We start from the raw sequence: 112,970 nt of genomic DNA, 5'->3' as shown, positions 1-112,970 counted from the left end.
TACGGCTCGACGAACGACAGCGAGTAGCCGCGGGCATACTGGCCGTAGGTCACCGACGCCTTCGCGAACAGGCCGCGGCCGAGCAGGTTCCGCTCGGAGACGCTGACTTCAGCCAACGCGCCGTCGGTGGTCGAATAGCCGCCCGACACCGAGAAGTCGCCGGTCGACTTCTCTTCGAGATCGACGATCAGGATGACGCGATCGCTGGAGGATCCGGGCTCGGTGGTGATCTTCACGGTCTTGAAGAAATCGAGGTTCTTCAACCGGCGCTCGGCACGGTCGACCAGCGCACGGTTGTAGGCATCGCCTTCCGAGATATCGAATTCGCGGCGGATCACGTAATCCCGCGTGCGGCTGTTGCCGCGGATGTTGATGCGCTCGATATAGGTGCGCGGACCTTCATCGATCGCGAAGGTGATCGCCACCGTGTGGTTGTCGAAATTGCGATCGCCGCGCGGCCGGACCACCGCGAACGCGTAGCCGCGGCGCGACGCCTCGATCTGCATCTCCTCGACCGACTTCTCCAGCGCCTCGGCATTGTAGAGCGAGCCGACGTTGACGCGCGAGAAGGAACGCAGCGCGTTCGGATCGAGCGTTGCGATCGACGACGTATAATTGACGGCCGCGACACGGTACTGCTGGCCCTCTTCGATCTTGAAGGTAACCAGGAAGCCCTTCTTGTCGGGATCGTATTCGGTCAGCGCGGCCACGACCTGAACGTCGGCATAGCCGTTCTTGAGGTAGAAGCGGCGCAGCAGGTCACGGTCGGCCTCGACCCGATCAGGATCGTAGACGTCGTTGCCGCCAAGGAAGCTCAGCAGGTTCGATTCGCGGGTCTTGATGACGTCGCGCAGGCGCGACGCCGAATAAGCGTTATTGCCTATGAATTCGATCGACCGCACGCCGGTCTTCACGCCTTCATTGACCTCGAAGATCAGGTCGACACGGTTGTTCGGCTGCTCGATGATCTGCGGATTCACCCGCACGTCGTAGCGGCCCGAACGGCGGTAGATCTCGGCGATGCGCAGGGCATCCGACTGCACCATCGGACGCGAGAAGGTGCCGCGAGGCTTGGACTGGACTTCGGCAGTGAGCTGCTCGTCCTTGACCTTCTTGTTGCCTTCGAAGGCAACGCGGCCAATCACCGGGTTCTCGACCACGACCACGACGAGGCGCCCGCCCCGCTGATCGATATGCACGTCCTGGAACAGGCCCGTCTCGATCAGCGCCTTCAGACCGTCATCGATCTGGGCCTGGCCCAGCCGACCGCCCGGTCCGGGATGGAAATAGGAGCGGATGGTTTCAAGCTCGACGCGGCGATTCCCCTCCACCGTGATCGAATCGACGGTCTGCGCTTGCGCAGGCGCAGAGACAGCAACGGCCGCCAAAGTGGCCGCCACCGGCGCGGCGAACATGACCAAGGCGGCGAACAGCCCCCCCCTCACTCGCATTCCAAACATCATGCGCAACGCGCCCTTATCTTTAGCAATGCCGGACCGTTCCCCAACGACCCGACAGATTCCCAACCTGCCGCTCAGCTTGTAGCCAACTTTGCCGAGGGGGCAAACTTGCTAGAGCTGAACATTTCCATTTTCGTTCCAAGACGTTGCCCATTGGCAACGCCACAGAAAAGCCCCGTTTCAGGACCCTGCGATTCTGAGGATGTCGTTATACGTCGCAAACACCATCAGCATCAGAACCAAACCAAGCCCGATTCGGAAACCCACCTCCTGCGTCCGCTCTGAAAGCGGGCGTCCACGAAGCGCCTCCGCGCCGTAGAACAGCAGGTGTCCACCATCCAGAAGCGGGATCGGGAACAAATTCAACAGCCCGATCGAGACCGAAAGGATGGCGCAGAGGTTGACGACGAACTGGAACCCGGCGCTCGCGGCCTGGCCCGACAGCTTCGCGATTCCGATCACCCCGCTCACCTCGGCCGGATTGCCGGTTCCGACGAACAGCGAGCCCAGGAACTTGAACGTGCTCGAAATAATATACCAAACCTGCTCGACACCGATCTTCATGGCTTCAAAGACGCCGACCGGGGCGCTGGATGCTTCGCCGACCTGAGCCTTGTGCTCGATTCCGAGCACGCCGATTCGGTGGGCATTGCCGAAGGGGTCCTTGACCTCCTTCAGCGCCGGCGTCGCCTTCAGCGCGACGATCGCGCCGTCTCGTTTCACTTTGAAACCAAGCTCTGAACCAGCATTCGAAGCTACGATCCGCTGCATGTCGGCGAAGCTCTGGATCGCGCTGCCGTCGATATCAACCACGACATCACCGACCTTAAAGCCCGCGCTCGCAGCGGCGCTCTCGGCAACCAGGCCGTCGACCCGGGCGATGGTGCTGGGCTTGCCGTAATAGAGCGCCATCCCGGCGAAGATCAGGGCGCCGAGAATGAAGTTCGCCACCGGACCGGCCGCGACGATGGCGGTGCGCTTGCCGACCGACTTGTGATGGAAGCTGCCTTCGCGCTCCTCCGCCGTCATGGCGGCGAGCGTCTCCGTCGATGGCGTCGACGCCTCGCTGTCGTCGCCGAAGAACTTGACGTAACCGCCGAGTGGAATCGCCGAAATCTTCCAGCGTGTGCCATGCCGGTCGTTGAAGCCGGCAAGCTCCGGCCCGAACCCCAGCGAGAATGTCAGCACCTTCACGCCGGCCCAGCGCGCGACCAGGAAATGGCCGAGCTCGTGAAAGAAAACGACGATGGTCAGGACGAAGAGAAAGGGAACGATATAGCCGAGGAGCCCATGGCTCAACGCATTGACACTATGAAGAAAATACTCGGGCATCGAACTCCCCTCGACAAGAGCGATCAAGCTCCGTCCCCAACCCTCTAGGTTGCCTTTAAGGCAATTTGAGGCAATAGGGCGGCGGCTTTATTTCGCGCGATATGGTCAACGGAAATCGCATCATCCGCCGAGCGCAGTGGTGGCTGATTCCCCGACCTGATCCAATCGTTCATCGTCGCCTCGACCAGCCGGGCGATCGCGCCGAACTTAATCTTGCCGGCAATAAACGCGGCGACCGCGATCTCGTTCGCTGCGTTGTAGACCGTCGTCGCGCCGTGGCCGCGCCGCAGCGCCTCATAGGCGAGCCGCAGTCCCGGGAAGCGCTGGAAGTCCGGCGCCTCGAAGGTGAGCTGTCCGATTTTTGCGAGATCGAGCTTGGCTGACGGGCCGACGACGCGGTCGGGCCAGCCGAGGCAGTGCGCGATCGGAATCCGCATGTCGGGCGTGCCGAGCTGGGCGACCACCGAGCGGTCGGAGAACTCGACCATGCCATGGATGATCGACTGCGGATGCACCAGCACGTCGATCTCGTCGGGCGCCAGGGCGAACAGGTAGGATGCCTCGATCACCTCGAGGCCCTTGTTCATCATTGAGGCGGAATCGATCGTGATCTTCTGCCCCATGCTCCAGTTGGGATGCTTCAGCGCCTGTTCCAGCGTCGCCTGCTCGATGTCGGCGGGAGCCCAGGTGCGGAACGGCCCGCCGGACGCAGTGATGATCACCCGCGTCAGCTCCTCGCGATTGCCTGATGCCAGCGCCTGGAACAGCGCATTATGTTCGGAATCGGCCGGCAGGATGCAGGCGCCGGCCTTCTTGGCCCGTTCCATGAAGATGTCACCGGCACAGACCAGGCATTCCTTGTTGGCGAGTGCGACGGTCGCGCCGCGGTCGACGGCGGCAAGTGCCGGCTTCAATCCGGCCGCGCCGCTGACCGCCGCCATCACCCAGTCCGCCGGCCGCGCGGCGGCCTCGATGATGGCGCCCTCCCCGGCCCCGCATTCGATCCGGGTTCCAGCCAGCGCGTCCTTCAGTTCGGAAAGCTTCGCCGGATCGGCGATGGCGGCGAACCGCGCGCCGAACTCCTTGGCGAGCTTGGCGAGGCCCTCGACATTGCTGTTCGCGGTCAGCGCCTCGACCCGGTAGCGGTCGCGCGCACCACGCAACAGATCCATCGTGCTGTCGCCGATCGAGCCGGTGGCACCAAGGACGGTCACGGTCCGTACGGCCGATGCCGCCACGGCCTTGTTGTTACGCAACGGAACTGCGCTCATCTCATCACCAAACCATAAGACCGCGTCCGACGCCATCGGCGCCACCACGGAGAAAGCCGAAAATCGCCGCCATAATGACGGCCGCGACAAATCCGTCCAGGCGATCCAAGAGGCCGCCATGGCCGGGAATGATGTGGCTCGAATCCTTCACCCCGAACCGCCGCTTCACAGCGGATTCGAAGAGATCGCCGAGTTGCGAGACCACCGACAACACGGCTCCGAGCATCAGCAGCGGGCCCGTCGTGCCGATCTCGAAGGCGGCAAAGCAGGCAGCAACCAACAAGCTCGCGACGAAACCGCCGGCCGCGCCGGCCCATGTCTTCTTCGGGCTGACCCGCACCCAAAGCTTCGGCCCGCCGATGCTGCGGCCCGCGAAATAGCCGCCGATATCGGTGACCCACACGATCAGCAACACGAACATCAGCGCGGCAAAGCCCTTCGCCGTATCGAGACGCAGCAGCACCGACGCGATCTCGGCGGCCGCAGCATAGAGCAATCCCGCAATCGCCCATCCCGCAGAAGCCCAGTTGCGCTGCAGACCCGCGGCCAACGCCACGACAAACACGCCGACGACGAGCACACGCAGGGCCGCATCGAGATGGCCGGACATCAGGTAATATCCGGAGATCAGCAATGCGGTCACACCAAGCCCGGCGACGCTAGATTGGCGCCCGAGCCCGGTGACCATGAGCCATTCCACGAACAATCCGACCGCCGCCAGCGTCACCAATGCTGACCAGGCGATGCCCCCAATAAAGGCCACTGCGATCGCGATCGGCGCCAGCACCAGCGCGGCCGCCACGCGCATCGCGAGGTTGCGCGAGCCCTGCTCGCTTGAAGCCGGCGGCTGCTCGCTTGCTGCCGCCGATGCGGCTTCGCGCTCGCTCACGAGCCGGTTTTCGCGGCGAGGCCGCCGAACCGGCGCTCACGCTTGCCGTATTCCGCGATCGCGCCTTCGAGCGCCGCCTTGTCGAAATCCGGCCAGTGGATCGGCACGAACACGAGCTCGCTATAGGCGGCCTGCCACATCAGGAAGTTCGACAGCCGCTGCTCGCCGCTGGTGCGGATGATCAAATCCGGATCCGGAATGTCGGGCGCATCGAGATATTGCCCGAGCGTATCGGCATCAATGGAATTGGCGTCGCGCTTGCCCTCGGCGACCTCGCGCGCAAGGCGCCGCGCGGCGGCAGCGATCTCCGCCCGAGAGCCGTAATTGAAGGCGACCACAAGGTTGAGCTTGACGTTATTCCGCGTCAGCTCCTCGGCCTCGTTCAGCAGCGCGCAGATATCGGGGTCGAGCCCGGCGCGCTCGCCGATCACGCGCACCCGCACGCCGTCACGGTGCAGCGTCGCCAGATCGTTGCGGATGAAGCGGCGCAGCAGGCCGAACAGATCGCCGATCTCGCTGGCCGGCCGCGACCAGTTTTCCGAGCTGAACGAAAAGATCGTGAGATAGACGATGCCGAGTTCATGGGCCGCACGCACCACGCGGCGCAGCGCCTCGACACCGCGGCGATGGCCCTCGACGCGCGGCAGGCCGCGCGAGGCGGCCCAGCGCCCGTTGCCGTCCATGATAACAGCCACGTGCAACGGAGTGCCGGAGCGATCCGGTCCGTCAGTTGCTGCAGCGGCGGCATTCGACATCGGCTCGTTCCCGTAGGCCTTCAGACCGTCAGGATTTCCTTTTCCTTGGCGGCAAGCAGCTGATCGACTTCGGCGATCACGCCGTCGGTCGCCTTCTGCACCTCGTTCGACAGGCGCTCCTGATCGTCCTCGGAAATCTCGTGATTCTTCTCGAGCTTCTTGATCACGTCGAGGCCGTCGCGGCGCACGTGGCGTACCGCGACCTTCGCCGCTTCCGCGTATTTGTGCGCGACCTTGACCAGTTCCTTGCGACGCTCCTCGTTGAGTTCGGGAATCCGCAAGCGCAGCACCTGCCCCTCGGTTGCCGGCGAAAGGCCGAGGTTGGAGTCGACGATCGCCTTCTCCACGGCCTTCACCATCGTCTTGTCCCAGACCTGCACCGAGAGCAGGCGCGGCTCGGGCACGCTGATGGTCGCAACCTGGTTGAGCGGCATATGCGAGCCGTAAGCCTCGACCTGGACCGGCTCCAGCATGGAGGCCGCAGCACGGCCGGTACGCAGACCGCCGAGCTCGTGCTTGAGCGCTTGTGTGGCGCCCTGCATGCGGCGCTTCACGTCGTTGATGTCAAAACCAGCTGCGGCCATGACGCTTCTCCCTTCACTAGAAACCGGCTGTCGACGCCCTCGGGTCCAAAGTCTGGACCCGGAGGCGCCGCAATCAGCCGGCGACGACCGTGCCGTGTCCGGATCCACGCAGAATCGCACCGATCGAACCGGGCTCCGCGATTGAGAACACGATGATAGGCAGCGACGTCTCGCGGGCAAGTGCGAAAGCGGTCGCGTCCATGACCTTGTAGCCGCCCTCGATCGCCTGCGAATGGGTCAGGCGGTCAAAGCGCTTGGCTTTGGGGTCCTTCTTCGGATCGGCGCTGTAGACGCCGTCGACATTGGTGGCTTTCAGCACCGCCTCTGCGCCGATCTCGGCCGCGCGCAGCACGGCGGTGGTATCGGTGGTGAAGAACGGGTTGCCGGTTCCACCGCCGAGCAGGACGACGCGTCCCTCGGCGAGATATTTGTGCGCTGCACTACGCGTGAACAGCTCGGAGATCTCCGGCATCACGAACGCCGACAAGGTCCGTGCCGCCGTCCCCTTGCGCTCGATCGCTGCCTCGAGCGCAAGGCAGTTCATCATGGTGGCCAGCATGCCCATGGTGTCGCCGGTCGGCCGGGACACGCCGCGCGAGGATACCTCGACGCCGCGAACGATGTTGCCGCCGCCGATCACGACCGCGACCTCGACGCCGAGCTTGCGAGCCGAGATCAGGTCGTCGGCGACGCGGTCGACGGTCGGTTGGTCGATACCGAACCCGTGGGAGCCGGCCAGATATTCGCCGGACAGCTTGATCACCACGCGACGATAGATCGGCTCAGCCATGATGCGATCGCTTTCTCATCCCGCGCAGGCAGGCCTCCGGCGCGTGCGCCGGACGCCTTGGTGTCAGCGGTTACTTCTTGCCGCTGGCGGCCGCGACTTCGGCGGCGAAGTCGCTTTCCTGCTTCTCGATTCCCTCACCGAGAGCATAGTTCACAAAGCCAGCGATTTTGATCGGCCCGCCGACCTTACCCTCAGCTTCCTTCACCGCCTGGGCAACCGACTTGCCGCTATCGTGGATGAAGGCCTGATCGAGCAGGCAGACTTCCTTGTAGTAGGTCTTCAGGCCGGAATCGACGATCTTCTCGATGACGTTCTCCGGCTTGCCCTGCTGGCGGTACTTGTCGGCCAGCACGTCCTTCTCGCGCTTGACCGTCTCCGGATCGAGCCCGGCCGGATCGAGCGCCAGCGGCTTTGCCGCCGCGACGTGCATGGCGAGCTGACGGCCGAGCACGGCGAGCTCGTCGGTCTTGCCGGCAGACTCCAGCGCCACGATGACGCCGATCTTGCCGGCGCCTTCGACGACGGCGTTATGGACGTAGCTCGACACCACACCCTTGCTCACCTCGAGCGAGGCGGCGCGGCGCAGCGTCATGTTCTCGCCAATGGTCGCGATCGCGTCGGAGATCGCAGTCTCGACGGTAGCGTCGCCGACCTTGGACGCCTTGATGGTCTCGACATCGGCGCCGTGCTTGAGCGCGACCTGGGCGATCATCTTGACCAGACCCTGGAACTGCTCGTTGCGCGCGACGAAGTCGGTCTCGGAGTTGACCTCGACCAGCACACCCTTGGTGCCGGAGGTCAGCGCGCCGATCAGGCCCTCGGCCGCCACGCGGCCGGCCTTCTTGGCGGCCTTGGAGAGACCCTTCTTGCGCAGCCAATCCTGCGCCTCCTGCATGTCGCCGTTGTTCTCGGTCAGCGCCGCCTTGCAATCCATCATGCCCGCGCCGGTCGACTCGCGGAGCTCCTTGACCATCGCTGCTGTGATCGTTGCCATCGTTCAATGTCCTTCTTGCCTGTACAGAAACCGCGGCGCCCGATGGCGCCGCCGTCTGCAACAGGGAAATCGTTGTTCGTGGAATAGAAGCGGCGGCCGGGCGAGACCCGGCCACGCCGCGTAACTTTTATTCCGCTTCGGCGAGCGTCTTGGCCTGGGCGACCCAGGCGTCCGCACGGCTCGGCAGACCGACTTCTTCGCCGATCTTGTGCGCGGTGTCGTGGTCGAGCTCGGCGAGCTGCCAGTAGTGGAAGATGCCGAGATCGTTGAGCTTCTTCTCGATCGCACCGGACACGCCGGTGAGCTTCTTGAGGTTGTCGGCGGTGCCGCGCGGACCAGCAAGGCCCTGGAAGCCGGACGGCGCAGCCGCCGGGAGCTCTTCCTGCACGGGCGCAGCCGACGCACCGATGTCGATTCCGGAATCGCCCTGCGCGCGCGAGATGCCGTCAATGGCGGCGCGCGCCACGAGGTCGCAGTACAGCGAGATCGCGCGGCCAGCGTCGTCATTGCCCGGCACCACATAGGTGATGCCCTTGGGGTCCGAATTGGTGTCGACGATCGCAGCGACCGGGATGTTGAGCCGCTGGGCTTCCTGGATCGCGATGTCTTCCTTGTTGGTGTCGATCACGAAGATCATGTCGGGAAGACCGCCCATGTCCTTGATGCCGCCGAGCGACCGGTCGAGCTTGTCGCGCTCGCGCTGCAGCGTCAGCCGCTCCTTCTTGGTGTAGGAGTTGGCTTCGCCCGACGACAGCACGTCGTCGAGATGACGCAGGCGCTTGATCGAGGCCGAGATCGTCTTCCAGTTGGTCAGCGTGCCGCCGAGCCAGCGCGAATTGACGAAGTACTGCGCCGAACGCTTGGCCGCATCGGCAACGCCGTCCTGGGCCGAGCGCTTGGTGCCGACGAACAGGATGCGGCCGCCCTTGGCGACGGTATCGCTGACCGCCTGCAGGGCGCGATGCAGCATCGGCACGGTCTGCGCGAGGTCGATGATGTGGATGTTGTTGCGGGCGCCGAAGATGTAATCCTGCATCTTCGGGTTCCAGCGGTGGGCCTGGTGGCCAAAGTGAACGCCAGCTTCCAAAAGCTGACGCATGTTGAATTCGGGCAGCGACATAGATCTAATTCTCCGGTTGGTTCCTCCGGAAACGTGTGAGCAACGCGCCTGAATGGCCCGGTTGCCACCGGACGGCCTTTGAGAGCCATGTTTCCGTGTGAGATGGCGCGCTATATAGCGCGATTTGCGCCAGAAGCAAGGAAATACGGCCGGCTAGGCCGGCCAGATGGGTCTAAATCGCGCCGAAACAGCCCCTATTCGGCCAGCCGCAGCTCCGCGATCGTGGTCCGGGCCGCGGAATCCTCCAAGGGCAAGAAATCGAGCGGCCCGGGATTCTTGTAGCCGGAGGTGATGGCGGTGCTTAGGGCCAAGCCCAACAATCCCGTATTCGCCGACGAAGCCAGGATGGCGCTCTTTCGCTCGCTCATCCGAACCAGGTAGAATTGGGTCTGGCCCGCCTGGATCGCGAAGGCCCGTTCTGTCACGCCTGGAAAGCCGGCCTCGTTCGCCGTCAGCTGGCCGGCCGGACGATCGACATAGACGTAGGTCCCGGTTTTGAGGCCCTGGACAGGCACGCCGTCAAGCTGGAACTCAAAGGCCCTGTCGGCGATGTTGGCGAAGTCCTTCTCCCGGAGCATCACGACGCGCCCGTGTCCCGCCTTTGGCGGGCCTACCTTCTGCGTCATTGCCGCATAGTCGAGCCCATTCCTCTGCGTCGTTTCACAACCGCACAACAGCACGGCCGCGACCAACAGCACCATTCCCCGCCAGAACATTGCGCCCCTCAAACCAGCCCGGCACCACACTAAGCCGATACACGTTTGGGTTGCAATGTCGTAATGGCCTGCCAGCGGTGAAACAAGCGATCAAGGGCACGGGGCGTGGTCGAGTCTACAGCGTCTGGACGTCGACCACTCCCGCGACCGCCTTGATCGCGCCGGCGATCTGCGGCGAGACCTTGTAGCGGCCGGGCAGCTTCATCTCGACCTCGGTCTCGAGGTCCAGCATCATCACCAGCGAGACGTCACCATCCGCGCCGGCCGCGGGTGGCGGCGCGGCGGCCGGCTTTACCACTGGCGCCTTTGCGGGAGCACCCGGGGCGGGCGTGGCGTCCGGCATGTTGAGCCGGCGCGCGATCGAATCCAGCGGCTTGGTGTCGCGCACGAAAATCCGCAGGCCCTTTTGCGTCTTGGCCGCGGCGTGATCCAGCGGCTCGGCGTGCAGCACCCGCGCCCGCACGTCCTCGCCCTGCAGTTCGGCGCCGAGTTGCAACAGCACGGCAGCCCCCGGCTCCAGCACGTCCCGGTACTGCGCGAGGCCTTCGGAAAACAGCACCGCCTCGAAATGGCCGGTCGGATCCGACAGGCCCATGATGCCCATCTTGTTGCCGGTCTTGGTGCGCCGTTCCATCCGCGACACCACGGTTGCCGCGACCTTGCCTGCCGTCGCGCCGGTCTTCACCGCGCGCGAGAATTCCGCCCAAGATTGCACGCGCAGCCGCTTCAGCGCGGTCGCGTAGTCGTCGAGCGGATGGCCCGACAGGAAGAAGCCGATCGCGTCATATTCGCGCCGCAGCCGGTCCGCGGGCAGCCATGGCTCGACCTGCGGCAGCGTGATGCTGGGCGCATCCGGCGCGCTGCCGAACATGTCGTTCTGGCCCGAGGTCGCCGCCTCGTGGCTGCGCTGGCAAGCGGCGAGGATCGCATCGGCGCCGGCGAAGACGCGGGCCCGGTTCGGATCCAGCGTGTCGAACGCGCCGGCCGCCGCGAGGCTTTCGATGATCCGCTTGTTGACGGCGCGCGGACTCACTCGCGCGGCGAAATCCGCCAGCGAGGTGAAGGCGCCCTTCTTGTTGCGCTCCTCGATGATCTGCTCGACCGCCTGGATGCCGACGCCCTTCAGCGCGGCGAGCGCGTAGTAGATCGTGTTGCCGCTGACTTCGAAGGTCGGGCCGGAGCGATTGATGTTGGGCGCTTCGACCTTGATGCCGAGCCGCTGCGCCTCGGAGCGGAATTCGGAGAGCTTGTCGGTGTTGTTGAGTTCGAGCGTCATCGACGCCGCGAGGAACTCGACCGGGTAGTGCGCCTTCATGTAGGCGGTGTGGTACGACACCAGCGCATAGGCCGCCGCGTGGCTCTTGTTGAAGCCGTAGTCGGCGAACTTGGCGAGCAGCTCGAAGATCGTCTCCGCCTGGCCCTTCGACACGCCGTTCTTCATCGCGCCGGCGACGAAGATGTCGCGCTGCTTGTCCATCTCGGCGCGGATCTTCTTGCCCATCGCGCGGCGCAGCAGGTCGGCCTGGCCGAGCGAGTAGCCCGCCATCTGCTGCGCGATCTGCATCACCTGCTCCTGGTAGATGATGACGCCGAAGGTCTCCTTGAGGATCGGCTCCAGGATCGGATGCAGATATTCCGGCTCCTCGTCGCCGTGCTTGCGCGCGCAATAGGTCGGGATGTTCGCCATTGGGCCCGGCCGATACAGTGCCACCAGCGCGATGATGTCCTCGAAGCGGTCCGGCCGCATGTCGATCAGCGCGCGCCGCATGCCCTGGCTTTCCACCTGGAACACGCCGACGACGTCGCCCCTCGCCAGCATCTGATAGCTCGGCGCATCGTCGATCGGCAGCGTCGCGAGGTCGACATGGACGTCGCGCTGCTTCAGCAGCTTGACCGCGACGTCGAGCACCGTCAGCGTCTTGAGGCCGAGGAAGTCGAACTTCACGAGGCCCGCCGGCTCGACCCATTTCATGTTGAACTGCGTGACCGGCATGTCGGATTTCGGATCGCGGTACATCGGCACCAGCTCGCTCAGCGGCCGGTCGCCGATCACGATGCCCGCGGCGTGGGTCGAGGCGTGGCGCGTCAGGCCTTCGAGGCGCTGGGCGATGTCGAACGCCCGCGCCACCACCGGATCCTCGTCGCGGAACGCCTGCAGCTTGGGCTCGCCTTCGATCGCCTGCGCCAGCGTCACCGGCGCGGCGGGATTCTGCGGCACCAGCTTGGTCAGCTTGTCGACCTGCCCGTACGGCATCTGCAGCACGCGACCGACGTCGCGCAGCACTCCGCGCGCCTGCAGCGTACCGAAGGTGATGATCTGCGCTACCTGGTCGCGGCCGTAGCGCTCCTGCACGTACTGGATCACCTCGCCGCGGCGGTCCTGGCAGAAGTCGATGTCGAAGTCCGGCATCGAGACGCGTTCGGGATTGAGGAAGCGCTCGAACAGCAGCGCGAAGCGCATCGGATCGAGGTCGGTGATCGTCAGCACCCAGGCGACCAGCGAGCCGGCGCCGGAGCCGCGGCCCGGTCCTACCGGAATGCCCTGCGCCTTCGCCCATTTGATGAAGTCCGAGACGATCAGGAAGTAGCCCGCGTATTTCATGCGGGTAATGACGTCGAGCTCGAAGGCAAGCCGTTTGGCGTAGTCCTCCTCCGTCATGCCCGGCGACAGACCGTGCACCCGCAGGCGGTTGGCGAGCCCCTCCTCCGCCTGGCGTTTCAGCTCGGCGGCTTCGTCGGCGGCGGCGTCGGAGCTCGCGGCGGCACCGACCGTGAAGAACGGCAGGATCGGCTTGCGGGTCTTCGGGCGGAACGAGCAGCGCTCGGCGATCTCCACCGTCGAGGCCAGCGCCTCCGGAATGTCGGCGAACAGCACCGCCATTTCCGCGCGGGTCTTGAAGCGGTGATCCGGGGTCAGTTGCTCGCGGTTGGTCTCGGCGATCAAATGGCCGCCGGCGATGCACAGCAACGCATCATGCGATTCGTAGTCGTCACTGCTGGCGAAATACGGCTCGTTGGTCGCAACCAGCGGCAGGCCCTTGCTGTAGGCGAGGTCGATCAGGCCGCCCTCGGTGCGGCGCTCCTTGTCGATGCCGTGGCGCTGCAATTCGACGTAGAGACGATCGCCGAACAGGCTCGCCAGGCGTTCGCAGCGGGTCGCCGCCAGCGCCGCCTGCTCGGCACGCAGCGCCAGCGCGATCGGCCCATCGGGCCCGCCGGTCAGGGCGATCAGATCCTCGGCGGCGTCGATGAGCCAGTCGAGCTTGATGTGCGGCGTCTGGTTCACCGGCGTCTCCAGGAACGCCCGCGAGTTCAGCCGCATCAGGTTCTGGTACCCGCGCTCGCGTGCCGCCAGCAGCACGATTCGCGCCGGACCCGTCGTCGCCAGGATGCTCCGCGTATTGGGGTCGACATCGCCGAAATCCACCGCCAACTCGCAGCCGACGATCGGCTGGATGCCGTAGCCGGCCATCTTGTCGGAGAATTCCAGCGCCCCGAACATGTTGTCGGTATCGGTGAGCGCCAGCGCCGGCTGGCGGTCGGCCTTGGCGAGCTCGCCGAGCTTGGCGATCTTGATCGAGCCCTTCAGCAGCGAATAGGCGGAATGGACGTGTAGATGAACGAATCCGGCGTTCGGCATGGCTGCTTACGGGATCTCTTGGAGGCAGGGATGGCGCGAGTACCAAAGCCGGAACTCGAAAGCATCAGACCCGACTCGCATCCCCATCGTGGGGCCTGGGTCCTGCCAAGTCCACGTCGAAGGCGGCGTGGCGGCAGGTCGTCCTGCTTTTCCCCAGATGCAACCTGGGCCCCCTGTTCCGCGGGCACATTTCAGAACTGGGTGATCAGCTCAGAACTGGGTGATCAGCTGGGCCCAAACCGCGATCATCCCGACGAACAGCGTGATCGACGCCAGCGCTGCAGCTTCCTGCACGAAAATCTTCAACATGGCCGCTCTCCCTAAACTGGAACGTATGCAGAACATTGTTCCTTTTTTGTTCTCGGAGTCAAGCTACAGCGATGGACCGATCAGGAAAGTGATCTTGATAGTTAACCGCGGGGGTTTTGGGTGCTGTTCTGATGAGAACGCGCGCGAGGCGACGGCCGGAAGCTGACGGCACCAAGCCCGTTTGATTCCAGTACTCCCCGTGAGCAGAGGAAAGCGCAGGAGCGAAGCCTAAGGTCGAGGGGCTGAGTGTTCCGGCCTCAGCGTGAAGTAGCGATCAACAATCTCGGGGGAGCATCGCGATGCCTCGTACCTCCACCACCATTGCAGCAAGACTTCCTGTCAATGCACTCGCGATTTTGGTTCTAACGCTGACGCCGGCCAGCGCAGAAAAGGTGTCCAAGAGACAGCAGGCCATCGTCAAGCACATCAAGGCCGAATGCAAGGCGAAGGCGGCGCAACAGGCCAAGGGTTACGGCTTCGTCGAAAGGTGGCGCGCGTATTCGGACTGCATTAACGATGCATCCAAGGCCAACGCCGGGCTCGACTTCGCTGATTTCGACTAAGGAGCACGTGGCTCGTTACCGGCCGCTTGTATTGGCGGGCACGACAGAGCTCCCTACGAGCTCAATCGGAGCAAGACAAAAACCCGCTGCGTTCACGGCCGATGGTTAATCCACCAGGCCAACAAAAAACCCCGGGCCGAAGCCCGGGGTTTTCGATGCCGCTTGGATTAAGCGAGCGATCAGTAACGTGCGACGATCGGGCCACCGAACTTGTAGTTCAGACGGCCAAGGACCATGTCGGTGTCGCCACCGGTGTGGAAGCCGGTCACACCGACGCCAGCCGGGGTGACGAAGGTCGCACCGTGCGTGTCTTCGAAGATGTGGTTGTATTCGACGCCGAGCGACCAGCCCTGAGCGAAGGCGAATTCGAGGCCAACGCCGACCGTCGGGCTCCAACGGGTGTCGTAGCCGGTCTGGGACGCCAGCGCGCCGCCGGGTGCCAGGAACTGGTAGTTGCGATCGGTGACCGCAGCACCGCCCTTGGCGTACAGCAGGACGTTGTTCCAGGCATAGCCGATCTGGCCGGTGAACAGGCCGAACGCATCGGTCTTCGAGCGAACGGTGCCGCCCGGGACGAGCAGGTTGCCCGTGCTGCCGGAGAAGTCAGCCCAGTTGCCCTGAGCTTCCAGGCCCCAGACCCAGCCGCCGGTCTGCCAGCGGTAGCCGATCTGGCCACCGACGGTGCCGCCGTTGGCGTCGTAGCTGCCGGCCTGGCCGATGCCGTCGACCGAACGGTTGTCGTGGCTCTGGCCCCAACCACCGTTGATACCGATGTAGAAGCCGGTCCAATCATACACAGCGGCAACCATGGGCGGCGGAGCCTTCGTGTAAGGGCGAGCCGCGAGGTCAGCCGCAGAGGCAGCAGTCGCGCTGAGCGCGAGCAGGCTGGCGGTGACAAGCAAAATCTTTTTCATTTTCCCGTTCCAACTTTTTCTACAGGCCCCCAAGGCCGCGAGACACCGTCATAGCAGCCCCCGTCGGAATTGCTGTAACTTCGCTGCAACAGGCAGGCCCAAACGACTTCGCTCAAATTTGAAGTTAATACTGCGTTACAAGCACTTCTTGGAACTTTTGCCACATAGCTGCCGCACAATTTTCACAATTCAAAACTGCTTGGGCAAGCTGCCCGCAAGATCGTGTTGACCGGAACCGGCTTGTCCGATTTGGATCGTCGCCGAGATCGAATCTTCGCAGCGATTAAGGAATGCACATGCGGACGATGATTCTTGCTGCTGCGGCGTCTGTGCTTGCGCTCGCTACCCTTGGTACGGCGCCCTCGCATGCCGTCGGCGTGCGCTACCCGTTCTGCATCCAGGGCGATCGCTATCCCGGCCTCAGCAACTGCTCCTATCCGTCCTATGAGGCGTGCCTCGCCACCGCCTCGGGCATCGGACAGAACTGCATCGCCAATCCCTATTATGCCGGCGACAACGACCCGCGCTCCTATCTGCATGCCTCTCCGCGTGATCGCCGTGAGGGCAATTTTTTCGACCTGTTCATTCACTGACATCCGGCCGGGTGGCGCCGCCGCGGGAATGTGAGTTGATCGCTCCGGCCCGCCGGTGCCTATTCGCACCGACGTTCGGCGGGAGCGTTGCCGGCGCCAGATCGACTGGAGCTTCTGATGCGAAACCTGATTCTGGTACTGTTTCCGGCGCTCCTAGCGCTGGGTGCCATCGCAAGCACGCCAGCCAATGCCCAGAAATACGATTCGACTTCGCCGGTCTGCAAGACGAACTACCGATGGGGCGGTGAGGATACCGACTGCGGTTACACGTCACTGCAGCAGTGCCGGGCCTCAGCGTCCGGCCTCGCCGCGATTTGCATCAACAATCCCTATTATGCCGGGCCGCCGATCGATCGCCGGCCGAGCCAGTCTGGCAAACGGCCTCGCCCCGCCTATTGAAGGCCCAAGCGCGCCTTCCACTTCGATTCAATCATACCGGAAAAGTCTTTAGATTTCCAGCGCTTAGCGAGCATTCTTCACACGAATCGCGACCCACTTCACGCGAAGCGCTATTCGAGTTCGACGACCTGTCCGTTCGACAGCGACACCCGGCGATCCATCCGCGCGGCGAGATCCAAATTGTGGGTCGCGATCAGCATCGCGACGCGGGTCGCCTTCACGAGCTGCATCAGCGCGTTGAACACGTGATCGGCCGTTCCCGGATCCAGATTTCCGGTGGGCTCGTCCGCAAACAGCACCCGCGGTGCGTTCGCAACCGCGCGCGCGATCGCCACGCGCTGCTGTTCACCACCCGAGAGTTCTGCGGGACGATGGGTGATGCGATCGCCAAGCCCGAGATAGGCGAGGATCTCGGTCGCACGTTTCACGGTTTCGGAGCGCTTGAGGCCACGAATCATCTGCGGCAGCATGACGTTCTCGAGCGCCGAAAACTCCGGCAGCAGCCGGTGCGACTGATAGACGAAGCCGATATCGGAGCGACGAATCTGCGTGCGGTCGATGTCGGACATCTGCGAGGTCGGCGTGCCCGCGACATAGACCTCACCCTCATCGGGGCTCTCCAGCAGGCCCGCGATGTGCAGCAGCGTCGACTTGCCGGATCCCGACGGCGCCACCAGCGCCACCGATTGACCGGGCCACAGCGCCAGCTTGGCACCGTTCAGGATCGTCAGCGTCGCCTCGCCCTGCCGGTATTCCCGCTTGATATCGTGAAGATAGACAACCGGTACGTCTTCCGCCCCCTCCGCCATGTGCGCTCCTATTCGTACCGGAGCGCTTCGACCGGATCGAGGCGCGCGGCGCGCCACGACGGGTAGAGCGTCGCCAGGAAGGAAAGCGTCAGCGCCATGATCACGACGGCGAGCGTCTCGCCGAAATCGACCTCGGCCGGCAGCTTGGAGAGGAAATACAGCTCCGGCGAAAACAGTTCGGTGTTGGTGAGCCATGACAGGAATTGCCTGATCGATTCGATGTTCAGGCAGATCAGCATGCCGACCGCAAAGCCGGTCAGCGTTCCGACCACGCCGATCGAGGCGCCGGTGATCAGGAAGATTCGCATGATCGAGCCCTGCGAGGCCCCCATCGTGCGCAGGATCGCAATGTCCTGGCCCTTGTCCTTCACGAGCATGATCAGCCCCGAGACGATGTTGAGCGCCGCGACCAGCACGATCATGGTCAGGATCAGGAACATCACGTTGCGTTCGACCTGCAGCGCGTTGAAGAATGTCGAATTGCGCTGCCGCCAGTCGACCAGGAAGACCGGCCGGCCGGCCGCCTCCGTCACCAGCTTGCGATAGGTTTCGATCTTGTCCGGATTGGTGGTGAACACTTCGATCGAGGACACGTCGTTGTTGCGGTTGAAATAGGCCTGCGCCTCGGTCAGCGGCATGAAGACGAAGGTCGAATCGTATTCCGACATGCCGATCTCGAACACCGCCGTGATCTTGTAGGGCTTGATGCGCGGCGTCGTGCCCATCGGCGTCACCGCGCCCTTCGGCGAAACCAGCGTGATCATGTCGCCGGCATGCAGCGAGAGCTGATCGGCAAGCCGGCGGCCGATCGCAACCCCCTGCCCCTCGTCAAAACCCTCGAGCGTGCCCTGCTTGATGTTCTTGGCGATCGAAGTGAGGTTGTTGAGATCGTCGGCGCGAATACCGCGGATGAAGACGCCGGCCGCGTTGAACGGCGATGATCCTAGTCCTTGCCCGTCTACGACAGGCGCGGCGAGACGAATGCCCTGCACCTGGCTGATGCGGTCGGCGACATCCTTCCAGTCGGTCAGCGGCGATTCCAGGGGCTGCACCAGGAGGTGGCCGTTGAGGCCGAGGATTTTGTCGAGCAGCTCCTTGCGGAAGCCGTTCATGACGGCCATCACGACGATCAGCGTGGCAACGCCGAGCATGATGCCGAGGAACGAAAAGCCGGCGATGACCGAGATGAACCCTTCCTTGCGGCGCGCGCGCAGATAGCGTCCGGACAGCAGCCATTCGAATGGCGCAAACGGCGGGGTACGGACTGGCTCGTTCATGGTCTCATCCATCTCTCGATAATCCCATGATTCGGGCCAAATGTGGCCGGATTACCCCGCCGATCGCGCGGCGTGACTAAACTTTAACCCGCGAGCTTCGCGACCACGTCGGCGGGGCTCATGTTGTCGCGCGAGCCATCGCTGCGGCGCTTGACCTCGACCTTGCCCTCCGCGAGCCCCTTCGGTCCGACGAGAATCTGCCAGGGGATACCGATCAGATCGGCCGCGGCGAACTTGGCGCCGGCGCGCTGATCGGTGTCGTCGTAGAGCGCGTCGACGCCCTTCGCCGAGAGTTCGCGATAGAGCTGCTCGCAGGCTCCGTCGACAGCGGCATCGCCCTGCTTGAGGTTGAGGATCGCGGCGCGGAACGGCGCGACCGCTTCGGGCCACTTGATGCCCGCGTCATCGTGACAGGCCTCGATGATGGCGCCGACCAGACGCGACACGCCGACACCGTAGGAGCCGCCATGGATCGGCACGTCGACACCGTCGGGTCCTGCCACCATGGCCTTCATGGTGTCGGAATATTTGGTGCCGAAATAGAAGATCTGGCCGACCTCGATGCCGCGGGTATTGAGCCGCTTTGCTTCCGGCACTTCCTGCTCGAAGCGCGCAGCCTCGTGGACGTCCTCGGTCGCCGCGTAGACCGAGGTCCACTGCTTGATGATCGGCGTGAGATCGCCGTCATAGTCGACGTCCTCGCCCGGTACCGGCAGGTCCAGTACATCGCGATTGATGAAGACGCCGGACTCTCCGGTCTCCGCCAGCACGATGAACTCATGGCTGAGGTCGCCACCGATCGGGCCGGTCTCGGCCCGCATGGGGATCGCCTTCAGGCCCATCCGCGCAAAGGTGCGCAAGTAGGCCACGAACATCTTGTTGTAGGAGCGCCGCGCGCCGGCCTCGTCGAGGTCGAACGAATAGGCATCCTTCATCAGGAATTCGCGGCCGCGCATCACGCCGAAGCGCGGACGCTGCTCGTCGCGGAACTTCCACTGGATGTGGTAGAGGTTGAGCGGCAGGTTCTTGTAGGACTTGACATAGGAGCGGAAGATCTCGGTGATCATCTCCTCGTTGGTCGGTCCGTACAACAGCTCGCGCTTGTGACGATCGAGGATGCGCAACATCTCCGGGCCATAGGCGTCGTAGCGGCCGCTTTCCCGCCAGAGATCGGCAAGCTGCAGCGTCGGCATCAAGAGCTCGAGCGCGCCGGCGCGGTCCTGCTCCTCGCGAACGATCTGCTCGATCTTCTTCAGCACCCGGAAGCCGAGCGGCAGCCAGGCATAGATGCCGGCCGCCTCCTGCCGCATCATGCCCGCGCGCAGCATCAGCCGATGCGAGACGATCTCCGCCTCTTTCGGGTTTTCTTTCAGGATAGGCAGGAAAAACCGCGACAATCGCATGGTGTTACTCGGGAATCAGGAAAGCGTGGGAAGCGCAGCAGTGAAACCGGATCGGCCGTGAAAACACAAGGCCGCCAAATAACAAAAGCCCTTCAAATCAGGCGATTTTCGGCCATTTGAGCGATTTGCGTCCCGCTGGACTGCCCGGCGCGCCGACCGTCCGTCTACCTGACCTCGAAATCGTCTTCGAGCGTCACTTTCTTGAAATCGGTCACCAGGGCGTCAATCTGCATGTGCCAGCGGCCGGGGACCGGCAACGGCACCTTCTTGACGTGCCAATAGCCGTCGGGAGCGAGCGTAGCGCTGCGTTCCAGCGGCTCGATGCCGCGATCTGGCAGGCTCAGCGTCAGCGTCGCCTCCTCGGCTGCGAACGGGCTGGCATCGCCGTTCATCAGCTGCAGCACGAAATCGTTCTGCCCGACCTTGCCCGGCGCGATCAGAACCTGGAACATCGCGGTATCGGTGTGGATGTGGACCGCGAGCGGAACATCGTCTGACATCGCCAGCACGCGGGGCGGCGGCGTGAAGCGCCATAGTGCGACGAGGCCGAGGATGGCGATCATCAGCACGAACTCGAGCGCGATCGAGCGCTGCAGCGGCCGCGTACGGTGAAATTCGCGCGCAATGGCCGGCGTAAACACCAAACGGTTCAGCGCAGCGAGCGTGAGCAACAGCGACACCAGCACAAGTTTCGCCACGAGGACGTTGCCGTATCCAGTATCGATCAGCGCGCCAAAGCTTTCCAGCTGAACGACGGCAAGCGCGAGGCCGGACAGGGCGATCAACGCGACGACCGGCACGGCGAGCGTCGAAAACCGCCGGACTACCCGCAACAGCGAATCCTTGCGCTGCCAGCCCAGCACGGCGAGCGGCCCAAGCGCACCCATCCAGAAAGCGAGGCCAGCGCCATGGATGAACAGCGCGGTCCGCGTCAACCATTGCGGAGAAGCGGTGGCGGCATGGCCGCTGACCGCAAGCGACAGCCCAACGCAGATCATTGCGACTGCGGTGCTGATCCACGCCACGCCGAACGACGCACTGCGCCAGGCGATCGCCGCGATCGACATCGCGGCAATCGCGAGCAGCAGCGCGGTAAACAGGCTGGTGCCGGCGGCGCTGGCCCAGGCCGCCCAAGTCAGGACGCCCGTGATCGGCAGGTTCAGCAGGTCGACGCCCTGCAAGCCGAGCGAGGCGATCGCGCCGACAAGGCCGATCGCCAGCGACCACATGATCAGCCGTCCACCCGCTGCCCCCTGCCCGATCCATGCGGCAAAGAACACGCCGCCAACGCCGGCAAACAGCCCGAGATAGAGCCCGAGCCGTGCCAGCCAGATCAGCACATGCAGCAGGCCATCGCCGGCCGGCGCCGCCGAGCCGGTGACGACGCCGATCGAGAACAACAGCGAACCCGCAACCGGATGGCCATCCTGGGAGACCACGCGATAGCTGACCACCTGCGTGCCCTGAGGCAGGTCCGCCGGCAGGGTCACCATCACCGATTGATCGACGGCGCGGATCGTGACGTCGCGCGGCTTGCCCACAGCGTCGAGCAGGCTGACCGCGGTCGGCGCCACCGCTTCATTGAAGTGGAGCGCCACCGTCTTGGGTGCCACGGTCACCACGCTGCCATCCGCCGGCTCAGCGGCGATCAGGACGGCATGCGCATCGGCCGAGGTCGCAAGACACAGCGTCACGAACAACGCGGCAAGACCTGCAACGACAAGACTTGCGACCGCCCGCACGGCTTACGGCTTCGGCAGCAGCTTGACGCCGGGCGCCGGCGTGTTGCTGCCATGGTCGTGGCCGCCGCCCTGCCCTTCGGCCGGAACATCGATCCAGCGGCTGACGCCCTGCTCGCATTCCTGCACGACGGGAAAATACAGCGTGGTGTTCGGCTTCAGCGTGTCGGTGAAAAACGTCTGCATCACGAACTCGTCGTAGTTCTCGTCGGAGAGCTTGCCACCGCTCCAGGCGACTTCCTTCACGCCCTCGGTGAGCTTGGCGCCGTGAAAGTCGTACTGGGTGGCGTATTTGCCGGTGACCGTATCGAGTGTCCAGCCGGGCTTCGGCATCGGCTTGACGCCGATCACGCCTTCCGGAATCTGCACGCGGATCTTGATCGTCGCCGATCCCGCGCAGCCATGCGGCACGGCGAAGACCGCCTTGTAGTACGAACCGATTGCCGCCTGCTTTCCCTCAAGCGTGACATGGGCGATGGCCGGCGACGCTGCGAGCAGCGTCGCCGTGGCAATGAGGAGCGTGGTTGATCGCATGGCCCCCTCACATCTTCTTCATGTCCATATGACCGGAATGGTCGCCATGGCCGGAATGATCGCCGCCGCCCGGCGCCTGCGCGCCGACGGCCTGCACATCGAGCGACACCGAGACCTTGCCGGCCTTCTCGAATTCGAGCGTGACCGGCACCTTGTCGCCCTGCTTCAGCGGATTCTTGAGGTCGAACATCATCAGATGATAGCCGCCGGGCGCGAGCTTCACGGTCTTGCCGGGTTCGATGGTCACGCCGTTGTCGAGCGCCCGCATCTTCATGACGCCGTTGTCCATCGACATTTCGTGGACCTCGACCTTGCCGGCGACATCGGCAGAGCCTGAAATCAACCGGTCGGGCGTCGCCCCCTTGTTCTCGATTGTCAAATAGCCGCCGCCAATCTTGGCACCGTTCGGGGTCGCGCGCGTCCACGCCTGCGTGATCACGAGGTCGCCGGCCTTGATGTCCTCGGCACGTGCAGAAGAAGAAGCGAGTACGGCGGACAGCGCTGCGAGAGCAAGGATGCGAGAGAGCATCTTCATTGGACGAATTTCCTTTCAGGTTGAAGTTGGTGTGTCATCGGATTGCTGTGGCCTGGGCGTCAGACCATTTGTTCAGATCGGCGATTTCGGCCGATCCCTCGATCGTTGTGATCGTTCCGTCACGAGCAATCAGCATGGTTCGCGGGATATCGCCTTGCCACGCCGGATCGATCTCAAATCTCAATCGCTCGGCAAAGCCGTCGCCAAAAATCCAGTTTTCGGCGGAAGCGAGCCCGGCGTGATCCAGCATCGATCGCGTCGCCTCCGGAAGGTTCGGAACCAAATCCGCGCTGATCGTGACGACGTCGATATCGGGATGATCTTTCATGAACTGGCCAAGCTGCGGCAGCTCGACCTTGCATGGTCCGCAGGTCACGCCCCAGAAATGCACCAGGGTCGGATGACCGGCGTGCGCATGCAGCAGCTTCTGCCAGCTGCCGCGTTCGAACGGCTTTGGAGCGCCCTCGCCCGCCGCAAGTGCGGAAGGCAGCGTTGCGAGCAGGACAAGAGCCGCGAGCAAATGACGTTTCATGGTTCGCCCTCGATCGCTTGAAAATGGTAGCCGTCGGCCTTCGTCATCCACGACAGGTAGGTCCGCCGCCTGTCCGAGACCAGCAGCGGATGGTCGGAGCTGTCGGCGGTGTCGGCGATATCAATAGGCTTCGACCATGTCGCTCCGTCGTCATGTGACGTCATCAGATTGATCGATGTCTTCTGCCCGTCGAACTCCTTCCAGACCATTGCGAGCCCCAGCGGCCCTGCGATGATTTGCGGTCGTGACGGGCTCCGATTCGGCTGACCAATCGGAAGCGGATCGGAGAAGGTTTTGCCGCCGTCGCGCGACCGCGCATAGAACAAGCCCTTGCGCGCCTTGCCGTTGGTGTACCACGTCACATGATAGGTTCCCTGTGCCGAAATGGTCAGGCTGGGACCATGGTGCGGACATGCCGCGATCTGCCAGTCGTCACGGCTCACCCGATGTATCTCGCCAGGCGTGGCCAGACCGGTGAACGTCACGATCGCATGGTCACGCACGCCGCCCTCAAAGATGTTGCGAAACACCACCACCGGATGGCCTGCGCCATCGAACGCCAGCGCGAGACGGCAGCACTCGCAGGTGTTATCGGCCGCAAACTGGGCATCGGAATAGGTCGCGCCGCCGTCCTTCGATGACGCGAAGAACAATCCGGCCCCGTCATATTTCTCGCCGCGCTGCTGCGCCGGGACACGGTTGCGCTTGTCGAGCCACACCGCAAACACGGCGCCGGCGGGATCGAAGCCAATTGCCTCGAAGCGCTGGCTTTGATTGTTCGATGTGATCGGCTTCGGCAGATCGAAGCTGCGACCGCCATCGCTCGACCGCGCGGTCAGTACCTGGCCGTTGAAGGCCTGATCGCGAAAGATCGAGAAGGCCACGGCGATGTCGCCCTTGGCATCGATCGCAAGCTTCGGCCGCGCGTCCGGGCCCCAGTCCAGGTTGAGCCGCTCCCGGGTGACCTGGACCGGAGCGGAGAAGCTCTTGCCCTGATCCTTCGAACTCGCGACGGAGATCTGGCCTCCGGCCATCCAGGTCAACCACAACGTCCCATCCGGCCCGAAGGCCGGAGTGACTTTCGTCGCGCAGCGCAGCACGGTCTCCTCGCAGGCCGCTTCAGAGGCGTGCTGATGGCTCATCTGCGCGACGGCAAGGCTCGGCAATGCTGCGAGCATCACCGCCGCCAGCACCGACCGAGCCGCAGGTTTGCGATACGTCATCGATGCGCTGGTCATTTGAACGCAATCCTCATGCCCGCCACGAAGGCGCGCGGCGATCCGGCATAGATCGAGTTGGTCGAGTTCGCCAGTACGCTCGCGGGATTTTGAATGCCTCCCGCCGTCACCGAATTCGCGATGTTGTTCGCCGAAGCCACATAGGTCCGGTCGAACACGTTCCTGACCTCAACGTACAGATTCAGCGACTTGAAGGAATCGGAAACGAGATCGGTCTTGTAGTGCAAATTGAGGTTGACGAGTTCGTAGCCGGGCGCCCTCAAGAGGTTGGCATTGTCCATGTAGAAGCTGTCCTTCCACTGGACTTCGATGAACCCGCCGAGCCCCTGCAACGGACCCGACAACTGGTCGTAGCCCAGCCGTGTCGTCAGCTCGTTCGGCGAAACGCCGGGGATCTTGTTGCCGGCGCGATTGAAGCTGAACACCGCGCCGTTGCTGATGTTCTCGATGTATTCCGTGTAGACCTCGTCGAGATAGGTATAGGCCGCCGAGAACCGCCAGCCTGGCAGGAATTTCCAGTCGGCAGCGAGTTCGACACCGCGATGTTCCGATCGTGGCGCATTGAACGTGTAGGAGATGCCCGATTTCTGGGTCGCCTGCGAGACAAGCTCGTCCTTGAAGAACTCGTAGAAGCCGGTGACGCTGACCTTGACCGCGTTGTTCGGCGTCCAGTCGGCGCCGAGGTCGTAGCCAAGATTCTTCTGCGTGCGCAGCTGGGTGTTATTGCCCGACGAGCCGTCCGGCAGAATGAACAGATTGCTGACCTGCGGCGTGCCATATCCGGTTGCCACCCGGCCACGCAGTTGCCACTCGTTGTTCAGGCGGTAAAGCAACGCGAGCTCCGGCGCGGTGTTCTGGAATTGCCGGTCCGCCGTCGTGATTGCGGTGGACGTAGCCCCGGCCACACCGGTGTAAGTATAGGCAGTATTTCGCCCGGTGAGATTGGTGGTCTCCCAGCCAATGCCGGCAATGGCCGTCAACGCCGACGTGAGTCTCAACTCCTCGCGCGCGCGAAGGCCGTAATTCGTCGTCGTGCTGAACAGGTTGCTGGACAGGCTGCCGAGCGTCGCATTGCCGCCCGGCATCACGTTGCGGGTGTCGCTCGAAGCTGTCAGCGTGTTGTAGAAGCCGCCGAAATAGGCCGTCGACTCCATCCCGAAGATGTCGCCCCGCCTGACGACGTCGCTCATGTAGTTGTAGGACGGGAAGTCGCCGATCGCGCTCGTCGATCCCGTCGGCTGGCTGATATTGCGATCGTCGAACGCGAACTGGTTGCGCCAGGTGGTCTGGTTGTCGAAATCGTGCTCCCAGCGACCGCCGACGATGGTGCGGCGGTCGTCGCGACCGAGGCCTGCCTGGACCGCGGTCTCCTTGTCGGTCCCCGCCGCCGAATTGAAACCGTTGTTGAACAAGGTCACGGTCCCACATCCGGGTGCTGCCGTGGCGCCGGTGGTGCAGCCCTGCTGGAACGGATTCGTGTTGAACTGATTGAGCGACGAGCGGATCGGCAGGCGCGTCGTCAGATCGTTGTTGATCAGCTTCACCGTGAGACGGTCGTCCGGCGTGACCTGCAGGGTGCCGAGGAAATTGACGGTCTGGGTATTGAACCAGCTGTTGCCGATATAGCCATCGCCGCGCGCGTCGCTGACGAACAGCGAGCCTTCGAAATTGCCGACCTTCTTGCCGGCGGCCAGATAGTTGTTGAGATACCCGAAGCTGCCGCCGTCGACGCCGTATTCGACGCCGTCGATCGTGCTGCCCGGCCGGGTCCGGAAGTTCAGCGCGCCGCCGGTCGCGTAGTTGCCGTAGAGTGCCGATGACGGCCCGCGGACCACGTCGATCGCGCCATAGGCGTGCGGATCGATCAGATCGCTGCGCGACAGGCCGTCCGGCTGGGTGACCGGAAAACCGTCGTCGAAGATGACGAGGTTTCGGATTCCGAATCCGTTCCGCGCGTTCGACCCGCGGATCGAGATGCCGAAATCGCGCGGCCCGTTGCCCTGCTTGATCGAGATACCCGGACTGTCGCGCAACACGTCCGCCACCGAGAAGGACGGCCGGTTGTCGAACTGGCTGCGGTCGATGGTCGTTTGCGTCTGACCGGCGGGTCCCTGGTTCAAGCTGTCCCGCGCCGCGCTGGGCGTGATGCGCTGCGTGCGGCCGGCCGCCGCCACGGCCAGCGGCGCCAACGGCCTGACGGGCCGTCGGGCGGCAACCGCGCGGACCTTCGGCTTGGACCTTGCCGATTTGGCTCGCGCGGCCTGCGGCGCATCGACCGTGACGGATGGCAATGTCGTCTGGGCCTCTGCCCAACTTGTAGGCGTGGTAAGCGCAAAGCCCAGCGTGAGTGCGCTGGCCCCGGCCCGCAGATGAAGCCAAAACATGGATGAATCCTGACACCGGCTCGTCGGCCGGATGGCTCTATGACACTCGCCGGCGCGCAAGGTGCACCGGCAGCGAGAACGTCGTCAGGAAGAAAGCGGCGGCGCGCGGGCTTGCGCGGCAAGACGCGCCTGCGAGCGATCGAGTTTGGACGCGAAATCAAGCCAGGCGATGCGTGTCGAAGGCCGCTCGACGGTGTGAGCCGTGATCTCGGGGTTATCAACGGGCGCGCCGGTCTGCAGCAGGCTGCATGCGGAACAACAGCCGTCATGGGCATCATGACCTTGGTCACCCTGCCCGGCTCCAGGGCCGGCATTGCCGTGGCAGATGGTGGCGGCCGCGAGCGGATCGGACGCGGCAAGGCTCGCCGCCCAGCAGGCCCCGATCGGTGCAAAAATCTGCACCAGCAGGGCAACCAGGACTATGGGCAGAAAAATCTTCAGCCGCCGGCGCATCGCAAAACCCATCCGGAACGGAACTAACCACTACAGGCCCCGGAAGTCGAGATCATCGACATCGTGCGTTTCTTCCGGCTGACGGAAATCGCCGGGCGTGGCACTTGCGTCACGGCCGCTCCGCCGGCCTTCGTATCCCCTTACCCCGTCACGTGTTTTCAGCTCACTTTCGCAACCGCCGGTGGCGCCATCCCAATCATTTCGCAAATTGCTCGAAATTTGAACAATCGTTGCCGAAAATGATGACAAGGCTGGAAAGATAGTCTACCAATTCGGGCTCAGGCCAGCCGCGAGGTGTGTCCTGGTGGTCCAAGTCTCGGGAGGAGCCCGACGCGCACAAGCAGCGTCACCCCATCAATCAAGACCAAATCGAATTTTTGGGGCAAATAGGGTCGACACAATTTTTGGAGCAGGGCTTGGCGCCCTGCTCTTTTTTTATGTGATGATCGCAAAGCGCTATGACTCCATCATCGAATCCAATCGAACGTAGTTTCGAACTTGCCGCTGCGCGCTGCGTTGATCTGACACCGCACGTGTACCAGCGCCTGTTTCGCGAACATCCCGAGGCGCAGGCGATGTTTCGCACCGAAGGCAGCGAGCCGGTGAAAGGCTCGATGCTGTCGCTCGCGATCGAAGCCATCCTCGATTTCGCGGGGCGAGCGGCGCGGACATTTTCGCCTGATCGAATCCGAAGTGTTCTCGCATGATGCCTACGGGACGCCGCGCGAATTGTTCGTCGCATTCTTCGCCGTGATCGCCGACTGCTTGCGCGACATTGTCGGCGAGCAATGGTCTGACGAGATCGATGCTGCGTGGCACAAGCTGCTTGGCGACATCGAAGCCATCGTGCTGCAGCAGAAACATCTCGTAGACGCGAGGGCGTAGCGCCACCGTTCCGATTGTGACACACTCCCTTTATCCGCGGCGCGTGCAACTGACGCCGACGGTCAGAAAAGCGAAGAGGGAGCAAACAATGGCAGACACGGACAAGGGGATGGACAAGGCGTCGACGACGCGGCGCGACCTTCTGCAGATGGCGGCGGCAGGCGGCGCTGCAGCCGGCCTGTTCGGCGGAATGGGCGTGACGTCCGCGCTCGCAGCCGAAACGGGACGTTCGGAAAAGCCGCTGAAGGCCGCATTCTCCAACGCCGGACTGCAGGCGACATGGTGCGCGCAGGGCAAACAGGCAGCCGAGTTCTGGGGCAAGCTGTTCAACGTCGAGGTGACCTGGTTCGACGGCCAACTCGACGCCGTCAAGCAGCGCGCCGCGATCGACAACATGGCCTCGCAAAAGTGGGACTTCGTCGCGATCCAGGCCTTCGGCATCGGCACGCTGACCCAGCCGGTGCAGAAGATGATCGATGCCGGCACCCCCGTGATCGACATGGACACGCTTATTGCTCCTCTCGATCAAATCAACGTCCATTCGTTCCTGGCGCCCGACAACGAGTTCATGGGCGCCTCGGTGACGCAGGCGCTGTGCAACGCGATCGGCGGCAAGGGCAAGGTCATCATGACCCAGGGCGCGCTCGGCCACACCGGCGCCCAGGGCCGCGCCAAGGGCTTCAACTCGGTCGTGAAGCAGTTCCCGAACATCGAGGTGCTGGATACCCAGCCCGCCGACTGGGACGTCTCCAAGACCGCCCGGCTCTGGGAAACCTACCTGACGAAGTATCCGCAGATCGACGCGGCGTTCTTCCACAATGACGACATGGCGCTCGCCGCCTACAACATCATGAAGGCGCGCAACCGCACCAACATCCTGATCGGCGGTGTCGACGCCATGCCGCCGGCGATCCAGGCGGTCAGCGAGGGCCGCATGTTCGCAACCGTCCGCAATCCGTCCTGCCGCATTCATGGCGGCGCGATCGTGGCCGGCGTCGCCGCCGTGGTCGGCGGCGAGAAGAGCGGCCAGGGCATTCCGAAGAACGTCGTGACCGACGGTCCCGTCGTGACCAAGGCCAACGCCGCCGGCATGCAATGGATGGAGGATCATTTCCTGATCTGAGCACCCCTCATGTCGCAGGGACGCTCCCCGATCCTCGAGTTGAGCCAGATCACGAAGGCCTTCGGCGGTGTCGAAGCCCTTCGTGGGGTCGACTTTGCGCTGCACGCCGGCGAGATCCATGGTCTCGTCGGCGAAAACGGCGCCGGCAAGAGCACGCTGATGAAGATCATCGCCGGCGTGCATCCGGAGTTCTCCGGCCGCTTCGTGCTCGACGGCAGGGAAACCCGGTTCCGCTCCACCCGCGATGCCCACGCCGCCGGCATCGGCATGGTGCATCAGGAGCTCAGCGTCGCGCCCGATCTCACTGTCGCGGAGAACGTATTTCTCGGCAACCAGCCGACCAACCGCCTCGGCTTCGTGCAATGGCGGCGGATGGCGCGCGAGGCCGGCGAGCAGCTCGCCCGGTTCGGCATCGACGTCGATCCGATGACACGGCTCGGCGACCTGCCGATCGGCCTGCAGCAGCTGATCGAGATCGCCCGCGTGCTGTTCTCCGGCGCGCGCATCATCATCCTCGACGAGCCGACCTCCGCCCTCTCCCCACCCGAGGTCGAACGCCTGTTCACGACGCTGCACAAGCTGCGTGACGATGGCACCAGCATCGTCTTCATCTCGCATTTCATCGAGGACATCCTGCGGGTCTCCGACGTGGTGACGGTGTTCCGAAACGGGCGGAAGATCGCCGAGACCGCGTCCGCTGATACCAGTAAAGGCGCGCTGATCGAGGCCATGATCGGCCGCGGCGGCGAGACGCTGGAGCACAGCTATACCGATGACCTGATGCTTCCGCAACCGGGTGGCGGCTCGACGGTCCTGAAGGTCGATCAGCTCTCGCTCGGCCGCACCCTGCAGGAGGTCTCGTTCGAGGCCCGCTCCGGCGAGGTGCTCGGCATCTACGGCTTCATGGGCTGCGGCCAGCTGGAGCTGTCGCGCATCCTGTTCGGCAAGCTGCGGCCGGATCGCGGCACGCTTGCGGTCGATGGCGCCGTGAAGACCTTCCGCAGCACCGCGGCGGCCCGGCGGGCCGGCGTCGCGCTGGTGCCGGAGAGCCGCCGCGCCATGCTGTTCCACCAGGAACCGGTATACAAGAACATCTCGATCAGCATCCTCGAGCGGATCTCGGCGCTGCTGCTCAAGCCGGTGCGCGAGCGCGCCATCGCCCAGCGCCAGGTCGAGCAGTTGCAGATCCGGCCGCCAGTGGTCGGCCTCGATCTCGGCATGCTCTCCGGCGGCAACCAGCAGAAAGTGGCATTGGCGAAATGGCTGACCTACCCGCCGCGCCTGCTGGTATTGTGCGAGCCGACCCGCGGCATGGATGTCGGCGCCAAGAACGACGTGATCAACATCGTACGCGATCTCCGCGCCAAGGGACTGGCGATCATCGTGCTGTCGACCGAGCCGGAAACGGTGCTGTCGCTGGCCGACCGGATCCTGGTGCTCAAGCGGGGCGCGGTGGTGCGCGAATTCGCGGCCGAAGCGGTCAGCAAGGATCGGCTGCTGGAAGCGGCCTAGGTGGTGTGGACACTAGCGCATCCATAGAACAATGGCAGCGAGAGTGACGACGGCCCGGTAATTCCGGGCCGTTTTTTCGAAGCGGGTTGCGACACGTCGGAACTGCTTGAGCTTTGAGAAGCAGCATTCGACGAGATGACGCTGGGCGTAGAGATGCTTGTCGAGTGGGTATTTGAGCGCGCGTGACGGGTTGTTGGGAATGACGGCGAGCGCGCCTTTGGCGGCGATAGCTTGGCGCAAGTGATCGGCGTCATAGGCGGCGTCGGCCATGACGACCTCGGCGGACAAGCCTTCGATCAATGCGGCGGCTTGCGGTGCATCGCCCTTCTGACCCGCGGTCAGCGTGAACCGCACCGGACATCCCAAGCCTCGAACGGCCAGATGTATCTTGGTGCTCAGGCCCCCGCGCGAGCGGCCGATCGCCTGATCTTCAGACCCCCTTTTTTGGCGCCGGCAGCGTGCTGATGCGCCCGAACGATGGTGGAATCGACGATCAGATATTCGAAGTCCGGATCATCGGACATCGCCTCGAAGATCCGCCACCAAACACCCTTGATGCTCCATCGGCTGAAGCGCCGGAACACGCTGTTCCAATCGCCGAAGACCTCCGGGAGATCGCGCCAGGGAGACCCCGTACGCACGATCCACAGCACTCCTTCAACGAACATTCGGTTGTCGCGCCCGGTCGAGCCCTTCTGATCCGGGCGCCCTATGATCAACGGCGCCATCCGCTTCCACGCCGCGTCGCTCAATACCAAACGGTCCATCACACCCAAGGCGGCCTCCCCAAAAGCAGCCTTGAATCTGATTTGCTCCTAAAAGGGAATCCTTAGAGTCCACACCACCTAGAGCATGATCCGGAAAAGTGCGAAGCGTTTTTCCGAGAAGATCATGCGCAAACAAATGGAGAAAGCGCGATGACCGGCTCATCGCGCTTGATGGAGTGGAATGATGGCTAGCAGTGACAGCGCGACGAGCCCAGCCGATCACAAGCGGCCGCGCGGGCTGGCGCCGTTCCTGCGCTCGCAGATGCGCAACATCGCGCCGTTCCTGACGCTGATCTTCCTCAGCGCCTTCTTCGCGATCGCGAGCCCGTCGTTTGCGACCATCGACAATGTCGGCAACATCCTGACGCAGGTGTCGGTCACCGGCATCATCGCCGTCGGCCTCACTTTCGTGATCCTGTGTGCCGAGATCGACCTGTCGATCGCCAGCATCGCCAACGTGACAGGCATTGCGGTGGCCTATTTCACGCTGCAGGAATCCTACGTCAACATCGCCAACGTCCCGATGCCGGGCATCATCGCGATTCTGCTGGCGCTGGCGCTCTGTGCGCTGCTCGGCCTGGTCAACGCGCTTGGGTTGACCATGATCGGCATCCCCTCCTTCATCATGACACTCGCCATGATGCAGATCGCCGCCGGCGTCTCGGCGCTCCTGGTGCGCGGCCAGATCGCCTACAAGGTGCCGGACCTGATCACGACGCTCGGCTCCGGCTCGATCGGCGGCATCCCCTGGATCGTGATCGTCGCCGCGCTGATGCTGCTCGGCGGCCATCTGGTGCTGACCTACACGCGTTTCGGCCGCTACGTCTACATGGTCGGCGGCAACCGCGAGGCCGCTGAATTTGCCGGCCTCAACGTCAAGCTGATCCTCGGCAGTGTGATGGTGATCTCGGCGGTCTGCTCCGGGATCGGCGGCATGCTCGGCGTCGCCCATTTCGGCAGCGCGCAGCAGAACGAGTTCGACACCTATCTGCTCGATTCCATCGCGGCCGTGGTGGTCGGCGGCACCAGTCTGTTCGGCGGCCGCGGCGGCATCGGCAACACCATCGTCGGCCTGTTCGTGCTCGGCGTGCTCAACAACGGTCTCGACCACGTCAACATCGACAGCTTCCTGAAAATCCTGATCCGCGGCCTGATCCTGCTCGCGGCGCTGATCATCAACGTCTACGCGCAGCGGCTGCGCGAGCAGGCGGCGGAGTGATGATTGAGCCGAGCACGCTCTCTGCTCTCGTCGCCCCGGCGAAGGACGACGGCGAGTGTGTTGCGCCGTCTGTCATACGTCCGGCGCCTTCAGGTACGCAATTGCGGACCGGGAAATGACCACGGGCGGTGGCGCGGCCTGCCTCAACCTACCTGGCGAAATCCGGCTGCCAGTGGCGCAGTTCGCGCGCGGCGTAGGTGACTGTGCCGATCGTGGTGTAGGACGCCGCCTCCAGCATCATGTTGCGCGCGAGCTTAAGGGCCCGCGCCTCGCAGATCGCGCGCTGCTTCTCGTCCGCAATCCACTCGAAGTCGATATTGTGTGCGAGACCAAGGATGCGCCGGATGGTCTTGGCCGCGGCGAAACCGACGGTGTCCTCGAACAGCCGCGCCATGTAGGCCTGCCGTTCAGCTTCCAGCCGCGCCGCGCCCGCCTCGCCCGCGAACAGCGACACCGGATAGCCGTCACCCTTCGCCTCGTTGCGCCACAGCGCGACAAACTTGCGCGAAAATTCGCTCCAGACGCCCTCGATGGTTTCCAGCAGCCAGGCCTCGAATGACGCGCGCTCGCCCAGCGTGCGCTCATGGCCGGCGGAGGCCAGATAGGCCATCAGGAGGTTACCGATGACGGCACCGATGTCGAACCCCATCGGGCCGTAGAAGGCGAATTCGGGATCGATCACCTTGGTCTGGCGCTCGGTGACCATGATCGAGCCGGTGTGCAGGTCGCCGTGCAGCAGCGCCTCGGGACTCGCCATGAATTTCAGCTTGAGCCTGGAGATAGCGACATGGAGGTCGATATCCTCGCGGAACGCCGCCGCCGTTGCGTCGAGATACGGCGCGGTCCAGCGGTTCTGCTCGGCGATACGGTAGGGATCGGTGAAGATCAGATCCTCGGTGATCTTGCGCAGCGCGTGGTTACCGGCGAAATCGGCGATTCCCTGCTTCTTCTCCGCGGCCGAGCACGCGAGATCGGACGTGAAGAACAGCGTCTGCGCCAGGAAGGTCGTGATATCCTCGACAAAGCGTGGGTAACGCGTGGCGCCGATCAGGCCCTTGCGCATGATGATGTGCGGCTCGAGCAACTCCATCGCGGTGAGCGCGAGCGGCGCGTCGTGATGCAGCACCGCCGGTACGAGTTTCGGCGCCAGCCGCGCCTGATGCACCAGCGCCAGATGCTCGTAGTGAGCCCGCGACAACGGCAGCGGCCAGCTCTCGCCGACCAGCCGCACATAGGGCAGCGCCTGCTTGACCGCGATGCCGCCGCTGCTGCCCTTGACGATGAAGACGAGGTTGAGATTGCCATCACCGACCTCGCTGATCGACCAGTCGGCAGGAGCGCCACCGAGTTGCGAGACGATGGCCGGAAGTCCTACGAGATAGTCCCGCAGATCGGCCTCACGCAAAATCCGATATGCGCTCGGCCCGAAGGCTGGCTGCGCCTGCAGGTTCATCCTTGTCTCCTCCACTTGTTTGTGAGGTGAGGTTGATCCTCAGTCCCGCTCTGCACCGGTCCGGGCGCCTTCTCCCGTCAGTTGTGAAACTCCGGCATCCCCATCAGCTTCGACAGCCGCTCGATCGAGAGATAGCCGGCGTAATAGGCCCACATCGCAATTGCGAAGATCACGGCCGAGATCAGCGTGGTCCACAACAGCTTGCGGCCCATCCGCGCCAGGATCGGGGCGCCGGGGTCGGTGCCGGGCGCACTGACGCCGTCCTCGTGCTGGCTGCGTATGCCGAACGGCAGTGTCAGGAACAGCACGAGCCACCAAAGGACGAAGTAGATCGCAAGCCCTGTGGAGATTTGGTACGCCATGGCCTCAGGCCTGTTCGATTTCGACCAACGCGCCGGAAAAGTCCTTGGGGTGGAAGAACAGCACCGGCTTGCCATGCGCGCCGATCTTCGGCTGGCCGTCGCCGAGCACGCGCGCCCCCTCGGCGATCATGCGGTCGCGGGCGGCGATGATGTCGGGCACATCGTAGCAGACATGGTGGATGCCACCGTCGGCGTTGCGCTCGACGAATTTTGCGATCGGCGAGGCTTCGCCGAGCGGCTCGATGAACTCGATCTTGGTGTTGGGCAGCGTCACGAACACGGTGATAACGCCGTGTTCCGGCAGCGGTACGGCTTCGGAAATCTTGGCGTTGAAGGCGGTGCCGTAGATCTTGGCGGCCTTCTTGGCGTCCTTGACCGCGATCGCGACGTGATTGAGCCGGCCCAGCATATCTCTCTCCCTTTGTCGTCGCGCACGCCTTGAAGGCGTGTATCAGACCGTCAGTACGTGCACGACACAGATCGGCTTCTTGCCCCACTGTTCGTTCAGCGTGGCCCGCACTGCGCGGCGCACCGATTCCCCCAGTGCATCCGGATCGCGACGCCGCGGCTTCGGCAGGCCCTCGATCGTCGATACCACGACATCGAACACGATGTCGTCGAGCAATTCGCCCGCGGCATTGTTCTCCGGCATGCCGACCAGATCAACCTCGGGATCGTCGACCAGTTCGCCCTGCGCGGTCATGGCGATGGCGACGAAGGCACAGCCGGCAAAACCCATCCGCCGTCGCTCGACCACGGCGCGCGACTTGGAGTCCTCAAGGATGGTTCCGTCCTTGTAGAGCCGGCCCGACGGCACTTCGCCGACGATACCAGGATCGCCGGGCCCGAGCTTGACCAGGTCGCCGTTGCGGCAGGTCAGGACTTTCGGGACACCCGCGGCGCGCGCCAGCTTGGCATGCTCGGAAAGATGCAGCGCCTCGCCGTGCACGGGGATCAGGAGCTGCGGCCGCACCCAGGAGATCATGTCGCGCAGCTCGTCGCGGCGTGGATGGCCAGAGACATGCACCAGATGCTCGCGGTCGGTGATGATTTCGACGCCCTGCGTCACCAACCCGTTGATGATGCCGCCGACCGCCTTCTCGTTGCCGGGAATGGTGCGGGACGAGAAGATCACGGTGTCGCCCTTGTTCAGGGTGACCTGCGGGTGATCGTTATTGGCGATCCTTGCCAGCGCGGCGCGGGGCTCGCCCTGGCTGCCGGTGCACAGCGCCAGCACCTTGTCGGGCGGGAAATGGCCGTAATAGTCGGTGCTGCGGAACTTGTGCGAGCCGTCGAGATAGCCGCATTCGCGCGCGACCTGCACCACCCGCTCCATGGCGCGGCCGACCACGACCACCTCGCGATCGGCGGCATTGGCGGCATCCGCCACAGCCCTCACGCGGGCGACATTGGAGGCGAAGGTGGTGACCGCGACCCGGCCCTTGGCCGCCTTGACCAGCTTCTTGATGGTGGCGGCAACCTCGGTCTCGGAGGGCGATCGCCCGTCGCGCACTGCGTTGGTGGAATCGCCGACCAGCGCCAGCACGCCTTCGTCGCCAAGCTCGCGCAGCCGCCGCTCGTCGGTCGGCAGGCCGATGATCGGGGTCGGATCGATCTTCCAGTCGCCGGTATGCAGCACGGTGCCGACGTCGGTCTTGATCGCGAGCGCATGCGATTCCGGAATCGAATGCGCGACCGGAATGAACTCGACATTGAACGGGCCGATATCGACCCGTCCGCCCGATGGGATCACCGTGACCGGGATTTTCGGCGGATTGCGCTCGGCGGCGCATTTGGCCTCGAACAGCGCCGCGCTGAACTGGGTCGCGTAGATCTTGCAGCCGAGCTTCGGCCAGAGATCGATGATGGCGCCGAAATGATCCTCATGGGCGTGCGTCAGCACCAGGCCCATCAGATTGTTGCGCTCCTTCTCCAGGAAGCGGACATCCGGCATGATCAGGTCGATGCCCGGCAGATGCTCCTCGTCGCCAAAGGAGACACCGAGATCGACCGCGAGGAACGAGCGCTGGTGGCGGTTGCCGAGGCCATAGATCGACAAATTCATGCCGATCTCGCCGACGCCGCCGAGCGGTGCAAAGGTGAGCTCGTCAGGTCGCGCCATCAGTTCGCCCTCACTGAGGCTGCGGTACCGAAATAGACCTCACCGGCCGTCACGGGCATGCGCTCGCCGCTCGCGGTGCGGACGATCAGGCAGCCGGTGTCGTCGATGGTATCGAAGGTGCCTTCGAGGGTCGCGCTACCGGTCTGGACCGCGACCTTGTCGCCTAGCCCGGCGGCACGCTCCAACCACAACCTGCGGATCTCGGGGAAGCCGCGGCCATCGTCCCAGATGCCGCGAAACTCGACCCAGGCGTCCGACAGCGCGGCAAACAGCTCTTCCGCGCTGATCTGGATGCCGAGCCCGGCGAGCGATACTGCCGGCGTCGGTGTCCCCTCGGGGGCTGCGACGACATTGGTGCCGATGCCGACGACGACCGCCAGCCGGTTCTCCAACGCCTCGGCCTCCAGCAGGATGCCCGAGAGCTTCTTGCCGTTGGCCAGCACGTCGTTCGGCCATTTCAGGGTGAATTTCGGACTGTCCGGCCCGAGCCGCAGTGCCGCCTCGACGCTGACCTTTTGCAGCGCGGCCTCGAGCGACAGCCCGGCAGCAAAGCCGAGCGTTGCCGCCACCGCCGGCGGAACATCCGTCACCTCGAGAATACTGCTGGCGAGGTTGCCGCGCGGCGCGACCCAGACCCGCTGCCGCCGGCCGCGGCCCGCGGTCTGCTCCGGCGTCACGAACCACATCGGTCCCTGCTCGCCGTCGCGGGCGCGCAGCATCGCCTCGGCATTGGTCGAGCCGATCTGGTCGAAGGCGGCGAGCCGATAGCCCGCCGCAATGGCCCGGGGTCCGAGCGTGAAGGTCATGTCGAACTTATGCGCATGATTGGTTCCGAAAGCCAGCCTCGTGTTTTCGGAACCATGCGCTAGAACAACGACTTCGCCGCCGCCGTGGCCACGCTGACCAGCGGGCCTGGATAGGCGAAGTAGAAGATGTTGAAGATGCCGGCGACCGCCAGCACGGTGCGCAGCTCGACCCGGACCGGATCGAGCTTGCCGAGCGGCTGGTCGAAATACATCACCTTGACGATCGACAGATAGTAGAACGCGCCCACCACGCTGGTCAGCACGCCGATCACGGCGAGCGTGAACAAATTGGCCTTGATCGCGGCCACGAACACGTACCACTTGCCGAAGAAGCCGGCGAGCGGCGGCACGCCGGCCAGCGAGAACAGCAGCATCGCGAACACGAAGGCGATCAGCGGGTTGGTGCGCGACAGCCCGGCGAAATCGCCGATCTGCTCCAGCGCCACGCCGTTGCGCTTCATGGCGAGGATGATCGAGAACGACCCGAGCGTCATCGCGACATAGATCGCGATGTAGATCAGGACGCCCTGCGCGCCCTCGACGGTGCCGGCGGCAAGGCCGACCAGCGCAAAGCCCATATGGCCGATCGAGGAATAGGCCATCAGGCGCTTGATGTTGGTCTGGCCGATCGCGGCGAACGAGCCCAGCGCCATCGAGGCGATCGCCACGAACACCAGGATCTGCTGCCACTGGGTGACGATGCCCGGGAATGCGGTCAGCGTCGCACGGGTGAACACAGCGAGCGCCGCCACCTTCGGAGCGGAGGCGAAGAAGGCGGTCACTGGGGTCGGCGCGCCCTCATAGACGTCGGGCGTCCACATGTGGAACGGCACCGCCGAGACTTTGAAGCAGAGGCCGGCGAGCAGGAACACCAGGCCGAATACGATGCCGATGCTGCCTGATGTCGCCGCCGCCGCGATGCCGGCGAAGCTGACGGTGCCGGTGAAGCCGTAGATCAGCGAGGCGCCGTAGAGCAGCATGCCCGACGACAGCGCGCCGAGCACGAAATATTTCAGGCCGGCTTCGCTCGACTTGGCATTGTCGCGCTGGCTGGCGGCGACGACGTAGAGCGCAAGGCTCATCAGCTCGAGGCCAAGGTAGAGCGAGATCAGGTCGCCGGCCGAGATCAGCACCATCATGCCGAGCGTCGACAGCAGCACCAGGATCGAGAACTCGAAGTTGCGGGTCGATGGCTGCGACAGGTACTCGGTCGACAGGATCAGCGTTGCCGCCGAGGCGATCAAGGCGAGGATCTTCAGGAAGCGGGCGAAGTCATCGACGATGAAGCTGCCGCCGAAGGTGACGAGCTTGCCGGCCGGCAGCCAGAGCTCCAGCACGCCGGTCAGGACCAGCAGGCACACCGCGAGCGCAGTGATCAGCCGGGTCGTCCCCTGCCCGCGATAGGCTCCGATCATCAACAGCACCATGGCGCCGACCGCGAGCACCAGCTCCGGCAGCACCGGCTGCAACTGATAACCTGCACTGGAAAAGCTCATGACGAGGGCCTTACTGGACGGTCAGCGCGGCTGCCTTCACGGCAGTCACGGCGGTTTGGTAATTGTTGACGAGCTGCTGCACCGAGGCCGCCGACATGTCGAGCACCGGCTTCGGATAGACGCCGAACAGGATGGTCAGCGCGATCAGCGGGAACAGCGTCACGCATTCGCGGAAGGTCAGATCCTTGATCGACATCAGCGACGGCTTGACCAGCGCGCCGAACACCACCTTGCGGTAGAGCCACAGCGCGTAGCAGGCCGACAGGATCACGCCCGTGGTAGCGAAGAACGCCGTCGGCAGCGAGATCTTGAAGGTACCAAGCAAGGTCATGAACTCGCCGACGAAGCCGCTCGTGCCCGGGAGACCGACATTGGCCATGGTGAACACCATGAAGGTCATCGCATAGAGCGGCATCCGGTTGACGAGACCGCCATAGGCGGCGATCTCGCGGGTGTGCATGCGGTCGTACACAATGCCGACGCAGAGGAACAGCGCGCCGGAGACGATGCCGTGCGAGACCATCTGGAACATGCCGCCGGCGACGCCCTGCGTGGTCACCGCGAAGATGCCCATGGTGACGAAGCCCATATGCGCTACCGAGGAGTATGCGATCAGCTTCTTCATGTCCTCCTGCATCATCGCCACCAGCGAGGTGTAGATGATGGCGATGACGGACAGCGTGAACACGAACGGCGCGAAATCGTGCGAGGCCAGCGGGAACATCGGCAGCGAGAAGCGCAGGAAACCGTAACCGCCCATCTTCAAGAGGATCGCGGCCAGGATCACCGAGCCCGCCGTCGGCGCCTCGACATGCGCGTCCGGCAACCAGGTGTGCACCGGCCACATCGGCATCTTCACCGCGAACGAGGCAAAGAACGCCAGCCACGCCCAGGTCTGCATCGAGCGCGGCACCGCGGTGTGCATCAGGGTCGGGATGTCGGTGGTGCCGGCGTTCCAGTACAGCGCCATGATGGCGAGCAGCATCAAGACCGAGCCGAGGAACGTATAAAGGAAGAACTTGAACGACGCGTAGACCCGGCGCGGACCGCCCCAGACGCCGATGATCAGGAACATCGGGATCAGGCCGCCCTCGAAGAACAGATAGAACAGCACGAGGTCGAGCGCCGAGAAGGTGCCGATCATCAGCGTTTCCAGGATCAGGAACGCCATCATGTATTCGCCGACACGCTGCGTCACCGACCTCCAGCTCGCGATGATGCAGAGCGGCATGATCGCGGTGGTCAGGATGAGCAGCGGCAGCGAGATGCCGTCGACGCCCATGTGATAAGTGATGCCGGTTGCGAGCCAGGACGTCTTCTCGACGAACTGGAAGTCGGTCGAGCCCGGATCGAAGCGCGCGACCAGGATCAGCGACACCGCGAAGGTGATCAGCGTGGTCCACAGCGCGATCCAGCGCGCGGTGCGGTTGGCGGCGTCGTCGCCTCCCCGCGCCAGCAGGTAGACCAGGATCGCGCCGACCGCCGGCAGGAAGGTCGTGACCGAAAGGATGGGCCAGGTTGTCATTTACTGGCCTCCCAAGCCGAACATGAACCAGGTGATCAATCCGGCAGCTCCGATCAGCATCGCGAATGCGTAGTGATAGAGGTAGCCGGTCTGTAGCTTCACGACGTTGCGGGTGACGTCGAGCACGCGAGCGGAAACGCCGTCGGGACCAAAGCCGTCGATGACGAAGCCGTCGCCCTTCTTCCACAGCGTATAGCCGAGCCACTTCGCCGGGCGCACGAAGATCCAGTCGTACAGCTCGTCGAAGTACCATTTGTTGAGCAGGAACTGGTACAGCATCGGCTGCTGGTTCGCGAGCTCGACCGGAAGATACGGCCGCGCATAGTAGAAGATGTAGGCGACGGCGAAGCCTAGCACCATCATGACGAACGGCAGCTGGCCCAGCAGGAACGGCATATGTTCCATATCCTCTAGGATATGAGGATTCATCTTCACCGACTCGCGGAAGAACTCCTCAACGCCGTGCGGGCTGGCAAACACTTCCTTGAACGGAAAACCAGAGAGGATCGAGCCGGCGGCGAGCACACCGATCGGCACCAGCATCCAGACCGGACTTTCGTGCGCAGCGTCGTAGTGTTTCTGATCGTGCGGCTCACCAAAGAACGTCTTGAAGATCAGTCGCCAGGAATAGAACGAGGTCAAGCCGGCGGCCGCGATCGTCAGAAGATACGCATAGACCGCAATCGGATTGTGCGAAGCGTAGGCAGCTTCAATGATCGCATCTTTCGAGAAGAAGCCCGCAAAACCTGGCACACCAGTGAGCGCCATCGTGCCGATACACATCACCGCGAAGGTGTACGGGATCTTGCGCCACAGGCCGCCCATGTTGCGGATGTCCTGCTCGTGGTGCATCGCGTAGATCACCGAGCCGGAGCCCAGGAACAGCAGCGCCTTGAAGAAGGCGTGCGTGAACAGATGGAACATGCCGACCGAATAGGCCCCTGCTCCCATCGCCACGAACATGTAGCCGAGCTGCGAACAGGTCGAATAGGCGACGATGCGCTTGATGTCGTTCTGCACTAGGCCGATCGTCGCCGCGAAGAATGCCGTGGTCGCGCCGAAGAACATCACCACCGCCTGCGCGGTCGGTGACAGCTCGAACAGCGGCGACAGCCGCGCCACCATGAAGACGCCCGGCGGTGACCATGGTCGCCGCGTGGATCAGCGCCGACACCGGGGTCGGGCCTTCCATCGCGTCCGGCAACCAGGTGTGCAGCAGGAACTGGGCCGACTTCCCCATCGCGCCCATGAACAGGAACAGACAGGTCAGGGTCAGCGCGTCAGGGTGCCAGCCGAAGAAGTCGATGGTCTTGCCGGTCAGCCCGGGTGCGGCGTGAAAGATAGTCTCGAAATCGGTCGAGCCGACCAGCGCGAAGATCGCGAAGATGCCGAGCGCGAAGCCGAAGTCGCCGACGCGGTTGACCACGAACGCCTTGATCGCCGCCGCATTCGCCGACGGCTTCTGGTACCAGAAGCCGATCAGCAGGTAGCTCGCCAGACCCACGCCCTCCCAGCCGAAGAACAGCTGCACGAGGTTGTCCGAGGTCACCAGCATCAGCATCGCGAAGGTGAACAGCGAGAGATAGCCGAAGAAGCGCGGTCGGTTCGGGTCCTCGTCCATGTAGCCGATGGAGTAGAGGTGGACGAGCGCGGACACGGTGTTGACCACGACCAGCATCACCGCGGTCAGGGTGTCGACCCGCAGCGTCCAGGCCACCTGCAGGTCGCCCGAGGTGATCCAGGGCAGCAGCACGACGCGTGCGTCATGGTGCATGAAGCCGACATCGACCAGCGTGAACCAGGACAGTGCCGCCGAGACGAACAGCAGGCCCGTGGTGATCAGCTCGGCCACCCGCGATCCGGCCGCCGCCGGCTCGGAGACGTGATGGTCGTCATGACCGTGATCATCGTGGCCGTGGTCGTCGTGGGCCGTCGACGCATGAGCGTCAAAAGCATGGGCGTCGCCATGCGCGTCGTCGTGGTGGTCGACGGTATCGCCGCTCGGGCAACGCGCATGCGCACCGACCAGCGAGATGATGCCTGCAAGGATGGCGCCCAGCAGCGGCAGGAATACGATTGCCTGTATCATTTGCCGGACTAGCCCTTCATCAGATTGACGTCTTCAACCGCGATCGAACCGCGGTTGCGGAAATACACCACCAGCACGGCGAGGCCGATCGCGGCCTCGGCCGCGGCCACCGTCAGCACCAGCAGCGCGAACACCTGGCCGACGATGTCGCCGAGGAAGGTCGAGAACGCCACCAGGTTGATGTTGACCGAGAGCAGGATCAGCTCGATCGACATCAGGATGACGATGATGTTCTTGCGGTTGAGAAAGATGCCGAGGATCCCGAGCGTGAACAGGATCGCGGCGACCGCCAAATAGTGCCCCAGCCCGATCGTCATTTCACCCACTCCGCCGCATCGGCATCCTGCAGGCCCTGCCCTGACGCCACCTTGCGCATCGCCATCGCCATCTCGGGCGTGCGCGCGTTCTGCACGTTGATGTTCTGCCGCTTGACGTTGGCCTTGTGGCGCAGCGTCAGCACGATGGCGCCGATCATCGCGACCAGCAGCACCATGCCGGCGAGCTGGAAGTAATGGATGTACTTCGTATAGAGCACGAGGCCGAGCGCCTCGGTGTTGCTGACATTGGTAGGGATCGCCGCCGTGATCGTCTTGGTGACCTGCGGGTTGATCACCCAGGCGCCGACCACCAGCAGCAGCTCGAACAGGAAGATGCCGCCGATCACGATGCCGATCGGCAGGTACTGCATGAAGCCCTCGCGCAGTTCGACGAAGTCGACGTCGAGCATCATGATCACGAACAGGAACAGCACCGCGACGGCGCCGACATAGACCACGATCAGCATCATCCCGAGGAACTCGGCGCCCATCAGGATGAACAGCCCCGAGGCATTGACGAACGCCAGGATCAGGAACAGCACGGAGTGCACGGGATTGCGCGAGACGATCACCATGACCGCCGAGGCCACGCAGACCGCGGCAAACAGATAGAAGAACAGCGCCGGAAGGATCATGCCCTCACCTCACCGGTACGGCGCGTCGAGCGCGATCGACTTCGCAATCTCGCGCTCCCAGCGGTCGCCGTTGGCGAGCAGCTTCGCCTTGTCATAGTAGAGTTCCTCGCGGGTCTCGGTCGCGAATTCGAAATTCGGTCCCTCGACGATGGCGTCAACCGGGCACGCCTCCTGGCACAGCCCGCAATAGATGCACTTCACCATGTCGATGTCGTAGCGCACCGTACGGCGGGTGCCGTCGTTGCGGCGCGGGCCGGCCTCGATCGTGATCGCCTGCGCCGGGCAGATCGCCTCGCACAGCTTGCAGGCGATGCAGCGCTCTTCGCCGTTCGGATAGCGGCGCAGCGCGTGCTCGCCGCGGAAGCGCGGCGAGATCGGCCCCTTCTCGAACGGATAGTTCAGCGTCGGCTTCGGCTGGAAGAAATAGCGCATCGCCAGGAAGAACGCCGAGACGAATTCCGAGAGCAGAAGCGAGCGGGCTGTTGCGTTGACATTGACACTCATGACGGCCTCACTTCGGCGCGATGCCGGCGAACTGCAGCACGCCGGCCACGATCACCACCATCGCCAGCGACAGCGGCAGGAACACCTTCCAGCCGAGCCGCATCAGTTGATCGTAGCGGTAGCGCGGCACGATCGCCTTCGCCATCGCGAACATGAAGAACATGAAGAACACCTTGAGGGCGAACCAGACGATGCCCGGAATCCAGGTGAACGGCGGCAAATTGACCGGCGGCAGCCAGCCGCCCAGGAACAGGATCGAGGCCAGCGCGCACATCGTGGTGATCGCGACATACTCGCCGAGCATGAACAGCAGATACGGAGTCGAGCCATATTCGGTCATGAAGCCGGCGACCAGTTCGGATTCCGCTTCGACCAGGTCGAACGGCGGACGGTTGGTTTCCGCCAGCGCCGAGACGTAGAACACCACGAACATCGGGAACAGCGGCCACACATACCAGTTGAGGATGGTGAGCTGCGGCAGGCCGATCAGGTGCGCGAGCCCGCGGGTGTTCTGGGCCTCGACCACCGCCGACAGGTTCAGCGAGCCGACGCAGAGCAGCACGGTGATGATGACGAAGCCGATCGAGACCTCATAGGACACCATCTGCGCCGCCGAGCGCAGCGCGGCCAGGAACGGGTACTTCGAGTTCGACGACCAGCCGGCCATGATGATGCCGTAGATCGACAGCGACGAGATCGCGAAGATGTAGAGAATGCCGACATTGATGTCGGAGATCACCCAGCCGAGATCGAACGGGATCACGGCCCAGGCGGCCAGCGCCAGGATGCACGAGACCAAAGGCGCGAGCAGGAACACGCCCTTGTTGGAGCCGGACGGAATCACCGGCTCCTTCAGCACGAATTTGAGAAGGTCGGCGAAGGATTGCAGCAATCCGAACGGGCCGACCACGTTGGGGCCGCGCCGGATCTGCACCGCCGCCCAGATCTTGCGGTCGGCGAGCAGGATGTAGGCGATCGCGATCAGCAGCACGACGAGCAGCAACAGGCTTTCCGCGACCATGACGATCAGCGGCCAGAGGAAGCCGGTCCAGAACGCGCTTGCGAAGAATTCAGCCATCAGGTCACGCTCACTCCGCTGCCGTCAGCATTCGGCCCGACGCCAGCCGCGAGCATTCCGCCATCACGGCAGAGGCCCGCGCGATCGGGTTGGTCAGATAGAAATCCTCGACGGTCGGCTTGAATGCCGCCTTGTCGACGCTGCCGCCCTTGCCGGCCAGCGCCTTGACGTCGTCGGCCGTGCCGGCCTCGATCTGGTCGAGCCGCATCAGATGCGGATAGGTCTTGAACATCGCCTGGCGCAGCGCCTGCAACGAGTCGAACGGCAGCTTCTTGCCGAGCACGTCGGACAGCGCGCGGATGATCGCCCAGTCCTCGCGGGCTTCGCCCGGCGGGAATGCGGCACGGTTGGCGATCTGCGCCCGGCCCTCGGTGTTGACGTAGATGCCGGACTTCTCGGTATAGGCGGCGCCCGGCAGGATCACGTCGGCGCGGTGCGCGCCCTTGTCGCCATGGGTGCCGATATAGACGACGAAGGTGCCGTCCGGCGCCTTGATCTCGTCGGCGCCGAGCAGGAACAGCACGTCGAGCGTGCCGAAAGTCGTCATCTGCGCCGTGGTCAGGCCGCCGGCCGCAGGCGAGAAGCCGATATCGAGCGCGCCGGCCCGCGAAGCCGTATCCTGAAGCACGGCAAAGCCGTTCCAGCCGTCCTTGAGCGCTCCGACGTCGACGGCGAGCTTGGCTGCCTGCGCCAGCACCGCCGCGCCGTCATGCCTGGTGTAGACACCGGCGCCGACCAGGATGATCGGGTTCTTGGCATTCTTCAGCACGTCGGCAAAGGAGTGCTTGCCCGCGACGAGATCGGCGAGCGTGTCGGTGCCCGCGCCGAGATAGTCGTGCTCATAGGTGAAATCGGCCTTGGCGCCGATCATGCCGACCTTGAGCCCGCCGGTGCGCCAGCGCTTGCGGATCCGCGCGTTCAGCACCGCGGCTTCCTTGCGCGGATGCGAGCCGATGATCAGGATCGCGTCGGCCTGGTCGATGCCGGCAATGGTCGGGTTGAAGATGTAAGAGCCGCGGCCGGCCTTGGCGTCGAACGCGTCGCCGCCCTGCACTGCCAGATTGACCGAACCGAACGCAGCGAGCAGCTCCTTCAGCGCATACATCTCGTCGACCGCGGCGAGATCGCCCGCGATCGCGCCGATCCGCTTGCCGTCGGTGCTGCCGGCCTTGGCGGCGATGGCAGCAAAGGCCTCCTGCCAGGTCGCAGGCCTGAGCTGGCCGTTCTCGCGCACATAGGGCCGGTCGAGGCGCTGCGTGCGCAGGCCGTCGACGACGTGGCGGGTCTTGTCGGAAATCCACTCCTCGTTCACCGCCTCGTTGATGCGCGGCAGGATGCGCATCACCTCGCGGCCGCGGGTGTCGACCCGGATGGCGGATCCGACGCCGTCCATGACGTCGACCGACTGGGTCTTGCCGAGTTCCCAGGGCCGCGCCGCAAAGGCATAGGGCTTCGAGGTCAGCGCACCGACCGGGCAGATATCGACGAGATTGCCTTGCAGCTCCGAGCTCAGCGCCTGTTCGAGATAGGTGGTGATCTCCATGTCCTCGCCGCGGCCGGTCGCGCCCATTTCCGGCGCGCCGCAGACTTCGGCGGAGAAGCGGACGCAGCGCGTGCACTGGATGCAGCGGTTCATCGAGGTCTTGACCAGCGCACCGAGATACTTGTCCTCGACCGCGCGCTTGTTCTCGGCGAAACGGCTGGTGTCGACGCCGTAACCCATCGCCTGGTCCTGCAGGTCGCACTCGCCGCCCTGGTCGCAGATCGGGCAGTCCAGCGGATGGTTGATCAGCAGGAATTCCATCACGCCTTCGCGCGCCTTCTTGACCATCGGCGAACGCGTCGAGATCTCCGGCGGCTCGCCCTTCGGCCCCGGACGGCAGTCGCGCACGGCCCAGGCGCAGCTCGCGACCGGCTTCGGGCCGCCCTTCACCTCGACCAGGCACATCCGGCAATTGCCGGCGATCGACAACCGCTCGTGATAGCAGAAGCGCGGAATCTCGGCGCCTGCCGCCTCGCACGCCTGCAGCAGCGTGTGCTCCGGCGGCACATCGATCTCTTTGCCATCGACGATGATCTTGCTCATGTCTCTTCTCTACTCCGCCGCGACCATGTGGACGGGATCACGAACGCCCTGATCGTCGAGATCGGCTTTGTGCGAATACTGATCGATGCGCTCTTCAATCTCGTGACGGAAATGCGCAATCAGACCCTGGATCGGCCACGCCGCAGCGTCGCCGAGTGCGCAGATGGTGTGGCCCTCGACCTGCTTGGTGACCTCGAGCAGCATGTCGATCTCGCGCTTGTGGGCGCGGCCCTCGGCCATGCGAGTCAGGACGCGCCACATCCACCCCGTGCCCTCGCGGCACGGCGTGCACTGGCCGCAGCTCTCATGCTTGTAGAAATAGGAGATGCGCGCGATCGCCCGGATCAGGTCGGTCGACTTGTCCATCACGATCACGGCCGCGGTGCCGAGGCCCGAGCGCAGCTTGCTCAGGCTATCGAAATCCATCGGCGTGTCGATGATCTGATCGGCCGGCACCATACGCACCGACGAGCCGCCGGGGATCACCGCCTTCAGATTGTCCCAGCCGCCGCGAATGCCGCCGCAATGCTTCTCGATCAGCTCGCGGAACGGAATCCCCATCGCCTCTTCGACGTTGCAGGGCCGCTCGACGTGGCCGGAAATGCAGAACAGCTTGGTGCCGACATTGTTCGGCCGGCCGATGGCGGCGAACCAGGCGGCGCCGCGGCGCAGGATGTCGGGCGCAACCGCGATCGACTCGACGTTGTTCACGGTGGTCGGGCAGCCATAGAGGCCGACATTGGCCGGGAACGGCGGCTTCAGCCGCGGCTGGCCCTTCTTGCCCTCGAGGCTCTCGAGCAGCGCGGTTTCCTCGCCGCAGATATAGGCGCCGGCGCCGTGCGCGACATAGATGTCGAACGGCCAGCCGTTGATATTGTCCTTGCCGACCAGCTTGGCCTCATAGGCCTGGTCGATCGCCGCCTGCAGCCGCTCGCGCTCGCGGATGAACTCGCCACGGATATAGACGTAGCAGGCATGTGCGCCCATCGCGAAGCTCGCGAGCAGGCAGCCTTCGACCAGCAGATGCGGGTCGTGCCGCATGATCTCGCGGTCCTTGCAGGTTCCGGGCTCCGACTCGTCGGCATTGACGACGAGATAGCTCGGACGGCCGTCCTTGGATTCCTTCGGCATGAAGGACCACTTCATGCCGGTCGGGAAGCCTGCGCCGCCGCGGCCGCGCAGGCCCGAGGCCTTCATCTCATTGATGATCCAGTCGCGGCCCTTGTCGATGATCCCTTTGGTGCCATCCCAGGCGCCTCGTCGGCGCGCGCCCTCGAGGCCCCAATCATGCAGGCCGTAGAGGTTCTTGAAGATGCGGTCCTTGTCGCTGAGCATGCTCAAAACTTTCCGAACATCACCGATTGGCTTGCGAATATGCGAGCCCGGCGGCACAGCCGCCGAACACGATGGCCCACAACAGGCTGGATTCCAGCGTCGCGCTCAGGCCGTAACGTTGCAGCAGGAACATGAAGCCCGCCGCGACGGCGGTGTGCAGCGCGATCGTGCGCCAAGCCTTCATCGCGCCCCTCCCCGTCCCGTTCGCCTGCACCTGAAAGCCCCGCATCAGGTGGTTTCCTTCAGCGTCGTCGGCCCGCCTGCGGGCGCCGAGAACTGACGGTCGGTCTGCGGGCCGGGCTTCGGCGGATTGCCGGCGGCAAAGCCGTCGAGCACCTTGCCGAAGCTTTCCTTGGTCAGGTCCTCATAGGTGTCCTTCCAGATCAGCACCATCGGCGCGTTCACGCAGGCGCCGAGACACTCGACCTCTTCCCAGGAGAAGTTGCCGTCCTTCGACAGCTGGAAGGGATCGTGATGGATACGATGCTGGCAGACCTCGATCAGGTCGGCAGCGCCGCGCAACCGGCACGGCGTGGTGCCGCAAACCTGGACATGGGCCTTCTTGCCGACCGGCGAGAGCTGGAACATGGTGTAGAAGGTCGCGATCTCCAGCATTCGGATATGCGGCATCTCGAGCAGGTCGGCGACGGCGCGGATCGCAGCTTCCGAGACCCAACCGTCATGCTGCTCCTGCACGCGCCACAGAATCGCGATCGCCGCCGAGGCCTGACGGCCCGGCGGATATTTCTCGATCTGCTTCTTGGCCCAGGCCAGGTTCTCGTCCGTGAACGTGAAGCTCGCGGGCTGCAATTCCTTCGGGGCAAGGCGGCGGACGGACATCGATCAAACTCTCATTGCGCGCGGTGCGGATGCGGACATCATCACCGGTCGACCTCGCCGAACACGATGTCCAGCGAGCCAAGGATGGCGGAAACGTCGGCCAACAGATGGCCCTTGCAGATGTGATCCATCGCCTGCAGATGGGCGAAACCCGGCGCGCGGATCTTGCACTTGTATGGCTTGTTGGTCCCGTCTGCGACGAGATAGACGCCGAACTCGCCCTTCGGCGCCTCGACCGCGGCGTAGACCTCACCGGCCGGCACGTGGACGCCTTCGGTGTAGAGCTTGAAGTGATGGATCAGCGCTTCCATCGAGCGCTTCATCTCACCACGGCGCGGCGGCGCGATCTTGTTGTCCTCGACCACGACCGGGCCCTGCCCGTCCGGCGCCTTCAGCTTCTGCACGCACTGCTTCATGATGCGCACCGACTGGCGCATCTCCTCCATGCGGATCAGGTAGCGGTCGAAGCAGTCGCCGTTCTTGCCGATCGGAATGTCGAAATCCATCTCGGCGTAGCACTCGTAGGGCTGCGACTTGCGCAGGTCCCAGGCCGCGCCCGAGCCGCGCACCATCACGCCGGAGAAGCCCCACTCCCAGGCTTCCTTGAGCGGCACCACGCCGATATCGACGTTGCGCTGCTTGAAGATGCGGTTGCCGGTCAGCAGCCGATCGAGATCGTCGACGACCTTGAGGAACGGATCGCACCATGCCTCGATGTCGTCGATCAGCTTCGGCGGCAGGTCCTGGTGCACGCCCCCGACGCGGAAGAACGCCGCGTGCATGCGCGAACCCGAGGCGCGCTCGTAAAACACCATCAGCTTTTCGCGCTCTTCGAAGCCCCACAGCGGCGGGGTCAGCGCGCCGACGTCCATCGCCTGCGTGGTTACGTTGAGCAGATGCGACAGGATGCGGCCAATCTCGCAATACAGCACGCGGATCAATTGGCCACGGCGCGGCACCGTGATGCCGAGCAGTTTTTCCGCCGCGAGGCAGAACGCATGCTCCTGGTTCATCGGCGCGACGTAGTCGAGGCGGTCGAAATACGGAATCGCCTGCAGATAGGTCTTGTGCTCGATCAGCTTCTCGGTGCCGCGGTGAAGCAGGCCGATATGCGGATCGACGCGCTCGACGACTTCGCCGTCGAGCTCCAGCACGAGGCGAAGCACGCCGTGCGCCGCCGGATGCTGCGGACCAAAGTTGATGGTGAAGTTACGAAGATCTTGCGGTTGCTCGTTCATGGCTTCGGCTCCGCCTTGGCCTTCTCGTCACCGGGAAGCGGATAGTCCGCGCCTTCCCAGGGCGAGAGGAAATCGAACTTGCGGAATTCCTGGTTGAGCCGGACCGGCTCGTACAGCACCCGCTTTTCCTGGTCGTCGTAGCGAACCTCGACGAAGCCGGTGAGCGGGAAATCCTTGCGCAGCGGATGGCCATCGAAGCCGTAATCCGTCAGCAGGCGGCGCATGTCCGGATGCCCGGTGAAGATCACGCCGTAAAGGTCGTAGGTCTCGCGCTCGAACCAGTCGGCGCCGGGGAAGACGCCGATGATCGACGGCACCTGCGTGGTCTCGTCGGCCTGGCCGCGCACGCGGATGCGCGTGTTCAGCGTCGGCGACAGCAGGTGGTAGACGACATCGAAACGCTTCTCGCGGCTCGGATAGTCGACCGCGGTCACGTCGGTGATGCTGACGAAACGGCAGTTGGGATCGTCACGCAGAAACCTGACGACGTCCACGATTCTGCCAATCTCGACGTCGATAGTGAGTTGATTGAACGCGACCGAGTGCGCCGTGGCGGCGCCCGGAAGCGCGCTCACGATCGTCTGCCCAAGGGCGTCGAGCTTGCCGTCGTCCATGCCTGAAACCTTAGCGTTCGATGGTGCCGATACGGCGGATCTTCTTCTGCAGCAGCAGCACGCCGTAGAGCAGTGCCTCCGCCGTGGGCGGGCAGCCCGGCACATAGATGTCGATCGGCACGATGCGGTCGCAACCACGCACCACCGAGTACGAGTAGTGGTAGTAACCGCCGCCATTGGCGCACGAGCCCATCGAGATGACGTAGCGCGGCTCCGGCATCTGATCGTAGACCTTGCGCAGCGCCGGCGCCATCTTGTTGGTCAGCGTGCCCGCGACGATCATCACGTCGGACTGCCGCGGCGAAGCACGCGGCGCAAAGCCGAAGCGCTCGACGTCATAGCGCGGCATCGAGACCTGCATCATCTCGACCGCGCAGCAGGCGAGACCGAAGGTCATCCACATCAGCGAGCCGGTGCGCGCCCAGGTGATCAGATCATCGGCCGCCGCAACGAAGAAGCCCTTGTCGGACAGCTCGTGATTGACCTCGAGGAAAAACGGATCATTGGCGCCGACCGGCTTGCCGGTCGACGGATCGAGAATGCCTCTCGGAGCTTGCGCAATCGCCGGCTGCGAGGATGCGGCGGTGGGGCTCAATCCCATTCGAGCGCGCCTTTCTTCCATTCATACGCGAACCCGACCGTCAGCACGGCCAGGAACACCATCATCGACCAGAACCCGGTCGCCCCCAGTTTTCCGAACGCCACGGCCCAGGGGAACAGGAACGCCACTTCGAGATCGAAGATGATGAAGAGGATCGCCACCAGATAGAAGCGGACGTCGAACTTCATGCGGGCGTCGTCAAAAGCGTTGAATCCGCATTCATAGGCGGACAGCTTTTCCGGGTCCGGCGACTGGAACGCGACCAGGAACGGCGCGATCAGGAGCGCCAGCCCGATCAGGCTCGCGACTCCGATAAAGACCACAAGTGGGAGATAATTCTGCAGGATGCCGGTCATCGGCGAGGCCTTCTTGCTGCGGTTTCGGACGTGCCGCAGATTCGTTGATTGGAATTGTTCTTGAGGCTTTAGCGCAGCGCAACAGGGGGCGCAAGACAAGCAATTTTGACGCTTTTACCGTCCCTCCCGCGGGCTCTTTGCCGCATCAGGCGGAAGCGCTTGCCTCAACGGGAAACGCCGCGGCCGGCGTCTGGTGCCCTGCGCTTTCCCCATATCAGCTCAGCTCCCGCTCGGCAGCGAGCCATCCCGCGGCCGTTGCGGTCAGGCGGTCGAGGCGGCCGAGCAGCAGGTTTGGATCCCCCGAAGGTACCTGTTCCACCGCGCAAGACCCCTGGGGTGGCCATGGGACCGGAAGCAGGTCTGCCCGGCGTTCGTCGCGCAGAGTGCGGAGGACCGCAGTAGGCCAAAGATAGGAAATCGCCGGCCTTGGGCAATGGGATCGTCGCGGTCCGGACCCCACCCCGGTACAGGCGGCGCGGGGAGTGAATTGCCAAGCTGTGGCCGCCGATCAGCCTCAGCGGCAACGCAGCCGATATCCCCAGAAAAGTCCGCCGGTTTGACCGACGCCGCTAACGGGCCAGCTAGGCATCGATGAAGGCCGAGAGGTCGGCCAGCAGGCGGGCGCTGTGCGTCAGCGGCAAAGCGTGCGGCGCGCCTTCGTAGACCACGAGCCTGCTTCCGCTGATCAGGCTTGCCGTCTTCGCGCCGGTCAGCGCGAGCGGTGCGCTGGCATCCTGGTCGCCGTGCACGATCAGCGTCGGGCGATCGATAGCTTTGGCCGCGGCGCGCAGGTCGGCAGACGAAATGGTTTGGCGGCAGGCCAGCGCCACCGGCAACGGCACGCTCAGCATCATCTGCTTGATCCATGCCCGGGTGACCTCTGATGTGTCGGGCGTGAAGAAGGGCGCCTCGTTCTCGCCGATCCATTTCGGGAAATCCTGCGCGATCGCGGCATTTTGGGCATCGATCATCGGTCGCGGCACCGCGTCCGGATTATCCTCGGTCTGGACCAGACACGGCGTGGTCGGCGCCGCCAGGACCAGCCGCGCGACACGGCCTGAGCCATGGCGCGACAGATAGTTCACCGCCTCGATCGAGCCCATCGAATGCGCCACGATGGTGACGTCGTGCAGATCGTGCTGCTCGATCACGGCAGCGACGTCGTCGGTCAGCGTATCCAGATCGTATCCCTTCATCGGCAGGTCGGACCGGCCGTGGCCACGCCGGTCGGGCGCGACGCAGCGATAACCCTTCGCGTTCAGCGCCACGATCTGGCTGCCCCAGACGCTGGAATCGAACGTCCAGGCGGACAGCAGGAGCACCGGCTTGCCCGAGCCCCAATCCTGCACGAACAGTTTTGTGCCGTCGCTCGCGGTCGCACAAAGCGGTTGGCTGACCATGATATGTTTCCCTTCGCAGATCGACCGGCCACATCGCCGCCGATGCGCGACCATCGCAAAGGGAGATCGCACGCGCGATTACGCGTCAGGTAATCGTGCGCGTGACGTCAGGCTCGCCGAAGCGGAAAGGGCTCGCGTCTCACCACTGATACCGCACCACGCCTTTGCCGGCGTAGCTCGAGGTGACGTTGGAGAACTCGCCCTCGAACGTCGCAGCCGCCGACCAGCCGTTTCGCCAATTCATCTCCAGCGAGGCCGTGGTCAGCGCAGAGTCGCTCGCCTGCGCCGCGCCGTTGACGACAAAGCTGGTGCCTGGCAACGCCTGGAAGGTCGCGGCGGCCGAGCGGTTCGGGTCATAGTTATGGGCCCAGGCAAAGCGCGTGCGCAGCGTCAGGATGCCGTCCTGCACCGCGAACGACTTGTCGGTACGAAGGCCGAGCTCGCTGCGGGTATCGGTGAGGCTCTTGCCGGCATAGGTCAGCCCAAAGGTCGACAGGCCCGAAATCACCCGCTCGGCGTAACCGGGCAGTTCGAAAGTCGTGAACTGGCCCGCGGCGTAAGGTGTGATGCCGACGCCGCCGATCCACGGCGCGACGAAACGATAGCCACCCTCTAGCCGCCCCGAATATGCGTTGGCATTGAACTCGGCGCGGAGCCGGTCGATGCCTGCCGCCGTCACGGTGCGGTCGGTGGTGATGTCCTGCCAGCCATAGGCAAGCGCAGCGGAGACATAGGCCGGGCCTTCGGTGTGGCGGACATAGGCGCCGGCCTGGAACAGGTCGGAGCGGCCGCTGCCGCTATTGACCACCGAGAAGCTGGTGCCGCCACCGGCGAGCGCGAAGCCCGCAACCGTTTTCGGCGAGAACAGATAGTCGGCGCCGACCGCCGTGCCATAGATGCTGCTAGTGGTGTCGTTCGACCCGACCATGGCGTTGCCGCTGGTCGATTGCGAACCGCCGAAACCCGCGGCCCAGACGTTCCAGCGGGGCACGAACGGCACCGGCGGCGCCTTGGTGAACATCGCGAATGCATCGGTCTTCCGGGCCGCGGCATAGGCGCTCGCTTCGCCCTCGTCCGCATATCCCGTTGCGCCCGGCATCGAACCCGTCGCGCCGGTGCGGTTCATGAAGGGATCGGTGAGCAGCCCCATGAACAGGTTCATCGCATCGAACGTCGTCTGCTGCGTGCCGGTCGCCAGTTCGCCGGAGGCCTGCGTCAGGCCCGCCGGGGTGAGCGTGCCGAACACCGTCTGAATGCCGCCGGTCGCGTTGAAGGAGTTGACCAACGTGTTCGCGACGTTCTGCTGGTTGATCGAGAGGCCGCCGCCGAAGTTGGGAGGGGATGGTGGCGCAAAGTTCAGCGCGAGATTGAGATAGGCGTGGGTGGCGTCGTAGCTCAGGGTGTCGGTGAAATTCGTCGGCAGGTTGGTATTGACGATGTTGGATACAAATGTGCCGGATATGCCTCCAGCGGCGTTCAGAATCGTATACTGCCTGGAGATGTAGCTGCCGTTGGCGAACACTGCATTGACGGTCGCGCCTCCAAGTGTCGCGTTCGCGTTGACATTGGTCGATGCCGCAGCGGTCGGCGTCACCTGCACCTGATAGATCGCGCCGGATTGGAAGGCGAGAGCGCCGTTGATCGTCAGTGTGCCGGTCGGATCTGCAGCACTCCCGGGTGCAAGCGTGCCTCCGCTCATGATGGTCGTCGGTGTCGGAATGACGAAGCCGCCCCTCAAGGGGTCGCCGGTGACCGGCTCCTTCGCCGTAATCGTACCATCAGCCGCAGCGGTGGCGCCGGAGCTGGTGGCTAACCATGTTGACACGACGCCGTTGTGGAAAAAGACGACGGTCGGAGCGCCGACGATGCCGGTGCCGCTCAACGTGCCGCCGGAATTGACCGTCACTTTCAGCGAGTTGGCGATCGTGCCGTCCACTTCAAGGGTGCCGCCGTTGACGGTGGTGGCGCCAGTGTAGCTGTTGACACCCGCAAGGATTTCCTTGCCGCCGGTGATCGCCACACCGCCGCCCGCGCCACCGTCCCGGATGTCGCCCGCAAAGGTTCCGTTGGCATTGGTGAAGGTCACCGTGTTGGCACCGAGGTTCACGGTGCCGACGATGCTGGTCCCGGAAAGACTGTTGATCGCGACGCCGCCACCCGCGCGCGATATATCGAACATGCCGTCGTTGATCACGGCCTTTGAGGACGCAATGCTGCCGCCGTTGATCAGATCGAGCTCGCCGCCGGCGTTGATCGTGGTCAGCCCGGCATAGGTGTTGGCGCCGCCGAATCTCGCCAGGGCGCCAAGGGCGATCGTCACATTGCCGCCGGTGCCGCCACCAATGCCGCCATCCTGGATGACACCGTCGTAGGGGCCCACACGGCTGGTGATGGTCAGCGTCTTGGCGCCGAGGGACACGACGCTGTGGCCGTCCTGATCAACCAAGCCTGAGATGCTTGTACCGCTATTGGTCTGCGAAATATCGAATGTGCCGATTCCTGCACCCGAAGCGAACACGACATTGGCCGAATTGGCGATCGAGCCGTTTCCCTTGAGCGCGAGCGTCGCGCCGGCATCGATCTGGGTAAAGCCGAAATAGCCGTTGGCGCCGGACAGGGTCTGCGTTCCGCCGGCGATCTCGAGGCCCCCTGTGCGCGAGCCGTTGATCGCGCCGGAAAACTCCGTCGAACCGGCGGTAATCACCAAAGCGTTGTTGCCGAGCGCAACCGATCCACCGCCCGCGAGCCTAGTGATCCTGTTGAGGAAGGACGATGATCCTGAAATATCGAATGTGCCATTGACCGTCACGACGCTCGAATTCGAGTTGCTGCCGCCACCCGACAGCGCCAGCGTCGCGCCGGAATTGATCGTCGTCGCGCCGGAATAGCTTTCCGTGGCCGTGAAGGTCAGCGCACCGCCGCTGCCGGAGCTCGCGACCGTCACGCCGCCTGTACCGGTCAGTGCCATCGCGAGCGTCACGGCATTGCCGTTATAGTCGAACGTCGCGCCGCCGGAGCCGATGGCGTTCAGCCGGCTCGAGATGTCGGCCGTGTTACCGCTCGCCCATTGCAGCCCGCCGCCGTTGAGGGTGATGTTGCCCGAGCCGAAATTGCTCGCTGCATTGAAGTTGATCAGGCCGCCGCTCACGGTCGTGCCGCCGGAATAGGTGTTTGCGGCGGTGAGCGTCAGCGTGCCGGCACCGGTCTTGGCAAGACTCCAGCTGCCGGCATCGGCACCTGTGCCGCCGCTGCCGGTCTGGTCGGCGATGACATCGGAGACGATCTGGTTCTGGCCGGCCGCGGGACTGAAGGTCAGCGTCCCGTTGCCCTGCAGGAACAGACCCGAGCCGAAGGCCGAGCCATTGCCGGCACCCACACCACCCGTTCCACCGGCGACGCTGCTGCCGTTGACGGTAAAGGCACCGGAAACGTTGAGCGTTCCGCCACCCTGGACAAACACCGCGCCGCCTGCGCCGAGCCCGCCGCCGCCACCGCCATTGACGCTGTCGCCGCCGTTGCCTGCACCGAAGCCGCCGGTATTCCCGCAGGTCACACCGGTGCCGCCGCCGCTGGCGCCGCCGCCACCGCCACCAAAGCCGCCCTTCCCGGGACTGGCAAAGCAGCGCACGCTCCCGCCGCCGCCACCGAAACCGCCATTTCCGCCTGCGCTGTTCAAGCTACCGCCACCGCCACCACCGAAGCCGCCAGTACCGCCGCCGCCGCTCAAGCCCCCGGTAGCCGTAGCAGCGCCGCCGCCAATCCCGCCGCCGCCACCGGCACCGTGGATGCCAGACCCCATGGCCCCGCCGCCCCCGCCGCCTCCATTGGCGCCCCCTGTGCCTGGTGAGGCACCACTCCCCGGGTCGGTGGCGCCAGCGCCCCCGCCGGCGGCGCCGATAACGATGCCGGCAGCACCGTTGCCACCCGTCGAGCCAGTCTGGCCGGCCCCGCCGTTGGCGCCGAGGCCAATCCCGCCTCCGCCACCACCGCCGACGTTACCACCGTTTCCGCCATTGCCACCGAGCCCGCCGCCACCGCCGCCACCGGCGACGGTCGAGCCGTAGTTGCCGCCGCTTCCGCCATTAGCCTGATTGCTCGCGAGCGACACATTGCTGACCGTGACGTTGGCGCCGCTGGCGACGAACAGCGCGCCGCCCGCCCCCATCCCGCCGCCGCCGCCGCCATCGAACCCGCTGCCGCCATTGCCGCCCTTGGCGACGGCGTTCTGGATGGTGAGATTGTCGATCGCGACGCTGCCGGCGTAGACGAAGAATCCGCGCTGCACGCCGCCGCCATCGAGTGTGAAGTTGCCGCCGTTGATGGTTACGGTGCTTCTCGAATTGATGATGGGCAGCGTCGTTCCGGCAGTCAGCGTGATGTTATTCGTGATGTTGAGCGTGTAGTTGGTGACGGGATTGTTGTCGATCGTCGTCAGCGCGGTGACGAGGCTCGCTCCATCGCCGACGTTCAGCACCGTCTGGGCGTGTGCGCCGGTCCCGGACGCGATGAGCAGAGCAAGCGCTACCGCAACCTGCCGCAAGCGGGGCGATCGACAACGTTCCACGACGTGCACGCGCATGGCATTCCAACTCGGGCCACACATAGGCGGCCACTGAAATTCTCAGCGTGAGGTTGTATTCCCTGGGACACCTTGCCGCATGACAAAAAACGAAGATGGGACTGAAAGCGCAGCGATGTGCCTTCTTTGCCACAGCGCTGTAGTGCTGCTCGCGACCTGTGCGCCGTCACGTCAGCTTGCCGGTGTATTTCTCCAGCACCGCCCAGGCGTCCGCGCCATAGGTCTTCTGCCACTGGGTGTAGAAGCCGGCCTTCACCAGCGCAGCCCTGAACTGCACGGGATCCGGCTTGTTGAACGTCATGCCCTTCCCGGTCAGCTCGGCCTGCAACGAGCGATCCATCTCGACCAGATCGGCGCGCTCCTTGACCGCGGCCGCGTCGAATGCCGCATTGATGAGCTCGACGAGATCGGGCGGCAGGCCCGCCATTGCACGGCGGTTGCCAAGGATCCAGTAGCCGCTCCAGCAATGGTTCGACAGCGCGCAGTATTTCTGCACCTCGTACAGTTTTCCGGTCGAGACCTGCGCCAGCGGATTCTCCTGGCCCTCGACGATGTGGGTCTGCAGCGCCGAATAGAGCTCGCTGTAGGAGATGCTCGACGGCAGCGCGCCAAGCCCTGAGAACAGCGAGGTCAGCAGTGCCGTCACCGGCACGCGAATTTTAAAACCCCTGAGATCCTCGACGCTGTTGAGCTGCCGGCTCGACGACGAGGTGATCTGGCGGAAGCCGTTGTCCCAGACCATCTTCAGCGGCATGACGCCGGTTCTGGCGATCGCCTCGCGCACGATGTCGCCGACGCCGCCGTCCATCGCGGCCCAGACCTGGTCGTAAGACTGGAACGCGAAGCCGATGCTCGGCAGGCCCGACAGCGGCACCAGCGTCGACAACGTCATGCTGGGCGCGGCCAACAGCTCGATCCCGCCGGCGCGGACCTGCGACAGCATCTCCGGATCGCCGCCGAGCTGGCTGTTGGCGAACACCGTGATGTTGAGCCGGCCGGACGATTGCGCGCCGGCCAGCTTGGCCGCCTCGGCCAAACGGATTGTTAGGGGATGGGTTTCCGGAGTGTTGACGCCGAGCTTGAGATCGAACTCGGCAGCAGCAAGAGACGGCTTACCAAACATCGCGGCGGCAAGCGCCATGGAGCCGGTTCCCAGCATCCGTCGGCGGGTCATCTTCTTTGTTTTCATTGTTGTTTTTCTCCCAGGCGCAGCCCGCGCCCGTGGCCAGTTTCAGCCCTCCCTTTCTGTGACGCAAGGCACGGTGAAACCGATCCGCCCGTGGCACGAAACCATTTCCGGAACTCACGAAACGATCCGGAAACAGATGGGGCTTACCAGTAGGTGCCATAGACGGCGCATAGACGCCCGGAGGCGACCATGAACCACTCGATCCATTCAGCCGATCGCGCGACCCACCTCAAGATTGTGGTGGTTGCGCTCGTTGCGGCCATCGGGGTTGCGGCTTTCGGCATTTCGGCCCGGAACAACGCAGATTTCACCCAGACCGCCCAGACCAACCAGGTCATCAAGGCCGGCAAACCTGTCGCAATCACCTCCTCGGGCACCTCGACGGTCCGGTAAGACGGGTTCTGGCTTCGGCAGACAAAGCGGCCGTCTTCGGGCGGCTTTTTGTTGGTCCCGATCGTCTCGAGCGCGGCCGCGCAGCCGCGGTGAAATCTTAACCGCCTCCTAACGCGGCCGTTCGATTGCAATCCGCTCCGCGGCCGCTGTCTTAAAAGTTGTTCCGTAAGGTGCGCGTCAACAGAGGCGCAGGTCCACAATGAATTTGCAGCAGCAAGTAATTTCGACCGGCTTCAAGATCATCTGCACAGATTGCGGCAGCCTGGCGATAAAGGTCGCCGATCCCGCACACGCCTCCGGCGACACCATCATCGAATGCCGCCGCTGCAACGCCGTGCGTGGCACGGTGGCGGACCTGCACACGCTGGCGCGGCGCGGCCGCGACCTGTTCGAATTCTAACCCCGGCGGCGCCGATGCTGTCAGACCCGAACGCGACCATGCAGAGCGACATTCCCCTGGATACGGTCTGGTCGATCCTCGAGGCCGCCAACGAATTGGGCGATGCCCACACGGTCGACGCTTGCCGCCGCATCATCGACGCGAATTTGCGCGGCGACGCCCCGGGACAATCCGACCTCAACGCGGTCGCCGCATTCTTTGCCTGATCAAGGCAGCGGGTGGCCGTTTGTGAATTCAATGCGGCGTCGCGGCGACGGAGCTGACGCGGCATGATTTTTATGTCCTGCCGCGACCGATCAACGCCGATACGATCTCGTGGCGGCCTTACTTCTTTCGGAGAACGATGATGCTCTGATACGGCGAGATCCCGTTCATGCCGACGTCAACGAGATCGAACCGGTCGGTCCACTGCGTCTCGATGTACCGCTTGCTGATGATCGTCTCGCCGTAGGTCATTTCGCCATCGACCGGATAGCTTTGCGGATAGAAGTAGAATCCGTCTCGCGCCACGGTCTCGGCGATTTTTTGCTGATCCCAGCCAGGCAATTTGGAAATCGGCTCATAGAATGCGTATGCCGGCGGCCGAACGGTCAGGAGAAAGAGACCACGATGCTCCAGCGAATCGTGGACCGCGGTCAGGCATGTGTCGCTCGCGGCAGGCGAGAGGTGCGTCCAGATCGATAGCGCGTAGGCGACATCGAATTTCTGATTGAACGGCAGACGTCTCGGCAAGCTTTCCGACAACACGATATCGGCGCGCGGGTTGGAGCGTTGCGCGACCTGGATGATGCCCTTGTGCGGATCGCAACCATGCAGATTGCGGAGCGGCACATCCTTCATGAAGTAACGGAGCACGCTGCCCCAGCCGCAGCCATAGTCCAGCACCTGGCATTCATCGAATGGCTTGTCCAGATGACGCCTGAGCTTGTCATGCAACAGGCGATAGGTTTCGGTGACGGCGGCGCCGAGCTCCATCCCGGAACGACCGCTCCAGTTCTTCTGGGTCCCGGCGTCTGGCGGATCTGGAATGGCCGCCTTGATCGCCTTGAAGCCATCATACTCCTTCCAGAGCAGTACATTCCACAGATACGGATCGTCGATCCATTTCAGTGCGTCGTAGACGGACTCTCCACTTCGGCAGGCGGCGTCCGCTCTTTCCAGTTCGTCGTTGTAGTATTCTTTCAGCCACGAACTCCAATTCATCAGCACGCCTCCGTGTCCAGGTTCGCTTCGTCAGCCCTCGCCCACGCTCGTGTCATTTGAATTTCCTGAAACTGTCTTCGCTTACTCCGGCAACTTTAAGACCCACCGCAAACGTCTGAGTTCCGGAAGCCGATGGAACCGCTGATGTCGTTCCCGTTCGCTGGTTGCGAGCGCTGTCACCGAGCGCGATGCGATGAGAGTAAGGCTGGCGTCAGGCTGGCGCGATACGCTGCGCGCGGGACCGAGACCTGCCGCTCGTGCGTTTCTCGCTGCTCTGATGGCGATAGTCACTATCGCATCAGCCGATGTGATGCTCGCTTGAGAGGTGAACCAATTGGTCGACCTTTGGGAAGCGTGCCGATGAAAGTCCGCGAACTCGTCCAGGTGCTGCGGGCACTCCCGGATCAGGACGCAACAGTCGTGATTGGAGAAGGAGCGAAGCCGGAAACCTGGCTGATCGAGTCGGGTGTCTCGGAATGTTGGATTGCGCCCGTGAGTGATGACCATGCGATCGTCGGGAGCGAACCGGCCATCGAGATCGTCTAAATGCCGCACGTTTGGGAGCGCGGCTGCTTTTGCGTGCCGGAAGCCCGGGCCAAGAAGGTTCGAGCACGTCAGGACGGTCGGCGCGCAACGCGTCTTAGAACTGGAACTTGGAGCTAAGTGCTTGATAAGACTGGCGCGAGAGACGGGACTCGAACCCGCGGCCTCCGCCGTGACAGGGCGGCGCTCTAACCAACTGAGCTACTCCCGCGGATGCCGATCATCGGATTGATCCGCGCAGGATCGAGGGCATAAAGGCCCGCATCCCGATAGTCAAGCGCGTTGCGGAGCCCTGCACAGCACCGGCATTTTCGTGCTGTGGGCGCGCGTTGTCGCCTGTTTTCAGGGGAAACGGCGTAGTCAGCAAAGCCCCGAATCAAATAAGGCCTGATAGGTCTGGGTTTCCTGTGGCCGGGCCTGGCGCTGCCCGTTCCCAGAACCGGCGGTTTCGGGGCTTTTCCGGACGCATTTTCCCGACGCGAACGGCGCGCCATTCGCGTCGAAGCAGCAATCCAGCCATTCAGCAACGAGGAGGGCCACACATGGCGAAGAAAGCAGCGACCCCGGCGACGATCACGCTGAAGCACCTGGCGGCGGCCATCGCCGAAGAGCAGGAGCTGTCCAAGAAGCAGGCCGAGGCGATCCTGACCGACATGGTCACCCGCATCACCAAGCACCTCAAGAAGGGCGAGCGGATCCGCATCGTCGGCCTCGGCATCCTCCAGGTCCGCAAGCGCGCCGCCCGCATGGGCCGCAATCCGGCGACCGGCGAGCAGATCCATATCAAGGCGAGCAAGAAGGTCGCCTTCCGCGCCGCCAAGGAGCTGAAGGAAGCCGTCTAGGGTTCTTAACTCTCTTGCTCGATACCAAGCGCCATTTCGGCTCGCGACGCGACCCGGAGTGGCGCTTTTCTGTTGTAGAGTTATCTTTCGATGCGCCTTGCTTGCGCGAACTTCGCCTGAGCGCCTTTTCCCGTTCTCCTACCCTTGCGCGGTCTTCATGCTGGCACCGGCTCTCGACTTCAAGCACACCGTCACCGAGCGCTTCCTGCGCTATGTCGTGATCGACACCCAGTCCGACCCGGATTCACCGACCACGCCCTCCACCGAGAAGCAGAAGAATCTCGGCCGCCTGCTGGTCGCCGAGTTGCAGGCGATGGGCATATCGGATGCGCATCTCGATCCGCACGGATACGTCTATGCCACGATCCCGGCCAACACCGACAAGACGGTGCCGGTGATCTGCTTCTGCTCGCACATGGACACCTCCCCCGACTGCACCGGCAAGAACGTCAAGCCGCAGGTCGTGAAGAACTATCGCGGCGGCGACATCGTGCTCCCGGCCGATGCCTCGCAGGTGATCCGCGCCGCCGAGCACGAGGCGCTGGCCGACCAGATCGGCAACGACATCATCACGACCGACGGCACCACGCTGCTCGGCGCCGACAACAAGGCGGGCCTTGCGGAGATCATGGATGCTGCGCATTTCCTGGTGACCAATCCGCAAATCAAGCACGGCACCATCAAGATCCTGTTCACGCCGGACGAGGAGATCGGCCGCGGCGTCGACAAGGTCGACATCAAGAAGCTCGGGGCCGACTTCGGCTACACCATGGACGGTGAGACCGCCGGCCACATCGAGGACGAGACTTTCTCCGCCGATGGTGCCAGCATCATCATCGAAGGCGTCGCGACCCATCCGGGATTTGCCAAGGGCAAGATGGAACACGCGATCAAGATCGCGGCCGCGATCGTCGATCGCCTGCCGAAGGATACTTGCTCGCCCGAGACCACCGAAGGCAAGGAGGGTTTTCTGCATCCGGTCGCGATCTCAGGCGCACTGGAAAACGCGCGGATCGATTTCATCGTGCGTGATTTCACCGAAGCCGGCCTGAAGCAGAAGGAAGCACTGCTTGAAGCGATCGTGAAGGATGTCATGAAGGGATATCCGCGCTCGACCTACCGTATCGAGGTCAAGCAGCAATACCGCAACATGAAAGAGGTGATCGATCGCCATCCCCAGATCGTCGCCTATGCGATCGAGGCGATCGAGCGCGCCGGGTTATCGCCGGTGAAGACCTCGATCCGCGGCGGCACCGACGGCTCGCGGCTGTCCTTCATGGGACTGCCCTGCCCCAACATCTTCGCCGGCGAGCACGCCTTCCATTCGCGGCTCGAATGGGTCAGCCGCCAGGACATGGAGAAGGCCGTGCAGACCATCGTGCACCTGGCGATGATCTGGGAAGAGAAGGCCTGATCAGGCCCGCGCCGTCACGATCCAGATCGCGCCGGGCAGCGGCACCGCATCGCCTTTGACGAACGGCGCCAGCGCCTCGCGTATCGACGCGGTGGCGGCGGCGCGCACCTCATCCGGGTGGCCCTCCAGCGCGCGGCTGGCCGGCCCGATCTCGAGCGCCCCCTGGATCGCCGCATCGATGCCCCGCCCGGTCGCGACATCGAGCTCGACCTTGCACGGCTCCATGGCAATGCCGGAAAAGCCGGCCTCACCCAGGATCCGCTTCACCCGGGCCTCGGATGCGAACGCGAACGGGCCGGGATCCTCGGGGCCGAGCGGCGGCAGCTTCGGCACGTGCCTGTAGACCGCCTGCAGCGGCGTCATGAAGAAGGGATTTTCGCGCGGCTCCTGCCAGCACGCGAAAGCAAGACGGCCCGTCGGCTTCATTGCCTTGTGCAGATTGGTGAACGACGCCGCGGGATCGGCAAAGAACATCACGCCGAAGCGCGAGGCCAACAGGTCAAAGCTCGCGGGTGCGAACGGATAGACCGTCGCATCGGCGAGCGCGAACTCGACCGGCAATCCCTGCGGCGTGCTCTGACGGGCCCGCGTCAGCATCGGCTCCGAGACGTCGACACCAAGCACGCGGCCGTCGGGCGCGACCTTCGACGCCAGCGCGAAGCTCGAAGCGCCGCTGCCGCAGCCGACATCGACGACGCGCTCGCCGGCCTTCGGCGCCGCGCGATCGATCAAGAGGTCGAGCACCGGCTGCAGCACGATATCCTGCGCGGCCTGCCTGGACGCCCAGCGCTGGCCGCCCGGCCCGTTCCAATATGCAATCTGATCGGCGTTCTGCGGATGACCTGCGTTCATGCGATCCAACCTTGTTGAGAAGACTCTAGCAAGTCTCGCGTGTCGCCGCGCGCAGCATCGGCATCACCTGGTAGGTGAATCCGGCATTGGCCTTGCTGACGGGATCGTTGGCGACGATTTCTAGCGGATCGGCATCGTCAGACAATTGCAGCACGCCCATTCCCCAAACGCCGGCGGGATCGGCCACCGGGCCGAAGATCAGCGCCTTGCCGGCTTGCAGCAACTCGCCGCAATAGGCAACGTGCGCCTGCATGATCTCGGCTTCCTGCGGCGTCATGTCCTGTGGGAAGGTCGGGCGCGGTCCGGTCAATTTGCAGACGTAATACTTCATCGACCTGGTCCGCACTCTCTGATTATTTGGCGGCAGCGCTTGTGGGCTTGGCCTGCTTCGGCGCAGGCGTCTTCGCGGCAGTCCCCTTCGGGGCGGCCTGCCCGTCATTGCTGCGTGCAATGCCCCACGGATCGGTCGGTTTCTGGTCCGGCACCCCGCTGAGTGCGCGCTGGTAGGCGCGCTGCTGCCGCGCCTCGTTGGCCACATCCGCCGGCGACTTCTCGATTTCTTCGCGATAGCGCTGAACATGGTCCTGCTGCGCCCATGCCGGTTCGGCAATCAAGGCGAGAAGAAAAATCGCGGCGAGTTTACGCATGCATCAAGTTCCCGGTTAGGCGGAGAGAATAGCATCGCAGCCGCGTCGGCGCCAAACCCGAGTGACATCTCGCCAACAGGAACCGAGCCCGGCCCGCGACGCGTCCGTGACTTTCGGCACCTTTCGTATCGTCGGCTGCCGAATGACATTTGGCAGACCAGCGCGGAGCAAGCGCGGTCCCGGCCACCCCACAGACTACCCCACGGCCGGGATCGCGCCCTTTCCGCGCGCTCAGGGAGAACCGAGCCATGGCCTCACTGCGTCGGACCAACCAACCGGCGGCCGCTTTGCAGCTCGTGAAGCACCGTGCCACGGTCATCCTGCGCGAGCATGTGCAAGTGGAGGCCGAACTCGTCGGACGGGCTGCGGTCCTCACGGATGGGACTGCAGGGACCGTCGAAGGCGTGTCGCTCGACGAGTCTCACGGATTGCGCATCTCGATCAAAGGGCACATCGGGAAGTGGCCGATCTCGACCATCAGGATGCTTCAGCCATAGGACTGGAGCCGGCGCCCTTCGACACCGAGCACGCGGCGAGTTCTGCATGAAAGTCGGGCTTGCCCAGCCGCAGTGGGGGGCGAAGGCTGGTGGGCGGTGAGAGGATCGAACTCCCGACCAATGGTGTGTAAAACCAGTGCTCTACCGCTGAGCTAACCGCCCGTATCAGCGCGTCTCTTTAGCCTCGCCCGCCCCTCGGGCGCAAGGTCGCCAAGGCCGCAAAGCCTCAATCGACGAACTTCAATCCTTGGACGTCAATCCTTGGACTTCAATCCTTGGACTTCAATCCTTGAGCCGCGCCGGCACTCCCTCGAGATCATTGATCCACGGCGCCGCAGAGCGGCACCAGACCTGGCGTCGCGGGGTCAATTCGCCACGCTGGCGAATGCTGCCCCAGCGGATTCCCCAATCATCCGGACCACCGTCCTCGCCGCTGGTGAACAACGGGGAGCCACACTCGCCACAAAAGTGCTGGAAGCGGATCCGACCGTTATCGCCCCGCTTGTCGTAGATCTTCGGCGTACGTCCGGTCAGCCGGACCTGTTCGGCGGCGCAGATCACGGTGACGCGATAGGGCGAGCCGGTCAGCGACTGGCAGTCCGTGCAATGGCAGATCGACACCCGTTCGGGATCGATCTCCGCCTGATAGGTCACTGCCCCGCAGTGGCATTGCCCGTCGATCTGCATCGCGTTCTCCCAATTCGGCATCGTGCAACAAGGCGGCAGCTAAGAGGTCGTTCCCGGCGATGCGGCCCGCAAGGCATCCGGAACACGGTCGGGCACCTCCGTTGGGACAGTGCTGGTATCCCAAAGCGGGATTGTTTGGGATACCAATTTGGGATACTTAGACAGCACACTAAAACTCTACGTCCAAACCGGCAGACCACCATGTCGCAGATGCTGCAGATCCACGACCAGCTCCGGGAGATGATCCTCTCGCTCGACCTCGGTCCCGGCGAGCGGCTGTCGGAGCGCTGGCTGGAGAGCCAGTTCGAGGGATCACGCACGCCGATCCGCGCCGCGCTGGTGCGGCTGGAGAGCGAAGAGCTGGTCCGCCGCGACGGCCGTAACTGGATCGTCGCGCCGATCGACGTCGGTGAATTGGAGGCACTGGCCGAATTCCGGATCCCGTTGGAGACGACGGCCGTCCGTCTCGCCTGTGCGCGGGCGAGCGAGGCCGACATCGGCGGCGTCGAGGAGATGCTGGACACCTGCCAATCTGGCGCGCCGCGCGAGGAATGGCACCGGGTCGGCACCGATTTCCATGTCGAGATCGCGCGCCTCTCCGGCAACCCCTTCATCGTCAAGGCGATAGCCGGCGCGATGACCCGGCTGTCGCGCGCACGCTGGCTCGAAGTGTGGACCGAACCCTCGCGCGAGCAGGCCTGGCGCGAGCACCGACGCATTCTCGGCTTCATCAAGGCCAACGATCCGGATTCGGCCGCGCGCGAGGCCACCGATCACATCACCGACACCCGCGATCGCCTGCTGCGTTCGCTGAAGGAGGATCGCCGCGGCCTGCGCATGCGCGGCTTCGCCGTGATCGGTCTGCGCTGACGTGAACATCGAAGTCGATCGCGAAGCCCTGCTTGATGCAGGCCCCTGGCAGCGCAATTTGATCGTCTGCCTGTTCGGCTCCTTCACGACCATCGTGGGGATGACGCTGCTGCTGCCGTTCCTGCCGCTCTATGTCGAACAGCTCGGCGTGACCGACCATGCCGCCATCGTGCAATGGTCCGGCGTCGCCTACGGCGCAACCTTCTTCAGCGCGGCGCTGACGGCGCCGTTGTGGGGACGGCTCGCCGACCGTTACGGCCGCAAGCTGATGCTGATCCGCGCGAGCCTCGGCATGGCGATCGCGATGTCGCTGATCGGCATGGCGCACAATGTCTATGAGCTGGTCGGCTTGCGGCTGCTGACCGGGCTACTCGGCGGCTACGCGTCGGGCTCGAGCGTGCTGGTCGCGGCGCAGACGCCGAAGGCGCGGTCCGGCTGGGCGATCGGCGTGTTGTCCGCCGGCATCATGGCCGGCAGCCTGGTCGGTCCCTTGATCGGCGGCGTCCTGCCCGGCCTGATCGGTATCCGCATGACCTTCTTCCTGATCGGCGGCGTCATCTTCATCACCTTCCTTGGCACCACCTTCCTGATCCGCGAGGATGCGCGTCCGAAGACCGCAAAGGGCAGCAGAGCGCGCGGCGGCTGGGCGCTGGTTCCGGACAAGCGCCCGATCGTCGCGATGTGGGGCACCGGCCTGCTGCTGATGATCGCCAACATGTCGATCGAGCCGATCATCACGGTCTATGTCGCGCAGCTGGTCGAGGCGCCGCAGGTGACGTTCGTCGCCGGCCTCGTGATGTCAGCCGCGGCGTTCGGCAGCCTGCTGTCGTCGTCGCATCTCGGCAAGCTCGCCGATCGCGTCGGCCACTGGCGGATCATCACGATCTGCCTCGCCGCGTCGGCGCTGCTGCTGATCCCGCAGGCCTTCGTGGTCAGCGGCTGGCAGCTGATCCTGCTGCGCTTCCTGATGGGGCTCGCGCTCGGCGGCCTGCTGCCCTGCATCACCAGCGTGATCCGGCACAACGTGCCTGATGCGGTCACCGGCAGCATGCTCGGCTATTCGATCTCGGCGCAATATGCCGGCCAGGTGATTGGCCCACTCGCCGGCGGCTTCATCGGCGGCCATATCGGTATGCGCGCGGTGTTCCTCGGCACCAGCGTGCTGATGGCACTCGGCGCGATCGGCAACTTCGTCGTCGAGAAGAAGGAGTAGTCGCGACCCGCCTGATGGCCGATCACCGCCCAAACAAAAACGGCGCCCGAAGGCGCCGTTTTCCTGTTTCGATGGAAGCTCGCTTTAGTGCGCCGTCAGGCCGCCGGACGCCTCATCCGACGCATCGGGCTTGACGTCGACCTTGCTGGTCTCCTCTTCCCAGACGATCGGCGCAGGCACGCGGACCAGCGCCTTGGCAACGACCTCATCCAGCCGCGAGACCGGAATGATCTCCATGCCGCCCTTGATCGCATCGGAAATCTCCGTGAGATCCTTGGCGTTGTCCTCCGGGATCAGTACCGTCTTGATGCCACCGCGCGCGGCAGCCAAGAGCTTCTCCTTCAGACCGCCGATCGGCAGCACGCGACCACGCAGCGTGATCTCGCCGGTCATCGCGACATCGTGCCGGACCGGAATGCCGGTCATGACCGAGATGATCGCGGTGGCCATCGCGACACCGGCGGACGGACCATCCTTCGGGGTTGCGCCCTCCGGCACGTGAACGTGGATGTCGCGCCGGTCGAACATCGGCGGTTCGATACCGTAGGTGATCGCGCGCGAGCGCACGTAGGACGCCGCCGCCGAGATCGACTCCTTCATCACGTCGCGCAGGTTGCCCGTGACGGTCATCTTGCCCTTGCCGGGCATCATGACGCCTTCGATGGTGAGCAGCTCGCCGCCGACATCGGTCCAGGCCAGACCGGTGACGATACCGACCTGATCCTCGTCGTCGATCTCGCCGAAGCGATACTTCGGAACGCCGAGGAACTCCTCGATGTTCGCTTCGGTGACCTTCACCGACTTCTTCTTGGAGATCATCAGCTCCTTCACCGCCTTGCGGGCGAGTGTGGAGAGCTCACGCTCCAGGTTGCGCACGCCCGCTTCGCGGGTGTAGCGGCGGATCATCAGCAGCAAGGCCGCGTCGTCGATCGACCATTCCTTGGAGTCCAGGCCGTGCTTGGAGAGCGCGCTCGGGATCAGATGCTTGCGCGCGATCTCGACCTTCTCGTTCTCCGTGTAACCGGCGATCCGGATGATCTCCATGCGGTCCATCAGCGGGCCCGGAATATTCAGCGTATTCGCGGTCGTGATGAACATCACGTTGGACAGGTCGTAGTCGACCTCCAGGTAGTGGTCGTTGAAGGTCGAGTTCTGCTCGGGGTCGAGGACCTCAAGCAGCGCCGACGACGGATCGCCGCGGAAATCGGCGCCCATCTTGTCAATCTCGTCCAGCAGGAACAGCGGGTTCGAGGTCTTCGCCTTGCGCATCGACTGGATGATCTTCCCGGGCATCGAGCCGATATAGGTGCGGCGGTGACCGCGGATTTCGGCTTCGTCACGCACGCCGCCGAGCGACACGCGCACGAACTCGCGGCCCGTGGCCTTCGCGATCGACTTGCCGAGCGAGGTCTTGCCGACGCCGGGAGGCCCGACCAGGCACAGGATCGGTCCGGTCAGCTTGTTGGCGCGCGACTGCACCGCGAGATACTCGACGATGCGGTCCTTGACCTTCTCCAATCCGTAGTGATCGCTGTCCAGCACCGCCTGCGCGGCCTCGAGGTCCTTCTTGACCTTGGACTTCTTGCCCCACGGAATCGACAGCAGCCAATCCAGATAGTTGCGCACGACGGTCGCTTCCGCGGACATCGGCGACATCTGGCGCAGCTTCTTCAGCTCGTGCTGGGCCTTCTCGCGCGCTTCCTTGGAGAGCTTGGTCTTGGAGATCTTCTCCTCCAGATCGGCCAGCTCGTCGCGACCTTCGTCGTCGCCGAGCTCCTTCTGGATCGCCTTCATCTGCTCGTTCAGGTAATACTCGCGCTGGGTCTTCTCCATCTGGCGCTTGACGCGCGAGCGGATGCGCTTCTCGACCTGCAAGACCGAGATCTCGCTCTCCATCAGGCCGAGCACCTTCTCCAGGCGCTGGGTGACGGACAACGTCTCCAGGATCGCTTGCCGATCGGCAATCTTGACCGCGAGATGCGAGGCAACGGTGTCGCCGAGCTTGGCGAAATCGGTGATCGCCTGAACCACGCCGACGACTTCGGCGGAGATCTTCTTGTTCAGCTTCACATAGCTTTCGAAGTCGGACACGACCGAACGCGCCAAGGCCTCGGCTTCGACCGAGTTGGCGTCAGTGTCAGCGAGCGCGACCGCAGTCGCCTCGTAATACTCGCTGCGGTCGGAATACTTCTCGACACGCGCGCGCTCGAGGCCCTCGACCAGCACCTTGACGGTACCGTCGGGCAGCTTCAGGAGTTGCAGCACGCTGGCGAGCGTACCGGTCTCGTAAATTGAATCGGGAGCTGGATCATCATCGGACGCGTTCTTCTGCGTCGCGAGCATGATCAGCGCATCGTTCTTCATCACCTCTTCGAGCGCGCGGATCGATTTCTCGCGGCCGACGAAGAGAGGCACGATCATGTGCGGGAAGACGACGATGTCGCGGAGCGGCAGCACCGGGTAGGAGTGGCTTTCGCCGTGGACGATCGTTGGCCGGGGTTTTGAGGTCGTCATGGCCTTATCCTTTTGTTTTGCCCCCTTGCACGCAGTCCGCCTGCTTGCGCAACCGCCACAAGGTGCCTTGGTGATCCGGAATTAGATTGCCGTCAGCAGCCGCATATTCCGCATCGTAAAGCGACGAATCTCAACGCATGAGATCCCTCACAGATAGCATTAGGTGGCTATCAGGCGCGGGGGTGTCAAGTCTGAGAACTGCCGGGAAATATAGGCTAAACAGGCATTTACTGCGACGCGGGAATACCCGCTACTGCTGCGCCACAACGGCCGCCGGATCGCCCGGCAGCCGCGTCAATTGCGACGGCAGAAAGTTGCGCCGTCAGGCGCTCGCGCTGCTCTCGACGGCGCGGTCGGAACGATCCGCGTAGATGTAGAGCGGACGCGCAGTTCCCTCGACCACTTCGCGCGAGATCACGACTTCCTCGACGCCTTCGAGGCCCGGGAGGTCGAACATGGTCTCGAGCAGGATGCTCTCCAGAATCGACCGCAGGCCACGCGCGCCGGTCTTGCGCTCGATCGCCTTGCGGGCGACCGCGCCAAGCGCCTCGTCGGCGAAGGTCAGCTCGATGTTCTCCATCTCGAACAGCCGCTGGTACTGCTTCACCAGCGCGTTCTTCGGATCGGTCAGGATCTTCTTCAGCGAGGTCTCGTCGAGGTCTTCCAGCGTCGCGACGACGGGCAGACGGCCGACGAATTCCGGGATCAGGCCGTACTTCAGCAGATCTTCCGGCTCGACGTGACGGAAGATCTCGCCGGTACGGCGATCCTCCGGCGCGAGCACCTGCGCCGCGAAGCCGATCGAGGTCGAACGGCCGCGCGCGGAAATGATCTTCTCGAGGCCCGAGAACGCACCGCCGCAGATGAACAGGATGTTGGTGGTATCCACCTGCAGGAACTCCTGCTGCGGATGCTTGCGGCCGCCCTGCGGCGGCACCGACGCCACCGTGCCTTCCATGATCTTCAGCAGCGCCTGCTGGACGCCCTCGCCCGACACGTCGCGGGTGATCGAGGGATTGTCCGACTTGCGGCTGATCTTGTCGATTTCGTCGATATAGACGATGCCGCGCTGCGCGCGCTCGACGTTGTAGTCGGCGGCCTGCAGCAGCTTGAGGATGATGTTCTCGACGTCCTCACCGACATAGCCGGCTTCGGTCAGCGTCGTCGCGTCAGCCATGGTGAAGGGAACGTCGAGGATGCGGGCCAGCGTCTGCGCGAGCAGCGTCTTGCCCGAACCGGTCGGACCGATCAGCAGGATGTTCGACTTCGCCAGCTCGACGTCGTTGTGCTTGGTCTGATGGTTAAGCCGCTTGTAGTGGTTGTGGACGGCGACCGAGAGCACCTTCTTGGCATGGCTCTGACCGATCACGTAGTCGTCCAGGACCTTGCAGATTTCCTTCGGCGTCGGGATGCCGTCGCGCGACTTCACTAGCGAGGACTTGTTCTCCTCGCGAATGATGTCCATGCACAGTTCGACACACTCGTCGCAAATGAAGACAGTCGGTCCGGCAATCAGCTTGCGAACTTCATGCTGGCTCTTGCCGCAGAACGAGCAGTATAGCGTGTTCTTGGCGTCGCTCGTGCCGACCTTACTCATTCATTATCTCCGTCCGCCGTTCGATCTTGTTTGCCAGATCGACCCAATCCGGCACAAAACCGGGGTCTTGGGTAGATAGAGCAAATTCCGTACCAAAAAAGACCCTACGCAATACTGACCGTGGGGATCACGGTTTATTCGAATCTCCGCGACCATAGCCGATGCATTACAGCCAACCATGCTGGCACCCGACTATCAAGAATTCGCTAATCGGAGGGCCGGCTCAAGACCGTGACAATACCGTGATTTTCCACGATCGCACGTGGAACACGCGTCGAAATCCACGGAACGTTGCGGGATTACCACGCCAAGCCATGAGCACGAAAGCGGAACTTTCTGCCCCAGCACATGCGCTTGCGAGGTACTCCACCGTGCTGCTTTGCCGACTATGTGAGGCGTCAATGTGGAGATCACATCGACGCCTCGGGTCGCTGTCCAGATCAGCTAGCCCTGTCAGGCAGCCTGGTTAGGCCGCCTTGGCCGCCGACGGGTCTTCCGGCCGCTTGTCGATGACCTTGTCGACGAGACCGAACGCCTTGGCGTCCTCGGCGGTGAGGAACTTGTCGCGCTCGAGCGCGTCCTCGATCGCCTTGTAGGTCTGGCCGGTGTGCTTCACATAGATCTCGTTGAGGCGCTTCTTGAGATTCAGGATCTCCTGCGCGTGCAGCATGATGTCGGTGGCCTGGCCCTGGAAGCCGCCTGACGGCTGGTGCACCATGATGCGGGAGTTCGGCAGCGTGAAGCGCATGTCCTTCTCGCCGGCTGCCAGCAGCAGCGAGCCCATCGAGGCCGCCTGCCCCGTGCACAGCGTCGACACCGGCGGACGGATGAACTGCATCGTGTCGTAGATCGCAAGGCCCGAAGTCACCACGCCACCCGGCGAGTTGATGTACATCGAGATTTCCTTCTTCGGATTCTCGGCCTCGAGGAACAACAGCTGCGCGACGATCAGCGTCGACATGCCGTCCTCAACCGGGCCGGTGACGAAGATGATGCGCTCTTTCAGCAGGCGCGAGAAAATGTCGTAGGCGCGCTCGCCGCGATTGGTCTGCTCGACGACCATCGGCACAAGGTTCATGTAGGTTTCAACGGGATCGCGCATGAAAGAACCCAAGGGTTAGGGGTGATGCAGAACTTGACTCAAGGCTACCTGACTCAAGGCTTAACCCAGATATGGGCCAATTTCCGGCCGACAAGACCGGCACTGGCCGTACTAGCCACCTGGGCAGGCCGCAGAAGTTCAAGCCGATTCGCGTCGGCGCGCCTAGCGAGGGGGACCCTCACCAGGCCAGCTTTCGCGGTTCATCATTAACGCGAGGTGCCGCAATCAAGCGGCAGTTTGCTCGGCGTCTTCATCCTTGAACAGCTCATCCTTGGAGACCTTCTTCTCGGTCACGGTGGCGAGCTCCAGGACGAAGTCGACGACCTTGTCCTCGTAGATCGGAGCGCGGAGCTGGGCCAGCGCCTGGGCGTTGCTGCGGTAGTAATCCCAGACTTCCTTCTCGCGGCCCGGCATCTGGCGCGCGCGCTCGATCACCGCGCGCGAGACCTCGTCGTCGGTCACGGTGATCTTGTTCTTCTCGCCGATCTCCGACAGCACGAGACCGAGGCGGACGCGGCGGTCGGCGATCTTCTGGTACTCTTCCTTGGCCGCGTCCTCGGTGGTGTTCTCGTCGGCGAAGGTCTTGCCGGTCGAGTCCATCTCGGCCTTGATCGAGTTCCACATCAGGTTGAACTCTTCGGCGACAAGCGACGGCGGGGCCTCGAATTTGTGGCTCTCGTCGAGCCGGTCCAGCAGCGCGCGCTTGACCTTCTGACGGGTCGCGCCGGCGAACTCGGCGGTCAGACGCTCGCGCGCGGCTTCCTTGAGCTTGTCGAGCGACTCGAGGCCGAGCGTCTTGGCGAACTCGTCGTCGATCACGGTCTCACCGGGCGCCTCGATCAGCGTCGCGGTGGTCTCGAACTCGGCCGGCTGGCCGGCGAGCTTGTCGTTCAGGTAGTTCTTCGGGAACGTGACCTTCAGCGTGCGGGTCTCGCCGGTGCCGATGCCGATCAGCTGCTCCTCGAAGCCCGGAATGAACTGGCCGGCGCCGATCACGACCTGGATGCCCTCGCCGGTGCCGCCCTCGAAGGCTTCGCCGTTGATGGTGCCCTTGAAGCTGATGGTGACGCGGTCGCCCTTCTCCGCCGTCCCCTCGGTCTTGGCGCTGTACGGGCGGCTGCCTTCGGCGATGCGCTTGATGGCATCGTCGACGTCGGCGTCGGAGACCTCGACCACCGGCTTCTCGACCGAGAACGACTTGAAATCAGCGAGCTGGATCTGCGGCACGACCTCGATCGCAACGGTGTAGGTCAGGTCGGTCTTGCCCGACAGCAATTCCTCGACCTGGTCCTTCTCGGTCGGCATCGTGATCTTCGGCTCGCCGGCGAGGCGGAAGCCGCGATCTTCGAAAATCTGCCGGTTGGTGTCGCTGATGGTCTGGTCGATTGTCTCGGCCATGACCGAGCGGCCATAGATCTTCTTCAGGTGCGCCACCGGCACCTTGCCGGGACGGAAGCCGTTGAGACGGACCTTGTCCTTGAGGTCGACCAGCTTGGCGCCCGCCTTGGCATCGAGATCGGATGCCGGAACGCTGATCTTGAATTCGTGCTTCAGTCCCTCGTTGAGGGTCTCGGTGACCTGCATGGTATCAATCTTCTTCCGCTTTTGCCGCGGCCCGAGCGGCCGTGGCAGTGTCAATCTGTTCGACGGTGAGCCTTGCGGCCTGACGTCTGTGGGTTCGGCGAACCCTCGTCCCCTTCGGGGGCCAAGGTTCTCCAAGAATTCTTCATGCAAACGCTGTAAGCGCTTGGTGCGGGCGGAGGGACTCGAACCCCCACAACTTTCGTCACTGGAACCTAAATCCAGCGCGTCTACCAGTTCCGCCACGCCCGCGCGAAAAGCATCCAGTCCGGCCGCGATGCCGCGGGCGGCCGGGCTTATAACATGCGCCCACCGGTTCGCAGCAAAAAAATGGCCGCTGGAGAGCCCGCCCTGCGACCGATCGCGACTGGACAGGTACTTCTGAAAATGGTCCGCATCGGCCGAATGGCAAGCCCTCCAGCAAGTCCCGAATTTTCCTTCACCCGGCGCGACCTGATCGCCGGCCTCGGTGCCGCGGCGCTTTGCCCCGTTTGGCCGGGCACCGGCTCGGCGCAAGGCCGGACGGCGGTCGTGCTCCAGGCCAGGGTCGACCGCATCTCGCTTCGTCCGGGCATCCCGGACACCCCGGTCTGGTCGCTCGGTAGCGGCGATCTTCGCTTCAGGCGCGGCGAGGTCCTCGACGTGGCGTTCGGCAATGAGCTGCCGGTTCCCGCCGCGCTCGATTGCCGCGGGCTCGATGGCGTCCCGGCCGCGCAGCCGCTGGCCTCCCGGGCGCCGCTTGCCACGGGGGCAAAGGATACCTTTCAGCTGCCGCTTCGGCATGCCGGCACCTTCCTGTGCGAACCGCTGATCGGGGATGGCACGGCGCCGGCACGGCCGCGTCCGCTGATCGTGACCGGCACCTCGCCGGTCGCGGTCGACCGGGACGAAGTCTTGCTGATCGAGGAGTGGCGTCTGCAGCCCGATGGAACCGCGATCCCACCTGGAAGCGACCCGAAAGATTCGACGCAAATTCATACAATTAACGGCAAAACCTCATACGACATCTTGGCCCCGGCCAATGCCCGCCTCAGACTCCGCTTTATCAATGGCAGCCAACGCAGTGTGCTGGCGGTCAAGCTCGAGAACCTCGACGTCCGGGTGATGGCGATCGACGGCCAGCCGGCAGAGCCGTTCCCGGCTCGCAACGGCGCGCTGGTGCTGGCGCCCGGCAGCCGCACGGATGTCTTTGTCGATGCGACCGGTCCGGCCGGAACCAGCTTCCCGATCCTGTTGCACGACGGCAAGCAAGCCCGTCCGATCGGCAGGCTCGCCGTCTCGAACGAGCCGCCGATCCGAACGGCGCCGTTCCCGCCGGCCCCACCGCTGCCGGGCAACGACATGCCCGCGCAGTTTGAGCTGAAGGGCGCTGCGCGATTCGATCTGGCGCTCGGCACGCCCACGGAGTGGTTCCGCCCAGCGGACTTCAAGCCGTCAACCGCCCCGGCCTTTCAGGCCAAGGCCGGCCGAACCGTCGTGCTGGCGTTGACCAACCAGGGCGCGATCGCAAACGTCTTTCATCTGCACGGCCATCACTTCCGTCTGCTCGACCGGCTCGACGACGGCTGGAAGCCGTTCTGGCTCGACACGCTCGCGGTCGAACCGGGCCAGACCCAGCGCATCGCCTTCCTCGCCGAATATCCGGGCCGCTATCTGATCGAGCAGGTCGCGACCGATTGGGCCGCGCCGCGGCTGCTGCGATGGTACAATGTGCAATAACAAGAAAGTGGAGGCCGCCGAGGAAAACATCGATGAGCCAGAGAGTTGCAGCGATTCGCGGTGTGAGGCGCGACGCGTGGCGGTGTCCCTCAAGCGTCCTGTGAAGGCCTGATCGAATCCGGCCCGCGGGGGCTGATCGATGTCGAGACCGATCAAGATGTTACCGGCCGTACCTACTCTTCGCCTACAGCAAGCTGAGTAGCTCAAGCGCGCTTGCGATGACCGTCCGATCGCTTGGCCGGGGGTGGACGGACATCCCCGCCCCTGGCGGCCAACCGCGTCTCTTCCCGGACCATATCGACGAACGCACGAAGCCCGGCTGTCATGTGCCGGTGCCTCGGATAGTAGAGGCGCAAGCCGGGAAATGGCGGCGTCCAATCGTCCAGCACGGCGCGCAACGTTCCGGCGGCGAGATGCTCGGTTACCCAGTAATCGCTCACGAACGCCAGTCCGACGCCTTCGAGGGCGGCTTCGACCATCAGGCTGTCACTGTCGAGGGTCAGCCTGCCCGGGACATCGATCACCATCTGCTCGCCGCCGCGCTTCTCGAACTCCCAGTGATAGAGCTTGCCGCTCGGCATGCGCCTGCGAATGCATTCGTGGGCGAGCAGGTCAACCGGCGACCGCGGCACCGAAGCGCGCGCGAAATAATCCGGCGCGCCGACGACGATGAAGCGCGTGTCCGGGCCGCAGGGAATCGCGACCATGTCCTGTGGCACGGCTTCGGCCAGCCGGATGCCGGCATCGAAACCTTCCGCGACGATATCGATGGGACGTCCTTCGAGAGTCAGTTCGACATTCATGTCGGGATAGCGCCGCAGAAACCTTGCGACGACGGGGCGGAGGATCTGATGCGCGGCGCGCTCCTTCAGATTGATGCGCAGCGTTCCCGCGGGCGTGTCGCGAAACTCATTCACGTCCTCCATCGCGCCGGCAATCTCGCGCAGCGCGGGACTGACCCTGGCGAGGAAACGCTCGCCCGCTTCCGACAGCGCGACGCTGCGCGTCGTCCGATTGATCAGTCGCACTCCAAGCCGCTTCTCCAGCGCGGCGATCGCATGACTGAGCGCCGACGGTGAAATGCCGAGCTCGGTCGCCGCCGCGCGAAAACTGCGATGCGTCGCGATCGCGACGACGGCGTTCAGTTCGAAAAGACCGGCGTGCTGCATTGTTCGATTACCTGCATCAGGTCATCCGATTTTATGCCGATTATTGCACTAATCAAGCTCGCCTATATCGAGCCCGCAATCTCGATCTAAAGGACATCTCCAATGGCAAAGACCTTCCTGATCACGGGCGTGTCGTCGGGCTTCGGCCGCGCGCTGGCCGAGGCGGCATTGAGCGACGGCCACGCCGTCGTCGGCACCGTGCGCAACGAGAGCGACAAGCAGAAATTCGAAGCGCTCGGCGCAGACCTGCACGGCGTGATCCTCGACGTCACCAATACCGACGCCATCGTGCCCGCCGTTGCCGACATCGAGCGCAGGATCGGCGCGATCGACATTCTGGTGAACAATGCCGGCTATGGCCACGAGGGCATTCTGGAGGAATCATCGATCGACGATCTCCGACGCCAGTTCGAGGTTAACGTCTTCGGCGCGGTGGCGATGATCCAGGCGGTGCTGCCCTTCATGCGCAAGCGGCGCGCCGGACACATCCTCAACATCACATCGATGGGCGGGATCATCACGATGCCCGGCCTCGGTTACTACCACGGCAGCAAGTTCGCGCTGGAAGGAATCTCCGAAACCCTTGGCAAGGAAGTCAAGGATCTCGGCATCAAGGTCACTGCGGTCGAGCCGGGCAGCTTCCGCACCGATTGGGCCGGACGATCGATGGTCCGAGCGGAACGGTCGATCGCGGACTATGACGCGCTCATCGATCCGATCCGCAAACGCCGCATGGAAATGAGTGGCCGCCAGGTTGGCGATCCCCAAAAGGCCGCGCAGGCGATGTTGAAGCTCGCACTGTCGGCCGATCCGCCGACGCATCTGCTGCTCGGCAGTGACGCCGTGCGGCTGGTCGAGGACAAGATGAAACTGCTGCAGGCCGAATTCGATGCGTGGAAGAGCGTCTCGCTTTCCACCGACGTTGCCTGAGTCTCATCGGCCGCCGCCAGCGCCGGTCCGTCATTGCAAGGCGGACCGGTATCCCGGCTAGACTAGCTCGCGGCCGCGCCTCCAGAGATAGCGCACGTCCGGCTCCTTCTCCTCGTTGCGGCTGCCGTCGGTCGCTTCAACCGGTACAAAGCCGCGCGCTTCGTAGAACCGGCGCGCCCGCGCATTGCGCTGGAAGGTCCAGAGCTGCAGCCGGTCCGTGCCCTGCTGCGCGATTTCGAGCAGCGCGCTGCCGATGCCGCGGCCCTGCGCGGCCGGCAGCACATAGAGCTGCGCGATCCAATCGTCGCGGAACGCGATCATCGCATTCATCGCCTCGCCGTCGAACACGCCCCATAGCGTGCAGGCGGTAAACATCCGCTCGCGGTAGAACCAGCGGTATTCATCAGGCGTGTGCAGACCGGCGAGCCAGGGCAGCGCATCGTCGAACGCCGCACGATGCACGCACGCGGCGGCGTCCATGTCGGCAAGCGCGAGCCGCCTAGTACTCAATCCCGAACTCGTCATAGAGACGGCGGAACACGGCCGGCAGCACCTCGGTGAGATCCTCGGCGATCAGGCCGGGTCCCGCCTCGCCGGCCGCCTCGCCGTGCATCCATACGCCCATGCTGGCAGCCTCGAAGGCCGCGACGCCCTGCGCCAGGAAACCTGCGATGATGCCCGACAGCACGTCGCCGGCGCCCGCAGTCGCGAGCCAGGGCGGCGCGTTCGCGGCGATGGTGGCGCGGCCATCGGGAGATGCGATCACGGTGTCGGCGCCCTTGAGCAGCACCACCGCGCCGGAGCGCTCGGCTGCCGCGCGGACGCGCTCGAGCTTGGAGCGGCCGGGATGCTTGTTGGAGATATCGCTGAACAGCCGCGGGAACTCGCCCTCATGCGGCGTCAGCACCACCTGCTGGCCGTCGGAGGCCTTGATTGCTTCGAACAGCCGGTCCGGCGAACCTGCAAAACTCGTCAGCGCGTCGGCGTCGAGCACCAGGTGTCGCTGCGCCGACAGCGCGGTGTGGACGAAGTCACGGGTGCGCGCGCTGACGCCGGCGCCGGGGCCGATCACGCAGGCATTGAGACGCTTGTCGTCGAGCAGCTCAGCGAACTGGATCGGGTTGTCGACCGCGCGCACCATCACCGCGGTCAGCGCCGCCGCGTTGACGGCGAGCGCATCGCGCGGCGAGGCCAGCGTCACGAGGCCCGCCCCTGCGCGCAGCGCCGCGCGCGCGGCGAGCCGCGCCGCCCCGGTCGAAGCGAGATCGCCCGAGACCACGATGGCGTGGCCCCTTGCGTATTTGTGGCCGTCGATCCGCGGCACTGGAAACGACCAGCGCCAGGCCTGCGGCAGGTTCTCCGCGGTCAGCGGCTTGATCTCGTCGAGCACCTGCGGATCGATACCGATTTCGGCAACGCGCACCCGGCCGCAATACATCCGGCCCGGCAGCAACAGATGCGCCGGCTTCTTGCGGAAGAAGGTGACGGTCTCGGTGGCCTGCACGGCCGCGCCCATGACAGCGCCCGTGGTGCCGTTGATGCCGCTTGGCAGATCAACCGCCAGCAGCGGCGTACCGTTAGCGTTGATCGCCGTGATCATCTCCAGCGGATCGCCCTTGACCGGGCGATTGAGGCCAGCACCGAACAGCGCGTCGATGATCAGCGCCGGCTTGCCGAGCGCCTGCGGGTTGAACGGCAGCACCGGATATTTCCAGCCCTTCGCCGCCAGCGCCGCGTCGCCCTGCAGACTGTCGCGCTCGCAGAGCAGGATCACCGACACCTCGCGGCCGCGCGCGGCAAGCTCGGCGGCAGCGACGAAGCCGTCGCCGCCATTGTTGCCGCGGCCGGCGACCACCACGATCGGCCCCTCCTCGACCAGGTCCATCGCGGCTTCCGCAACGGCCTGGCCGGCGCTCATCATCAGCGCGAAGCCCGGCGTGCCGGCTGCGATGGTCAGCCGGTCGGCGCGCTCCATCTCGATGGTGGTCAGAACGTCCATGCCGAATCCTCAATCGCTTCGCCTTTTCGAGAGGCAATTCCTGTGACGTTCGCGGAGTTTCTACTGGCCCAATGCATATGGATTGATCTATTTGCCTATTTGTTGGGCTTGGCTATCTTAGCCCGTGTGGTTCGATATCAGCCGATTGCCTGTTAAAAGGCTGATAACATTCCGAAATCGGGGACCTTAACAACTTGGCATAGACCCTGCTTTTGAGGAAGCCGCGCGCAAGGCCGCTCGATGCGACCATTGCGCGTGTTTTCGGCCAGGCGCCGGAAGGCGTAAGACCAACCAGACTGCGCCCCACGCGCATCGAACTCGACCCTGCAATCTGCAATGCCCGGGAGGCGCTCAGTGAAGAAGATTGAAGCCATCATCAAGCCCTTCAAGCTCGACGAGGTGAAGGAAGCGCTCCAGGAAGTAGGACTGCAAGGCATCACCGTGACCGAGGCCAAGGGATTTGGCCGCCAGAAGGGCCATGCCGAGCTCTATCGCGGTGCGGAATACATCGTCGACTTCCTGCCCAAAGTGAAGATCGAGATCGTGATCGGCGACGACCTCGTCGAGAAGGCGATCGACGCGATCCGCCGCGCGGCCCAGACCGGACGGATCGGCGACGGCAAGATTTTCGTCTCCAACATCGAGGAAGCCATCCGCATCCGGACCGGCGAATCCGGGCTGGACGCTATTTAAGGGCGGTGCTATCCGGATTTTCTGACGGCAAAAGAGAAAAAAGGCTGCTTCGGCAGCCTGATTTCGTTTCAGCAGTCACACGAACTCGCCAAAAGCGGGAATAACGTCGCTCTCCGCTGGAAACCGACCCGCACATCCATAAGGGGTATTCATGAAGACCGCCAAAGACGTCCTGAAATCGATCAAGGACAACGACGTCAAATACGTCGACCTGCGCTTCACCGATCCGCGCGGCAAGTGGCAGCACGTGACCTTCGACGTCAGCATGATCGACGATGACATCTTCGCCGAGGGAACGATGTTCGACGGATCGTCGATCGCCGGCTGGAAGGCGATCAACGAATCCGACATGTGCCTGATGCCCGACCCGGTCACCGCGACGATCGACCCGTTCTTCGCCGAGACCACCATGGTCATCACCTGCGACGTGCTCGAGCCGACCACCGGCGAGCCCTACAACCGCGACCCCCGCGGCATCGCCAAGAAGGCCGAGGCGATGGTGAAGTCGATGGGCGTGGGCGACACCGTGTTCGTCGGCCCCGAGGCCGAGTTCTTCGTGTTCGACGACGTGCGCTACTCGGCCGACCCCTACAACACAGGCTTCCGCCTCGACTCCTCCGAGCTGCCCATCAACTCGGCGACCGAATATGAGGGAGGCAACCTCGGCCACCGTATCCGCACCAAGGCCGGCTACTTCCCGGTGCCGCCGCAGGACTCCGTGCAGGACATGCGCTCCGAGATGCTCGGCGCGATGGCCAAGATGGGCGTCAAGGTCGAGAAGCACCACCACGAAGTCGCCTCTGCCCAGCACGAGCTCGGCATGAAGTTCGACACGCTGACGCTGATGGCCGACCAGATGCAGATCTACAAATACTGCATTCACCAGGTCGCCCACATCTACGGCAAGACCGCCACCTTCATGCCGAAGCCGGTCTATGGCGACAACGGCTCGGGCATGCACGTGCACCAGTCGATCTGGAAGGAAGGCAAGCCGACCTTCGCCGGCAACAAGTATGCCGACCTGTCGGAGACCTGTCTGCACTACATCGGCGGCATCATCAAGCACGCCAAGGCGATCAACGCCTTCACCAACCCGTCGACCAACTCCTACAAGCGTCTGGTCCCGGGCTATGAAGCCCCCGTGCTGCTCGCCTACTCCGCGCGCAACCGCTCGGCCTCCTGCCGCATCCCCTACACGGCGAACCCGAAGGCCAAGCGCGTCGAGGTCCGCTTCCCCGACCCGATGGCCAATCCCTATCTCGGCTTCGCCGCGATGCTGATGGCCGGCCTCGACGGCATCAAGAACAAGATCGATCCGGGCCCGGCGATGGACAAGGACCTCTACGATCTGCCGAAGGAAGAGCTGAAGCAAATCCCGACCGTGTGCGGCTCGCTGCGCGAGGCGCTCGAGAGCCTCGACAAGGATCGCGCGTTCCTCAAGAACGGCGGCGTGTTCGACGACGACTTCATCGACGCCTATATCGAGCTGAAGATGACCGAGGTCGCCCGTTTCGAAATGACCCCGCACCCGGTCGAGTTCGAAATGTACTACTCGCTGTAAACTCTACGGCACAGCGAAATGCGAAAGGCGCTTCCACCGGAAGCGCCTTTTGTTTTCGCAATGTAGCCCGCACGATCCTGCGCGCCGCGGAGTCAGTCCATGACGCCGCCGCGTCGAGCACGCCCGCACGCTGCTGGAGACGACAGCGCAACCGATCAAGGCCATCGCCCGCGCCACCGGTTATGAGGGCGAAAGCAGCTTTCGCAAGGCCTTCCGCAAGCTCACGCTGCTGTCGCCGCAAGCCTATCGCGCGCAGCGGACGATGCGTGCAGCCTGAGCCTGTAGAATAGGAGCTGCAGGATGGGTAGAGCGCAGCGAAACCCATCCTGCGGGTGCTGCGCTTGCCCGGTTCTGCGCCCATCCTCCGCGTTCAGGACAGCAGCGGCAGCGCGCCCTTCAAGACATCCTCGCCCCATTCCTGCACGAAGTGTCCGGCTGCGGTGAGCGTGACCGGCTCGGGGCAATTGCGGACCGTCTGCCGCATCTCCGCCATCACGGCCGGCCCGAGCACCGGGTCGGTCATGCCGATCACCATCGCGGTCTTGCCGCCGTATTCGCTTCGCCACCATTCGCGCGCCCTGCGCGAGAGGGCCGCGCCGCCGGCATCGGGCTGGTCCGGCACGAGATTCGGGAAGCGGCGCACACCGGATTTGTAGCTGGCATCCGGGAAAGGCGCGTCATAGGCCGCTGCCTCCGCGGACGAGAGCTGCGGGCAGGCGCGCGCCATCAGCTTGCCGATGGCCATGTCGGGATTCGCGTTGCTCCACGCGCGCCAATCCATGAAGCCCTTCGTCAGCGGCCGGTCGCCGGTCGCAAGCATCGTATTCATGATCAGCAGCGCTTCAAAGCGATCGGCCATGTCCATCGGGATGGTAAGACCGAGCAAGCCGCCCCAGTCCTGGCAAACCAGCGTGACGCGGCCGAGATCGAGCGCACGTATCAGGGCGATCAGGCTGTCGCGATGGAACTCGAAGGTGTAGACGGCCTCTTCGACAGGCTTGTCGGAGCGACCGAACCCGAACATATCCGGCGCGACCACCCGATAGCCGGAGGCGACGAGGCCGGGAATCATCTTGCGGTAAAGGTAGCTCCAGGTCGGCTGGCCATGAAGGCACAGCGCAACACGGGCATTGCCCCGTCCCTCGTCGAGATAGTGCATGCGCAGACCGGCATAGCCGGGAAGATCGTCACGATAGTTGGGCGCGAACGCATAGCCGGGAAGGCCGTCAAAGCGTGCATCCGCGGTCCGCAAAGCCCCGATCGCCATTGTCCAATGCTCCTCGTCGTTGGTGTCGCTCGCAAGATGGGAGAGGACCGGCCGTCATACCCGGAACAACTTCGCGTAGCGCGCCTTGATCTCCTCGCTCTGCGCCTGCACCTGCGCCGGATCGGCTTTCAGCATTTTCAGCTTGTCGAGCGGTACGTGCCCGGCCTTCTCCTTCACCTTGGCGTGGAAAGAGCGGTGCGCGAATTCGTCGGCCAGCATCTGCTGGGTCTCGGCGCTGAAGACGTAGCTCTGGAACAGCCGCGCCGCGTTCGGGTTCGGCGCGCTCTTGAAGATGCCGCTCGGCACGATGATCAGCGGTGCGCCCTCAGCCGGGTAGACCACCTCGACCGGCTTGCCCTGATCCTTGGCCAGGACGAGGTTGTAGTCATTGCCGTCGGCCATGACCGCGCGCTCGCCGAGCAGAATCTTCTTCGGTGGATCGGCCGCCGATTGGACCTGCATCACCCGCTGCTGCGAAAGCTTCTCCAGATACGGCCAGCCGAGATCGCGCGCCAGCACGAAGGTCGCGGTCATGATCGCGCCGGAATAGCCCGGGTGCCCCTTGACGATCTTGCCGCGCCATTTCGGGTCGAGCAGGTCGGCGTAGCTCTTCGGCGCCTCCTCGCGCTTCACCTGCTCGGTGTTGTAGCCGATTACCTCGAACCAAGCGCAGGATGTCGCCGAGGTGCCGTCGGGATCGATCTGATCGGTCGGGAAATGCCTGGCGACGTCTTCCGGCAGATAGGCCGCGAGCCAATCGTTCTTCTTCCAGTCGAGGTAGTGCGCGGGATCGGTCGAATTGGCGACGTCGACGGCGTGGATGCCGCTGCCCTGCTCCTGCGCGATGCGCTGGAAGATGCGCTCGGCGCCGGAACGCTCGACGCGGACGCTGATGCCGGGATATTTCTGCTCGAAGTCGCGCGCGAGGCGCTCGGCCGTGTTCAATTCCAGCGCGCTGTAGAACGAGATCTTGCCTTCCTTCTTGGCGGCTGCGATCAGCTCCGGCGTCACAGCCTCAGCCGGCGGCGCCGCCGCCCGCAACGGTTCGGCGAACACCATGCCCGCGGCCGTCGCCGCCGTCGCCTTGAGCCAGTGGCGTCTCGACCATTTGCGGTCCTGCATTCCATGCTCCCTGAATCGGGCCGTTAACCGGCCACACCTTGTTGCGGGAGCATAGCGCGTAGGATGGGTAGAGCGAAGCGAAACCCATCCTACGAACCGCGTCTCGGGTGCCTTACATCTTCTCTGGCGGGTTCTCGCGCAGGAAGCGTTCGAGATCGGGCTGCACGGAGTAAGGCTGCGGAACCGGATCGCCCTGAAAGTCTACCTGAAGGTCGAGGCAGCGCCGCAGCATCCGCGCCAGCTCGCTGCGCCGGTAGGGCTTGGTCAGCAGCGGAATGCCGTGGCCGCCGCGGCCCTGTTGCGCCGGCAACGCGCCGTCGCTGTAGCCCGAGGTGAACAGCACCCGCAGCGCCGGGCGCCCGGCCATCAGCGTCTCCGCCAATTGCCGGCCGTTCATGCTGCCCGGCATCACGATGTCGGTGAACAGGAGATCGAACGCGGTGCCGCTATTGACGATCGCGAGCGCGGCATCTGCGTTTGCCGCAACCAGCACCTTGTAGCCGAGGCCTTCGAGCTGGCCCGTGACGTAGTCGCGGATCGTGGGGTCGTCCTCGACGCACAGGATGGTTTCGTTGCCGCCCCTGACCGGCAGCTCGTCCTCCGCGACCGCGCGCTGCGCGGTGCCGTCCGCCTTGGGCAGATAGATCCTGAAGATGGTGCCGCGCCCCTGCTCGCTCTTGACCTCGATCCCGCCGCCGCTCTGCTTGACGAAACCGAACACCATGCTGAGGCCGAGCCCGGTGCCCTGCCCGACCTCCTTGGTGGAGAAGAACGGATCGAAGATCTTCTCCAGATGCGACGGCGAAATGCCGATACCGGTATCGCTCACCTCGATTACGAGATGATCGCCGGCGCGCTCGACGCCGTGCGCCACGGCATCGGGAATCCCGAGCTGCATGTTACGGGTCGCAAAGGTCAGGGTGCCCCCCTGGGGCATCGCATCGCGCGCATTGATGGCGAGATTGACCAGCGCGGCGCCAAGCTGGCTGCGGTCGACGAAGGCGAGCCAGGCGTCGCGGCCGAGCTCCGTCCTGATCTCGGTCTGCGATCCCAGCGTCTGCGACAGCAGCCGCACCACTTCGCCGATCAGGTCGTTGACGTCGGTCTCGGCGGGCTGCAGCGGCTGCTTGCGCGCGAATGCCAGCAGGCTCGAGGTGAGCTGAGCGCCGCGATCGGCGGCGTCGCTGATCAGCTTGGCGATCGCGGCAAGCTGCGGGTTGTCCTTCACTCCATCGGCGAGGATCTCGATCGTGCCGGTGATCACGGTCAGCATGTTGTTGAAGTCATGCGCGATGCCGCCGGTCAACCGCCCGAGCGATTCCGTCTTCTGCGCCTGGATCAGTTGTTCTTCGGCGCGCCGGCGCTGGGTGACGTCCCTGACGAAGGAGTTGATGATCCAGCCATCGCCGCGGCGCAGCGCATTGAGCGAGACCTCGACGTAGAACCGGTGGCCGTCGCGGTGCACGGATGCGGTTTCATAGCGCATGCCCATCCCGCCGGCCGCGGTCTCCTGCAGGAAGCGGGTGATGCGCTGCCGGTGCGCAACCCGCAGCTCTTCCGGGAACACCAGCTCGACCACGCGGCGGCCGACCGCCTCCGAGCGCGTCCAGCCGGTCAGCGTCTCGGACTGCGGGCTCCACTCGAGAATGACGCCGTCCTGGTCGGTCTGCACGAAGGCGTCGAGCGCGGTCCTGACGATGACCTGCGCCATCTGCTCGCTCTCCACCAGCGCCCGATGCGCCTGACGCTCCGCGGTGACATCGCGCAGCACGATGACCGCGCCGCGCAAATTGCCGGCATCGTCGCGCAGCGGCCTCGCGTTGGCGACGAGACAGACAGCCGGTTCCGGCCGCAGCGGTTTGACGATCAGCTCGCAATCGTCGATATCCTCGCCGCGCAGCGCACGCGCCATCGGCGTCTCCGCGATCGGCATCACCGTCGTGCCATCGGCGTAGTAATTCTGGAAGGTGCGAACACCGGTCAGGATGTCAAAGCCGGGTTCGACCCGGTACAGCCGCCGCGCCGCGGCGTTGACGATCACGATCACCCGATGCTCGTCGGCGACCACCACCGGATCGCGGATGCTCTCGACGGTCTTCTCCAGCAAATGCTGCCGGCTGCCCAATTGCGCCGACAGTTCGGCGAGCGTCGCGGCGAGCTGGGCCGCCTCCTCGTCGCCGCCCGGGCGTATCGAGACCGGCTCGCCGCGCGACAGCGCCTCCGCCGCCCGCACCAACTGGGCGGGCGTTCTGGACAGCGACCTCGCAATCATCTCAGCCGTCATCAACACCACCGAAATCACGCCACAAGCGAGCAGAATGCCCGGCCAGGTGACGCCATGGATGAAGCCCAGCGCGAGCAGGAGTGTGACGACGGGAAGCATCATCCCGGCCGCCAGTCGGCCCGACAAATTCATCCCGACCAACTCATCGTGAGCAGTTGCACCGGAAAATAAAAAAGCAAAACAATTTCGGAAAGGATCGTCGGCGCCGGGGCAATATCGGGTAGCTTGCCCCTTCTTGCTTAGCCGAGTCCGGCCTCGCAATCCGCCACTTTCATATCCGTATAAGTACGGAGATTGATGGCCGGCACACGCCCATGGCGGCTGAACCTCCTCCAACGCCGGGGAGATCTTCGATTGGGCGCCGGGCGGCGCCGCGGGCCGCAATCGGCCTATGCTCGGCGCGGTGCAGAGCCGTCCCGATCGCCACGGACGAAACGCGCGGCCCCCCACGCAGCGAGGCCAGCCTCAAAGGCTGGTGGCATTGGAGAGGATCGGCCCCGGCTTTGCCAGGCCCAGATGATCGCGAAAGGTCGAACCGGAATAATCGGTCCGGTAGAGGCCGCGCCGCTGCAGCTCGGGCACGACAAGGCCGGTAAAGGCCTCGACCGATTCCGGCACATAGGGCGGGAAGATATTGAAGCCGTCAGCCGCCCGTTCGTCGAACCAGTGCTGGATGTGGTCGGCGACTTCCTTCGCATCGCCGACCACGATGGCGCCGGTGCTGATGTGCCCGATGATGAGATCACGATAGGTCAGACGGTCGGGGCCTTTCACGTCGCGGCGAGTGAGGCGCGTGACGTCGGCAAACAGCCGCCGGCCGTCTTCGTTGGCCTCTGCCAGCACGATTGGATCGACGGGCGCATCGCGGTTCTGACCCGACACGTCGACGCCGATCGCAGCCGACACCGCCGTGAGGTTGCGGCGTTTGCCCATTCTGCCGAGAGAGCCGTAGCGGCTGGCCTCACCGCCATCGCCGTCGGGCTCCAGCGCGATGAATGAATTGAGATGGTCATAGATCGCGACCGCCTGCTGGGTGGTTTCCGCTACGACCGGGGTGAGCCCGGGCAGAATGGCGATCTCGCTATCCGCCCTGCCGTATTTGCCGGCCCTGGATTTGACATCGGCGTAGTAGGCCTTCGCACTCTCGATCGTCGCCTGACCGGCGAAGATGACATCGGCATCGCGTGCGCCGAGTTCGCGCGAACGGTCCGATGTGCCGGCATGCAGGATCACCGGGTGGCCTTGCGGCGGGCGCTTCACGTTGAGCGGCCCGGCGACCTCGAAATAGCGCCCCTTGTGGTGCAGCGGAGTGATCGCATCGCTGTCCCAGAGTCCCCGCACCACGGCGACGAATTCATCGGCCCAATCATAGCGTCGCTCGGTATCCCAATGGGCCTGCCGGGAGAAATTTCCCGCTGCGATCTCGTCCGCCCCGGTCACCAGATTCCACGACGCGCGGCCCTGGCTGAGGTGATCCAGCGAAGCGAACATGCGCGCGAGATTATAGGGGTCGTAGTAGGTCGGATTGGCGGTTACGACGATGCCGATATGGCTGGTCGCTGCCGCGAGACTCGCACCGGACACGAAGGGTTCAAGGCGCGACATCTGGGAGGGATTGGTGGTCTGCAGGCTTGGATCGCTCGCCAGCCGGTCGCCAAGAAACAGGAAATCGAACTTGGCAGCTTCCACAAGCTGGGTGACCCGCTGCAGGAACTCGATGTCGAATGCGGCACCTGCATGCGAGGAAGGATAGCGCCAACCGCTGGGGTGCGTGCCGCCGGCCCAGAACATCAGGCCGAAATGGAGTTCTCGCTTGGACATGATGAAACCGCTCGCAGAGTGATTCAGCCTGCCGTGCTGGCGTGCTGAGGTGCCTTGTGTTCGAAGATGTTGCGCGGCCGGCTCAGGTTGAGCCGTTCGCGCAAGGTGATCGATCCGTTGGCGGATAGCAGTCGCTGCCGTCGCACCAGCTCCGGGACGACATCCCGGGAAAAGGCATCGAGGCCGCTGCGCAGGACTCGAGGCGCCACCAACAGGCCGTCCAGCGTCACGGCATTCGTCAGCGCCTCGATCTCGTCGACGATCTTCGTCGCAGTACCAGACAGGAAGCTGGCGGAGGTGGCTCCCGGCGCACCCGCCGCGTGGTCCGGGCCGATGACGGGGACGATCTCCGCAAACAGACGCACGTGTTGCTCCTCACGACGGGCTCCGCTCGCCGCAGCAATCACATTGGCACGCAAGGCTGCGATATCGCCCGCCGTCGCAGCCCCCAGGATTGCGATATCGGCGTGCCGTCCTGCAAACTCCGCCGACCGCCTGTCCACGACGCGATGAGCAACGATGACCTGTCCCTGCGGCGGCCGTGCGACGTTCAGCGGCCCCTTCACCGTGAAGGAAGCGCCGATGTGATCGATCGGATGGATTTTTGCGCCATCGACGAACACGCCGCTCTGCTTGTCGCGAACGAAGGCGTCATCTTCCCAGCTATCCCAGAGCCGGCGTGCAATATCGAGAATTTCTTCGGCACGCTGATAGTGGAGATCTGGCGCAAAGGCGGCCTGCCCGTAATTGGCGCCGGCCGGATCGGCCACGCCGGTCGCGACGAGCCAGCCGGCACGCCCATGCGTGACATGGTCGAGCGAGGCGGCGAGCCGCGTCACGTTGTAAGGCTCGACATAGCTGGTGTTGGCCGCGGCGATCAGACCAATGTGTCTCGTCCTGGTCGCGAGGAACGACGCCGTCGTGAACGCTTCGCTGCGCGCAGGCGCCGCATGACCGACACTGTCGTCGACCAGGAGGAAGGCAAAGCCGGCCCCCTCCAGGTCACGCGCAAGCGACGTCAGGTGAATGGGGTTCAGGGGATCGAAACTCTCGTCGTGCGTCTGATGCCCGGATTGCGGCGCATAGAGAAAGCCGAGGTGGAGCGGTTTGGCCATTTTGATCTCCGTTCGGTCAGGCCATGATTGCCGTCGCGGCTGGCTCCAGTGCGCGGAGCGCCTCGTAGATCCGGGCTTCGCGTTGCAGAAGTTCGATATCGCCGCGCTGACGCGGACGCGGCAGGTCGAGGGTGACGATTTCGGCGATCCGTCCGGGCCGCGGCGACAGCAGGACGATGCGATCGGCAAGAAACACGGCTTCGCCGACGTCGTGCGTCACAAAGACGATGGTCTTGCGGCGCTGCTGCCAAATGCGGATCAGGTCCTCCTGCAACTTGTTGCGCGTGACGTAATCGACAGCTCCGAAAGGCTCGTCCATCAGGATGACATCGGGGTCGCTGACCAGCGCACGCGCAATACCGGCGCGCTGCTTCATGCCGCCGGAAATCTGGTGTGGAAACTTGCCGCCAAAGCCGGCGAGCCCGACCAGGGACAGCTGCTCCTCGACCAATCGTCGGGTTTCAACCTTGTCCACCCCGCGCAATTCAAGCCCCAGACCGACATTGGCCGCAACCGTTCGCCACGGGTAGAGCGAGGCATCCTGGAACACGACGCCGAGCTCTCCGCCCGGACCGTCGATCGGCTTGTTGCGAAACAGTACCGAGCCGCCGCTCGGCAGCTGCAGCCCGGCGAGAATTTCCAGCAGCGTGCTTTTGCCGCAGCCGCTCGGGCCGAGCAGGACGATGAACTCGCCCTCCTCCACCGAGAAGCTGATGTTGCTCAGCGCACGCACCGGCGGCGCTCCCGGATAGACTTTGTCGAGAGATCTGATGGTGAAGGCCGGCATGTGCCCCTCGCGCTCCTGCTTGCTCTCGCTCACTGCGTCTTGCGCGCGGGATAGACGAACGGCTTCACATATTCCTGTGGGATGAAGCGGACATCGATGTATTTGGCGGCGTCGTAGAACTCCTTCTGATTGCCGACATCGATCTCCAACTGCTGGGTGTCGTGGATCGCCCGCGGATCGATCGCCGGATTGGCGTCCCAGACATCGTCCTCCTGATAGATGGCGCGCTTCACCGCCTCCGGATCGATCTTCAGGCGCGCCTGCAACCAGGGCAGATATTCGTCGTAATGCGCCTTGGCATAAGTGTAGGATCTGAAGTAGGCCCGCAGACCGCGCCGCAGCAGATCCGGATCCTGGGCGATCACCGCGTCGCCCGCGATCAAAACACCGGTGTGATAGGTCGGAAGGTAGTCCCAGGCACGCGCCAATGTGGTCGAGACGCCCTCGATCTCACCGAGCGCCGCAAAGGGCTGGTGGATAATGGTGGCGTCGACCTGGCCGGTTTCCAGTGCGCCGTACGCCTTTTCGGTCGCGCCGGCAGCAAACAGCGTCAAATCGCGGTCGGGATTGATCCCTTCGGCCTTCAGCAGATAGCGCGCGACCGACGCGAGATTGCCGCTGGTGTCCGGTCCGACGCCGATCGTCTTGCCCTTCAGATCTGCGAACGACTTGATGCCTTTCCGGGCGATCAGAAAATACGGCCCCTTCGAGCGGAAGGCGGCGGAGACGATCTTGATCGGCGCCCCGAGGGCCGCAGCGCGCAGATAGACGCTGGTCGGCCCGAAGGCGAACGTCACATCGCCGCGCGAGGTGGCCGTGACCGGATCTTGCGTCCCGACAAACTCGACGGTCAGACCCTCCTCGGCGAAGAACCCTTTCTCTACCCCGAACACGATGGGTTGCTGCGTATAGCTTGTCGTATCCTGAAGCTTGAGGGTTTTCTTCTCCTGTGCGCCGGCCGGCACGGAGAAGCCGAGAGCGAGCGAAGCCAAGACAAGAAGACGAGCCGAAAGGCCAGGTGAGCGCATGATCGATCCTTCGAACGAGCGGTGACGGGAAGACGCGAAGCCGGGATCGGTCAGACGTATTTCCACTTGAGCAAAACACGCCTTTCGAGCAGATCCACCAGATAGATGATCAGCAATGCGATCGACGTGACGAGAATGACGAGGGCAAACACACCGGCGGTGTCGTAGATGCCCGACAATTTGTTGAGGAGGTTGCCGACGCCGGCCTTGGAGGCAACGATTTCGGCGAACAGCGTTGCAAGCAGACAGGTGGCGGCCTCGATGCGGACCGCGGCCACGATCGACGGCGTGGCTGACGGCAGCACCACTTTCCAGATGATCTGACGCTGCGTCGCCCCGAGCGCCCGCGCGACCTTGATGTGATTGTCCTGAACCTGCTTGATGCCGGCGATCGTATTGAAGACGAACAGGAAGTAACAGAACAGAAAGATGATGAACACCTTGTGTTCGAAGCCGAGACCCAAATAGAGGGTGAGAAGCGGAATGATGGTGACCTTCGGAATCGCCATGAACCAGATCAGGAACGGGTTCAGAAACCGATGCACCTTCGGGAACAGGCCCATGGCGATGCCGGTCGCAATGCCGAGGACCGCGCTGAGCGTCACGCCGACGCCAGCTTCGGCGAGCGTCACCGAAAGATGAAAGAGCAAATTCTCCCTGGTAAAGAGCTGGGGGAAAGCACCAAGAATCTGCGTCGGCGAGGCCAGATAGATTCGTTTCACTGCGCCGCTGTCAACAGCCAGTTGCACGGTGAGCAGGATCGCGGCGACCACCAATATCTGAACGATGACGATCCACGGAAGCTTGGCAGCAAGCGAGCGCGGCGTTGTGCCTTGATCCTTCTCAGCGGTCTGAACATCAACGACGGTTTCGATCGACTCGACTGACATAGCCACGCCTTATTACGCTACGGTCGAAGATCAAGCTTGCGACCGCGCTCTTGCAGTGCGAGCAAGCTAGACCATTTCGGCAGACAAGATATTCCATAGTTTGGAGCCAAGCGTGATGACACATCTCGCAAAGGCCCGCGCGACAGTGAAGGAATATGCAGATGAAGTATGGAACGCTCGCGAACACCGGAATCCAGGTGTCGCGAATTGCCTTCGGATGTTCAAGCTATGGCTCGAAGGATTGGATGCCGTGGGCGCTGAGCGAGGAGCAGGCGCAAGATCACTATCGTCGCGCCTTTGAGGCCGGCTTTACCTTCTTCGATACCGCCGACTCGTACTCGTCCGGCCTGAGTGAAGAGATCCTGGGACGTGCGGTAAAGCGCTACGCCGCAGGACGGGATCAGGTCGTCATCGCCACCAAGGTGTTTTTTGCGACGGGCGCCGACGCCAACCAGCGGGGATTGTCGCGCAAGCATCTTCGACACGCCATCGACGACAGTTTGCGTCGCCTCGGCACCGACTATGTCGACCTGTACCAGATCCACCGCCTCGATCCCTTGACGCCTTACGAGGAGATCCTCGAGGGGCTTGATGCCGTGGTGCGCGCCGGCAAGGCCCTCCACATCGGCGCTTCCAGCATGCACGCGTTCCAGTTCGCCAAGCTCCAGGCGCTTGCGCAGGCGAACGGCCTGACGAAATTCGTCACCATGCAGAACAAGTATAATCTTCTTTATCGCGAGGAAGAACGAGAGATGATTCCCCTCTGTCTCGATCAGGGCGTCGGAGTCATTCCCTACAGTCCTCTTGCGAGGGGATTGCTGGCCGGCAGCCGTCGCGACAATACCGAGCGGTCCCGCGTCGTGAAGGACTTTTCGCGTCCGGAAGACGACGCCGTGATCGATCGCGTTCTCGCCGTGGCACAGGCGCGGGGATGCAAACCCGCCCAGGTCGCGCTTGCCTGGTTGCTGCACAACCCTGCCGTAACCGCCCCGATTCTGGGCGCGACCAAGCTTCACCACATCGACGATGCCGTCGCCGCGCTCGACATCCAGCTCACGGACCAGGAGCTCGATGCGCTGGAAGAGCCTTATCGCCCGCAACAGGTTCAACACGATCGCAATGAAACATTGCAACCCGGGCAAACCGCAGCCACCGACCTCAAGCGGCTGTTTCGCCGTTCCGCCGGCCTGCGCTGACGGCCATAGATCGGGAGGCCAACCAGGAGCCTCATTTTCGGTTGCCGCCCGTCCACCGGCGGGCAGCGCCCCTTTGCGCGCGCGTGCCACTGAGTTGCCCGACGGCGCAAGCCCCGTCGTGAAAAATATTTCGCTTTATCCGAAGCGCGACACGGTATATGGTCCGTCCGTCTCGCCCGATCGAGGGGCGCTTCGCGGTCGTCACGAACGTGGGTCGAGATGCGGTGGACGCGGATTGCGCGGCTGACGAGTGCGCACGAAGCGGACGGTGAAGTCGTGTGGTCCTGACGCCCTGGTGGCAGGTGTCTTTTCCGATTGCGCAGGTCGCGCGTTGCGAAGACGGTGACAAGCAAGCCCAGTCTCGCCGGGGAGAGCACGAAGTAAGCCGTAACCCATCGCGCAGGGAAAGCCGGGTTGTCTCCGGTTACACCTGTGGTCCTACCCCCCGAGCTTTCTACCCTTTTGCTCGGGGCCCATGGGTGCGATCGGCACCCGGCTTTCCCTGCGCCCTCTGCTCAGAGTGGCGAGACGAAGAGCAAAGCTCGGGCAAATGATGCCGCGAGAACGTAGATGTGTGACTCGCAATCGGCACCACGCGCTCAGTGTCGTCTCGGCGACGGCCCGGCCCCATAGCCACGAATGGCTATTGTTGAGCGATGCTGGAACCACGAGTTTGGCTGACAACACCTGCCGCGGAGCATGGGCCCCGGCCTTCGCCGGGGCGACAATGGTGTGCAAGGCGCCGACACGGTTATCGCTTGAAATGCTCCGGGACGGCAGCAGCGGGTGGGATGGGCGACGATCGCTACGCCGCCCGCCGGCGCTCGCGCAGGGCGTCGCCGAAGGCCTCGAACAGCGCGCGGTTTATCGGGTTGCGCTGCGGATCGTATTCGGCGTGCCACTGCACGCCGAGCGCAAAGCCGGGCGCATCGGCGATGCGAATCGCCTCGATGGTGCCGTCCTCGGCGATGCCCTCGATCACGACGCGCTTGCCCGGCTCGAGGATGCCCTGGCCATGCAGCGAGTTGACTCGAATAATCTCGCGGCCAAGGATCTTGGCGAAGGCGCCACCCGGCGTCAGCGCCACGTCGTGACGGTCGGCGAACACGACAGTCGGATCGGGATGGATCTCGCCGTTCTCGAGCCGCGGCATCCGGTGGTTCATGCGGCCCGGGATCTCGCGGATCTCCGGATGCAGCGAGCCGCCGAACGCGACGTTCATCTCCTGCAGGCCGCGGCAGATGCCGAAGATCGGCACGCCGCGCGCGACGCATGCCTCCGACAGCGCCAGCGCGACATCGTCGCGGTGGATGTCGTACGGCTCGTGGGCGGCACAGGGTTCGGTGTTGAAGCGGGTCGGATGAACATTGGCGCGTGCACCGGTCAGCACCACGCCATCGACCACGTCGAGCAAGGCGCCGACATCGGTGATTTCGGGGCTCCCCGCAAACATCAGGGGCACCGCGCCCGACACCTCGGCAACCGCGCGAAGGTTGCGCTCCCCGACCATCTGGACTGTGAAACGATTTTCGATGCGATGGGCGTTTCCGATCACGCCGACCACGGGCCGTCTCATTATTGAAGTCTCGCGCAATGATTCTTCTAAATTTGCGACGTTGCGGAGACGATCATGCCTTCGAGTTCCCCCCGGATCAACTGCCTATATCTGCACAGGGGGCCTTGCGATCCTGCACAGATTCGCAGCCCCCGGGGCCGAAATCCGGCCTGTCGCCCAACGGTCGCGCCAGGATCACAGCACCTCAGCGGTAAACCGGCACGGTCCCGGCGGCTTGATCCCGGCGGGATTTTCGCCAATGACTGCTCCGGACACCGTCGCGAAGGGGGAATCACCCGTGACAGACCCGGCTGACAATCGCCTGCAAGCCCGTAACGACATGGCGTGGGCGATCGCCGTCGGCGGCATCGGCATCGTGCTGTTCGCAGCCCTGCTGACCTTCGCTTGGCAGTTCGCCGCGACCCTGTTCCTGCTGTTCGCGGGCATGCTGCTCGGGGTCGCCCTCAATGCCATGACCACCCTGCTCGGCCGGCTGACCGGGCTGCCCCACGCGCTGCGGCTTGCGATCGTCTGCCTGGCGATGGCCGGGCTGCTATCCGGCATCGTGTTCCTCGGCGGCACCACCATCGCACAGCAGGCCACGGTGCTGAGCAACACGATCAAATCGCAACTCGGCAGCGTCAAGGAGTTCCTCGAGCAGCACGGTGTCGATACCAGCTATCTCGATTTCACCAACGCCGCCGGCGAGGCGAAAGCTGAAGGCACCGCCGTGACGACGACGACATCGACGCCCGCAACGTCGTCGCAGTCGCATGGCATCCCCGGCGCGGGCGCGCTGGCTTCCAGCGGCGGCGCCATCATCAGTCAGACGCTAAAGGTGCTGCTCGGCACCGTCAGCGTGGTCGGCAACTTCTTCATCGTGCTGTTCCTCGGTCTCGCCTTCGCAGCGCAGCCGAGCATCTACCGCGCCGGATTGCTGTTCATCGCGCCGGCCAAATACCGCGCGCAGGCGACCGTCATCGTCGACCGCATCGGCGAGACGCTGGAACGCTGGCTGATCGCGCAGATCATCACCATGACCGCGGTGTTCCTCGTGACCTGGATCGGCCTCGCCATCATCGGCATTCCGAGCTCGTTCATCCTCGGCATCCAGGCCGGCTTGCTCGCCTTCATCCCGACGGTCGGCGCGATCCTCGGCGGGCTGATCGTGGTGCTGGCTAGCCTTGCGACCGGGTGGATCGCGGCGCTGTCGGCCTTCATCCTGTTCCTCGGCGTTCACGCACTGGAAAGCTACGTGCTGACGCCGATCATCCAGCGCCAGGCGCTCGACATCCCGCCGGCCACGCTGTTCGCGTTCCAGATCCTGCTCGGCGTCGTGTTCGGCATCTGGGGGCTGGCGCTGGCGCTGCCGCTGATGGCGATCGCCAAGGTGATGATCGACCACTTCAAGGCGGAGGATCAGGCGCCGGGGCCTGCTCAGGGCAACGTACCGCAGCTCAGTTGAACAGCAGCACAGTACCGACGACCATCAGCATGACGCCGAGCAGCATCACGATCGGCCAGCGGGCCCTCGGCGGTTGGTATCGTCCCTGCGCGCGGCGTTCGGCGATCAGCGCGGTCTCGTATTCACCGGAGTCCGAGAACAGGCAGGCGAAGCCGCCGCGTGCCGAGGCCGCGTCGGCTTCGAGCGACATCAAGGCAGACTGCAGATTGCGGGTGCGGATCGACTCCATGGCCGAAAGCATGGGATCGAATGGTTAACCATTCGTTACTGCGCTCACGCCCGGGCGGGCGCCGGCTTTTGCCGTGCCGATGCCGGCAGGCCCGCGGTCTTGCGCCGCCAATTCTCCAGCGACAGCGGCAATTCCTCCGCCGCCTCGACGCGATTGCGGCCGCTGCGCTTGGCCTGGTAGAGCGCGGTGTCCGCCGAGGCCAACAGCACCTCAAGCTCGGTTCCAGCGGGTCCACCGGCCACGCCGATGCTGACCGTGGTGTCGACCGCGCCGTCCTCGCAGGTGATGTTGCTGTTCTCGAACGCCTCGCGCACGCGCTCGGCGACGAGCACGCCCTCCTCCAGCGAGCACGGCAGCAGCGCCGCGAATTCCTCGCCGCCGATCCGGCCCGACAGATCGCTGATCCTGAGACTGTTGACCACCACGGCGGAGAACAGTTTCAGGATCTCGTCGCCCGCCGGATGACCGAAGCGGTCGTTGATCGACTTGAAATGATCGATGTCGAAGATCATCACGGTGACCGGCCGGCCGGCAACGGCTTCCCGCTCGATGACCCGTGTGCAGGCCTCGGTGAAGCCGCGGCGGTTGAGCATGCCGCTCAAGGGATCGATCGAAGCGGCGGTCTTGTGCACGGCCACCGCGCGGTCCGACACCATCATGAAGATCACGAACACCGTGCCGATCGCATACAGCACGAGCTCGATCGAGAACAGCGTGACCCAGAAGCTGCTGACGAAGTTCTGGCCGTTCAGCCGCAGCAGGTCGCCAACCAGGATCGGCAGCATCAGGACGCAGCCATGTGCGACCGGGATCGCGATCGCAATCCAGCGACGTTGCATCGCGCGGCGGCGCTCGCTCCAGAGCTCGGAAGCGGTCAGCGCGGCATAGATCGCAACGATCCCGGCGCCGATCGTCAGACGCATCGCCGGATCCGCGATTGTCGTCACCGCACCGATCCACGCGATCGGGCCGAGCACGAGACCCGGCAGGTTGGCCTTGCGACCGTGGAAGATGCGCGCGGCATTCCAGACCATGCCGCAGGCGGCGAAGCCGATCGCATTGAGGCCCAGCAGAATCATCGGATCGAGCGTCGAGCTGCCGACCGTCCACAGCGCGACCGAGGCCGCGCCGAGCAGATAGGCGGTGCCCCACCACTTCAGCGCGGCAATGTTCTCCTGCCTGCCGAACAACCAGAGCATGGCGCCGAGCATGCCCGCGACCATGGTGGCGAACAGATAAAGCGTCGATGGATCGAACGACATAAGTCACCCCAGCCCGGTGATGCAACGTTCGCAGGCGCAATTAATACGGTGATGCAGCGCCAGTGCGAGATCGCAGGCTAGAAGGCCCGAGTTCCAATTTCGTTTGCACGCACACGCAAGTTTTCTTGAAAAACTGCGCTAATTCGCGTCGAAGCAGGCGTGGTTGGGCGCAAGCAAAAGGGCGCCTCGCGGCGCCCTCTGCAACGTGATGCACGCGGCAATTGCCGCGAATTTTAAATTAGCGCTTCGAGAACTGGAAGGACTTGCGGGCCTTGGCCTTGCCGTACTTCTTGCGCTCGACCGAACGCGAGTCGCGGGTCAGGAAGCCGCCCTTCTTGAGGACGCCGCGCAGCTCGGGCTCGAAGTTGGTCAGCGCCTTCGAGATGCCGTGTCTGACAGCTCCGGCCTGGCCGGAGAGACCGCCGCCGGCGACGGTGCAGATCACGTCGTACTGGCCGTTACGGGCGGCAGCGACCAGCGGCTGCTGGATCATCATGCGCAGCACCGGGCGGGCGAAGTAGATCTCGATGTCGCGGGTGTTGACCGAGATCTTGCCGGCGCCTGGCTTGATCCAGACGCGCGCGACCGCGTCCTTGCGCTTGCCGGTGGCGTAGGCGCGGTTGAACTTGTCGACCTTCTTGACGTACTTCGGCGCGTCGGGAGCCGCCGGCTTGACCTGCGAGAGCTGGTCGAGGGACTGCAACGTATCGGACATTATGCGGCCCTCGTGTTCTTGCGATTCAGGGAAGCGATATCGACCTTCTCGGGGCTCTGGGCCTCATGCGGATGCTCGGCACCCGGATAGACGCGCAGATTGCCCATCTGCATGCGGCCGAGCGGACCGCGCGGGATCATGCGCTCGATCGCCTTCTCGACGACGCGCTCGGGGAAGCGACCCTCGAGGATCTGCTTCGCGGTGCGCTCCTTGATGCCACCGATGAAGCCGGTGTGCTTGTAGTAGACCTTCTGGTCGCGCTTGCGACCGGTCAGCACCACATGCGCGGCGTTGACGATGATGACATTGTCGCCGCAGTCGACATGCGGGGTGTAGGTGGGCAGGTGTTTGCCGCGCAGGCGCATCGCGACGAGCGTGGCGAGACGACCGACGACCAGACCCTTGGCGTCGATCACGACCCACTTCTTCGTCACTTCGGCGGGCTTGGCCGAGAACGTGCTCATGTGTGAAATCCGTGAAAAGGAAATCGGCGCCGAATGCGCCGAACTGGCGGCTTTCTAGAGAAGCCGCAGGCGCGCGTCAACATCGACGCGCCATGATTATCTCAATAAAAACAGCGACTTGAAAATATGGTGCAATAATACCTCAAGAAAGACTATTGATTTGGAATGGAATAGGTCGCCGTAACATGGGCGATCGGGTCCGGAGAGGTGCCGGACAGCAGGTTCACCTCACCGACCGCAAGCCGCTTGCCGAGCTTGAGCAGCTTGGCGACGGCAAGGACGTCCTGGCCCGGCTGGCCCTTGCGCAGGAAATTGATGTTGAGGTTGGTGGTGACGGCAAGGCCGATCGGCCCGATCGCCGACAGCAGCACCACATACATCGCAAAATCCGCCAGCCCCATCAGGGTCGGCCCGGAGACCGTACCGCCGGGCCGCAGCATGCGCTCGCTGAAGCGCTGGCGAAGCAAGGCCGTCTCGCCGTCGGCGCTTTCGATCCGGATGTCGTCGTAGGCGAATGCCTGCGGAAATTCCTTACGCAGGAATTCCTCCAGATCAGCCACGCTCATTTTCGCAATCGCCATGCGGTCCTGCCCTCGCTTCAGCCTGCCTGTTACATTAAATTGTCACAGACACGATAGAGGAATTTCGTCATGTCCGCCCAGGCCGTCCGCGCGAAAGCGCCGCAACATCAGCCGATCCTGCTGCGCGAGACCATTGGCAGTATCGCGCTACTGACGCTCAATCGACCCGCGGCCCGCAACAGCCTCTCCGAGGGCCTGATCGGCGAGTTGCACGCTGCGCTGAACGATGTCGCCGGCGACAGGAGCGTCCGCGCCGTCGTGCTCGCCGCCAACGGCCCGGCATTCTGCGCCGGCCATGACCTCAAGGAGCTCACCGCGCGCCGCACCGACGCCGATCGCGGCCGCGCCTATTTCGCTGAGATCATGAACGCCTGCAGCGCGATGATGCAGGCGATCGTGCATCTGCCGAAGCCGATGGTCGCCTGTGTCCAGGGCATCGCCACCGCGGCCGGCTGCCAGCTCGTCGCAAGCTGCGACCTCGCCGTCGCCTCCGACGCTGCGGCGTTCGCGACGCCGGGTGTCGATATTGGGCTGTTCTGCTCGACGCCGATGGTGGCCCTGTCGCGCAACGTGCCGCGCAAGCAGGCGATGGAGATGCTGCTGACCGGTGAACCGGTCTCCGCGGCGACCGCACAGAGCATCGGCCTCATCAACCGCGTGGTATCCGCTGGCGCAGAACGCGACGCCGCGATCGCGCTGGCGCAAAAGGTCGCGCTGAAATCGGCCTACACCGTCAAGCTCGGCAAGGAGGCGTTCTATCGCCAGGCCGAGATGAGCCTTGCGGACGCCTATCGCTTCGCCGCCGAGGTGATGACCGAAAACATGATGGCGCGCGACGCCGAGGAAGGCATCGGCGCCTTCATCGAGAAGCGCGATCCGAAGTGGCAGGACAAGTGACGACGCAATTCTCGCATCGTCATTCCGGGGCGATGCGCAGCATTGAACCCGGAATCTCGAGGTTCCCGGTTCTCGCTTCGCGAGCCCCGGAATGACAAACCCGGAAGATCGATGAATCACGACGCCTACGACGACAACTACATCCGCAGCATCCTGAACAACGTGAAATCGATCGCGATGGTCGGTGCCTCGCCGGTCAATGTGCGGCCGAGCTATTTCGCGTTCAAATATCTGGCGCAACGCGGCTACGACATGATCCCGGTAAACCCTGGCCATGTCGGCAAGGCGCTGATGGGCAAGCCGTTCGTCGCATCGCTCGCGGATATCGATCGCCCGATCGACATGATCGACATCTTCCGCAATTCGAGCCACATTATGCCGGTCGTCGAGGAAGCGCTGAAATTGTCGCCGCTGCCGAAGGTGATCTGGATGCAGCTTGGCGCACGCGACGATGCCGCCGCCGAGAAGGCGGAGGCCGCGGGACTCAAGGTGGTGATGAACCGCTGCCCGAAAATCGAGTATGGCCGGCTGTCGTCGGAGATCTCCTGGATGGGCGTCAACTCGCGCACGCTGAGTTCCAAGCGCGCGCCGATTCCGACGCAGGGCATGCGGCTGTCGCTCAACCGCACCAGCTTTGGCGGCGGCCAGACTGCGGCATCCGACCGCGCGGCAAAGAACAAGACCGAGACGACCTGACATCGCGGCGGAATAATCGCTCCACTCGTCCGGTATGGCGCTGGATGCCCATTCCAAAAAATGCCGGCATAGCCATCTCGCTTGACGGCGAGCGCCGCCGCTATCAGCATGCCGCGCGTTTCGACCAGGCCACAACAGGACACAAAGAATGACCGATCGCCTTCCGGGATTTTCCACCCTCGCCGTGCACGCCGGCGCGCAGCCTGATCCCACCACCGGCGCGCGGGCGACGCCGATCTACCAGACCACGTCATTCGTCTTCAATGACGCCGACCATGCGGCTTCGCTGTTCGGCCTGCAGGCCTTCGGCAACATCTATACCCGGATCGGCAACCCGACCAACGCCGTGCTCGAGGAACGCGTCGCAGCGCTCGAGGGCGGCACCGCGGCGCTTGCGGTCGCCTCCGGCCACGCCGCGCAGCTCGTCGTGCTGCAGCAGCTGTTGAAACCCGGCGACGAAATCATCGCCGCCCGAAAACTCTACGGCGGATCGATCAACCAGTTCACCCACGCCTTCAAGGCGTTCGGCTGGAACGTGGCCTGGGCCGATCCTGACGAGATCGAAAGCTTCGAGCGCGCGGTGACGCCGCACACCAAGGCGATCTTCATCGAGTCGATCGCCAACCCCGCCGGCAGCATCACCGATATCGAGGCGATCGCCGCCGTCGCGCGCAAGGCCGGCGTGCCGCTGATCGTCGACAACACGCTGGCCTCGCCCTATCTGATCAAGCCGATCGACCATGGTGCCGACATCGTCGTGCACTCCCTGACCAAGTTCCTCGGCGGTCATGGCAATTCGCTCGGCGGCATCATCGTCGACGCCGGCACCTTCGACTGGTCGAAGGACAACAAATATCCGATGCTGAGCGAGCCGCGCCCCGAATATCACGGCATCCGGATTCAGGAGACCTTTGGCAATTTCGCCTTCGCGATCGCCTGCCGCGTGCTTGGCCTGCGCGACCTCGGCCCGGCGCTGTCGCCGTTCAACGCCTTCATGATCCTGACCGGCATCGAGACACTGCCGCTGCGCATGCAGAAGCACTGCGACAATGCCAAGGCGGTGGCGGAATTCCTCTCGACCCACCCGGCCGTGTCGGCGGTGAACTACGCCGGCCTGCCCGGCGACAAATACAACGCCCTGCAGCGCAAATACGCACCGAAAGGCGCCGGCGCGGTGTTCACCTTCAGTCTCAAGGGTGGCTATGACGCCGGCGTCAACCTGGTGTCGAACCTGAAGCTGTTTTCGCATCTGGCCAATGTCGGCGACACCCGCTCGCTGGTGATCCACCCGGCCTCCACCACCCACAGCCAGCTCGACGATGCCGCCAAGGTGAAGTCCGGCGCGGCGCCCGAGGTGGTGCGGCTCTCAATCGGCATCGAGGACAAGGAAGACCTGATCGCTGATCTCGACCAGGCCCTGCGCGCCTGATCCCGCCATTGTTCCGGAGCGGTGCCCCGCATCGCTCCGGCCAATTGCCCGAACGATGTGTCTCGCGTTAACGCTTAACTGCGACGGGTCTCTCGTTAACGCTCAATCCGGCATAAAGTGGCAGTGATAGGCTCCGGATGATTCGGGAGACCATGGATGCTGCGCTGGATATTGCCGCTCGGGATCGCGCTGTTTGCGACTTCGCCTGCTGACGCCGCCGACGGCCCGGTCGTCGCCAAGAGCACAACCGTCAAGGCCGCGCGCCAATTGCCGGCTGGCCTGCCGCGCCGGCACTATGCCTACCGCACCACCATCACAGGGCCGACCTATGTGCGGCGCGGACGTCAACTCGTGGTCGTCGAGCCCACGGTGATCCCGCTCAATTCAGAGCCGTACATCCCGTACGTGCCGGGTGAACCGCTGCTGCCGGGATCATCGTCGCTGCCCGGCTATTACGGCAACTGGCATTCCTACAACTATTTCGGCCCCTACTACGGCGGCGCCTATGTGACCTATTGGGACCGCCTGCCCTACGCCTGCGGCGTCTACGGCTACTGCTAAGGGCGGAACGATCGGGTGGCCAGATCGCCGCAGAAGAAAACCAGCGCACCGGTTTCGGGAAATGCCGTCACCGCCGACCTCGTCGCGGTGCTGGTCGCCGTCACCGACGGCACGCCCAAGATCATGACCATCGCCGGCGGTTCCGCGCTGCCGAGTGGCCCGTTCGAGTTCACCCACCGTTCGCTGCAGACCGCGCTGCGGGCCTGGGTCGAGGCGCAGACCGGCCACCCGCTCGGCTATGTCGAGCAGCTCTACACCTTTGCCGACCGCGGCCGATCCGGCGACGCCAAGGGCCCGCACAGCGTCTCGATCAGCTATCTCGGGCTGACCCGCGAGGACCGGGTCGGCGAAGATTTCCAGGCGCATTGGTCCGGCTGGTACGACTACTTCCCCTGGGAAGATCAGCGCGCCGGCGCGCCGGCTTTCATTGCGAGGTCGATCGCGCCGAAACTGAAGACATGGGCGAAAGCCGCGCCGTCACCGACCTTGCAGCGCGAGCGCTGGCAGCGCTGCGCGATCACCTTCGGGCTCGACGATCGCGGCTGGAATGAAGAACTGGTACTGCAGCGTTACGAGCTGCTCTGGGAGGCGTCGCTGATCCCGGAAGCCGGACGCGCGCATGACCGCGAGGCGCCGGCCGCGCCGGGCAAGCCGATGACGGCAGATCATCGCCGCATCCTCGCCACCGGGATCGCGCGACTGCGCGCCAAGATCAAATACCGTCCGGTGGTATTCGAATTGATGCCCGCCGAGTTCACCCTGCTGCAACTGCAACGCAGTGTTGAGGCGCTCGCAGGCCGGTTGGTCCACAAGCAGAACTTCCGCCGGCTGATCGAGCAGCAGGAACTCGTTGAAGAGACTGGCGCAATGGCCGCCGATACCGTCGGACGGCCGGCCAAGCTGTTCCGCTTCCGGCACGCCGTGCTGGCCGAACGGGCCGTCGCCGGCACCAAGCTTCCGCTCTCGCGCACTTGACACGCCTTATGCTCAGGATAAGTATAAGCCATCTTATGCTCAAGGAGAGTATAAATGGCTTCCCTCGATACCGCACTACTCGAGCGCACCGCCCCGCTCTATGAGCGCGTCAAGCGCGTCATCCCACCATTCGAATGGGCGACTTTCGCCGAGGATGTCGACGCGATCCTCGCGCTGAAGCGCCGCCGCAACGCGGTGGTGCTGGCGCATAACTACCAGACGCCGGAGATCTTCCACGGCGTCGCCGACATCGTCGGCGACAGTCTGTTGCTCGCGCGTGAAGCGACCAAGGTCGACGCTGATGTCATCGTGCTCGCGGGTGTGCACTTCATGGCCGAGACGGCGAAGCTGCTCAATCCGGCGAAGACTGTGCTGATCCCCGACCTGGAGGCCGGCTGCTCGCTGGCGGATTCCATCACGGCAGCCGACGTGCAGCTGATGCGTGCGCGCTATCCGGACGCGCCCGTCGTCGCCTATGTCAACACGTCGACTGCAGTGAAGGCGGAGTCCGACATCTGCTGCACCTCAGGCAACGCCCTCAAGGTGGTGGAGTCGCTCGACGCCGAGCGCGTCATCATGCTGCCGGATGAATATCTGGCGCAGAACATCGCCAAGCAGACGAGCAAGAAGATCATCGCCTGGAAGGGCCATTGCGAGGTGCACGAGCTGTTCACCGCCGATGACGTGCGCCAGCTGCGTGAGAATTACCCTGATGTCACCGTCTTGGCGCATCCGGAATGCCCGCCCGAGGTGGTCGCCGAAGCGGACTTTGCGGGTTCGACGGCCGCGATGCAGTCCTTCGTCGAGACCAAGCGTCCGCCGCGCGTCGTGCTGCTGACGGAATGTTCGATGAGCGACAACATCGCGGCCCGCAATCCCGATGTCGACTTCGTCCGGCCCTGCAATCTATGCCCGCACATGAAGCGGATCACGCTGAAGAACATCCGCCACGCGCTGGAGACCAATCAGCACGAGGTCACGATCGACCCTGAGATCGCCGATCGCGCGCGCAAGAGCGTCGAAAGGATGCTGGCAATATGAGTACCGATCTTTCCGATCTGAACGGCCGCCCGGTCATCATCGGCGGTGGCGCCGCGGGGCTGATGACCGCACTTCAGCTCGCGCCCGAGCCGGTCGTACTTCTGTCGAAGTCGCCGCTCGGCGCCGAAGCGTCCAGCATGTGGGCGCAGGGTGGTCTCGCCGCGCCGGTCGGCGCGGATGACACGCCAGACCTCCATCTCGCCGATACGCTTGCGGCCGGCGCCGGCCTCTGCGACGCGGCCGCGGCATCCCGGATCGTCCACGCCGCGCCTGCTGCCGTGGCGCATCTGGCCGAGCTCGGCGTCGCCTTCGACCGGCGCGCCGACGGCAGCTGGCGGCTCGGGCTCGAGGCAGCACACGGCCGCAACCGCATCGTGCACGCCACCGGTGATGGCACCGGCCGCGAGATCATGCGCGCGCTGATCGCGGCGGTCCGCCGGACGCCATCGATCACCCTGCTGGAAGGCGTCGAGGCACGCCGGCTGCTGGTCGAGGATAATGCGGTCAAGGGCGTACTTGCAGCCGGCGCCCGCGGCGCGCTGACGATCGCGACCAATCGGGTGGTGATAGCGACCGGCGGCATTGGCGGGCTGTTTTCGTACAGCACCAATCCGGGCGGATGCTTCGGCCAGGGCCTCGCGCTCGCGACACATGCCGGCGCAAGACTGTCGGACATCGAATTCGTCCAGTTTCATCCGACCGCCTTCGACGGGCCGTCGCGCCCAATGCCGCTGCTCACCGAGGCGATCCGCGGCGACGGCGCGACCCTGATCGACGAGACCGGGCAGCGCTTCATGGCCGATCAGCCCGGCGCCGAGCTTGCGCCGCGCGACATCGTCGCGCGCGCGGTCTGGCGCCACCGCGCCGCGGGACACCGCACTTTCCTCGATGCACGCCAGCATCCAGGCGCGGAGTTTGCGCAGCGCTATCCCGTGATCAGCGCGTTCTGCAAGATGGCCGGCATCGATCCCGCCCGTGATCCGATCCCGATCCGGCCCGCGGTCCATTACCACATGGGCGGCATCGCGGTTGACGGCCATGGCCGCAGCACGGTGCAAGGCCTGTGGGCCTGTGGCGAGGCCGCGCGCACCGGCTTGCACGGCGCCAACCGGCTCGCCAGCAACTCGCTGATGGAAGCGATCGTCTGCGCGCGCTGGGTTGCCGAGAGCATCGAAGGCGTCAGCGCAGGTCCACGCGCGATGCTGAGCGACGACGCCATGCCGCCCGCCTCCGATCCTTCTGCCGTGCGGCCTATCCTCACCCAGGGGCTGGGTGTGCTGCGCGACCGCGACGGCATCGCACGCGCGATCCGCGGCCTCCTTCCGCTCGCGCGCGGCCAGAGCGCGGCATCCGACGCAGCGCTGGTCGGATTGATGATCGCGGTCGCCGCAATCCGGCGTGAGGAGAGCCGCGGCGGTCATTTCCGCACCGATTTCCCGCACACGGCTCTATCGGCGAGCCCGTCTTCTCTCACCCGTGCCGAGGCGCTCGCCGCCGCGCACGACATCGTTGAATCCAACCTCTCAGCCAGGAGTGCCCACTCATGACCCTCAATCCCCTGTTGCCGCTGCTGTATGAGCCGATCGTGCAAACCGCGTTGCGTGAGGATCTCGGCCGGGCCGGCGATATCACGGCAGACGCCATCGTGCCGGCCAGTCAGCAGGCGCGCCTCGTGATGCGGGCACGGCAGCCCGGCGTGATCGCAGGCCTCGATGTGGCGCGCACCGCCTTCCAGACGGTGTCGCCGGCCATCACGCTACGCGCCGAGCGGCCCGACGGCAGCGCGGTCGAACCCGACCAGGTCATCGCGATCATCGACGGCCCGGCCCGCAGCCTGCTCACGGCGGAGCGCACCGCGCTCAACTTCCTCTGCCATCTGAGCGGCGTCGCGAGCGCGACCGCTACGCTGGTCAAGGCCGTCGCCGGCACGCGCGCGCAGATCGTCTGCACCCGCAAGACCACGCCAGGGCTGCGTGCGCTGGAGAAATACGCGGTCCGTGCCGGCGGCGGCGGCAATCACCGTTTCGGGCTCGACGACGCCGTGCTGATCAAGGACAACCACATCGCGCTCGCCGGCGGCATCCGCACCGCGGTCGAACGCGCCAAGGCCAATACCGGTCATCTCGTCAAGATCGAGGTCGAGGTCGACACGCTGTCGCAGCTCGAGGAGGCGCTGGCGCTCGGCGTCGATGCGGTCCTGCTCGACAACATGACGACGGAGCAGCTCAGCCAGGCGGTGGCGATGGCGCGCGGCAAGGCGATCACCGAAGCCTCCGGCCGTATCACCGCAGCGACCGCCGCGGCGATTGCCGCCACCGGCGTCGATCTGATCTCGGTCGGCTGGGTGACCCACAGCTCGGCTGCGCTCGATATCGGGCTCGACTATCTGCCCTGATGGATCAGATCAGAGGGACTGGCCGACCGGAACGAGCGTCGGCTGGTCCCGCTCGGTCCGGCGCGCCGCGAACCGCTCGGCCTGCAGAATCGCGAGCGTCAGCACGACGATCGCGACCGCCTGGTGCGTCAGCGCCAGATCGATCGGCACCTGATGCAACAGCGTCAGGATGCCGAGCGTCGCCTGTAGCGTGATCGCCGCGACCAGCCACCAGGCGCCCGCGATCACGGCACCTCCGGCGCGCGAGCGCACGACGTCGACCGCATGTGCCAACGCCAGCGCGAACAGCAGATAGGCCGTCATGCGGTGTTCGAACTGCACGGTCAGCGTGTTGTCGAACAGATTGCGCCACCACGGCGTCTCGAACCAGAGCCGATCAGCCGATGGAATCAAGCTGCCGTCGATGTCGGGCCAGGTGTTGTAAACCCTGCCCGCGCGCAGGCCCGCGACCAGCGCGCCGAAATAGAGCTGCACGAAGGTGAGCACGAGCAGCACCGCACTCGTGATCTTCAGCCTGAGCGGCGCGATCACGCTTGGGCGGTCCGTCAAGCGCCGCAGCGTCCACACGATCGCCGCGAAGATCAGGAGCGCCAGCACCAGATGGGTCGCGAGCCGATACTGCGACACCTCGACGCGTTCCGAGAGGCCGGACGCCACCATCCACCAGCCGACTCCACCCTGCAGCGCGCCGAGGCCGAAGATCGCCCACAGCCGCCGGCCGAGCTCGCCGCTCACTGCGCCGCGCCACAGGAAATAAAGGAACGGCAGCAGATAGGCGGCACCGATCACCCGGCCGAGCAGCCGGTGGCTCCACTCCCACCAGAAGATCGTCTTGAATTGCGCGAGCGTCATCCCGGCGTTGAGCTCACGGTATTGCGGGATGGTCTTGTAGCCCTCGAAGGCCTTGGTCCACTGCGCCTCGGTCAGCGGCGGCAGCGCGCCGGTCACCGGCTTCCATTCGACGATCGACAGGCCGGACTCGGTGAGCCGTGTGGCGCCGCCGACCAGCACCATCAGCGCGATCAGGGCAGCGACTGCGATCAGCCAGACCCTGACGGCGCGGAGCTGCGATGGTTGTGCGGAAATACCGGCCATTTCGCCCTGACTTGATTGGATTTTCGGGCCCCTTATAGTCCGCCGCGCCCGCGGCGCAAGCGCCGCCGAGATCACGAGTCATCCATACATATCCGCCATGGCCATACGCACCCGCAAACTGCTCGGAACCATCGCCCTGCTGATCCTGGTCGTGGTGTGGTCGCTGCTCGGCATGACGGTGGCCCAGACCCCGTGGCTCGCCAATTCGGGGCTGCTGCAGGCGATCTTCTACGTGGTCGCCGGCCTCGGCTGGGTGCTGCCGGCGATGCCGATCGTGTCCTGGATGTCGCGGCCGGATCGCGCCTAGACCGCGCCCTCGTCGCGCGCATGCCGCGTCGGCCGAACCGGTGCGAACATCACGCCCGAGAGCAGCACGCGCATCATCCGCAGTGAGCGGACGCGGCCGTCCCATGCGATGCGCGGCAGTGCATGGAGATTAGTGCGTCCCTGCGCCTCGACCACCCCTGATATGGTCGACACCGCGCTGGCGAAGCCGGCCTCCTCGGCCATTACTACATGCGGACGCCGAAACGCTTCGCGGTCCCCGAAGGGGAATGCGAAATGTCTGATCGGCCGCCGCAATGCGCTTTCGGCAACCGCCTTTCCCATCGCGATTTCGCGCTGCGCATCGGCATCCCTGAGACTCGACAGGACGGAATAGTTCACCGTGGCGCTGCCGAACGTCACGTGCGGATCGGCCGCGAGCTTCGCCAGATCCGTCCAGTCGAGCGAGTCACTGCGTGACAATTGCGCCGCATTGGCCGAATAGCGCCGGCCGAGATCGTTCACCGCATAGGACAGATCAGCCGGCGACAGCTTGCGCAGCCAGCCGGACAGGAAATCGAACAGCTCGTATTTGTCCGACAGGCTCGAGATCACGAAGTGTCGCTCCCGGCCGTCCATCACCAGGCTGATCCGGCTCTCGCGGGCGATGATGTCCTCGAGCACCAGCCACCACGCGACGCCTACGCCGTCTGGGAAGGCTGTCGGCAGATAGAGGGTGAAGGGGACGCCGTGTCTGGCGAGCACGGGATAGGCATGGGTGACGATATCTTTGCTGGCACCGTCGAAGCTGAGGCAGGCAAAGCGCCGGCGCTCGGGCAAGGTCACGGCGCGGCGGCAGGCCTCGTCGATCCCGACGATGTCGTACTGCCAGCGCTTCAGCGCGCGGATCGTGCGATCGAGAAATGCCGGCGTGATCTCCTGCGACTTCAGCGGACGAAACCGCACTCGCTGGGCTGGGCGGACGCGCTTGAAGCGCAGGATCGCCCCGGCCCCCCCGGCCTCGCGTTCCCGCAGACGGAAGGCACCGCTGAAATAGGCGAGCTCCATCCGGGCCCGCCGCAAAATTCCGTTGTCCGGCGCCAAAATCCCCGCCCCTGTGCGGCGGGTTCCCACACGCCGCCAAGCCCCCTGCCGAGCCATTCTTATTACTCTTTGTTGACATTTCCCTGCGAAGGTCGGCCCCAGTCGAGAACTGTAAATTAATACCTTAAAAAAGTTTGGTTCCGAGATGATCATGGCGGCGACAGTTGAAGGCCAGACGGCGGAGACGCGGCCATGGCCGAGCGCAATTCGCGTCGCCGGCGTCGACATCTTTCATGACCTCACCGCGGCCGAAGCGACCTGGCGCAGTCTCGAAACACCGCAACACAACTACACGCCCTATCAGCGCTTCGATTTCCTCGCCAACTGGCAACGCCAGGTCGGCGAGCGCGAAGGCCTGCGGCCCTTCATCGTCGTAGCTCATGACAGCGAACGCCGTCCGCTGCTGCTGTTGCCGCTCGCCGCCGAGCAGCGCCTGGGCGCGAACTGTGCGAGCTTCATGGGCGGCAAGCATGCGACCTTCAACATGGCGCTGTACGACAAGGATTTTGCCGCCAACGCAACCGAAACCGACATCACGGCGCTGACGAGCTCGATTGCCGAGCGGTCCCGCGTCGATGCGCTCATACTCTGCCAGCAGCCACTGCGCTGGAAGGACCAGCCCAATCCGCTGGCGTTGCTGCCCCACCAGGCTTCAGTGAACGACTGTCCGTTGCTGATGATCGAGCCCGGCGCCGCGCCCGCGGCACTGATCAGCAATTCGTTCCGCCGCCGCCTCAAGGGCAAGGAGCGCAAGCTGCAGGCGCTGCCCGGCTACCGCTATCATGTCGCAGCCGACAGCGCCGACGTCTGCCGCCTGCTCGACTGGTTCTTCCGCGTCAAGCCGCACCGCATGGCCGAGCAGAAACTGCCCAACGTGTTCGCCGAGCCCGGCGTCGAGCAGTTCATCCGCAGCGCCTGCCTGGCGCCGCGCGCCGACGGCAA

The 112,970-nt window shown here is 64.2% G+C and carries 103 protein-coding genes, 3 tRNA genes and 4 pseudogenes (2 of these 110 only partly in view); 33 read left to right on the top strand and 77 right to left on the bottom strand.

The window, feature by feature from the left end; translation table 11 throughout:
* The 11 genes from bamA to dnaE form a co-directional block, all read right to left on the bottom strand.
* Positions 1-1,463, bottom strand: the 5' portion of a protein-coding gene (gene bamA, locus ACVISU_RS41000; RefSeq protein ID WP_456710722.1) for an outer membrane protein assembly factor BamA. 1,081 nt of this gene lie to the left of the window's left edge; the window shows 1,463 of its 2,544 coding nt (coding positions 1-1,463); its start codon is at positions 1,461-1,463; its stop codon lies off the left edge, out of view.
* A gap of 177 nt (positions 1,464-1,640) precedes the next feature.
* On the bottom strand, positions 1,641-2,792 hold the full coding sequence (rseP, locus tag ACVISU_RS40995) for an RIP metalloprotease RseP (RefSeq protein WP_456710721.1): 1,152 nt from the start codon (positions 2,790-2,792) through the stop codon (positions 1,641-1,643).
* Positions 2,793-2,836: 44 nt separating this feature from the next.
* Positions 2,837-4,063 carry a 1-deoxy-D-xylulose-5-phosphate reductoisomerase gene (gene dxr / locus ACVISU_RS40990; RefSeq protein WP_456710720.1) on the bottom strand — a complete coding sequence of 409 codons (1,227 nt, stop codon included), beginning with the start codon at positions 4,061-4,063 and terminating at the stop codon, positions 2,837-2,839.
* Positions 4,064-4,067: 4 nt separating this feature from the next.
* The gene (locus ACVISU_RS40985) at positions 4,068-4,952 is read right to left on the bottom strand and encodes a phosphatidate cytidylyltransferase (protein WP_456710719.1); all 885 of its coding nucleotides are present in this window, start codon (positions 4,950-4,952) and stop codon (positions 4,068-4,070) included.
* Entirely contained in the window at positions 4,949-5,707 is a 759-nt protein-coding gene (locus ACVISU_RS40980; RefSeq protein ID WP_456710718.1) for an isoprenyl transferase, read from the bottom strand. The genes ACVISU_RS40985 and ACVISU_RS40980 overlap by 4 nt, the downstream gene beginning before the upstream one ends.
* 20 nt (positions 5,708-5,727) lie before the next feature.
* Positions 5,728-6,291, bottom strand: coding sequence for a ribosome recycling factor (gene frr, locus ACVISU_RS40975; RefSeq protein WP_050402425.1), 564 nt, complete (start codon positions 6,289-6,291; stop codon positions 5,728-5,730).
* Positions 6,292-6,364: 73 nt separating this feature from the next.
* The gene (gene pyrH, locus ACVISU_RS40970; protein WP_456710717.1) at positions 6,365-7,081 is read right to left on the bottom strand and encodes a UMP kinase; all 717 of its coding nucleotides are present in this window, start codon (positions 7,079-7,081) and stop codon (positions 6,365-6,367) included.
* A 70-nt stretch (positions 7,082-7,151) separates the two neighbouring features.
* Positions 7,152-8,075 carry a translation elongation factor Ts gene (tsf, locus tag ACVISU_RS40965; protein ID WP_456710716.1) on the bottom strand — a complete coding sequence of 308 codons (924 nt, stop codon included), beginning with the start codon at positions 8,073-8,075 and terminating at the stop codon, positions 7,152-7,154.
* A 127-nt stretch (positions 8,076-8,202) separates the two neighbouring features.
* Positions 8,203-9,195 carry a 30S ribosomal protein S2 gene (locus ACVISU_RS40960; protein ID WP_050402422.1) on the bottom strand — a complete coding sequence of 331 codons (993 nt, stop codon included), beginning with the start codon at positions 9,193-9,195 and terminating at the stop codon, positions 8,203-8,205.
* Between the two features lie 194 nt (positions 9,196-9,389).
* On the bottom strand, positions 9,390-9,911 hold the full coding sequence (locus ACVISU_RS40955; protein ID WP_456710715.1) for a hypothetical protein: 522 nt from the start codon (positions 9,909-9,911) through the stop codon (positions 9,390-9,392).
* A 115-nt stretch (positions 9,912-10,026) separates the two neighbouring features.
* Entirely contained in the window at positions 10,027-13,551 is a 3,525-nt protein-coding gene (dnaE, locus tag ACVISU_RS40950; RefSeq protein WP_456710714.1) for a DNA polymerase III subunit alpha, read from the bottom strand.
* A gap of 608 nt (positions 13,552-14,159) precedes the next feature.
* On the opposite strand from dnaE, the gene ACVISU_RS40945 reads away from it, so the two are divergent.
* Positions 14,160-14,423: a hypothetical protein gene (locus tag ACVISU_RS40945; RefSeq protein ID WP_456710713.1), complete on the top strand. Its 264-nt coding sequence runs from the start codon at positions 14,160-14,162 to the stop codon at positions 14,421-14,423.
* 179 nt (positions 14,424-14,602) lie between these two features.
* Here ACVISU_RS40945 and ACVISU_RS40940 read toward each other — a convergent pair whose 3' ends face one another.
* Entirely contained in the window at positions 14,603-15,337 is a 735-nt protein-coding gene (locus ACVISU_RS40940; protein WP_050402419.1) for an outer membrane protein, read from the bottom strand.
* A gap of 296 nt (positions 15,338-15,633) precedes the next feature.
* Here ACVISU_RS40940 and ACVISU_RS40935 point away from each other — a divergent pair, with 296 nt between their 5' ends.
* Both ACVISU_RS40935 and ACVISU_RS40930 read left to right on the top strand, forming a co-directional pair.
* On the top strand, positions 15,634-15,930 hold the full coding sequence (locus tag ACVISU_RS40935; RefSeq protein WP_244522032.1) for a DUF3551 domain-containing protein: 297 nt from the start codon (positions 15,634-15,636) through the stop codon (positions 15,928-15,930).
* 117 nt (positions 15,931-16,047) lie between these two features.
* Entirely contained in the window at positions 16,048-16,329 is a 282-nt protein-coding gene (locus ACVISU_RS40930) for a DUF3551 domain-containing protein (RefSeq protein WP_456710712.1), read from the top strand.
* Between the two features lie 110 nt (positions 16,330-16,439).
* Here ACVISU_RS40930 and ACVISU_RS40925 read toward each other — a convergent pair whose 3' ends face one another.
* From ACVISU_RS40925 to ACVISU_RS40880, 10 genes are all read right to left on the bottom strand, one after another.
* A complete protein-coding gene (locus ACVISU_RS40925) occupies positions 16,440-17,138 on the bottom strand; it encodes an ABC transporter ATP-binding protein (RefSeq protein ID WP_050402416.1) in 699 nt (232 codons plus the stop codon).
* Between the two features lie 8 nt (positions 17,139-17,146).
* A complete protein-coding gene (locus tag ACVISU_RS40920) occupies positions 17,147-18,427 on the bottom strand; it encodes a lipoprotein-releasing ABC transporter permease subunit (protein WP_050402415.1) in 1,281 nt (426 codons plus the stop codon).
* Between the two features lie 71 nt (positions 18,428-18,498).
* On the bottom strand, positions 18,499-19,818 hold the full coding sequence (gene proS, locus ACVISU_RS40915) for a proline--tRNA ligase (protein WP_456710711.1): 1,320 nt from the start codon (positions 19,816-19,818) through the stop codon (positions 18,499-18,501).
* A 164-nt stretch (positions 19,819-19,982) separates the two neighbouring features.
* Positions 19,983-21,560 (bottom strand): copper resistance CopC/CopD family protein, encoded by a 1,578-nt coding sequence (locus ACVISU_RS40910; RefSeq protein WP_456710710.1) that lies wholly within the window; start codon positions 21,558-21,560, stop codon positions 19,983-19,985.
* A gap of 3 nt (positions 21,561-21,563) precedes the next feature.
* A complete protein-coding gene (locus ACVISU_RS40905; RefSeq protein WP_456710709.1) occupies positions 21,564-22,091 on the bottom strand; it encodes a YcnI family copper-binding membrane protein in 528 nt (175 codons plus the stop codon).
* Between the two features lie 7 nt (positions 22,092-22,098).
* Positions 22,099-22,626: a copper chaperone PCu(A)C gene (locus ACVISU_RS40900; RefSeq protein WP_050402411.1), complete on the bottom strand. Its 528-nt coding sequence runs from the start codon at positions 22,624-22,626 to the stop codon at positions 22,099-22,101.
* A 34-nt stretch (positions 22,627-22,660) separates the two neighbouring features.
* On the bottom strand, positions 22,661-23,158 hold the full coding sequence (locus tag ACVISU_RS40895) for a TlpA family protein disulfide reductase (RefSeq protein WP_456710708.1): 498 nt from the start codon (positions 23,156-23,158) through the stop codon (positions 22,661-22,663).
* Positions 23,155-24,396, bottom strand: coding sequence for a sialidase family protein (locus ACVISU_RS40890; RefSeq protein WP_456710707.1), 1,242 nt, complete (start codon positions 24,394-24,396; stop codon positions 23,155-23,157). Before ACVISU_RS40890 ends, ACVISU_RS40895 begins: the two co-directional genes overlap by 4 nt.
* Positions 24,393-26,780, bottom strand: coding sequence for a TonB-dependent receptor family protein (locus ACVISU_RS40885; protein WP_456710706.1), 2,388 nt, complete (start codon positions 26,778-26,780; stop codon positions 24,393-24,395). Before ACVISU_RS40885 ends, ACVISU_RS40890 begins: the two co-directional genes overlap by 4 nt.
* A gap of 84 nt (positions 26,781-26,864) precedes the next feature.
* Complete coding sequence (locus ACVISU_RS40880) at positions 26,865-27,233, bottom strand: DUF2946 family protein (protein WP_456710705.1); 369 nt, start codon at positions 27,231-27,233, stop codon at positions 26,865-26,867.
* A gap of 458 nt (positions 27,234-27,691) precedes the next feature.
* Here ACVISU_RS40880 and ACVISU_RS40875 point away from each other — a divergent pair.
* The 3 genes and pseudogenes from ACVISU_RS40875 (at position 27,692) to ACVISU_RS40865 (ending at position 30,753) form a co-directional block, all read left to right on the top strand.
* Positions 27,692-28,118, top strand: a pseudogene (locus ACVISU_RS40875) (globin).
* 88 nt (positions 28,119-28,206) lie between these two features.
* Positions 28,207-29,241 carry a sugar ABC transporter substrate-binding protein gene (locus ACVISU_RS40870; protein ID WP_050402407.1) on the top strand — a complete coding sequence of 345 codons (1,035 nt, stop codon included), beginning with the start codon at positions 28,207-28,209 and terminating at the stop codon, positions 29,239-29,241.
* 9 nt (positions 29,242-29,250) lie between these two features.
* Positions 29,251-30,753, top strand: a complete 1,503-nt coding sequence (locus tag ACVISU_RS40865) for a sugar ABC transporter ATP-binding protein (RefSeq protein WP_456710704.1) — start codon at positions 29,251-29,253, stop codon at positions 30,751-30,753.
* A gap of 12 nt (positions 30,754-30,765) precedes the next feature.
* Here ACVISU_RS40865 and ACVISU_RS40860 read toward each other — a convergent pair.
* A pseudogene (locus ACVISU_RS40860) lies at positions 30,766-31,481 on the bottom strand (IS5 family transposase).
* A 223-nt stretch (positions 31,482-31,704) separates the two neighbouring features.
* Here ACVISU_RS40860 and ACVISU_RS40855 point away from each other — a divergent pair.
* Positions 31,705-32,739: an ABC transporter permease gene (locus ACVISU_RS40855; protein ID WP_456710703.1), complete on the top strand. Its 1,035-nt coding sequence runs from the start codon at positions 31,705-31,707 to the stop codon at positions 32,737-32,739.
* 148 nt (positions 32,740-32,887) lie between these two features.
* Here ACVISU_RS40855 and mtnK read toward each other — a convergent pair whose 3' ends face one another.
* The 23 genes and pseudogenes from mtnK to ACVISU_RS40740 form a co-directional block, all read right to left on the bottom strand.
* Positions 32,888-34,192 (bottom strand): S-methyl-5-thioribose kinase, encoded by a 1,305-nt coding sequence (gene mtnK / locus ACVISU_RS40850; protein ID WP_456710702.1) that lies wholly within the window; start codon positions 34,190-34,192, stop codon positions 32,888-32,890.
* A 77-nt stretch (positions 34,193-34,269) separates the two neighbouring features.
* Positions 34,270-34,554 (bottom strand): DUF1467 family protein, encoded by a 285-nt coding sequence (locus ACVISU_RS40845; RefSeq protein WP_050402404.1) that lies wholly within the window; start codon positions 34,552-34,554, stop codon positions 34,270-34,272.
* A 4-nt stretch (positions 34,555-34,558) separates the two neighbouring features.
* Complete coding sequence (mce, locus tag ACVISU_RS40840) at positions 34,559-34,963, bottom strand: methylmalonyl-CoA epimerase (RefSeq protein ID WP_456710701.1); 405 nt, start codon at positions 34,961-34,963, stop codon at positions 34,559-34,561.
* Positions 34,964-35,005: 42 nt separating this feature from the next.
* Positions 35,006-36,676, bottom strand: coding sequence for a ribonuclease J (locus ACVISU_RS40835; RefSeq protein WP_456710700.1), 1,671 nt, complete (start codon positions 36,674-36,676; stop codon positions 35,006-35,008).
* Positions 36,676-37,482: a biotin--[acetyl-CoA-carboxylase] ligase gene (locus ACVISU_RS40830; protein ID WP_456710699.1), complete on the bottom strand. Its 807-nt coding sequence runs from the start codon at positions 37,480-37,482 to the stop codon at positions 36,676-36,678. Before ACVISU_RS40830 ends, ACVISU_RS40835 begins: the two co-directional genes overlap by 1 nt.
* Positions 37,483-37,541: 59 nt before the next feature.
* On the bottom strand, positions 37,542-38,978 hold the full coding sequence (gene nuoN / locus ACVISU_RS40825) for an NADH-quinone oxidoreductase subunit NuoN (protein ID WP_456710698.1): 1,437 nt from the start codon (positions 38,976-38,978) through the stop codon (positions 37,542-37,544).
* Positions 38,979-38,988: 10 nt separating this feature from the next.
* Positions 38,989-40,503, bottom strand: coding sequence for an NADH-quinone oxidoreductase subunit M (locus tag ACVISU_RS40820; RefSeq protein WP_456710697.1), 1,515 nt, complete (start codon positions 40,501-40,503; stop codon positions 38,989-38,991).
* A pseudogene (gene nuoL, locus ACVISU_RS40815) lies at positions 40,504-42,592 on the bottom strand (NADH-quinone oxidoreductase subunit L).
* Positions 42,593-42,600: 8 nt separating this feature from the next.
* Positions 42,601-42,909, bottom strand: a complete 309-nt coding sequence (gene nuoK, locus ACVISU_RS40810; RefSeq protein WP_016841823.1) for an NADH-quinone oxidoreductase subunit NuoK — start codon at positions 42,907-42,909, stop codon at positions 42,601-42,603.
* Complete coding sequence (locus ACVISU_RS40805) at positions 42,906-43,544, bottom strand: NADH-quinone oxidoreductase subunit J (protein ID WP_050402397.1); 639 nt, start codon at positions 43,542-43,544, stop codon at positions 42,906-42,908. Before ACVISU_RS40805 ends, nuoK begins: the two co-directional genes overlap by 4 nt.
* A gap of 9 nt (positions 43,545-43,553) precedes the next feature.
* The gene (nuoI, locus tag ACVISU_RS40800) at positions 43,554-44,048 is read right to left on the bottom strand and encodes an NADH-quinone oxidoreductase subunit NuoI (RefSeq protein WP_018271854.1); all 495 of its coding nucleotides are present in this window, start codon (positions 44,046-44,048) and stop codon (positions 43,554-43,556) included.
* 7 nt (positions 44,049-44,055) lie between these two features.
* Entirely contained in the window at positions 44,056-45,126 is a 1,071-nt protein-coding gene (nuoH, locus tag ACVISU_RS40795; protein ID WP_050402395.1) for an NADH-quinone oxidoreductase subunit NuoH, read from the bottom strand.
* A 10-nt stretch (positions 45,127-45,136) separates the two neighbouring features.
* Positions 45,137-47,212 (bottom strand): NADH-quinone oxidoreductase subunit NuoG, encoded by a 2,076-nt coding sequence (nuoG, locus tag ACVISU_RS40790; RefSeq protein ID WP_456710696.1) that lies wholly within the window; start codon positions 47,210-47,212, stop codon positions 45,137-45,139.
* 9 nt (positions 47,213-47,221) lie between these two features.
* The gene (gene nuoF / locus ACVISU_RS40785) at positions 47,222-48,547 is read right to left on the bottom strand and encodes an NADH-quinone oxidoreductase subunit NuoF (protein ID WP_456710695.1); all 1,326 of its coding nucleotides are present in this window, start codon (positions 48,545-48,547) and stop codon (positions 47,222-47,224) included.
* 19 nt (positions 48,548-48,566) lie between these two features.
* Complete coding sequence (locus tag ACVISU_RS40780) at positions 48,567-48,776, bottom strand: hypothetical protein (protein WP_456710694.1); 210 nt, start codon at positions 48,774-48,776, stop codon at positions 48,567-48,569.
* Positions 48,776-49,387 carry an NADH-quinone oxidoreductase subunit NuoE gene (gene nuoE, locus ACVISU_RS40775; protein WP_163153441.1) on the bottom strand — a complete coding sequence of 204 codons (612 nt, stop codon included), beginning with the start codon at positions 49,385-49,387 and terminating at the stop codon, positions 48,776-48,778. Before nuoE ends, ACVISU_RS40780 begins: the two co-directional genes overlap by 1 nt.
* Before the next feature lie 41 nt (positions 49,388-49,428).
* Positions 49,429-50,625, bottom strand: a complete 1,197-nt coding sequence (locus ACVISU_RS40770) for an NADH-quinone oxidoreductase subunit D (RefSeq protein ID WP_050402392.1) — start codon at positions 50,623-50,625, stop codon at positions 49,429-49,431.
* The gene (locus tag ACVISU_RS40765) at positions 50,622-51,239 is read right to left on the bottom strand and encodes an NADH-quinone oxidoreductase subunit C (RefSeq protein WP_456710693.1); all 618 of its coding nucleotides are present in this window, start codon (positions 51,237-51,239) and stop codon (positions 50,622-50,624) included. The genes ACVISU_RS40770 and ACVISU_RS40765 overlap by 4 nt, the downstream gene beginning before the upstream one ends.
* Positions 51,240-51,249: 10 nt before the next feature.
* Entirely contained in the window at positions 51,250-51,840 is a 591-nt protein-coding gene (locus tag ACVISU_RS40760; protein ID WP_050402390.1) for a NuoB/complex I 20 kDa subunit family protein, read from the bottom strand.
* Positions 51,831-52,196 (bottom strand): NADH-quinone oxidoreductase subunit A, encoded by a 366-nt coding sequence (locus ACVISU_RS40755; protein WP_018271860.1) that lies wholly within the window; start codon positions 52,194-52,196, stop codon positions 51,831-51,833. The genes ACVISU_RS40760 and ACVISU_RS40755 overlap by 10 nt, the downstream gene beginning before the upstream one ends.
* Positions 52,197-52,777: 581 nt before the next feature.
* On the bottom strand, positions 52,778-53,596 hold the full coding sequence (locus tag ACVISU_RS40750; RefSeq protein ID WP_456710692.1) for an alpha/beta fold hydrolase: 819 nt from the start codon (positions 53,594-53,596) through the stop codon (positions 52,778-52,780).
* Positions 53,597-53,735: 139 nt separating this feature from the next.
* Positions 53,736-58,136 carry an autotransporter domain-containing protein gene (locus ACVISU_RS40745; protein WP_456710691.1) on the bottom strand — a complete coding sequence of 1,467 codons (4,401 nt, stop codon included), beginning with the start codon at positions 58,134-58,136 and terminating at the stop codon, positions 53,736-53,738.
* Between the two features lie 205 nt (positions 58,137-58,341).
* Positions 58,342-59,298 carry a TRAP transporter substrate-binding protein gene (locus ACVISU_RS40740; protein ID WP_083992171.1) on the bottom strand — a complete coding sequence of 319 codons (957 nt, stop codon included), beginning with the start codon at positions 59,296-59,298 and terminating at the stop codon, positions 58,342-58,344.
* 255 nt (positions 59,299-59,553) lie between these two features.
* Between ACVISU_RS40740 and ACVISU_RS40735 the strand changes: the two genes are divergently transcribed.
* The 3 genes from ACVISU_RS40735 (at position 59,554) to ACVISU_RS40725 (ending at position 60,363) form a co-directional block, all read left to right on the top strand.
* Entirely contained in the window at positions 59,554-59,757 is a 204-nt protein-coding gene (locus ACVISU_RS40735) for a hypothetical protein (protein WP_021079164.1), read from the top strand.
* Between the two features lie 199 nt (positions 59,758-59,956).
* Entirely contained in the window at positions 59,957-60,157 is a 201-nt protein-coding gene (locus tag ACVISU_RS40730; RefSeq protein WP_050405629.1) for a hypothetical protein, read from the top strand.
* Between the two features lie 38 nt (positions 60,158-60,195).
* The gene (locus ACVISU_RS40725) at positions 60,196-60,363 is read left to right on the top strand and encodes a hypothetical protein (protein WP_456710690.1); all 168 of its coding nucleotides are present in this window, start codon (positions 60,196-60,198) and stop codon (positions 60,361-60,363) included.
* Between the two features lie 118 nt (positions 60,364-60,481).
* Here ACVISU_RS40725 and ACVISU_RS40720 read toward each other — a convergent pair whose 3' ends face one another.
* A complete protein-coding gene (locus tag ACVISU_RS40720) occupies positions 60,482-61,360 on the bottom strand; it encodes a class I SAM-dependent methyltransferase (protein WP_456710689.1) in 879 nt (292 codons plus the stop codon).
* 360 nt (positions 61,361-61,720) lie between these two features.
* On the opposite strand from ACVISU_RS40720, the gene ACVISU_RS40715 reads away from it, so the two are divergent.
* Positions 61,721-61,906, top strand: coding sequence for a hypothetical protein (locus ACVISU_RS40715; RefSeq protein ID WP_456710688.1), 186 nt, complete (start codon positions 61,721-61,723; stop codon positions 61,904-61,906).
* Positions 61,907-62,037: 131 nt separating this feature from the next.
* On the opposite strand, the gene ACVISU_RS40710 is transcribed toward ACVISU_RS40715, so the two are convergent.
* Positions 62,038-62,114: transfer RNA gene (locus ACVISU_RS40710), tRNA-Asp, on the bottom strand.
* A gap of 307 nt (positions 62,115-62,421) precedes the next feature.
* Between ACVISU_RS40710 and ACVISU_RS40705 the strand changes: the two genes are divergently transcribed.
* Both ACVISU_RS40705 and pepT read left to right on the top strand, forming a co-directional pair.
* The gene (locus tag ACVISU_RS40705) at positions 62,422-62,745 is read left to right on the top strand and encodes an HU family DNA-binding protein (protein WP_224924859.1); all 324 of its coding nucleotides are present in this window, start codon (positions 62,422-62,424) and stop codon (positions 62,743-62,745) included.
* Between the two features lie 157 nt (positions 62,746-62,902).
* Entirely contained in the window at positions 62,903-64,159 is a 1,257-nt protein-coding gene (gene pepT / locus ACVISU_RS40700; RefSeq protein ID WP_456710687.1) for a peptidase T, read from the top strand.
* Here the strand turns inward: pepT and ACVISU_RS40695 are convergent, their stop codons facing one another.
* Genes ACVISU_RS40695 through ACVISU_RS40685 form a run of 3 tightly spaced genes read right to left on the bottom strand, consistent with a single transcriptional unit; the run spans position 64,160 to position 65,658 of the window.
* Positions 64,160-65,011, bottom strand: coding sequence for a class I SAM-dependent methyltransferase (locus tag ACVISU_RS40695; RefSeq protein WP_456710686.1), 852 nt, complete (start codon positions 65,009-65,011; stop codon positions 64,160-64,162).
* Between the two features lie 25 nt (positions 65,012-65,036).
* Positions 65,037-65,342 (bottom strand): YciI family protein, encoded by a 306-nt coding sequence (locus ACVISU_RS40690; protein WP_456710685.1) that lies wholly within the window; start codon positions 65,340-65,342, stop codon positions 65,037-65,039.
* A gap of 22 nt (positions 65,343-65,364) precedes the next feature.
* Positions 65,365-65,658, bottom strand: a complete 294-nt coding sequence (locus ACVISU_RS40685; protein ID WP_063695439.1) for a hypothetical protein — start codon at positions 65,656-65,658, stop codon at positions 65,365-65,367.
* 248 nt (positions 65,659-65,906) lie between these two features.
* On the opposite strand from ACVISU_RS40685, the gene ACVISU_RS40680 reads away from it, so the two are divergent.
* A complete protein-coding gene (locus ACVISU_RS40680) occupies positions 65,907-66,155 on the top strand; it encodes a hypothetical protein (protein ID WP_050405636.1) in 249 nt (82 codons plus the stop codon).
* A gap of 87 nt (positions 66,156-66,242) precedes the next feature.
* On the opposite strand, the gene ACVISU_RS40675 is transcribed toward ACVISU_RS40680, so the two are convergent.
* Both ACVISU_RS40675 and ACVISU_RS40670 read right to left on the bottom strand, forming a co-directional pair.
* A tRNA-Val gene (locus tag ACVISU_RS40675) sits at positions 66,243-66,317 on the bottom strand.
* Positions 66,318-66,437: 120 nt separating this feature from the next.
* The gene (locus ACVISU_RS40670; RefSeq protein WP_050405637.1) at positions 66,438-66,842 is read right to left on the bottom strand and encodes a GFA family protein; all 405 of its coding nucleotides are present in this window, start codon (positions 66,840-66,842) and stop codon (positions 66,438-66,440) included.
* A gap of 201 nt (positions 66,843-67,043) precedes the next feature.
* Here ACVISU_RS40670 and ACVISU_RS40665 point away from each other — a divergent pair, with 201 nt between their 5' ends.
* A complete protein-coding gene (locus ACVISU_RS40665) occupies positions 67,044-67,712 on the top strand; it encodes a GntR family transcriptional regulator (protein WP_050405638.1) in 669 nt (222 codons plus the stop codon).
* Position 67,713: 1 nt separating this feature from the next.
* Positions 67,714-68,925, top strand: a complete 1,212-nt coding sequence (locus tag ACVISU_RS40660; RefSeq protein ID WP_456710684.1) for an MFS transporter — start codon at positions 67,714-67,716, stop codon at positions 68,923-68,925.
* Between the two features lie 84 nt (positions 68,926-69,009).
* Here ACVISU_RS40660 and lon read toward each other — a convergent pair whose 3' ends face one another.
* From lon to ACVISU_RS40635, 5 genes are all read right to left on the bottom strand, one after another.
* Positions 69,010-71,439, bottom strand: coding sequence for an endopeptidase La (gene lon / locus ACVISU_RS40655; protein WP_456710683.1), 2,430 nt, complete (start codon positions 71,437-71,439; stop codon positions 69,010-69,012).
* A 322-nt stretch (positions 71,440-71,761) separates the two neighbouring features.
* The gene (clpX, locus tag ACVISU_RS40650; protein WP_018271869.1) at positions 71,762-73,036 is read right to left on the bottom strand and encodes an ATP-dependent Clp protease ATP-binding subunit ClpX; all 1,275 of its coding nucleotides are present in this window, start codon (positions 73,034-73,036) and stop codon (positions 71,762-71,764) included.
* Positions 73,037-73,502: 466 nt separating this feature from the next.
* Complete coding sequence (locus tag ACVISU_RS40645) at positions 73,503-74,138, bottom strand: ATP-dependent Clp protease proteolytic subunit (RefSeq protein WP_021079148.1); 636 nt, start codon at positions 74,136-74,138, stop codon at positions 73,503-73,505.
* A 225-nt stretch (positions 74,139-74,363) separates the two neighbouring features.
* On the bottom strand, positions 74,364-75,722 hold the full coding sequence (gene tig, locus ACVISU_RS40640) for a trigger factor (protein ID WP_050405641.1): 1,359 nt from the start codon (positions 75,720-75,722) through the stop codon (positions 74,364-74,366).
* A 164-nt stretch (positions 75,723-75,886) separates the two neighbouring features.
* A tRNA-Leu gene (locus tag ACVISU_RS40635) sits at positions 75,887-75,971 on the bottom strand.
* A 153-nt stretch (positions 75,972-76,124) separates the two neighbouring features.
* On the opposite strand from ACVISU_RS40635, the gene ACVISU_RS40630 reads away from it, so the two are divergent.
* The gene (locus ACVISU_RS40630) at positions 76,125-77,438 is read left to right on the top strand and encodes a multicopper oxidase family protein (protein ID WP_456710682.1); all 1,314 of its coding nucleotides are present in this window, start codon (positions 76,125-76,127) and stop codon (positions 77,436-77,438) included.
* Positions 77,439-77,641: 203 nt separating this feature from the next.
* On the opposite strand, the gene ACVISU_RS40625 is transcribed toward ACVISU_RS40630, so the two are convergent.
* Positions 77,642-78,607, bottom strand: a complete 966-nt coding sequence (locus ACVISU_RS40625) for a LysR family transcriptional regulator (protein WP_050405643.1) — start codon at positions 78,605-78,607, stop codon at positions 77,642-77,644.
* A 102-nt stretch (positions 78,608-78,709) separates the two neighbouring features.
* Between ACVISU_RS40625 and ACVISU_RS40620 the strand changes: the two genes are divergently transcribed.
* Positions 78,710-79,537 carry an oxidoreductase gene (locus ACVISU_RS40620; RefSeq protein WP_456710681.1) on the top strand — a complete coding sequence of 276 codons (828 nt, stop codon included), beginning with the start codon at positions 78,710-78,712 and terminating at the stop codon, positions 79,535-79,537.
* A gap of 57 nt (positions 79,538-79,594) precedes the next feature.
* On the opposite strand, the gene ACVISU_RS40615 is transcribed toward ACVISU_RS40620, so the two are convergent.
* Positions 79,595-80,062, bottom strand: a complete 468-nt coding sequence (locus tag ACVISU_RS40615) for a GNAT family N-acetyltransferase (RefSeq protein ID WP_456710680.1) — start codon at positions 80,060-80,062, stop codon at positions 79,595-79,597.
* Positions 80,037-81,536, bottom strand: coding sequence for an NAD(P)H-hydrate dehydratase (locus tag ACVISU_RS40610; RefSeq protein WP_456710679.1), 1,500 nt, complete (start codon positions 81,534-81,536; stop codon positions 80,037-80,039). Before ACVISU_RS40610 ends, ACVISU_RS40615 begins: the two co-directional genes overlap by 26 nt.
* Before the next feature lie 354 nt (positions 81,537-81,890).
* On the opposite strand from ACVISU_RS40610, the gene ACVISU_RS40605 reads away from it, so the two are divergent.
* From ACVISU_RS40605 to ACVISU_RS40595, 3 genes and pseudogenes are all read left to right on the top strand, one after another.
* The gene (locus ACVISU_RS40605) at positions 81,891-82,229 is read left to right on the top strand and encodes a P-II family nitrogen regulator (protein WP_011441447.1); all 339 of its coding nucleotides are present in this window, start codon (positions 81,891-81,893) and stop codon (positions 82,227-82,229) included.
* Positions 82,230-82,380: 151 nt separating this feature from the next.
* Positions 82,381-83,790: a type I glutamate--ammonia ligase gene (glnA, locus tag ACVISU_RS40600; RefSeq protein ID WP_050405646.1), complete on the top strand. Its 1,410-nt coding sequence runs from the start codon at positions 82,381-82,383 to the stop codon at positions 83,788-83,790.
* Between the two features lie 115 nt (positions 83,791-83,905).
* A pseudogene (locus tag ACVISU_RS40595) lies at positions 83,906-84,067 on the top strand (helix-turn-helix domain-containing protein); the annotation flags it as partial.
* A 93-nt stretch (positions 84,068-84,160) separates the two neighbouring features.
* Here ACVISU_RS40595 and ACVISU_RS40590 read toward each other — a convergent pair.
* The 8 genes from ACVISU_RS40590 to ACVISU_RS40555 form a co-directional block, all read right to left on the bottom strand.
* The gene (locus ACVISU_RS40590) at positions 84,161-85,057 is read right to left on the bottom strand and encodes a haloalkane dehalogenase (protein WP_050405647.1); all 897 of its coding nucleotides are present in this window, start codon (positions 85,055-85,057) and stop codon (positions 84,161-84,163) included.
* A gap of 54 nt (positions 85,058-85,111) precedes the next feature.
* Positions 85,112-86,179, bottom strand: coding sequence for an ABC transporter substrate-binding protein (locus ACVISU_RS40585; protein ID WP_050405648.1), 1,068 nt, complete (start codon positions 86,177-86,179; stop codon positions 85,112-85,114).
* 112 nt (positions 86,180-86,291) lie between these two features.
* Positions 86,292-88,565: a PAS domain S-box protein gene (locus ACVISU_RS40580; RefSeq protein WP_456710678.1), complete on the bottom strand. Its 2,274-nt coding sequence runs from the start codon at positions 88,563-88,565 to the stop codon at positions 86,292-86,294.
* Positions 88,566-88,928: 363 nt separating this feature from the next.
* A complete protein-coding gene (locus ACVISU_RS40575; RefSeq protein ID WP_050405650.1) occupies positions 88,929-90,284 on the bottom strand; it encodes an LLM class flavin-dependent oxidoreductase in 1,356 nt (451 codons plus the stop codon).
* A 23-nt stretch (positions 90,285-90,307) separates the two neighbouring features.
* Positions 90,308-91,399 (bottom strand): LLM class flavin-dependent oxidoreductase, encoded by a 1,092-nt coding sequence (locus ACVISU_RS40570; protein WP_456710677.1) that lies wholly within the window; start codon positions 91,397-91,399, stop codon positions 90,308-90,310.
* Between the two features lie 16 nt (positions 91,400-91,415).
* On the bottom strand, positions 91,416-92,219 hold the full coding sequence (locus ACVISU_RS40565; RefSeq protein WP_456710676.1) for an ABC transporter ATP-binding protein: 804 nt from the start codon (positions 92,217-92,219) through the stop codon (positions 91,416-91,418).
* Complete coding sequence (locus ACVISU_RS40560) at positions 92,216-93,214, bottom strand: ABC transporter substrate-binding protein (RefSeq protein ID WP_456710675.1); 999 nt, start codon at positions 93,212-93,214, stop codon at positions 92,216-92,218. Before ACVISU_RS40560 ends, ACVISU_RS40565 begins: the two co-directional genes overlap by 4 nt.
* 50 nt (positions 93,215-93,264) lie before the next feature.
* The gene (locus tag ACVISU_RS40555) at positions 93,265-93,987 is read right to left on the bottom strand and encodes an ABC transporter permease (protein ID WP_456710674.1); all 723 of its coding nucleotides are present in this window, start codon (positions 93,985-93,987) and stop codon (positions 93,265-93,267) included.
* Positions 93,988-94,265: 278 nt separating this feature from the next.
* Between ACVISU_RS40555 and ACVISU_RS40550 the strand changes: the two genes are divergently transcribed.
* On the top strand, positions 94,266-95,300 hold the full coding sequence (locus ACVISU_RS40550) for an aldo/keto reductase (RefSeq protein WP_083992173.1): 1,035 nt from the start codon (positions 94,266-94,268) through the stop codon (positions 95,298-95,300).
* A gap of 805 nt (positions 95,301-96,105) precedes the next feature.
* On the opposite strand, the gene ACVISU_RS40545 is transcribed toward ACVISU_RS40550, so the two are convergent.
* A complete protein-coding gene (locus tag ACVISU_RS40545) occupies positions 96,106-96,876 on the bottom strand; it encodes a gamma-glutamyl-gamma-aminobutyrate hydrolase family protein (RefSeq protein ID WP_050405653.1) in 771 nt (256 codons plus the stop codon).
* Positions 96,877-97,153: 277 nt separating this feature from the next.
* Here ACVISU_RS40545 and ACVISU_RS40540 point away from each other — a divergent pair, with 277 nt between their 5' ends.
* Positions 97,154-98,320, top strand: coding sequence for an AI-2E family transporter (locus ACVISU_RS40540; protein WP_456710673.1), 1,167 nt, complete (start codon positions 97,154-97,156; stop codon positions 98,318-98,320).
* On the opposite strand, the gene ACVISU_RS40535 is transcribed toward ACVISU_RS40540, so the two are convergent.
* From ACVISU_RS40535 to ACVISU_RS40515, 5 genes are all read right to left on the bottom strand, one after another.
* Positions 98,313-98,549, bottom strand: coding sequence for a hypothetical protein (locus ACVISU_RS40535; RefSeq protein ID WP_050405665.1), 237 nt, complete (start codon positions 98,547-98,549; stop codon positions 98,313-98,315). The two genes, ACVISU_RS40540 and ACVISU_RS40535, sit on opposite strands and share 8 nt — an antisense overlap.
* Positions 98,550-98,593: 44 nt before the next feature.
* Entirely contained in the window at positions 98,594-99,811 is a 1,218-nt protein-coding gene (locus tag ACVISU_RS40530; protein ID WP_050405655.1) for a GGDEF domain-containing protein, read from the bottom strand.
* Between the two features lie 238 nt (positions 99,812-100,049).
* Positions 100,050-100,526, bottom strand: a complete 477-nt coding sequence (gene rpsI, locus ACVISU_RS40525; RefSeq protein ID WP_050405656.1) for a 30S ribosomal protein S9 — start codon at positions 100,524-100,526, stop codon at positions 100,050-100,052.
* Positions 100,526-100,990, bottom strand: coding sequence for a 50S ribosomal protein L13 (rplM, locus tag ACVISU_RS40520; RefSeq protein ID WP_050405657.1), 465 nt, complete (start codon positions 100,988-100,990; stop codon positions 100,526-100,528). Before rplM ends, rpsI begins: the two co-directional genes overlap by 1 nt.
* A 152-nt stretch (positions 100,991-101,142) precedes the next feature.
* Positions 101,143-101,571: a PaaI family thioesterase gene (locus tag ACVISU_RS40515; RefSeq protein WP_050405658.1), complete on the bottom strand. Its 429-nt coding sequence runs from the start codon at positions 101,569-101,571 to the stop codon at positions 101,143-101,145.
* Between the two features lie 69 nt (positions 101,572-101,640).
* Between ACVISU_RS40515 and ACVISU_RS40510 the strand changes: the two genes are divergently transcribed.
* The 8 genes from ACVISU_RS40510 to nadC all read left to right on the top strand — a co-directional run bounded on the left by ACVISU_RS40510 (position 101,641) and on the right by nadC (position 109,565).
* Positions 101,641-102,468, top strand: coding sequence for an enoyl-CoA hydratase (locus ACVISU_RS40510; RefSeq protein ID WP_050405659.1), 828 nt, complete (start codon positions 101,641-101,643; stop codon positions 102,466-102,468).
* Positions 102,469-102,579: 111 nt separating this feature from the next.
* Complete coding sequence (locus ACVISU_RS40505) at positions 102,580-103,164, top strand: CoA-binding protein (protein WP_050405660.1); 585 nt, start codon at positions 102,580-102,582, stop codon at positions 103,162-103,164.
* Positions 103,165-103,312: 148 nt separating this feature from the next.
* Positions 103,313-104,593 carry an O-acetylhomoserine aminocarboxypropyltransferase gene (locus tag ACVISU_RS40500; protein ID WP_063695442.1) on the top strand — a complete coding sequence of 427 codons (1,281 nt, stop codon included), beginning with the start codon at positions 103,313-103,315 and terminating at the stop codon, positions 104,591-104,593.
* Between the two features lie 156 nt (positions 104,594-104,749).
* A complete protein-coding gene (locus ACVISU_RS40495) occupies positions 104,750-105,154 on the top strand; it encodes a hypothetical protein (protein WP_456710672.1) in 405 nt (134 codons plus the stop codon).
* A 15-nt stretch (positions 105,155-105,169) separates the two neighbouring features.
* On the top strand, positions 105,170-106,129 hold the full coding sequence (locus ACVISU_RS40490) for an NUDIX hydrolase (RefSeq protein WP_456710671.1): 960 nt from the start codon (positions 105,170-105,172) through the stop codon (positions 106,127-106,129).
* 54 nt (positions 106,130-106,183) lie between these two features.
* Complete coding sequence (nadA, locus tag ACVISU_RS40485; protein WP_050400905.1) at positions 106,184-107,170, top strand: quinolinate synthase NadA; 987 nt, start codon at positions 106,184-106,186, stop codon at positions 107,168-107,170.
* Positions 107,167-108,717 (top strand): L-aspartate oxidase, encoded by a 1,551-nt coding sequence (locus tag ACVISU_RS40480; RefSeq protein ID WP_456710670.1) that lies wholly within the window; start codon positions 107,167-107,169, stop codon positions 108,715-108,717. The genes nadA and ACVISU_RS40480 overlap by 4 nt, the downstream gene beginning before the upstream one ends.
* On the top strand, positions 108,714-109,565 hold the full coding sequence (gene nadC / locus ACVISU_RS40475) for a carboxylating nicotinate-nucleotide diphosphorylase (RefSeq protein ID WP_456710669.1): 852 nt from the start codon (positions 108,714-108,716) through the stop codon (positions 109,563-109,565). The genes ACVISU_RS40480 and nadC overlap by 4 nt, the downstream gene beginning before the upstream one ends.
* 9 nt (positions 109,566-109,574) lie before the next feature.
* Here the strand turns inward: nadC and ACVISU_RS40470 are convergent, their stop codons facing one another.
* A complete protein-coding gene (locus ACVISU_RS40470) occupies positions 109,575-110,660 on the bottom strand; it encodes a COX15/CtaA family protein (RefSeq protein WP_456710668.1) in 1,086 nt (361 codons plus the stop codon).
* A gap of 97 nt (positions 110,661-110,757) precedes the next feature.
* Here ACVISU_RS40470 and ACVISU_RS40465 point away from each other — a divergent pair, with 97 nt between their 5' ends.
* Positions 110,758-110,967, top strand: coding sequence for a DUF2842 domain-containing protein (locus ACVISU_RS40465; RefSeq protein WP_050400909.1), 210 nt, complete (start codon positions 110,758-110,760; stop codon positions 110,965-110,967).
* Here the strand turns inward: ACVISU_RS40465 and ACVISU_RS40460 are convergent.
* Entirely contained in the window at positions 110,964-112,028 is a 1,065-nt protein-coding gene (locus ACVISU_RS40460; protein ID WP_456710998.1) for a polysaccharide deacetylase family protein, read from the bottom strand. The genes ACVISU_RS40465 and ACVISU_RS40460 overlap by 4 nt on opposite strands.
* A gap of 145 nt (positions 112,029-112,173) precedes the next feature.
* Between ACVISU_RS40460 and ACVISU_RS40455 the strand changes: the two genes are divergently transcribed.
* Positions 112,174-112,970, top strand: the 5' portion of a protein-coding gene (locus tag ACVISU_RS40455) for a GNAT family N-acetyltransferase (protein ID WP_456710667.1). 397 nt of this gene lie beyond the right edge of the window; the window shows 797 of its 1,194 coding nt (coding positions 1-797); the start codon lies at positions 112,174-112,176; its stop codon lies off the right edge, out of view.

This window comes from Bradyrhizobium sp. USDA 4452 (genome assembly GCF_054063575.1).
Note: the sequence above shows the minus strand (reverse complement) of the source record. Positions and strands in the feature narration are given on the sequence as shown.

What these genes read in the sequence shown, in the direction of transcription:
- ACVISU_RS40835 (WP_456710700.1), bottom strand. Translation starts at nt 36,676, where the DNA reads ATGGCGCGACCTGACGAGCTCACCTTTGCACCGCTCGGCGGCGTCGGC.
- ACVISU_RS40645 (WP_021079148.1), bottom strand. Translation starts at nt 74,138, where the DNA reads ATGCGCGATCCCGTTGAAACCTACATGAACCTTGTGCCGATGGTCGTC.
- ACVISU_RS40940 (WP_050402419.1), bottom strand. Translation starts at nt 15,337, where the DNA reads ATGAAAAAGATTTTGCTTGTCACCGCCAGCCTGCTCGCGCTCAGCGCG.
- nadA (WP_050400905.1), top strand. Translation starts at nt 106,184, where the DNA reads ATGGCTTCCCTCGATACCGCACTACTCGAGCGCACCGCCCCGCTCTAT.
- ACVISU_RS40680 (WP_050405636.1), top strand. Translation starts at nt 65,907, where the DNA reads ATGGCCTCACTGCGTCGGACCAACCAACCGGCGGCCGCTTTGCAGCTC.
- ACVISU_RS40740 (WP_083992171.1), bottom strand. Translation starts at nt 59,298, where the DNA reads ATGTTTGGTAAGCCGTCTCTTGCTGCTGCCGAGTTCGATCTCAAGCTC.
- ACVISU_RS40535 (WP_050405665.1), bottom strand. Translation starts at nt 98,549, where the DNA reads ATGGAGTCGATCCGCACCCGCAATCTGCAGTCTGCCTTGATGTCGCTC.
- nuoF (WP_456710695.1), bottom strand. Translation starts at nt 48,547, where the DNA reads ATGCTCAGCGACAAGGACCGCATCTTCAAGAACCTCTACGGCCTGCAT.
- ACVISU_RS40550 (WP_083992173.1), top strand. Translation starts at nt 94,266, where the DNA reads ATGAAGTATGGAACGCTCGCGAACACCGGAATCCAGGTGTCGCGAATT.
- ACVISU_RS40505 (WP_050405660.1), top strand. Translation starts at nt 102,580, where the DNA reads ATGAATCACGACGCCTACGACGACAACTACATCCGCAGCATCCTGAAC.
- ACVISU_RS40685 (WP_063695439.1), bottom strand. Translation starts at nt 65,658, where the DNA reads ATGCGTAAACTCGCCGCGATTTTTCTTCTCGCCTTGATTGCCGAACCG.
- ACVISU_RS40880 (WP_456710705.1), bottom strand. Translation starts at nt 27,233, where the DNA reads ATGCGCCGGCGGCTGAAGATTTTTCTGCCCATAGTCCTGGTTGCCCTG.
- ACVISU_RS40560 (WP_456710675.1), bottom strand. Translation starts at nt 93,214, where the DNA reads ATGCGCTCACCTGGCCTTTCGGCTCGTCTTCTTGTCTTGGCTTCGCTC.
- ACVISU_RS40575 (WP_050405650.1), bottom strand. Translation starts at nt 90,284, where the DNA reads ATGTCCAAGCGAGAACTCCATTTCGGCCTGATGTTCTGGGCCGGCGGC.
- nuoN (WP_456710698.1), bottom strand. Translation starts at nt 38,978, where the DNA reads ATGAGCTTTTCCAGTGCAGGTTATCAGTTGCAGCCGGTGCTGCCGGAG.
- ACVISU_RS40755 (WP_018271860.1), bottom strand. Translation starts at nt 52,196, where the DNA reads ATGACCGGCATCCTGCAGAATTATCTCCCACTTGTGGTCTTTATCGGA.
- ACVISU_RS40750 (WP_456710692.1), bottom strand. Translation starts at nt 53,596, where the DNA reads ATGGTCAGCCAACCGCTTTGTGCGACCGCGAGCGACGGCACAAAACTG.
- ACVISU_RS40515 (WP_050405658.1), bottom strand. Translation starts at nt 101,571, where the DNA reads ATGGCGATTGCGAAAATGAGCGTGGCTGATCTGGAGGAATTCCTGCGT.
- nadC (WP_456710669.1), top strand. Translation starts at nt 108,714, where the DNA reads ATGACCCTCAATCCCCTGTTGCCGCTGCTGTATGAGCCGATCGTGCAA.
- nuoE (WP_163153441.1), bottom strand. Translation starts at nt 49,387, where the DNA reads ATGTCCGTCCGCCGCCTTGCCCCGAAGGAATTGCAGCCCGCGAGCTTC.
- ACVISU_RS40890 (WP_456710707.1), bottom strand. Translation starts at nt 24,396, where the DNA reads ATGACCAGCGCATCGATGACGTATCGCAAACCTGCGGCTCGGTCGGTG.
- glnA (WP_050405646.1), top strand. Translation starts at nt 82,381, where the DNA reads ATGAAGACCGCCAAAGACGTCCTGAAATCGATCAAGGACAACGACGTC.
- nuoK (WP_016841823.1), bottom strand. Translation starts at nt 42,909, where the DNA reads ATGACGATCGGGCTGGGGCACTATTTGGCGGTCGCCGCGATCCTGTTC.
- ACVISU_RS40690 (WP_456710685.1), bottom strand. Translation starts at nt 65,342, where the DNA reads ATGAAGTATTACGTCTGCAAATTGACCGGACCGCGCCCGACCTTCCCA.
- mce (WP_456710701.1), bottom strand. Translation starts at nt 34,963, where the DNA reads ATGCTGGGCCGGCTCAATCACGTCGCGATCGCGGTCAAGGACGCCAAG.
- ACVISU_RS40585 (WP_050405648.1), bottom strand. Translation starts at nt 86,179, where the DNA reads ATGCAGGACCGCAAATGGTCGAGACGCCACTGGCTCAAGGCGACGGCG.
- lon (WP_456710683.1), bottom strand. Translation starts at nt 71,439, where the DNA reads ATGACGACCTCAAAACCCCGGCCAACGATCGTCCACGGCGAAAGCCAC.
- ACVISU_RS40760 (WP_050402390.1), bottom strand. Translation starts at nt 51,840, where the DNA reads ATGGGATTGAGCCCCACCGCCGCATCCTCGCAGCCGGCGATTGCGCAA.
- ACVISU_RS40960 (WP_050402422.1), bottom strand. Translation starts at nt 9,195, where the DNA reads ATGTCGCTGCCCGAATTCAACATGCGTCAGCTTTTGGAAGCTGGCGTT.
- ACVISU_RS40735 (WP_021079164.1), top strand. Translation starts at nt 59,554, where the DNA reads ATGAACCACTCGATCCATTCAGCCGATCGCGCGACCCACCTCAAGATT.
- nuoH (WP_050402395.1), bottom strand. Translation starts at nt 45,126, where the DNA reads ATGGCTGAATTCTTCGCAAGCGCGTTCTGGACCGGCTTCCTCTGGCCG.
- tsf (WP_456710716.1), bottom strand. Translation starts at nt 8,075, where the DNA reads ATGGCAACGATCACAGCAGCGATGGTCAAGGAGCTCCGCGAGTCGACC.
- ACVISU_RS40590 (WP_050405647.1), bottom strand. Translation starts at nt 85,057, where the DNA reads ATGGCGATCGGGGCTTTGCGGACCGCGGATGCACGCTTTGACGGCCTT.
- ACVISU_RS40480 (WP_456710670.1), top strand. Translation starts at nt 107,167, where the DNA reads ATGAGTACCGATCTTTCCGATCTGAACGGCCGCCCGGTCATCATCGGC.
- ACVISU_RS40765 (WP_456710693.1), bottom strand. Translation starts at nt 51,239, where the DNA reads ATGGACGACGGCAAGCTCGACGCCCTTGGGCAGACGATCGTGAGCGCG.
- ACVISU_RS40615 (WP_456710680.1), bottom strand. Translation starts at nt 80,062, where the DNA reads ATGACGAGTTCGGGATTGAGTACTAGGCGGCTCGCGCTTGCCGACATG.
- ACVISU_RS40695 (WP_456710686.1), bottom strand. Translation starts at nt 65,011, where the DNA reads ATGAACGCAGGTCATCCGCAGAACGCCGATCAGATTGCATATTGGAAC.
- ACVISU_RS40715 (WP_456710688.1), top strand. Translation starts at nt 61,721, where the DNA reads ATGAAAGTCCGCGAACTCGTCCAGGTGCTGCGGGCACTCCCGGATCAG.
- ACVISU_RS40665 (WP_050405638.1), top strand. Translation starts at nt 67,044, where the DNA reads ATGTCGCAGATGCTGCAGATCCACGACCAGCTCCGGGAGATGATCCTC.
- ACVISU_RS40885 (WP_456710706.1), bottom strand. Translation starts at nt 26,780, where the DNA reads ATGTTTTGGCTTCATCTGCGGGCCGGGGCCAGCGCACTCACGCTGGGC.
- ACVISU_RS40495 (WP_456710672.1), top strand. Translation starts at nt 104,750, where the DNA reads ATGCTGCGCTGGATATTGCCGCTCGGGATCGCGCTGTTTGCGACTTCG.
- tig (WP_050405641.1), bottom strand. Translation starts at nt 75,722, where the DNA reads ATGCAGGTCACCGAGACCCTCAACGAGGGACTGAAGCACGAATTCAAG.
- ACVISU_RS40580 (WP_456710678.1), bottom strand. Translation starts at nt 88,565, where the DNA reads ATGATGCTTCCCGTCGTCACACTCCTGCTCGCGCTGGGCTTCATCCAT.
- frr (WP_050402425.1), bottom strand. Translation starts at nt 6,291, where the DNA reads ATGGCCGCAGCTGGTTTTGACATCAACGACGTGAAGCGCCGCATGCAG.
- ACVISU_RS40900 (WP_050402411.1), bottom strand. Translation starts at nt 22,626, where the DNA reads ATGAAGATGCTCTCTCGCATCCTTGCTCTCGCAGCGCTGTCCGCCGTA.
- ACVISU_RS40845 (WP_050402404.1), bottom strand. Translation starts at nt 34,554, where the DNA reads ATGGCGTACCAAATCTCCACAGGGCTTGCGATCTACTTCGTCCTTTGG.
- ACVISU_RS40930 (WP_456710712.1), top strand. Translation starts at nt 16,048, where the DNA reads ATGCGAAACCTGATTCTGGTACTGTTTCCGGCGCTCCTAGCGCTGGGT.
- ACVISU_RS40925 (WP_050402416.1), bottom strand. Translation starts at nt 17,138, where the DNA reads ATGGCGGAGGGGGCGGAAGACGTACCGGTTGTCTATCTTCACGATATC.
- ACVISU_RS40895 (WP_456710708.1), bottom strand. Translation starts at nt 23,158, where the DNA reads ATGAAACGTCATTTGCTCGCGGCTCTTGTCCTGCTCGCAACGCTGCCT.
- ACVISU_RS40545 (WP_050405653.1), bottom strand. Translation starts at nt 96,876, where the DNA reads ATGAGACGGCCCGTGGTCGGCGTGATCGGAAACGCCCATCGCATCGAA.
- ACVISU_RS40805 (WP_050402397.1), bottom strand. Translation starts at nt 43,544, where the DNA reads ATGATCCTTCCGGCGCTGTTCTTCTATCTGTTTGCCGCGGTCTGCGTG.
- mtnK (WP_456710702.1), bottom strand. Translation starts at nt 34,192, where the DNA reads ATGAACCTGCAGGCGCAGCCAGCCTTCGGGCCGAGCGCATATCGGATT.
- ACVISU_RS40625 (WP_050405643.1), bottom strand. Translation starts at nt 78,607, where the DNA reads ATGCAGCACGCCGGTCTTTTCGAACTGAACGCCGTCGTCGCGATCGCG.
- pepT (WP_456710687.1), top strand. Translation starts at nt 62,903, where the DNA reads ATGCTGGCACCGGCTCTCGACTTCAAGCACACCGTCACCGAGCGCTTC.
- ACVISU_RS40935 (WP_244522032.1), top strand. Translation starts at nt 15,634, where the DNA reads ATGCGGACGATGATTCTTGCTGCTGCGGCGTCTGTGCTTGCGCTCGCT.
- rplM (WP_050405657.1), bottom strand. Translation starts at nt 100,990, where the DNA reads ATGAGCACGTTCTCGGCCAAGCCCGCCGAAGTGACGAAGAAGTGGGTC.
- rpsI (WP_050405656.1), bottom strand. Translation starts at nt 100,526, where the DNA reads ATGTCCGATACGTTGCAGTCCCTCGACCAGCTCTCGCAGGTCAAGCCG.
- dxr (WP_456710720.1), bottom strand. Translation starts at nt 4,063, where the DNA reads ATGAGCGCAGTTCCGTTGCGTAACAACAAGGCCGTGGCGGCATCGGCC.
- rseP (WP_456710721.1), bottom strand. Translation starts at nt 2,792, where the DNA reads ATGCCCGAGTATTTTCTTCATAGTGTCAATGCGTTGAGCCATGGGCTC.
- proS (WP_456710711.1), bottom strand. Translation starts at nt 19,818, where the DNA reads ATGCGATTGTCGCGGTTTTTCCTGCCTATCCTGAAAGAAAACCCGAAA.
- ACVISU_RS40510 (WP_050405659.1), top strand. Translation starts at nt 101,641, where the DNA reads ATGTCCGCCCAGGCCGTCCGCGCGAAAGCGCCGCAACATCAGCCGATC.
- ACVISU_RS40980 (WP_456710718.1), bottom strand. Translation starts at nt 5,707, where the DNA reads ATGTCGAATGCCGCCGCTGCAGCAACTGACGGACCGGATCGCTCCGGC.
- ACVISU_RS40905 (WP_456710709.1), bottom strand. Translation starts at nt 22,091, where the DNA reads ATGCGATCAACCACGCTCCTCATTGCCACGGCGACGCTGCTCGCAGCG.
- clpX (WP_018271869.1), bottom strand. Translation starts at nt 73,036, where the DNA reads ATGAGTAAGGTCGGCACGAGCGACGCCAAGAACACGCTATACTGCTCG.
- ACVISU_RS40955 (WP_456710715.1), bottom strand. Translation starts at nt 9,911, where the DNA reads ATGTTCTGGCGGGGAATGGTGCTGTTGGTCGCGGCCGTGCTGTTGTGC.
- ACVISU_RS40610 (WP_456710679.1), bottom strand. Translation starts at nt 81,536, where the DNA reads ATGGACGTTCTGACCACCATCGAGATGGAGCGCGCCGACCGGCTGACC.
- ACVISU_RS40820 (WP_456710697.1), bottom strand. Translation starts at nt 40,503, where the DNA reads ATGACAACCTGGCCCATCCTTTCGGTCACGACCTTCCTGCCGGCGGTC.
- ACVISU_RS40500 (WP_063695442.1), top strand. Translation starts at nt 103,313, where the DNA reads ATGACCGATCGCCTTCCGGGATTTTCCACCCTCGCCGTGCACGCCGGC.
- nuoI (WP_018271854.1), bottom strand. Translation starts at nt 44,048, where the DNA reads ATGAGTGTCAATGTCAACGCAACAGCCCGCTCGCTTCTGCTCTCGGAA.
- ACVISU_RS40855 (WP_456710703.1), top strand. Translation starts at nt 31,705, where the DNA reads ATGGCTAGCAGTGACAGCGCGACGAGCCCAGCCGATCACAAGCGGCCG.
- ACVISU_RS40630 (WP_456710682.1), top strand. Translation starts at nt 76,125, where the DNA reads ATGGCAAGCCCTCCAGCAAGTCCCGAATTTTCCTTCACCCGGCGCGAC.
- nuoG (WP_456710696.1), bottom strand. Translation starts at nt 47,212, where the DNA reads ATGAGCAAGATCATCGTCGATGGCAAAGAGATCGATGTGCCGCCGGAG.
- ACVISU_RS40770 (WP_050402392.1), bottom strand. Translation starts at nt 50,625, where the DNA reads ATGAACGAGCAACCGCAAGATCTTCGTAACTTCACCATCAACTTTGGT.
- ACVISU_RS40870 (WP_050402407.1), top strand. Translation starts at nt 28,207, where the DNA reads ATGGCAGACACGGACAAGGGGATGGACAAGGCGTCGACGACGCGGCGC.
- ACVISU_RS40670 (WP_050405637.1), bottom strand. Translation starts at nt 66,842, where the DNA reads ATGCAGATCGACGGGCAATGCCACTGCGGGGCAGTGACCTATCAGGCG.
- pyrH (WP_456710717.1), bottom strand. Translation starts at nt 7,081, where the DNA reads ATGGCTGAGCCGATCTATCGTCGCGTGGTGATCAAGCTGTCCGGCGAA.
- ACVISU_RS40730 (WP_050405629.1), top strand. Translation starts at nt 59,957, where the DNA reads ATGAATTTGCAGCAGCAAGTAATTTCGACCGGCTTCAAGATCATCTGC.
- ACVISU_RS40570 (WP_456710677.1), bottom strand. Translation starts at nt 91,399, where the DNA reads ATGGCCAAACCGCTCCACCTCGGCTTTCTCTATGCGCCGCAATCCGGG.
- ACVISU_RS40830 (WP_456710699.1), bottom strand. Translation starts at nt 37,482, where the DNA reads ATGACCTTCACGCTCGGACCCCGGGCCATTGCGGCGGGCTATCGGCTC.
- ACVISU_RS40865 (WP_456710704.1), top strand. Translation starts at nt 29,251, where the DNA reads ATGTCGCAGGGACGCTCCCCGATCCTCGAGTTGAGCCAGATCACGAAG.
- ACVISU_RS40945 (WP_456710713.1), top strand. Translation starts at nt 14,160, where the DNA reads ATGCCTCGTACCTCCACCACCATTGCAGCAAGACTTCCTGTCAATGCA.
- dnaE (WP_456710714.1), bottom strand. Translation starts at nt 13,551, where the DNA reads ATGCCGAACGCCGGATTCGTTCATCTACACGTCCATTCCGCCTATTCG.
- ACVISU_RS40530 (WP_050405655.1), bottom strand. Translation starts at nt 99,811, where the DNA reads ATGTCGTTCGATCCATCGACGCTTTATCTGTTCGCCACCATGGTCGCG.
- ACVISU_RS40720 (WP_456710689.1), bottom strand. Translation starts at nt 61,360, where the DNA reads ATGAATTGGAGTTCGTGGCTGAAAGAATACTACAACGACGAACTGGAA.
- ACVISU_RS40470 (WP_456710668.1), bottom strand. Translation starts at nt 110,660, where the DNA reads ATGGCCGGTATTTCCGCACAACCATCGCAGCTCCGCGCCGTCAGGGTC.
- ACVISU_RS40780 (WP_456710694.1), bottom strand. Translation starts at nt 48,776, where the DNA reads ATGCGGGGCTTTCAGGTGCAGGCGAACGGGACGGGGAGGGGCGCGATG.
- ACVISU_RS40920 (WP_050402415.1), bottom strand. Translation starts at nt 18,427, where the DNA reads ATGGATGAGACCATGAACGAGCCAGTCCGTACCCCGCCGTTTGCGCCA.
- ACVISU_RS40465 (WP_050400909.1), top strand. Translation starts at nt 110,758, where the DNA reads ATGGCCATACGCACCCGCAAACTGCTCGGAACCATCGCCCTGCTGATC.
- ACVISU_RS40620 (WP_456710681.1), top strand. Translation starts at nt 78,710, where the DNA reads ATGGCAAAGACCTTCCTGATCACGGGCGTGTCGTCGGGCTTCGGCCGC.
- ACVISU_RS40725 (WP_456710690.1), top strand. Translation starts at nt 60,196, where the DNA reads ATGCAGAGCGACATTCCCCTGGATACGGTCTGGTCGATCCTCGAGGCC.